Source organism: Rhodococcus olei, from assembly GCF_039540555.1.
Taxonomy (GTDB): Bacteria; Actinomycetota; Actinomycetes; order Mycobacteriales; family Mycobacteriaceae; genus Rhodococcus_G; species Rhodococcus_G olei.
On sequence record NZ_BAABFB010000050.1, the window covers coordinates 114,754 to 227,247 of the forward strand.

The window sequence follows — 112,494 nt, forward strand, 5'->3', positions numbered from 1 at the left end:
CCACAGTGCCGAACGAGACCGACAGTATCGACGGACGACCGGTCGCTGTACAGCCTCGCCCACGGCCGGCCGGCACGTGTACGTCAATCCACGCGTTCGACTGCGAGGTACTTGCGCGGGCGCGGATACTGAAATACGAGCTCGTCTTCCTACGGACCGGGTGTCACACCTGGGCCGGCGAACCTCCGGGAGGGTCGGACGATGGCCAAGAAGTGTGCACTCGTGGTCGCGATGGTGGCAGCGATGTTCGGATATCTGGGTGTGGGAGCGTCGGCGGCCTCCTCACCTGCAATTCTCGGGGGCGGATCGGGGATCGTGGTCGGCGACGAGGCGCTGTGCACGTTGACGGCGATCGGGCACGACAATGGCGGCCGGCTCGTCGGGATCACCGCCGGGCACTGTGGCGAGCCCGGCTATTCGATCGTGTCCGAGCATCGACAGGACGCGGGTGTCGTCGGCCAGATCGTCGGGAAGAGCAGAGACCTCGACTACGCCGTGATCCAGTTCGATCCCGCGAAGGTGACCCCCGTCAACCAGATCGGTCGCGTGACCATCACCCAGGTGGGAGCGCCCGCCGCGTTCCCGGACGTGGTGTGCAAGCAGGGTCTGCGGACCGGCAACACGTGCGGTGTCGTGTGGGGCGATCTCCTGCAGTCCAACGAAACCTGGACCCAGATGTGCGTGATCGAGGGTGACTCGGGAAGCCCGGTCGTGCGCGGTACTACATTGGTCGGCATGGTGAACGCCTACGTGGGGGTCGCATGCATCGGCCCCGAACTCGGAACCAACATCGACATCATCATGGCGGATCTCAACGCGCACGGTGGGGTCGGCGCCGGATTCCGGCCGATCTGATCGCGGATGCCACCTCGCAAGCGAACCGGTGACCATCTCACCGAGCAGGACCTGATCGACCTGACCGACACGCTGTCCGCGGGCAAACGAGCCACCGTGTACCTCATCGAGGCGACCCCGAGTCTGGGGCTGCCCGCCGGCTGCTCGGCGCGGGTGGTGTCGGTGGACGGCAGCACGGTGCTGATCCGTCCGAAGGGAGTGAACGACGAACTGCCTTTCGAGGCCGACGAATTGCGGTTGACCCGCACGCCGGCGCAGCCGGCGGTGAGGTCACCGAAACAGGCAGCCAAGCCGAGCCCCGCCGCGCCGCGAGCCCGGTCCGCATCCGCGCGAGCAGCGCTGGAGCGTTCCGCTGCCGCCGCGAAACCCGCTGCCGCCGCGAAACCCGCTGCCGCCACGAAACCCGCTGCCGCCACGAAACCCGCTGCCGCCGCGAAACCCGCTGCTGCGCAGCGCACGCCATCCGCCGATGCCCCGCCGACCACCCCGAAGGATCCCGTGACCACACCGAAGCCCGACGCTCCCGCCGACACCGCCGCCGAGACCCCGGCGCCGCGCCGCCCCCGCCGCACCAAGGAACCGGCAGGCATCAGTGTCACCCTGCACGCCGAAGCGGGCGGGGAGTGGACCGTCACGGTGACGCACGGCGCGAAGCGTCCCGGCAAGGCCGCACCTGTCTCGGCGGATGCCGTCGAGCGCGCGGTCCAGGAGCTCGGGGATCCCGCCGCGCAGGAGGCGGTCGCGTCGGTGCTCAGCGCGGCCCGTGATGCGGCCGCCAAGCGGGTCGAGGAGCTCAGCCGGCAGCTCGAGGAGGCCCGTACGGCGCTGGAGTCGTTGGGCGCGTAGCCCGTCGACGCCTTGTGTCGGCGCCGCCGACGGTGCACTCTGGTCGTCGAGGTGGGCAAGCGTTTCGGACTCGAATGGAGCCGACTGTGGAGACCACGACGACCGAGGTGGCGCCGGACATCTACCGATTCTCGACCTACGTCGAGGACGCCAACCTCGTCATGAACCAGTACCTCGTCACCGGCGAGGAGCCGCTGCTGTTCCACATGGGGCAGCGCGCGCTGTTTCCTCTGACGTCCCAGGCGGTGGCACGGGTGATTCCGCTGGATCGGTTGCGGTGGATCACCTTCGGTCATGTCGAGGCCGACGAGTGCGGGTCGATGAACTCGTGGCTGGCGGCCGCACCCAACGCGGAGGTCGCGCACGGCGCCATGAGTTGCTTCGTGCAGGTGAACGACCTGGCGGACCGGCCGCCGCGGGCCCTGCAGGACGGCGAGCTGATCGAGGTGGGGGACAGACGTGTCCGGCACCTCGACACCCCGCACGTGCCGCACGGCTGGGACGCCGGCCTGGTCTTCGAGGAAACGACGTCGACGCTGCTCTGCGGCGATCTGTTCACGGCGTTCGGTCACCACCCCGCCAGCACCGACACCGAGATCCTCGGCCCCGCACTGGCGGCCGAGGACCTCGGGCGGGCGACGGCGCTGACGCCCGCTCTCGCGCCGACCATCCGGGCCCTCGCCGACCTCGAACCGCGGACGCTCGGGCTGATGCACGGGCCGGCGTTCACCGGGGACTGCGCGGGTGCGCTGCGCGAGCTGGCGGCGGCCTATCAGGAACGGTTCGAGGCGGAGCTGGCGAAGTAGGCGCGCCTACCCGTTGCGCAGGGCGTACGCCCGGAGCCGGCTGAAGCCGCGCACCCGCAGTGTGCGGAGCGAACGGAGCTGGAGATCGGGGACGGTCTCCAACGCCTCGGCCAGGTTCGTGTCGACGAGCACGGTGCCGGGGCGGGCCGAACTGGTCAGTCGCGCTGCGATGTTCACCACCGATCCGTAGACGTCACCGAACCGGACCAGCACCTCGCCGCGTGCGAGCCCGACCCTCAGGTTCGGCAGTTCCTCGGTGGCCTGCGCAGCATCCTGCAGTGCCAGCGCGATCCGCGCGGCGGCGGCCGGATCCTCGACGGCGAACAGCACCTCGTCTCCGACGTTCTTGATCACCCAGCCGTGGTTCTGGCTGATCACGTTCGTGACGGTCGATTCGAAGAACTCGAGCAGTTCGGTCAGTTCGGTGATGTCGAGGCGCCGGGTCAGACTGGTGTACCCGACCATGTCCGCGAACCCGATCACCAGGTTTCGGTGGTCGACGTCCGCGCCGCGGCTGTCGAAGAACCGGGCCGCGTTCGACGCCAGGTGGCGACGCCACACGTACGACTGGAGTCGTTCGAGCGTCGGCAGCATCTGCTCGGCGACCAGGGTCGCCTCCGCCGCCACCGCGTGCACGTCCACCGGCGTGTCCTGGCCGTGGCTGTGTACCCGGTCGACGATGTGACTGTTGAGCAGTCCCAGTTGCCATTCGGCGAGGCGGGAGAACGACTGTCCCAGTGCGCGGGTCACCGACACCTCGAGGTCGGGGTCGATGATGCCGCGGTCGACCAGCGAGGTGATCGACCGGAGTGCGTCGACGTCGGCGTCGGTGAACATCGGTGCACCGGGATCGGTGTCCACCGCGAAACCCATCGCGACCCACAGCCGTTGCGCACGCTCGAGCGGGATGCCCGAGATCTCCGAGACCTGCTCGCGGGTGTACTTCACCTCGCCGCCGAGCAGGTTCCGCTCGACTTCCGCCTGAATCATCGCGAACTCGCGGGCCTGCCGTCGTTCGCTCTCCCGCTCACCCACACACGGCCCCGTTCGACGCCGACCCGACGAGTTTCGCGTACTTCGCGAGCACTCCACGAGTGTAGCGGGGCGGCAACGGTTCCCAGCCCTCGGCCCGCCGCCTCAACTCGCCCTCGTCGACGAGGACGTCGAGTCGCCCGGACGCGACGTCGAGCCGGATCGGGTCGCCGTCGCGGACGTACGCGATCGGTCCGCCGTCGACGGCCTCCGGTGCCACGTGGCCGACGCACAGTCCGGTGGTGCCGCCGGAGAACCGGCCGTCGGTCAGCAACAGCACCTCCTTGCCGAGCCCGGCACCCTTGATCGCGGCGGTGATCGCGAGCATCTCCCGCATCCCCGGACCGCCCTTGGGGCCCTCGTAGCGGATCACGACCGCGTCACCGCCGGTGATCGTGCCGTCCTCGAGCGCGTCCAACGCGGCGCGTTCACGGTCGAAAACCCGTGCAGTGCCGGTGAACACGTTGGACTCGAACCCGGCGGACTTGACCACGGCACCGCCGGGGGCGAGCGACCCCGACAGGATCGTGATGCCGCCGGTCGGGTGGATCGGGGAGTGCATCGCCCGCAGCACCTTGCCGTCCGGGTCGGGCGGTGCGATCGAGGCGAGGTTCTCGGCGACGGTACGGCCGGTGACGGTCAGGCAGTCGCCGTGCAGCAGGCCGGCGTCCAGCAGCGCCTTCATGATCACCGGCACACCGCCGATGTGGTCGACATCCTTCATCACGTACGCCCCGAACGGTTTCACGTCGGCCAGGTGCGGGACCCGGGCGCCGACCCGGCGGAAGTCGTCGAGGCTCAACGACACTCCGGCCTCGTGCGCGATCGCGAGCAGGTGCAGCACCGCGTTCGTGGAGCCGCCGAACGCCATCACCACCGCGATCGCGTTCTCGAAGGCCTCCTTCGTGAGGATGTCGGACGCGGTGATGCCGCGGCGCAGCAGTTCGACGACGGCCTGCCCGCTGCGTCGCGCGTAGCCGTCGCGGCGGCGGTCGGTGGCCGGCGGCGCCGCGGACCCGGGCAGTGACATGCCGAGGGCCTCGGCGGCGCTGGCCATCGTGTTCGCGGTGTACATGCCCCCGCACGCGCCCTCGCCGGGGCAGATGGCCCGTTCGATCGCGTCGACGTCCTCGCGGCTCATCAGCCCCCGCGCGCACGCCCCGACCGCCTCGAACGCGTCGATGATGGTGACGTCCTTCTCGGTGCCGTCGGAGAGCTTCGCGGTGCCGGGCAGGATCGACCCGGCGTACAGGAAGACGGACGCCAGGTCGAGCCGGGCCGCGGCCATCAGCATTCCGGGCAGCGACTTGTCGCATCCGGCGAGCAGCACCGAGCCGTCCAGGCGTTCGGCCTGCATCACGGTCTCGACGCTGTCGGCGATCACCTCCCGCGACACCAGCGAGAAATGCATGCCTTCGTGGCCCATCGAGATGCCGTCGGAGACCGAGATCGTGCCGAATTCCAGGGGGTAGCCGCCGGCGGCGTGCACCCCGTCCTTGACGGCCTGCGCGAGCCGGTCGAGTGACAGGTTGCACGGGGTGATCTCGTTCCACGACGACGCGACCCCGATCTGGGACTTGCCCCAGTCCTCGTCGCCCATGCCGACCGCACGCAGCATGCCGCGGGCCGCGGTCTTCTCCAACCCGTCGGTGACGTCGCGGCTGCGGGGTTTGATGTCGGGTTCGCTCGTCATCTCGCACCTCCCGGGGCGGTCGGTCTGGGGTCGCGGCCGGTCAGGGCGATCAGCCGGTCCTGCAGCGGGGCACCGTCCGGCACCGCAACGGGATTCGCGAACAGGCCGCTGGCGACGAGCATGTCGCGCTGCTGGTCGAGCACCTCCCAGACGCCGGCGACGAGTGCGGGGTCGAGGTTCTCGTCCACGCCGACCGCGCGCGAAAGATCCCACGCGTGGATCGTCACGTCGGAAACCTGCTCGCGCAGATAGTGCTCCACCGTGACGGTCGCGTACGACAGGTGCACCGGCGCCGCGGGCGGGGCGACGTCCCACGCCGCGATCGCCAACCCGGAGAAGAGGTTCCACTCCGCGACGAGATCGTCGCCGAGCGGACGGATCCGGCTTTCGGCGTCGGCGACCGTCAGGCCGCCCAGCAGCGGCGGCACCCACTGCTGTTCGGCGACGACGTGCCGCACCAGTGCCGCGACGTCCCACTCGGAATCGGGGGTGGGGGCGGACCAGTCGGTGACGGCCTCGATGCGGGTGGAGAATTCGTGGTGGGCTCGGCGCAGCAACGCGAGCCACTCCAGCGCCACGGCCGCCGCCCTACTGCTGCGCCGGATCGGGACGGATCACGCTGAACACTCCGCCGGTCGGGTCGGCGATCACCGCGATCCGTCCGGCGCCGGGAACGTCGAACGGTTCGGCCATCACCGATCCGCCTGCGGTGGTGGCGATTTCCGCGGACGCATCCGCATCGTCGGTGGCGAAGTAGACGTGCCAGTGGGTTGGGACCTGCGGCATCCGAGGCGTCGTGCACCCGCCGATGTCCTCGCCACCGGCGTGGAGCAGCGTGTAGGTCCCGTCCGGCATCGGCGCCTCCGTGTGCGTCATGCCGATCACGTCGCGATAGAACGCGAGGGCCGCCGCCGGGTCCGGTGTGATCAGCTCCGACCAGACGAGAGTGCCGGTCTCCTTCTCCAGCGTTGCACCGATGTGCTGTCCGGCCTCCCACAATCCGACCACGGCACCGGTCGGATCCGCCACGAACGCCATCCGTCCGGATTCCCCGACGTCGTCGGGACCCATCAGCACCTGACCACCCGCGCCGGCGACCCTCGCCGTCACCGCGGTGACGTCGTCGGCGGCGAGGTAGGTGTTCCAGTGCGACGGTGTGTCCTCCGGGGTGCCGGGAGGCTGCCCGCCGACCGCGCCGACGTAGTGCCCGTGCAGCCGTGCCATCGAGTAGATCCCGCCGCCGGGGTTGGGCATGTCCTCGAACTCCCAGCCCAACAGCCGTGTGTAGAAGGTCTTCGCGGCGGAGGGGTCGGCGGCCGACAGGTCGACCCAGCAGGGGACGCCTTCCGGATAGCTCGAACGGGTGGGCATGGTGACGTCCTTTCGCTCGGGAAATTCGGTCCTGCTGGGTGTCGCCCGCGCCGGGGTGACGCCCACCGTTCACGTTTCCAGCCCGTCGCCGGTTTGGAAAGAGGTTGCCGGGAAGTGGTCGCTCGAGCCCAGCTCACCGGGAGCGTTCGCGGTTCGGGTCGATCGAGGGAGCGGCGATGTCGCAGTGCGGCCGGCATTCGATCGAGTCGTCGTGCGGTACGGCGGGTTTCGACGCCGGAACCATCACGAAGGCCAGCGCGGCGCCGGCGAGCATCAGTCCGGTGCAGATCAGCATCGCGGTGCGGAATCCGGCGGAGAACGCCGACGCGTCACCGTAGTCGGTGATCCCGGCCAGGCCGGGCAACGCCGCGACGGCGAGCAGCTGGGCGCTGCGGGCGACGGCATTGTTGACTCCCGACGCGATCCCGGCCCGGTCGGTGGAGACCGAGTTCAGCACCGCCCCGGTCAGCGGCGCGACGAGGGTGGACAGGCCGAGGCCGAACACCAGCACCGCAGGCAGCACGTCGGTGAGATACGAGGCCCCCGGACCGATCCGGAGCATCAGCAGCAGGCCGGCCGCACCGACGACGGGCCCGGCCGTCATCGGCAGCCGCGGCCCGTGATGCTGCGCCCAGCGACCCGCCCGGGCCGAGAGCGCGAGCATCAGCACCGTGATCGGCAGCGTCGCGAGGCCGGACGCCATCGGCGAATAGCCGGCGACGATCTGCAGCTGCAGGACCAGCAGGAAGAACACCCCGCCGAGCGCCGCGTACACGGTCAGCGTCACCAGGTTCGCGGCGGTGAACACCCGGGACCGGAACAGCGACGGTGGTACCAGCGGGTCGGTGGAACGCCGCTCGACGACCACGAACACCCCGAACAGCGCGATCCCGGCCACGACCGGCGCCGGGTGCCCGCCGATCAGGCCGTACGTGAGTGCCGCGAGCGCGACGATGCCGAGGACGGTGCCGGGCACGTCGAGCCGCCCGTGCGCGTTCGGGTCACGGCTGTCGGGGACGTGTCGGACCGCCACCCACACCACGGCCACCGCGAGCGGTAGGTTCAGCCAGAACACCGCCCGCCAGCTCGCCACCTCGACCAGCCAGCCGCCGACCAGCGGGCCGGCCGCCGACGCGACCCCGCCGAGCCCGGACCACAGTCCGATCGCGGTGCCGTGGTCGTCGGGGTCGATCGTCGCGGACAGCAACGCCAGACTGCCGGGGGTGAGCAGCGCGGCGCCGACCCCCTGCAGGACCCGGGCCGCGACGAGGACGCCGATGGTCGGCGCGAGCGCGCACCCGATCGATGCGACGGTGAACCACACCGTGCCCCACACGAAGACGCGGCGCCGGCCGAGCCGGTCGCCGAGGGCCCCGGCGAGCAGGATCAGTGACGCCAGCGTGAGCGTGTAGCCGCTGAGCACCCACTGCAGGCCGGCGACCGTCGCGCCGAGGTCCTCGCCGATCCGCGGCAGCGCGATGTTCACCACCGTCGCGTCCAGCATCGCCAGCGACGAACCCAGGACCGTCGCGAGCACCACCGCGCGGCCGGTCGGGGACCGGAGCGGGACCGTCATGGCGTCGAGGCTACGCCGCGGACATTAGCGCCAGCGGGATTCAAACTCGTCACCAGCGCTTTCGCCGGCGAATCCGGTTCGGGGAGGCTGTTCGGGCGGCGGCGTGCGGTTTAGTGACTCCCGATTGCACACCACCACATCTCGAGGAGTCATCCATGGGTTCGTCCGACGACGACATCAAGCTCATCAAGCAGGTTCAGCCGATCGTGACGGGCCTGGGCACGATCATCGGCGGTGTCGGCGCCGTACTCACCGTCGGCGCTGCGCTCGCGTCCTTCAGCTGACCTGCCGTCCCGGCCACGACGCCGGAACGCACGACGGTGCCCCACCTCCGGGAGGTGGGGCACCGGCGTGTCTGTGCAGAGTCAGAGCGCGATCCAGGTGGCGTGCGCCCGACCGAGTTCCCGGCCGTCGGCGCCGTACGCGGTGGTCGCGGTCCACACCTTGCGTCGCTCGGATCCGAGGAAGCGGGCCGTCACCACGCAGTCCTCGCCGGGCTCCGGGGTCGCGGTGACCCGGCCGGTGATCGAGCCCAGGACCATCGGCATCCGGTCGGCGGCCGTCCAGGCTCCGGGGCAGTCGAGTGCCGCCCACACGATTTCGGCGCGGCCCGCGAGGTCGTCGCCGACGCGCCACGCTCCGGCGACGGTGCCGGAGCCGACCGGACCGGCGAACAGTCGCAGGCCGTCGCCGGGCTCGCGGGCGTTGCCGCAGACGAAGCAGCGGGGGAACGGGCTGTCGTCGACGGCGCCGGAGGCCGCGTCCGACGCCGCGCGGGCGGTCGCGAGATCGACCCGTTCGACCACCGGGATCTCCACATCGGGGGCGGCGGTGGCCTCCACCACCGTCGCGTCCCCGTCGGACACCACGGTCCGGCCGTCGGCGGTGGCCACGCCGAGCGCCGTCTCCAGCGGCGGCGGCAGCCGCAGCGACACGGTCGCCGGACCCTCCCCGAGGGTCGCCGCGGTCACGCCGGCGACATAGCCGCCGTTGCCGGAGCCGTCGGGGCCGTTGAAGCGGGCGGGAATCACGAGCGTCATGGAACTCCGTCCCAGGCGACCGCGCCGCCTGTGAGTGGTTTGCACACCCCGATGAAACCACTCACAGGCAGCGGAGCTGCCTAGCTGTAGTCGTAGAAGCCGCGGCCGGACTTACGACCGAGGCGACCCGCGTCGACCATCCGGCGCAGCAACGCCGGCGGCGCGTAGTGCGGCTCGGCGAACTCGGCGTACAACGACTCCGACGCCGCGAGCGCGACGTCCAGACCGACCGTGTCGAGCAGCGTCAGCGGGCCCATCGGGTAGCCACAGCCACCCTTCATCGCCGCGTCGATGTCCTCGGCGGTCGCGTAACCCGACTCGAGCATCCGCACCGCCTGGCACAGGTACGGGATCAGCAGCGCGTTGACGATGAACCCGGACCGGTCCCCGGCCTGCACGGTGGTCTTGCGCAGCGTGTTCTTGGCGTAGTCGGTGACCGCCGCGGCGGTCTCCGGGGACGTGACGAGGGTGGAGATGATCTCCACCAGCGGCATCACGGGCACCGGGTTGAAGAAGTGCACGCCGACGACCTGCTCGGGGCGGGAGGTGGCGCCGGCGACCTTGATCACCGGGATGGAGGAGGTGTTCGTCGCGAGGATGCCGGACGGCTTGACGATCTTGTCGAGCTTGCCGAAGATCTCGTACTTCAGCGCCTCGATCTCCGGGGCGGCCTCGATGACGAGGTCCCGGTCGGCGAACTCCTCGATGTCGAGGGTCACGCGGACCCGCGCGATGGCGGCGTCGGCCTCCTCCTGGGAGATCTTGCCCCTCGCGACGCCGCGGGAGATCGACGACGCGATCCGCTCGGTCGCGGCGTCGGCGAACTCCTGCTTCGTCTCGAGCACCAGGACGTCGCTCCCGGCCTTCGCGCACACCTCGGCGATGCCGGCACCCATGGTGCCGCCACCGATCACTCCGATCAGCTCCACTGTCATCTCTCCAAACCTGAATGATCTTTCACATTGGTCGTGGGACATTCTGCTACGGGCCGGTAACAACGCCGTCGGCCGCCCGCAGCTCGTTCTTCCGGATCTTCCCGGTCGGGGTGCGCGGCAGGTCCGATGCGAACGCGATGTCGCGCGGCACCTTGTACCCGGCGAGCAGGCCCCGGGTGTGGGCGATCAGCTCATCGGCGGTCATCTCGGCACCGGCCCTGAGCAGCACGAACGCCTTCGGCCGCTCGCCCCACCTGTCGTCCGGGACGCCGATCACCGCGACGTCCGCGACGGCCGGATGGGAGACGATCGCCTGCTCCACCTCGACGGTGGAGATGTTCTCGCCGCCGGAGATGATGATGTCCTTGGCTCGGTCCTTGAGCTGGATGTACCCGTCGGGGTGCATGACGCCCAGGTCGCCGGTGTGGAACCAGCCGCCCGCGAACGCCTCGGCGGTGGCCTTCTCGTCCTTGTAGTAGCCGAGCATCACGTTGTTGCCCCGCAGCACGATCTCGCCGAGGCTGACCCCGTCCGCGGGGACGTCGTTCATCTGCGGGTCGACGACGCGTGCGGTCTCGGCCTGCACCATCCCGACGCCCTGCCGGGAGATCAGCACCGCCCGCTCGGCCGGGTCGAGCTGCGCCCACGACTCCTGCGGCTCGCAGATCGTGTACGGGCCGTACACCTCGGTCAGGCCGTACACGTGCACGACGGTGATGCCGAGGGCCTCGAGCTTGCCGATGATCGTCGGCGAGGGCGGGGCGCCTGCGGTGGTGATGCGCAGCGGCGTGCTCAGCGGGTGTGCCTGCGCGGCGTCGGCGATCGTGGAGCACACGGTCGGGGCTCCGCACAGGTGGGTGATGCCGAGGGTGTCGATCGCGTCCCAGATCGGTTCGGCGCGCACGGCCCGCAGGCACACGTGGGTGCCGCCGGCGGCGGTGACGGCCCACGGGGTGCACCAGCCGTTGCAGTGGAACATCGGCAGCGTCCACAGGTACTTGGTCGCACCGGTGAACCCGTTGTGGAAGGTCTCGCCGAGCGAGTTCAGGTACGCGCCACGGTGGGAGTACATGACGCCCTTGGGTTTTCCGGTGGTTCCGGAGGTGTAGTTGATCGCGATCGGGGTCAGCTCGTCGGCGACCGTCCACGGCAGCGGCGCGTCGTCGACCGGGGTCGCGAGCAGGTCCGCGTACGTGCTCGTCGCGACGCCGGTGACCGGGCTGTCGATCGTGATCGTGGAGTCGGGGATCTCGACGACCTCGCGCACCGACGGCACGGTGTCGCGAACGGTGGTGACCGAGCCCAGGAACTCGGAGTCCACGAACAGGATCGACGTCCCGGAGTGGTCGAGGATGTACTCGAGCTCGGGACCCGCGAGGCGCGAGTTCAGCGCGATCAGCACCCCTCCGGCGAGCGGGACCGCGAAGTGCGCCATCAGCAGCTCGGGGGTGTTGGGGGACAGGTAGGCGACCCGGTCGCCGGGTGCGATGCGGGCCGCGAGCACCTTCGCCAGGCGCTGCACCGCGTCGCCGAACTCGCGATAGCTGTACCGGCGGTCACCGTGGACGATCGCGGTGCGGTCGGGGAAGACCGACGCAGAGCGCTCCAGGAAACGCAGGGGGCTGAGCTCGGAGTGGTTCGCGGCCAGGGCGGTCATGGGTGATTTCTCCAGGTGGGGCGGGCCCCGTCGGGTTGTGACTGGGCTTACAGGCGTCACGCTCGACGGTAGGAGCCACTCCGCGGCGGCCGCTACCCTACGAAGTGGGTATATCCGTGACGACGAGATCGCGATGAACGAGACACCGAGATCGAACGACCTGCTGCGGCCGAGCGACGAGGACGCGCTGCGCGCCGAACTGCGGGCGCTGAGCACGTCGACCGCATTCCCCGTCCTGTTCGGCGGGGCGGTCGCCGGCGGCGTGATGCTGCTGTCCGGCTTCGCAGGCACCCGCAGCCGAATCCTGCGCGGACTGACGATCGACTTCCGCTGCGGACTCGGCGGCCGGGCGGTCGCCGAGCAGCGACCCGAGGCCGCCCCCGACTACTTCGCCTCCGACCACATCACCCACGAGTACGACGTCCACGTCGCCGGGGAGGGCATCGAGTCGCTGTTGGCCGTCCCGGTCGTCGTGCGCGGTGTGACGCGCGGCGCCCTGTACGGCGGGCTGCGGGCGCGTCGCCCGATCGGCGAGGTGATGACCGATCCGGTGCTGCGGGCGGCGGACCGGCTGGCCCGGGAGATCGAGATCCGCGACGAGGTGGACCGGCGTGTCGCGCTGCTGTCCAACACCGAGCCGCGGGCGCAGCGCTCGGTGTCCGAGTCGGAGCGGATCACCGAGAGCTACCTGGCCCTGCACGAGCTCGCCGGGCGTATCTCCGACGAGTCGGTGGCCGCCCAGCTGCGCCACGTGGAGGCGACGCTGCGCTCACTGGCCGGCGGTGACGACGCGGCGGACACGTCGATCACGTTGTCGCCCAGGGAGTTCGATGTTCTCTCCCACGTCGCCCTCGGGTGCCGCAACGCGGAGATCGCCGAAAGGCTTGCCCTCAGTGTGGAAACCGTCAAGACCTACATGCGCAATCTGATGGCCAAACTCGAGGTCGGCAGTCGGCAGGAGGCGGTGTTCGCGGCGCGGCGGCGGGGGTTGCTGCCGTAGGACCGCCGGCGGGGAGGCGCCGGACGTCAGAGCTCGTCGAGTGAGATGAGTCCGTCCTGGATCGCACGGGCGACGAGCGCGGCCTTGGTCGGCGCGGGCCGGCCGACAGAGGTGTACTTCGCGCGCACCCGGGCCAGGTGGGTGTTGACGGTGCCCAGCGAGACGAACAGCTCGGCCGCGACGGCGTTCTTGGAGTCGCAGCGCAGCCACGCCAGCAGGACCTCGACCTCCCTGGGGGACAGGACGGGTTTGCGCAGCTGCCGCGGTGCGGCCGGTCGGGTGTCGAGGTGCGTTCGGTGTTTGCGCTGGTCGAGCAGTGTGTTCACCCAAGTCCCCCCGGACTGTCCAGGCAGCCTCGCCACCGCGGCGGGCGCGTTCCTGTGAAAATCCTAAGTGTTCGGTGTCCGGGTGCCGAGACGCGAGTTCGATGCCCACAACAATAGGGGCACGCGGTTCCGTCAGGCCCCGGTGATCGAGCGAACCGCCTGGTAGTCGCGATCGGGTTCGTCGCCGTTGCGGACCTCGACCCGGACCCCGCCGACGCGGTCGAACTCGACTCGCCGCACCCGCGTGCCCTCCTCGATCACGATCGTCGCCGCGACCGCACGCCCGGCGGGTAGTGCCCGCGCGGTGAGGGTACCGCCCGCGGTGGCGTCGAGTTCGTCCACCAGCGCAACCCTGACGCGGACGACGAGAGCCGTGTCGGTGAGCCCGCCGTCGTCGAGCAGGATCACCCGGGTGCCGCGCCGGCGCGCGGCCGCGGTCGCCCGGGCGAGGTCTTCGTCGTCGGCGAACACCGGTGCGCGCAGTGTGTCCCGCAGCCGTTCCTCGAGCACCGCGCAGTGCTCGCGGTCGTCGGCGGTGAACACGCGGCCGCCCGCGGCCGCCTCGAGGAGGGGGCGCGCCGACGCATCGAGGGCGGCGAGGTGCCGTTCCCGTTCGGCGGTGACGGCCAATGTCATCGCCTCGTCCGCGGCCCGTTCGCTCTCCCGGTCCTGCAGCGTGAACACCACGAACGCCATCGGGCGGACGGTGACGGCGACGAGTACCGAAATCAGCACCGGGGCAAAGATGATCGTGGACAGGCGCAGGCCGCTGTTCCACCCCTGGTCTGTGACCGTGGTCCATGCAGTGAACGCCGCCATCGACAGCGCCGCGCCGACACAGGCGTGAACCATCCTGCCGCGCAACGACAGGAAACACAGGATCACCGCCACCGCACGCAGATGCCAGATGTCGCTCATGATCCAATCCCGCGTCGGAATCTGGGGGAGCACCAACAGGCAGGTGACCGGCCCGAGCAGGGTCAGCGCGGTCGCGGTCGGAGCCGGCATCGGGTCTCCGGGCACCGCGACGATCGCGAATGCGCCCGCCGTGCAGAGGGCGAGTGCGGCCAGGATCGGCCACACATGCTGTGCATCACCGAGATACGTGACGGCACGTAACGCGGAGGTGACGCAGAACGCCAGGACGACGACCTTCGCGATGGGGCGGTCCATCCACAGGAGGGTGCGGATATCCCGTGGGCCCGTGCCCTTCCCGGTTGTGCGCTTCGTGCGCGGAGCCGGGCGTCGTGTGCGGCTCACGGCTGTACCGACCACAGCAGCGTGACCTGGGTGCCCCGACCGGGCGCCGAGCGGATCACCGCCGTGCATCCGGCCGCGGTGTCCATCCGCGCCCGGATGCTCGTCCGAATCCCCAGCCGTAGTCCGGGCACCCGGTCCGGGTCGAAGCCGCGGCCGTTGTCGGCGACCACCACACGCAGTTCGCCTGGGTCGGCGTCGATCGCGATCAGGCGGTCCGCGTACCGGTCGTGGGTGTCCGCGTGCTGCATGCTGTTGCGCAGTGCCTCGGCGGCGGCGGACGCGATCGCACGGGCGGCGGCCCGTGGGACGAGAAGCGAGTCGGTCCGGATGTCGAAGTCGACGGGGATGTCGCCGTCGACTTCGACGAGGGCGGCGCGGATCAGCCCGACGGCAGTGGTCACGTCGAGGCCCTCGTCGGCGACGTTGCTCGTCCGGAGGCAGTCGAGTTCGGCGAGCGCGATTGCGGCCTGTCCGCTCAGTTCCGGGGTGTTGCCGCGCTGTGCGAGGCCGAGCAGTGTCGAGGTGACGCGGTCGTGGATCAGCGCGTGGAAGCGGCCGCGTTCGACGTCGCGCGCGGCGAGCGCCGCGGCGGTGGCCGAATGGTGGACGGAGGATGCGATGGTCCGGTCGAGGGTGCGACCGGTCTGCACTGCGGCGATCGTCGCGACGGTGAACAAACTGCAGAACACGATCACCGCCAGGATTTCCACCGGCAGCACGACGTGCTCCTGGCCGTCGCGGGTGACGTACCGGACCACCTCGGCGGTGCCCGCGCTGACCGCCAGGTAGGCCAGGCTCGTTGCGGGCCGCCAGGTCAGTGCGGCAGCCATCGTGACGAGGCCCGGGAAGGTGGCCAGCCACACGTCGAGGTTGGACGGGATGTGCCCGTCCACGACGGCGAGCCAGGACACCAGTGTGATCAGGTATCCGGCCGCCGCTGCGGTGCCGCATCGCCGGATCCAGCGTGGATCGGTCGCCTTGGCGGCCGGCCAGAGTGCCAGGAGCGGGAGCAACACGAGGGCGGCGGCGATCGGTGTCCACCACCGAGGAACGATCGCGGACAGGGCGATCGCGTTCCGGGTGAGGAGCACTCCGAACACCAGCGCGGCCGCACCGAGGAACCGGGCGAACGTGCGAATGATCTGTTCCTCGGCGGCGCCGACGCCCGTGGGCCGCGACATCGAGGCACCGTGCTCGACCGGGGGAGCGGGACCGATCATCGCTCTCGGCCGAACAGTGGAGGTGTCACAGCTCGTCGAGCGAGATCAGGCCGTCCTGCACGGCTCGCGCCACCAGCGCAGCCTTGGTCGGTGCGGGGCGTCCGACCTCGCTGTACTTGGTGCGGATGCGTGCCAGATGGGTGTTCACGGTCCCGATGGACAGGAAGAGGTGGGTGGCCACCGAGTTCTTGGAGTCGCAGCGCAGCCAGCTCAGCAGCACCTCGATCTCGCGGGGGGACAACTGCGGGCGGCGCAGCTGCTGCCGCGGCGTGCACCGGACTGCCATGTGTGTCCGATGGTGCTGGTCGAGCGCAGCGGTCATGTCGGCCCCCTCGTTGGTGCGTGCGGACGCAGAGGACTCGGCTCCCGTCCGGAGGCCTCTGCGTCGACGACGGTATGCGCCGCGGTCGGTGCGCCGACAGACAGAACTTTCCTGCCCGTAGAACTCGGGGCACGGTTAGATGCACGAAGGGCCGACCGGGCGTCCGTCCGAGCCGAACTCGACCCGGCGCACACTGTCGGCGGTGCTGCACAGGATCGTCGCCGTCGCGTCCCGCCCTGGCGGCAGGATGCGGACGGTGACCGCGCCTGCCTCGGCCGCGAACAACTCCTCGGCGACGCTGTCGAGGAAGCGGCGCCGGGCCTCCGCGGTCGCGTGGTCCATCGCGTGGTCGTCGAGCAGGATCACCTCGACGCCGCGGCCGCGGGCACTGCGGGCGGCCGCGACGACGGCCGGATCGGTCAGCGCGGGCGCCCGGACACTGTCCCGGAGATGCGCTTCGAGCAGACGGCAGGCGAGCCGCTCGTCGGCGGACAGGGCATCTCCCGCCGCGATGCGCGCGAGCAGCGGCCGCGCCTGTTCGTCGAGCCGACGCAGTTGGCGGTCGCGTTCCTCCAGAATGGCGGAGTCGGCGGCCTCGGCCGCGGCCCGCCGGGTGGTCTGCTCCCGCAGCGTGAAGATCGCCCGCGCGGACGGGCGGATCGTGTAGGCGAAGAACGTGGCCATCAGCAGGGGCGCCAGGTTGATCACCGACATCACGAGTCCGTGTGCCGGGCCCTGGCCGGTCAAGGTCGCCCACACGACGCACGTGGTGATCGTCGAGAGCATTCCCAGCCACGCGAACCCCGGCCGTCCGCGGACACACAGGAACGCGTAGATCGCGGTGACCGCACCCAGCGGCCACGTCTGCAACGGGCTGGAGACCGGTATCGGCAGCACCCCGAGGACGAGGGCGACGGCCACCGGACCGAGCGCGGTCAGCGCCCATGTCGGCCTCATCGGCAGCGGGTCGCCGGGCGCGCGGACGATCGCGACCGCGCCGACGCTGACGGCCGCGACGGCGACCGCGATCGGCCAGAACGAGCTCACTCCGTCGCGGGAGACGACGGCGAGCAGCAGAAACGTCGCCGAGTAGAACACCACGATCGCGTTGGCCGCAGGGCTCCGCATGCCGATCAGGGTGCGGGCGTCGTAGTCGTCGCCGATCGTGCGGACCGCCTGCGTCATGACGCGTCCCACGTGAGGTGGACCCGGGTGCCGGCACCGGGCCGTGAGTCGATTCGGGCCGCACACCCGGGGTGCTGCCGCATCCGGCCCTTGATGCTGACGGCGAGGCCGAGGCGGTGTGCCGGCACCGTCCGTGGGTCGAACCCGCGTCCGGTGTCCGCGACCTCGACGGTCAGGCGCGACGCCCCGACGCTCGTGGTCACCGACCGCCGCGCGCCGGGGCCGGCGTGCCGGACACTGTTCCGCAGGGCCTCGGCGAGCGCGGCCCCGATCGCCCGCGCCGCATCCGCGGGCATCGTGAACGCCTCCGCTCCGGGCGCCCGCCGCACCTGGACCTCGACGCCGTCGTCCACCGACCCCGCCGCCGTGCGCAGGTGCGTGAGCACGTCGGCGGCACCGAACCGGTCGTCCGGTCCCGGACCCGCGCGCAGCGCGTCGAGTTGCTGCAGCGTCTGCGCGGCCTGACCGCTCAGGCTCGGCGTGGTTCCCTGCCGCGACGCGACCAGCAGCGTCGACATCACCCCGTCGTGGATCAGCGCGTCGAACCGGGCGCGTTCGACGGTGCGGGCACGACTGGCCGCCGCCGCGGCCGCGGCCGCGTGCGTGGCGTCGAGGGTCGAGTCGAGCACCCTGCCGGTGCGCAACGCCATCACCGCCGCACCGACGAACAGGGTGCAGAACATGATCGCGAACGCGATGTCGGGGACCAGCGGGCTGGTCGTGGCGGGGTCGCGGGCGAGGAAGTTGAACACCTGCACCCCGACACACGCGACAATCATGTGCGCGAACGCGAAGACGGGCCGCCACGCCGCGACCGCGGCGAGACTGGCGACCCCGGGGAACGTGGACAGCCACACCCCCTGCGGGTCGGTCAGGTCTGGTCCGGTCCACGCCCACATGCCGGTCCCCACGGCGATCAGGAACACGATCGCCGCCACACCGCCGCCGATCCGTAGACACCGGGTGTCGGGGAGCAGCGACGACAACCCGAACGCGAACCCAGACCCGAACACCGCGACCGCGGCCGCCGGCGTCCACCACACGTCGAACCGGCCGGCCTGCGAGATGATCGACGGGAGCAGGAGCAGCAGGTAGAAGAGATATCCGGCGCTGGTGAACACCCCGAACGTGCGCAGGATCCGGTCGGTGGCGCCCCGGCGTTCGGCGCCCGGCGCGGTCATCCGTGGTTGTCGCGTTTGGGGACCGGCAGCCAGCCGTCCTCGACGGCGCGCTTGTACAGGTCGGTCTTGGTGCGCGCGGGCCGGCCCGCCTCGGCGTACTTGGCGCGGATGCGGGCGAGGTAGTCGTTGACGGTGTGCGGGGCGAGACCGGTGAGGCTGGCGACCCGGGCGGCCTTCTCCCCGGACGCGTACAGGGCGAGCACGTCGCGCTGGCGCGGGCTCAGCCCAACGTCGTGCAGGCCGGGATCGCCGTCGATCGCGGCAGCCCACTCCGTGGTCACGACCTGTTCCCCGTTCGCCGCGGCGTCGATGGCGGCGATGACCGTCGCGGTCGGTTCGGACTTGCGCAGGACTCCGAGCACGCCGGCCTTGGCGGCCAACCGCACCAGGTACGGATCCTCCGCGCTGGTGAAGACGAGGGCCTCGAGGCCGGCGTCGCGCAGTTGTTCGACGTTCGATTTCGGGGAGGAGCCGTCGGCCAGGCGCAGGTCGAGGATCACCAGATCGAGCTGCTGCCCGGAGCCGAGCAGGTCGGGGACCGTCGGTGCCGACGCGGCGATCGTGAGGTTCGGGTGCCCGGACAGCATCGCCTCGAGTCCGATCACGACGGACTCGTGGTCCTCCACCACGCCGATTCGGCGAGGCCTGCTCTCGGAGTCGGCGAGTTCACCTCTGTCCGAATGGGTCTCAGTCACATTGCTCCTCACCGAGTGTCGGCCGTGCACTCGTGCGGTTGCGGTACGTGCCGGGAAATCGCTGTTGACGGTAGCAGTCGGCCTCGACATCGCCGCGAGGTCATCGCCCGGATTGCGGCAAATTAGCTCAGCTGTTCGATGAATGAGCAGGAATTGCCGTCCGGCGGCTCGGTCCGCGGGACGATACGCGCTCACTCTCGTGTCGGGCATCCGTCGATCAACCGACGGGTGAGGGTCGTCCGGTAACAGATACCGGCAGGTAGAGGTACCTGTCGCGGTTCGTTCGTCTAACGGATGAAGCAACAACTGGACATTCGACCAGAATCATCTGGACGGATGACCTGAAATCGCTCCGGGGCAGTTCGCTGCTGTGGTAAACACTTCGTCATCGCGAACCCGCTCCGGCCACATGGGACCCGTTGCCCGGAGCCGAATCTCGACTGTCGCGACCCGAACGCGCGTGCCGGACATACGAAACCGAGCCCATCCCAATTGGGCGCCGACAACCAGATCGAAGACTGAACCGCAGACCCCCGACGGGGGTCCGACGAAAGCTGAGCTCATATGAACAAGCAGACCAAGGGTGCCATCGCTGCCGGTGCTGCCGCGCTCCTCCTCGCCGGCGGCGCCGGGACCATGGCCGCGTGGAACTCCTCGCAGACCGTCGGCGGCGGCACCGTCCAGTCCGGTAACTTGAGCCTGACCACGGTTTCGGGGAGCACCGGATGGAAGTGGGTGAACGGTCCGCTGGCGGGCCAGGCCTTCAACCCGGCCGCCGACAAACTGGTTCCCGGTGACCAGGTCGCCTACGACGCGGTCGTGAAGATCGGCGCACAGGGCAAGAACCTGACTGCAAAGCTCGTCGCCGACGCCGCGAGCATCACCGGCACCAACGGTCTCGACACCGCCCTCACCAACAATGTCACCGCGGATGTCGACGGCACCACCCTGCCCACCGGCCCGGGCGGCGCGACGGTGACCAGCGCGCAGGACGGCAAGAACGTCAACGTCCATGTCAACTTCACCCTCCCGTCCTCCGTGTCGGGCACCACGGCGCAGGACGGCACCGTCAACCTGTCGAACTTCGCCGTCACGCTGACGCAGACGTCGTAGGCCTCTGATGCCCGCTCGCTGCCCTCGCAGCGAGCCCATGGACGCGCCGGTCGTCCGGTCCGAGCCCCCGATCCGGATCGTACGGCCGGCGTTCCCGCGAACATCGTTCGAGCACAACAACTTTTGCTCTGGCGCTCGGCGCCCACCGCTCGACCCACGCACGAAAGGCCCACCGAATGTCGCGTCATGAGGTTCCCAGTTCCACGTCAGGGTTCGGTGCCCGGGCACGTTCGTTCCTGTCGGGTGGCAAGCCGCGTGCCGTCGCGTCGTTGGGCATCGTGCTCGGCCTCGGCGCGATCGGAACCCTCGCTGCGTGGAGCGACTCGGCCACCGCGACCTCCGGCGTGTTCAGCACCGGATCGATCGACCTGCAGCTCAACGGAAACCAGGGCAACCCCGCGGCGTACGCGTTCGCGTCGTTGACGAAGACCGGGATGCTGCCGGGCAGCAGCGTCGCGGCAACACTGCCCGTGCAGAACACCGGCTCGACTCCGTTCAACTACACGATGGCGGCGGCCGCGACCTCGTCCACGTTGGCGCCCTACCTGAAGGTGATCGTCTCGACGGGCACGTCCAACGGAACGACCTGCAGTGGCGGAACCGTGATCGCCAACGGCGTTGCGTTGGTGTCCGGCGGCTCGGCCAGCCTCATCCCCACCGCACGGCCGCTGGCCAACGGTGGCAGCGAAACCCTGTGCTTCCAGGTGACTCTCGATTCGGCCGCACCGACGACGGTGCAGAACCAGACGGTGAACACCTCCTTCAACTTCAACGCGACGACGGCCTGAGTGCGCCATGGCAATTCACGAGAACTCTTCCGCCTCCGGCCGCTCGCGCGGCCGTGAGATCGCGCTCAACGTCGGCGCCATCGCCGGACTGATCTGTGTCCTGGCCGCCGCCGCATCCTTCCTGTTCGGCATCAAGCCGCTGATCTTCCGCTCCGGCTCCATGTCCCCGGACATCCCGACCGGTGCCCTGGCGCTGTCGAAGACGACGCCCGCTGCCGATCTCGAGGTCGGTGACGTGGTCAGCGTCCAGAACGAGCAGGGCACCCGGATCACGCACCGCATCAAGGACATCGTGTCCAGCGACGGTGTCAGCTCGGTGCTGGTCCTCAAGGGTGACGCGAACAAGGATGCCGACATCTCCCCGTACACGGTCACCGAGGTCGACCGGGTGTTCTTCAGCGTGCCCGGGCTCGGCTACGCGGTGTCCTGGCTGTCGTCGCCGGCCGCGATCTTCCTCGGCGGCGCGTTCGTCGGCGGGTTGATGGTGCTCGCGTTCGGCCCCGCGGCCACGCGCAAGGATGACGACTCGGACTCCGATGCCGGCACCGGCGGAACTCCCGCTTCTCACGAGGCGGTCGAGTCGCCGGTTGCGCACGCGCACGCCGGAGTCGAGGCGCCGACCGAGCAGTTCCGGGCGCCGCACTTTTCGCTTCGCCGCGGCGTGCCCGCACGCACGGCGATCGCGATCGGAGCGGTCGGCCTGACCGCGCTCAGCGCGACGGCCGTGGGTACCAGCGCGGCGTTCACCGACACCGCGGTTGCCGCAAGCTCGTTCACCGCGGCGGCGAACTTCTACCCCACCCCTCTGGTCTCCTCTGTTTCGTGCAACAACACCGGTACTGCGGGCTTCCGCAGTGTGAACATTTCGTGGCCGAGCCTCGGCAATACGCCGTTGGGCGTGCCCTACAAGTACAAGGTCATCGTTCGTCGGGACAACAACCCGTCCGAGGTCGTTCAAACGAACGACAACCTGACTGGGACTTCGATCAGTTTCAACGGGGACTATTACGGTCGGGGCTACATCGCCGAAGTTCACACGAAGAATGTCAATGCTGTCTCGACCGGCTGGATGGGGCAGGGCATCTGGACTGCCACTCCTCAAGACACGTACTGCTCAGGCGGGCCTCAGAATCAATCGAACCCGCCCGGTGAGAACTCGGTGACCGGACAGAGTGTCGAGACGCAGTCGCTGCGTATGGCGATGGGTGCAAGTCCGTCGCCCGAGGCGGCCACGCTGAGCGGCACGACGACTGCCACTCCGGCTTCGGACTCGGCAACGCCGTCGGCCACGACCACCACGGCCGCGTCGACGACGACCACGGCGACCGTGCCGCCCACGACGACCGTGCCGCCCACGACGACGTCGACCGTGCCGTCCACCACCACGACGGCCGAGCCGTCCACCACCACGGCCTTGCCGACGGCCACCGAGAAGTCCACGGCCACAGCCGAATCCACCACCACGGCGCCGGCCACGACGACCGAGGAGAAGGCTGCCGCCGCGGCGGCACCGCCGGCCGGCGACCTGGCGATGTCGAACCTGTCGACGTCGGGCAAGTACAACGCGGTGGTGAACGGCACGGCGCTGACGGTCGCGGACAAGTCGGGTACACAGGTGTTCGGCACCACGGTCGGCAAGAACGCGACAGTGCAGTGGGCGTCCGACGCTGACCGGCTGTGGATCGTCGACGGCGGCAAGCTGTCCGTCGTGGACGCGGCCACGGGTTCGGAGAAGAACGTCGACCCGACGTCCGGTGAGGTCCCCGCGGACATCGCGGCACTCGTCAAGTAGCGGTTCCCGATCCTGAATCCACTTGTCCCGGATGAGGACTGACGAAAGCTGAGCACGAGATGCACATGAGGACGAAAGGGGCGATCGCGGCGGGTGCCGCGACCGTCCTGCTCGCCGGGGGCGCGGGCACCATGGCCGCGTTCACCGGCGGTGGTGGGGTCGGCGGTGGCGGGGTCGGTGCCGGCAGCCTCGCGCTTGCGCAGAGCGGCACCCCGACCTGGACGGACCAGAACGGCGCCGTCGCGATCACGAACTTCCGGGCCGTCCCGGGCGACACCGTCACCTACGCCGCCAGCTTCACGATCACCGCGACGGGCACCAACCTGAAGGCGAACCTGGCCGTCGACAGTGCCACGATCACCGGCGACCCGGCACTCAAGGCGGCGATGGGGACCTCGGTCACCGCCACCTCCGGCGGTGCCACGTTGCCGTCCAATGCCGGCGGTGTGCTGATCACGCCGGCCCAGAACGGCAAGATCGTCGACGTGAAGGTGATCTTCAGTTTTGCGCCGGGCACCGCCGGTAACGTCGCGCAGTCCGCCCAGATCAATCTGTCCAACTTCAACGTCACACTGAAGCAGGTGTAGTCGCCATGTCGAACAAGACTCGTTGGTTGGCCATCGGTGGCGCGGCCGTCGTCGGTGTGGCGTTGCTGTCGGCACAGCAGACCGGTGCCTTGTGGACGCAGAGCCAGACCCTCGACGCCGGCACCATCCACTCCGGCATCCTCGACCTGTCCGTCGGCGGCAGCGGAATCAGCTCGTACCCCTTCACCGCGCTCGCCGGCGCGAACCTGATGCCCGGCGGCTACGCGCAGGCGCCGGTGAAGGTCTACAACTCCGGCAACGTGCTGATGAAGTACAAGCTCCTCAATGGTGTCCAGTCGAATTCTGCTGTGCCACTGGACCTCACGGCGTCCATCGTCGCGAACGAGGCGGCCTGCCCGGCCGCCGGCAATCCGACCGGAGCGACGCAGGTCTACAGCGGCCCGCTGATCGGTGCGTCGTTCGCCGAACGCACCGTGCAGCCCGGCATCACCGAGGTGCTGTGCCTGCGCGGAACGGTCGGGGCGTCCGCGGCGCCCAGCCAGAGCACCACCGCCACGTTCACGTTCTCGGCCCAGTCCCGATGAGCGAGTGGGTGCGGTCTCGATGAGCGACACGGTGCAGGGCGAGGGCGAAGCGCAGGATCTCGGCGTCTGGGGATGGATCAAGAGCATCGTCTCCTGGTTCGTGCTCCTGCTTCTGCTGGCGATCCTGGCCCTGACCATCGTCGTCCCGAGGCTGACCGGGTCGACGCCCTACACCGTGCTCACCGGCTCGATGCGTCCCACCTACCCGCCCGGCACCCTGATCGTCGTGAAGCCGCAGGACCCCACCACGCTCGGGGTGGGGGACGCGATCACCTTCCAGAAGGAGTCCGGCAACCCCGAGGTGGTCACGCACCGGATCATCGAGTCGCGGCAGAACTCGAAGGGCGAGCGCACCTTCGTCACCCAGGGTGATGCGAATCCGTCACGTGACCAGAACCCCGTGGTGATGGAGCAGGTTCGGGGCAAGGTCTGGTACAGCGTCCCGTACCTCGGGTACGTCAACAACGTCATCACCGGCAAGCAGCGGGCGACGATGATCACCGTTGTCGTCGGCGGCCTGTTCCTCTACGCGGGGTGGATGTTCGTCGGCGCGTTCCGGGACCGCTCCCGCGGGGGTGACGGCGAACCCGGCTCCGACCGGACCGAGAACGCCGACACCGCAGGGGGTCCCGTGAGCCCCGGTGGCTCCACGAATCTCGCGACCGCCGACACCGTGCAGTTCGCGGCACCACGGGTCGCGCCGTCCCCGCAGCAGCGGTTCCTCGATGCGGACACCGTCGTCATTCCTCGGATCGACGCGCACCACCGAGCCCCCTGATTCCGCACGAACCTGCGGCGCCGAATGCCGCAGGATCACCGAGACGCCGCGACGGCCATCGAACCGTCCGGGTACTGGTCGTCTCCTCGTCCCAGTTCCTGCCCGAGCGGGTGGTGTCGATCTCGAATTCGAACCGCGTGACCATGTCCTCGGTGACGTCCTCGACGTCGACGTAGAACTGCTCGTACCGGCGGCGCAGCTGGTGGACCGGGCCGTCCTCCTCGCATAGCAGCGGGTTGTCGATCTTGTTCATCCAGATCTCGATGTGCTGCTCGAACGTGGCCATCGTGCCCGACCCGAACTGCTGCGCCACGGTGTCGGCCTGCTCGTCGGACATGCCCGGCAGCTTCCTGACCATCACGCCGTACTGCACCACGAACGAGGTCGAGCTGACCGGGTAGTGGCAGTTGATCAGGTCGTCTCGACCGGCTACCCATCTGTGGTGCCGGTCACTTCTGTGCGCACAATGTACGCACGAATGCCCGTGGCGTCACCGTCACGAAGGTGAGGAGGCTAGCGAATGGGTGAAGGCCGTGACGTGCCCGAGGTCCCGCGGTCGCGGGCCGCTGCTCCTGCTGCCGATGCGCTCGGCTCGGGGGATGTGGGCTACGTGGACACAGCGAAGGCCCGGACCGCGTACGTCGAGGCCCGCGCAGCGCTGCTGCTCGCCGGCGTGCGCCTCGACGACCTCGACGACCTCGCCACCAGCAAGGTCGCCGCGTGGAAGGACCTGCGGCCCAGCAGCGACGAGGGGCCTGCGTCGGGCGCACGGATCGACCAGGCAATCGTCGGAGTCCTGCGATCGGCGAGGATCGAACTGGGTCTGACCGTCGACGACATCGTCGGGCGCTCGGGCGTCTCCCGTGAGGTGTATACCGCGATCGAGGACATGACCCACTCGATCACGGTGCCCGAGCTGCGGGCCCTGGCTCGCGCCGTCGGACTTTCTCCCGATGATGTGTACGCCGCCGCGGAGGAGGCGACGGAAGGGTTGTCCGAGTAGCGGCCGCGCCGGTGGCCCGGAGGTGGAGGAGGCCCCCGCTGCAGCTCGGGGAGTAGAAAGGGAGCATGGGAAGGCGGTCGGTCGTCGTGCTCTACGTGCTCGCGCTGGCAGCCGTCGTGGTTGCGGTGGACATCCTGTTCTTCAGGCACCATTTCTGGGCGCGACTGATGGTGAACGTCGGCATCGTCCTGGTGTTCTGGGTGTTCTATCTGAGGTTCCTGCAGGCTCGGTGAAGGGCAGCACGTGCCGGCAGGAAACTCCCAGGATCCACCTCGGGTTCCCCCAGCCAATGCCCAGGATGCACATCTACCGTGGCGCTCGATCGCACGCATCCGGATGAAATGAGTTGCCATGGGTCCCACCACGTTCAACGCCATGCCGATCCACCCGCTGCTGGTGCACTTCGTGGTCGTGCTGGTTCCGTTGTCGGCTCTGCTGCTGGTGTTGTCGGTGTGCTGGCCGGCGGCCCGACATCGACTCGGGGTGGTCACACCGGTCGTGGCCTTGATGTCCCTCGTGCTGGTTCCGCTGACCACCCATGCCGGCGAATGGCTCGAGCACCAGACGCCTCGCAGCCCGCTGGTGCGGATCCACGCCGAGCTGGGCGACCAGCTCGTCTACTGGTCGATCGGAGTGTTCCTCGCGTCGCTGGCATGGTGGGCACTCCATCAGCACAAGGTTCACGAGTGGTGGATCGCCCGGACGGGAACAGGACCCGCACGGGCGCCGGTGTCCCGCGTCCTGGCGATCGGACTCGCCCTGGTCGGCGTTGCCCTCGCCGTCGGATCGGTCGTCCAGGTCTATCGCATCGGCGACAGCGGCGCCGCGGCGGTCTGGGCCGACACGACCGTCACCCCGGCGGCGCAGTCGCGGTGAGTGCGCCCGTGGTACCCGATGAGGGCACCCGATCCGCATGGCTCCGCCGCGACCGTGAGCGTCGCAAACAGTCCGACACGAATCCCACGCTCTGACTACGTTGTAATCATGTAATCGGGTGATCAACATCGGGAGGAGTGACATGACAACGGGCGGCAACACCACCGAATCGCTGTTCGATCACGTCGGCGGCCGGGCCGGACTGCACCGACTGGTCGCGACCTGGTACCCGCGGGTCCTCGCCGATCCGCTCCTGCACCCGCTGTTCGGGGCCGGTAGTCCGAGCCACGTCGAGCACCTGACGGACTTCCTCGCCGAGGTGTTCGGGGGCCCGACCGTCTACACCGACGAGTTGGGCGGATTTCCCGCCCTGCTCGAAGCGCACCGCGGCAAGCGGATCACCGAGGAGCAGCGGCAGCGCTTCGTCGACCTCTTCCTCGCCGCCGCCGACGACGCCGGGCTGCCCTCCGACACGCGATTTCGCACGGCGTTGCTCGACTACCTGCGCTTCGGCACCGAGGTGGCGGTGCAGAACTCGCACGCCACCGGCGACGCCGACCTGCATCCCTGCCAGGAGGTGCCCCGCTGGAACTGGTGAGGACGCGGCATTCGATCCCGCACGACGACGGCCCCCAGCCCGCATGGGCTGGGGGCCGTCGCGTCAGCGGTGGAACCCGGTGATCAGGAACCGAAGATGCTGGTCAGCGAACCGGCGTCCAGCGATCCGGCCGAGCCGCTGCCGCCGGGCTCCGGCGTCACGCTGGACACCGTCACGGTGTGCGGGGCCGAGATGGACGTCGCGTACGTGGAGTCGCCCTGGTACTCGGCGGTGATGGCATGGTCACCGTCGACGTTGAACGACCGGTTGATCTTCGCGACACCGTTGACGAGGGTGACCGGGGTGCCGAGCGCGACACCGTTGTCCCGGAACTGGACCTTTCCGGTGGCGGCGTTCGGGGCGACCGTCGCTGTCAGTTCGATGTTGGTGCCGTTGTTGACGGCGGTGCCGCCGGAGATCGCGATGCTGGTCGGCGTCTTCTGCGCCTCGGTGACCGTCACGGTGTGTGCGGCGGAGGTGGAGGTGGCGAAGCCGACGCCGCCCGAGTAGACGGCGGTGATCTCGTGCGTGCCGGCCGTGGTGAACGCGTGGTTGTACCTGGCCACCCCGTCGGTCACGGTGACCGGGCCGCCGATGTTGGTGGCGCCGTCCTTGAACTGCACGGTGCCGGTGGCGGTCGACGGATCGACCGTGGCGGTCAGCTCGACCGAGGTGCCGACGATGCTGGTGGCCACACCCGTGAGGGTCGTGGTGGTCGCCACGGGCGCGGGATCGAGTTCGAAGTCGAGCGCGAAGTTCGGGTCGACGGTGCCGTTCTGTGTCCCGTTGCCCGCGCCGGCGGGCATGCCGACCACGAGCAGGACCTTCGCGGTGTCACCCGGGGCGAGGTGGATCGACTGCAGTTCGGTGCCGGGCAGGGACACCCCGTTGACGAGGTCGACCAGCTGGCCCGTCGCGTCGTTGATCTCGGCGCGCACATACGCCTGCATGTTCTCGGACATCGACCAGTTGCCGAGGTAGATCTGCAGGGTTCCGCCCTGATCGGTGGTGTTCTTCGCCCAGAACGCGCTGGTGGCTTCGCCGCCCGGGATCAGGTCGCCCGAGAGTGCGGGGATCTGATCCATGCCACCCCAGGTGGCGTTGTCGGCGGAGTACTGGATCACGCTCGGGTCCGCGTGCGCGGACGCCGGCATCATCACCGCGGTGTAGACCGCCACGAACAGTGCCGCGACCGCGCCGCCAATGACAGTGACGAGCCGCGTGAAGCCGCCCTGCGTGTTGATGGTGGAAGTCATTGCGGCAGCGTAGTGGGAAACAGTGGATCAAGCGTCCAGTTTCGTCGGATTTCTCCGCCGTCGCCTCGGGTAGCCGAGAGTTCGCTGACGACGGGCGTACGTTGTTCGGCGGGTGACGCGGCGAGTCGGCTCAGACGCGCCGTGACATGGTGTGCGGTGGTCCGGGCGTCGCGTCCCCGGCCGGGTCCCAGACTCTGGGACGCCCGCCGGGTGGCCGTAGCGTCCGATTTGCGGCGTCTGCTCGATTGGTGGCTGCTGAGGTCCGGGAGTAGGGTGGCCGAGGATCGACACGTGCCACCCGAACGCACATTCGGCACGCGACAGAGGAGGAGGTGAGGCTTGCAGTGATGAGCCAACCTCCGAGTACCTGCCGAAGTCGTCGCTGAACCGTAGCGGTTCATCCCTTCGCGCAGCGGCGATTTCGCGCTCACCGTCACAGCCCGCCCGTGGGCAGTCCGTGCATCCTCACTTACGCGAAAGCCGTGTCCCATGCGTGACAAGCGACCCTTCCGCCCGCTGCTGCCCAGCCGGGCCGCCGACCCGATTCGTGACGCGATCGCGCCCGAACACTCGATGGCCCCGCACCCGACCCCGCCGGTGCGCCGGCTCGCCCCGGCGCCCGTCGAGGCCAGCGTCGTCAACAGTGCCGTCTATCGCGGTGGCTGTCGGATCGAGACGCCGTCGAACCTGTCCGAGGCGCTGCGCAGCCTGCCCGACGAGTCGTCGATGGCGTGGATCGGGATGTACCGGCCGTCCGAGGAGCAACTGCTCGCCGCTGCCGCGCAGTTCGGGTTGCACGAACTCGCGGTCGAGGACGCGATCGTCGCGCACCAGCGTCCCAAGCTCGAACGCTACGGCGACACCCTGTTCGTGGTGCTGCGCGCCGCGCGGTACGTCGACGAGACCGAGCGCGTGGACTTCGGCGAACTGCACGTGTTCTGCGGTCCGACGTTCGTGCTCACCGTCCGGCACAGCGAGTCGCCCGACCTGTCCGCGGTGCGCACCCGCATGGAGAACGACCCCGACCTGCTGCGGCTGGGCCCGGAGGCGGTGTTGTACGCGATCCTCGACGCCGTCGTCGACGGGTACGCCCCGGTCGTCGCGGGACTGCAGAACGACATCGACGAGATCGAGACCGAGGTGTTCAGCGGTGATCCCAAGGTGTCGCGGCGCATCTACGAACTGACCCGCGAGGTGATCGAGTTCCAGCGCGCCACCCGTCCGCTGCTCGACATGCTCTCCGGGCTGTCCGCCGGGTTCGAGAAGTACAAGACCGACGAGGAACTGCAGCGGTACCTGCGGGACGTCACCGACCACGCGACGACCGTGGTCGAGCGCGCCGACGGTTTCCGGCAGCTGCTCGGCAACATCCTCACCGTGAACGCGACGCTGGTGTCGCAGACGCAGAACGAGGAGATGTCGGCGCTGACGCAGGCCAGCTACGCGCAGAACGAGGAGATCAAGAAGGTCTCGGCGTGGGCGGCAATCCTGTTCGCGCCCACCCTGATCGGCACCGTCTACGGCATGAACTTCGACAACATGCCGGAACTGCACTGGGGTGGCGGCTACCCGTTCGCGCTCGGCCTGATGGTGCTGATCTGTGCCGGGCTCTACACGATCTTCAAGCGGCGCGGCTGGTTGTGACGCGGCGCTGCCGCCTGTGAGTGGTTCTCGCCCCGGGCCGGGGCGACAACCACTCACAGGCACCGCAGGTGCGTCACCCCTGCGGCTGGTTCTTGCCGGTGATCTTCTTCCACTGCGTGACGGCCAGGTACTTGACCAGCAGTCCGTAGTTCTTGAGCTTCTCCATGGGGTCCCCCTCATGTCCGTGTACGGCGAATTGTCGCCGGGAACTTGATCACAGATCCCCGCCGATCGGCAAGCGGCGGGGCCTACGCTGGACTCGTCCGGATCACCGAAGAGTGAGGTAGACCGATGAGCGATCACGTGTACTCCGTCACCGAGGTCGTGGGATCGTCGTCGAAGGGAATCGACGACGCGATCGCACAGGCGGTTACCCGGGCGAACGAGACGGTCCGGAACCTGGAGTGGTTCGAAGTCGTCGGCACCCGCGGACACATCGTCGACGGCAAGGTGGCCCATGTGCAGGTGACGATGAAGGTCGGCTTCCGGCTCGACCCGGCCTGACCGCGCGTCACCTCGCGAATCGGCGCGGGGTCGGTCAGGATGGGGAACGTGGACCTGCCCCTGAGCCCGCCGCTGCAGCCGATGCTCGCCAAGTCCGCCGACACGGTGCCCCCGCAGCCCGTCGGCGACGGCCCCGTCTGGTCCTACGAGCCCAAGTGGGACGGATTCCGCGCCATCGTGTTTCGCGACGGCGACGAGGTGGTGCTCGGCTCCCGCAGCGGCAAGGACCTCGGCCGGTACTTCCCCGAGATGCTCGACGCGATCCGCGCGGAACTGCCCGACCGCTGCGTCCTCGACGGCGAACTCGTTGTTCCACGGGAAACCGGGGGTCGCACCCGGCTGGACTGGGAGGCGTTGTCCGAGCGGATCCATCCCGCCGCGAGCCGGGTCGCGCTGCTCGCCGAGCAGACGCCCGCGCAGCTGATCGGGTTCGACCTGCTCGCCCTCGGCGTCGACGACCTGACGTCGCGGCCCTTCGTCGAGCGCCGCGCGGCGCTGCTCGACGCCCTCGGCGGCCCCGCAGGCGGGCGGTCCTGTCACGTGACCACCGCGACCACCGACCCGGCCGTCGCCACCGAGTGGTTCCACACCTTCGAGGGCGCGGGGCTGGACGGGGTGATCGCGAAAAAGCTTGCCGGACACTACGCCCCGAACAAGCGGGAGATGGTCAAGGTCAAGCACTCCAGGACCGCGGACTGTGTGGTGATCGGCTACCGACCGCACAAGAGTCAGCCGGGTATCGGGTCGATGCTGCTCGGCCTCTACGACGGCGACAACCTGCGGATGATCGGCGGCGCGTCCGCCTTCACCGCGAAGCGGCGGGTCGAGCTGCAGGAGATCCTCGACCCGCTGCGCGTCGGCGACGACGTCGTGTACGACGGCGAGGCCAGCCGGTGGGCCGCCGGCCGGGATCGGCAGTGGGTGCCGCTGAACCCCGAACTGGTGGTCGAGGTGGCCTACGACCAGATGGAGGGCGACCGGCTGCGGCACGCCGCCCGGTTCCTGCGCTGGCGCCCGGACCGCGAGGCGCGCAGCTGCACCTACGAGCAGTTGGAGGTTCCGGTGCGCTACGACCTCGCCGACGTCCTGGCCGGAGGCGAGTGATGGCGAACAGGAGTCCCGCGCTCGAACTCGACGTCGACGGCGTCGCGGTGCGGCTGTCGAGCCCCGACAAGGTGATGTTCCCGCAGCTCGGTGCCGACGGCGGCACCAAACGCCACCTCGCCGAGTACTACCGGACCGTCGCGATGTTCGACGCCGGCGGCATCATGACCGCGCTGAGCCAGCGGCCGACGCATCTGCAGCGGTTCCCGGACGGCATCGAGGGGGAGGAGGTGTACCAGAAGCGGATCCCGGCGAAACGTCCCGACCACATCGGCACCTGCACCGTCACGAACCCGAACGGCCGCACCGCCGATGCCCTGCTGGTACGGCATCCCGCCGACGTCGTGTGGGCCGCGCAGATGGGCAACGTGACGTTCCATCCGTGGCCGGTGCGGTGCGCCGACACCGACCGCCCGGACGAGCTGCGGATCGATCTCGACCCGCAGCCCGGCACCGGGTTCGCGGAGGCGCGGGCCGTCGCGCTGGACCTGCTCGCCCCGCTGCTCGACGAACTCGGCCTCGTCGGCTACCCGAAGACGTCCGGCGGCCGCGGCGTACACGTGTACGTGCGGATCGAACCGCGCTGGGACTTCATCGACGTCCGGCACGCGGCGATCGCCCTGGCCCGCGAGATCGAACGCCGCGACCCGAGTCGGGTCACCACCGCGTGGTGGAAGGAGGAGCGCGGCGCGCGAATCTTCGTCGACTTCAACCAGACCGCGCGCGACAAGACGGTCGCGTCGGCGTACTCGGTGCGCAAGACCCCGCGGGCGACGGTGTCCACACCCGTCACCTGGGCCGAACTGGCCGAGGTCGAACCGGACGACTTCACCATCGCCACCGTGCCCGACCTGCTGGCCCGTCGCGGCGACCCGTCGGCGGGCATCGACGCGGTCGCGCACTCGCTCGACGGACTCCTCGAGATGTCGGCCCGCGACACCGCGAACGGCCTCGGCGACCTGCCCTACCCGCCGCAGTACCCGAAGATGCCCGGCGAGCCGAAGCGGGTGCAGCCCAGCCGGGATAGGGACCGTACCAGGGGAAACCAGTCGGACTGACGTTGCGTCGCTTGAGCATAGCGCAAGCTCTCGCGATAATCTTCGACATGCCCGACCTGCTCACCGACCTGTCCGCGTCGTTCTGTCGGCACCTGCGTGCCGAGGGGCGCTCGCCGCGCACCGGAACCCTCTACGACCAGTCCATTCGGTTCTTCGGCGATTGGCTCGTGGCGCACGGGAAGACGCCGACTCTCGACAACCTCACCCGTGAGAACGTCCGCGAGTGGTTGGCGGACCTGGCCGACACGAAGGCTCCCGGCACCGTCCTCACCCGCTGGCGCGGGCTGCGCCGGTTCTGCGGCTGGCTAGTCGACGAGGAGCTGCTCGACGTCCATCCGATGAAGGGGATGCAGCCACCGGCCGTCGCGGCGCCCCCGGTACCGGTGCTGACCGATGACGACCTCAAGGCGCTCGTGAAGGCGTGCCGTGGGAAGACGTTTCGGGATCGGCGCGACGAGGCGATCATCCGCATGCTGCTCGACTGCGGAATTCGTGTCTCCGAGCTGACCGGGCTGTGCCTGCGGGACGTAGACCTCGACGCCGAGACCGCGATGGTCACCGGCAAGGGCAACAAGGTTCGGGCCGTGTACTTCGGGGCCCGCACCGCACAGGCGCTCGACCGTTACCTCCGTGAGCGGCGCAAGCAGCGGCACGCGCACCTCGAGGCGCTGTTCCTCGGTGAGCGCGGCGCCTACACCCCTGACGGGGTACGCGAGGTGCTGCGCGTGCGTGGCGCGCTGGCCGGGATCGCCGACCGGCTCAACCCGCACCGGTTTCGGCACACCTTCGCTCACGACTTCCTCCTGGCCGGCGGGCAGGAGCGCGACCTCAAGCGCCTGGCCGGCTGGACTTCGGACGCCATGCTCGAACGCTATGGCGCGAGCGCCGCGGACGCACGGGCCCGTGAGGCCGCTACCCGTTTGAGGCGGGGCGACCGGGTCTGATGCGAGGTGATTGTCGTCACACTTAAGGGTGGACGGTATTCGATGCTCGTGGGTGGCCGTGCGGGCGTTGCGGCTTCTCCGGCGGCAGTTGTCATGGCCTCTGGCCTGGGGTTTTGGTGAATCGGAAACGGGGCCGGACTCTAGCTATGGAGTGAAAACTATTGTACTGCAGTGCAATTGGTGAGATTCGGGTTGGGATTGACGACTTCACCCCTGCGTCTCTTCACTTGGTGACGTGCCCTCAGAAGCCATCTCGAAAGCCAGCGGAATGCCACCAGCCCCCACCGCTCCCCAGGTCAAATTAGCGCGACCCCCGCGCCGACTCGCCTCCTTGAAAGATGCTGCCGCGTACCAGAGTTGCTCGGTCAACACTGTGGAACGGCAGGTTGATAACGGGGACCTGCCCGCGTACCGCCTGCCCGGTTCGCGTCTTGTCCGGGTGGATCTCAACGAGCTCGACGCGCTGCTCGACGCCGCCGTCATCGCGCCGACCGCGGCCGACCGATGACCCCCGCCGACCGCCGACTCCGCGCCCAGCTCGCCGCACACGAATCGTGGTCCCGGACACCTGACCGCGCCGCCCGCACCGCGAAAGCCAGAAGGGCGGCAGAGGCCAGGTTCGAGAGGCAGGTCGACCCCGACGGCCGCCTCTCACCGCAGGAGCGTGCCATCCGCGCCCAACACGCACGGAAGGCCCACTTCGCACGGCTCGCACTGAAATCGGCGCAGGCGCGCCGGAGGGCTGCCGGGTCCGCACCCTCCGGGCCGAAGCCCGACGCCACCGCATGACACGCTCAGATCATCCGTCTGAACACCTCCGCGGAGTCGGTCACTGTCCGTGACCACCGAGGGTGCCGGTCGGCGGCGCCGGTCGACGTCGAGACGCTGTGTCGGCACGAGCGCGGGTGACTAGGACGCACGCTGGTTCCGGCTCGAAGCGGCCCCTGCTCGGCGTGGCCGCGCCCGCGGTGTCGTGTGTCCACTCAGACACACGAGAGAGTCCTCGCCCGATGTCGTAGCCGGGCGATCACCGGCGACCCGCTGGCCCAGGCCCCGGTGCTCGACCGGCCGCCGCCCCAAACCCCCACCTAGAGACCGGACACCTTGACCGACAACACCGCCCACGCACCCACCACCGGCGACGCGGACACGATCGCCGACGCGTTCGGGCCGTCGCACAACGCGTTCAGCAGCGGCCGCCGTTTCAGCAGCGGCCGCCGTTTCATCCTCGAGCGGCCTCCGGGCATCCCGGCAGTGTGGGGGAGCGGTGACCGCGTCGCGTGGGCCGAAGGGGAGGCGCTCATGATCGCCGGTCCGCAGGGCGTCGGGAAGACGACCCTCGCGGGGCAGCTCGTCCGGGGCCTCCTCGGTGTACAGGACCACGTTCTCGGGCTGCCGGTGCGGCCGTGCGAGCGCGTCTTGTACTTGGCGATGGACCGGCCCCGGCAGATATCGCGCGCGCTGGGCCGCCAATTCACCGACGACGACGGGGACGCGCTCGAACGGCTCACCGTCTGGGAGGGACCGCCGCCCCACGACCTCGCCCGGTACACCCACACCCTGACCGAGATGGCGGAGTGGGCCGGTGCCGACGCCGTCATCGTCGACAGCCTCAAGGACGCGGCGCTGGGTCTGTCCGAAGACGAGGTCGGAGCGGGATGGAACCGTGCGGTGCAGACGCTTCTGGGGACCGGCCGGAACATTGCTGTCCTGCACCACAACAAGAAGACCGGCGGCACCGGCACGGCCCCGACCATCGACACCGTCTTCGGCAGCACGTGGCTGACCTCCGGCACCGGGTCGGTGTTCATGCTCACCGGTTCGCCCGGCGACGCCGTGGTCGAACTCCGGCACGTCAAGCAACCCGCCGCCGAGATCGGGCCGCACAAGCTGTTCCACGACCAGGTCGCGGGGACGATCACGGTCCGAGATGCCGTCGACTTGGTCGCCGCGGCCGCGAGCTCGGGCGGGCTCACAGTCAGGGCCGCCGCCGCCCTCATCCACGGCACCGACAACCCCGACAGAGCGGCCGTCGAGAAGACCCGGCGTCGGCTCACCCAGCTGGTTAAGGACGGCGCACTCGTGGGCCCGGGAGGCGCCGCAGGGGTCACCGCGCTGTACTGCGCCGTGGGTGCCTCGTGAGGGATCGCCGGCGTCACGCACACCTCACGCGGACCCTCACGTGCACAACCATTTCCGCAGGTCGCAGGGTCGCGGGCAACCTCACGGCACCCAAACCTCGGAACCTCACAAACAGCCTCACGGGGGTCACGCACACAGTGGTCTCCCTAGGGCGAAGGGGTCACGAATGATCTCACGGGGGTCACGCGCCAGGGAGTCACGGTTTCCCCCCTCTCTGAAAGGGGGGAACCGGTCCCCGCCCACCCGCACGCCCACACACCCGACACGAAAGAGCCGAACGGCGACATGCACGCGCCCCTGAAACTCCCCCCACGACAGAAACAGGAGCCCAGGCTCCCCACCGCCACCCCAACGCAACGGAGGTCGCGACACGACCGCGCAGCCGTCAGCGGCACGGGAGAGCACAGGACTGCAGGTGTCGCCGGCCTCGACCGGTCGCGGTTCCTCCCGTGCGCGCGGGAGGGCCGGGTCGTGTGCCGAGCCTGCCTCCATCTCAACACCTTGCGGAGACCCTTTTGACCACTCAGATCAACACCTGCAACGGCTGCCCGGCACGCTGGTCCGGCCTCAACACCGCGCACTGCGCCGGCTGCCACGTGACCTTCACGGGACCCTCGGCCTTCGACCGTCACCGCGTGAAATCAACCTGCGCCACACCCGCCGAAATCGGGCTCAAATCCGCCGACCGCGCGTACCCCTGCTTCGGGTACCCCATGCGGGACGATGCGCTCTCATTCTTCGACGGCCTCGGCATTGCGGGCTAGCGAGGCGTAGCGCGGTGCACCCGAATGCGTCGCGAGCCCCACCGGCCGGGCCGTAGACCGCCGATGTGCCCGCCCGACCAGCCGAAACGCCGAAAGGACCCACCCTTGAACGACCACATCGACCACCAGGCCCAACGTGCCGCGCTCGCCGCCCGGCGCGCCGAATCGCAGGCCATCATCGACGCCGCCCGTGGAGCGAGGAAGTCCCGCACCCCGTCCGCGATCGACGCCGCCCGCGAGGTACATCTCACGGGCCAGACCGAACGCCGCGCCGCCCGCGCCGAGGCCCAGGACGCGGCGACGGCCGAAAGGAACGCGGAGGGGCGCGCCATGTACGAGCAGATGCAGCGGCTGAACCCGGCGTGGGCGGCCGGCATCGAGGCCGCGCAGGCCACCGCCCAGGCCGAACGGGACCGCCTCCGCCGGCACCACCGCGCCATGCTGGGGTGGAGCGACGACCACGAGTAGCGATCCGCCGGTGCCGGGTGAGTGAGGGCAAGGATGACTGAAGACGAGGCGATGACCCCACGCGATGACCGCATGGCCGACGTCTTTCGCCGCGCCGCCGAAGCGATGCCCACCGACCCCGTCGCGCAGTTGCAGGCCGCCTGGGAGATCGCCGACCAGCTCGACCATCAGCTTGAAGCGATCGACTCGGGCGAGCTGGACGCCACCGCACGCGAGATCGCCTACCGAGTGGGCGCGGTCTTCGCGTTACGCATGATCGCAGGACCGAAGGCGTAGCTCGAACAGGAAGGCCCCCGCCGCCACCACGACGGCGGGGCCGCTCCAGTTTCACGGGCTTCTATCCCGCAAGCTTGGTTCCTAGTCCGACCTGGTGGCCGGAGCACCCGGCACCCACGACGGTAGCGTCGGCGGGTCGAACCGGCGGCCGCCGTTGTACTCCCGTTCGAGCCGCTCACACAGCTCCTCCGCCGCCACCGCGATGAACCGGGTCATCGAGTTCAGCCCCTCGTGCGGCAGGGTATGCACCGCCGCAGCCTCCATCCGCGCGCGTAGATCCACCGGCAGCGGCACGTTCGTCTGCTTGGTGCGCGTCCTGCCGCGGCCGAAATCCGACCCCGCCGGCACGGGATGTTCGGGGCGGGTCACCTCGGCCATCATTCCCGGCCGCCGGCGGCCCAAGTTCGGCATCTTGTCGGTGTTTACCGTGGCGCCGACCTCCTCGACGATCCACGCCATCAGGTGCGCCATGTGGCGCGCCGACGCAGTTGGGTGCTCGTCAGATGCGGAGACACCCGGTGTGTTGGTGGCGTTCATGTCGACCAGGCTCGCATATCGGGTGTCTAGCTAGATGTCTAGTCGTGACTTCACGCTGGGCCGCATGTTGACTGAGGGGTCGAACACGCTACTCGGGGTTACGATTTCGTCCATACCCTTCGGATTGGGGCGCGACATGGACGGTCGCCAACTTGCCCTCTGCCTCGGCCTGATCGGGCTCGCCTTGCCTCTGATCGCCTACGTGCTGTCCGCCGGCCAGGTGTCGGGGTCGGTGGTGTCGCTTGCGCTGGCGGCGATGTCACTCAACCTGCTCGCGATCGGAGTTACCCGCCGGGTGGCCTGACCACACCGGACCGCGCCGCGCGGACAGAGGAGCGCGACCGCGTGTTCGCGTTCTCGGAGATCGTGCGGACCTTGGCCTCATCGTCGCCGTCGAGTGGCAACAAGCCAGCGCTGGCGACTTGACCGGATACTCAGCCGACGTCGGTAGACAACCATCCCGGAACCCGTAACCTCGTCGGATTCAACGGATCACCGCTGACGCTGTCATCGGTACGTCTGGCCTGCAGCCTTTACCGCTTCCCATGAGGTCGCGGCTGCGCACACCGACTCCGATGCCAGAACATATGCCCAGGCCTCCGGTACTTCGTGACTCGCGTTCACAGTGGCGACCCAAGCCGCGGCAGCGTCCCTCTTCGCGATCACCGTAGGGCTGGTCATCTCGCTATCACGTTTGCCTTCGACGATCCAGTGCACGTCTTCGTCGTCGATGACGATGAAATCCGGTTCGTACTGGCGCTGAACTGCGCCAGCAAGGTAGGTGATCCGGAGCGGGACCGTCTCGTCGATTCGGACCCAGGCACGCACGCCGCCAGGCTTCTCGAACAGGGACGCCAGCGTGAACTCGGTGGAGAAGGCGTCGAAGCTGTTGATTTCGTATACCGACTTCACCCAGCCCGAGTATGGGTAGCCCTTCTCGAAGTCCTTGGACCCGGTGACCACCTGCCGGTCCGCCGGCGGTCGTGTCTCATACCGGCCGGACGGCTCGGGCCACTTGACCGGCTTCACCTCTCGCACCTCACGGGCCGGGGATGAAGTCTGCTTCGCGGCGATCCACTCGGTCAGGCGGGCCGTGGCCAGCCGGCCATGCTCGGGCCGCCACGGGGTATCTTCGTCGACCTCCGCGCCCTTGAGGAAGACCTGCGCGATCTTCACCGCAGCGTTGATCTCGGTGGTGGTGGCCTCCACGGCGTTGGTGCGAATCAACCGCGCGACCAGATCACTCTCGATCGTGTCGAACGGCAGAGCTGTCTGTGTCGCGACGATCTGCTCGACCTCGTCACGGATCACCACGTGCGCCGTGCCGTCGGCGCCACGTTCGGCGTCGATGGCCTTGCGTGTCAACGTGGGGGCGTTGTCCTCGGCGAACGTCCGCCCCAGCGCCTCGACACTCGCCAGATTGATCTGGCTCAGCGAGAACGGGTCACGCTCCCACCGGGTCACCACCGACGGCAGGAACAGCGGGATCCTTACCCCTCCCGGCGACCGCGGCTCGAGCTTCCGGGTCAGCACCGAACTTGACGCTTGGCCGGCCGCGACCCGTGCGTCGATCGTCGACACCGACAACCCGAGATGGCTCCGCTCGGCCGTGTCGACCTCGAGGTCGTCCTCGTCGAACAGCCCGAACTGCTCCGGGTCGGATGCCGCCGCACCAGGCAGCAGAATCTCGACGGCCCCGGATTCCGGCGGGGTGAAGTCCCACGGCAGCGAGTCCTGCTCACCGAGCGGAACACCCGGATCGTGCCGGCCCGGTGACGGATTCGCCACGACGGTGGCGTCGCCGGTCCGATCACCCAGGGTCTCCTCGATGAGCGCCTTCGCCTGCTTGAGCAGGGTGGCAAAGGACCTGTGGGAGAGCACTTCCACCGTGTCGAGCATCGGGTTGCCGGTGCGCTGCCCGAAGGGCAGTCGGAGGCCGCGTCCGAGGATCTGCTCGGTGAGCAGGTTCGATTCCATCGACCGAACGGAGGCGATGACGTAGATGTTCTTCACATCCCATCCCTCCTTGAGCATCGACACCGACACCACCGCCCGGATCTTCGACTCCGGGTCCTCCAGACGGTCGAGCTGAGCGAGGGTCGCGTCGGGCTGGTCCGAGGTGACCAGCAGCACCTGGTCCGGGTCGCCGAGCATGTCGGATCCGACCAGCAGATCCCGGTACTCGGTGGCTTCCTGGATTGTGGTTGCGATGAGGAACATCACCGGTTCGACGTACTTGCGGCCACGGGCCTGTCGGCAGTACGCGCGCATCGCATCGCGCTTCGCGTCGAGCAGGGTTAGTCCGTCCGCAAGCTGGGTGCGGATGTCGTGGATTCCGTCCTGGCGGGACACCAGCACGGGGACTTTCAGGTATCCGTCCGCGATCGCCTCCGACAGCGGGTACCGGTAGACCCGCAGGGGAAGGGACTTCTCATGTGGAGTGGCGGTCAGGCCGACGGTGGCCAGTGGCCGCAGGCCGGTGATCGCGGCCTCGAACTTCTTCGCTGAGCCGGAGTAGTACACGTGGTGTTCATCGGCGATAACGATCAGATCGTCGGCAGCCTCGAGATACGAACGGACAGCGGTACCGAGCGTTTCGTGTGGCTTGTCCGCACGGCGGCGGTCGTCCTTGGTCGGGCGCAGCAGCGACTGCACGGTGAACACGAACACCTTGAAGGCGTCAGGGTCCTCGAGCGCCGCGCCGACCTCTCCACGCTCGACCGTGTCGAGGGTGACGATCATCGGCCGGCATTGCAGGCCCCGCAGGTACTTCGGATGTCCCGGAGTGAGGTTGTCGATCGTCTTGCGCTGGATCGTCGATCCCGGAGTCACGATCACGACGTTCCGGACGCCCGACTCGTAGAGGTAGTCGAGCAGGCCGCCCGCGATGTACGTCTTGCCGACGCCGGTGGCCAGGTCCGCGATCATTTCCGTGCCCGGCTCTGCGGTGTCCAGCGCGCGCGCCAGGGCGTCGAGGGCGGCCTGGTTCGGCTCGCGGAGGTCGAGGTTGTAGGAGACCTGTTCGACGAGGCCGGGATCGTAGGCGATGCTCACGACACCGATCCTTCCGTGCCGGTGCGGCGACGCATCCGCCGGGCACCAGCCGTCAACAGGTCACGCGGGGCCTTCCGTATCCGGGAGCCTTTCGAGACCTCGGCCAGCACGGCCTCAGCACCGGGAAGGATCGACTTCGCGACGATCGTTACCCGCTGCTTCTCGTCGAGGGCGCCGACGATCTGCCGGACCTCCTCCACGCCGACCAAGCCGTCGAGAACCGCGAGTCGCATCCGACCGCGTGCCCCGCAGAACGGCGCTGTATCCGGCTGCCACTCGAACCCCAACTGGCCGGCCACCGCGCGCGCGAACCGACCGTTGGTGGCCCACTCCGCGAGCACCACGCCATAGGGGGTGTCTTCGTACATCGAGGCGCCGACGGCGACAGTGCGGAAGCCTCCACCGCCGGACCAGCCCGTGGACTTGGAGATCCCACCGACGTCCTCACCGGAGACGACCTTCTCCAGGCGGGGCCGAGTGAAGGAGCCGACCGTCGTTTCGAGAACCTCGACTGTGATCCAGCGCCGTTGCATCTTGTGGGCAACGGCTGCTGTGGAGCCGGAGCCTGCGAAGCAGTCGAGGACGATGTCGCCTGGTTCCGTGGCCACATGGACAACCCGCTCGAGGAGGCGTTCCGGCTTCGGCGTGGCAAATGCGTCCTTGCCGAAGAGCTTTGCCAGTTCCAGCTTTGCTTCGCGATTGTTCCCGACGTCTTCGTGAAGCCAGACTGTATTGGGCACCAGCCCACCGAGTTCGGACTGGAATCGCTTCCGGAACGGAAAGGTCCGTCCGGTCTTGCCCCACCACAGTCGGTCATCGTCGCGGAGCTGCTCGAACATCTCCTGTTTCACAGCCCACGGACGTCCTGGGCGAGGCGTGAAGACGTCGCCGTGTGGGCCGATCACCTCGTAGTGCCCATCGGAGTACGGCTTCGACGCCGTCAGATCGCTGCGGCGCCAGGGACCGCGGTGGTCGTTGTCGGGGTTCCAGAAATCCGCATCGCTCTTTGCGGTTCGGTCAACCCTGTTGGGTCGCCACTGCTTGGCGTCGCGGCCGTATATGAGCATGAAATCGTGGTCAGCCGAGAAGTGCATCGCCGAGTTGTTGCGGGCGTGGATCTTCTGCCAGATGACGGTGGTGATGAAGTTGCCGGCACCGAATATCTCGTCCAGCAGGACGCGCATTCGGTGCTGTTCGACGTCGTCGAGATGAACCCAGACCGACCCGTCTGGTGCGAGGAGATCGCGAATGAGCAGAAGCCGTTCGCGCATGAAGGAAAGCCAGGTCGAATGCTCCATCCAGTCGTCGTAGTGGGTAAACGCCTGGCCCGTGTTGAACGGCGGGTCGATGTAGATCAGCTTGATCTTGCCGCGGTACTGCTGGCGGAATTCGGGGACCTCGCAGAGGATGCGGAGCACGTCGAGGCTGTCGCCCGTGAACAGCAGGTTGTCGGCCTGCGGATGATCGTCTGCGACTTCGCCCACGGTGTCGACGAAATCGGCCAGCCGAACTTCCGATGCGGCCGGATGGTTCCGGTCCACCCAGACGGGCTTGCCGTCGTCGTCCTTGGGGATGAGCAGAAACTGATCCTTCCCAGGCCAGACGAGTTCGAGGCGTGCGCTGGACACGGGCAGACCTATCTCTTTCGTTCGTGGGTGAAGTCGCAAGTCTCGCGGTGAGCGAGTGAGGCGACCGGGATCAGCTACCGGTTTCCGGCAGATTCAGTCGGCCTATGTAGGGGAGTTGAAGTCGTTCTTCGGTAGGTCGTAGGTCTGCTGCCCGTAGTCCGAGTCCGACCACCACGCGTAGTTCCACTCGCGGGTGACCTCAAGACGGTCCGCCCAGGGGAATGCCTCTGCGGCCATCGTCCGGACGGATGTCTCGATCTTGTCGACGGCCCGCTCCAGGTGTCGATCCTGGATGTTCTTGCTGATTCCGTTGGCTACACAGAACTCGAAGGTCAGCTTCAGGCGACGAGGCGCTGTTCTCACCACAACCACCACTCTCGATCAGACTAGAAAATTTCTAGAACGGTAGCAGTCTCACTGAGAGTTGCATTTCCCTTGGAAAAGTCTCGTCCGGGAGAATGTCGGAAAACCTGGCGGGGGTGGTGCCCGAGTACCTGGGGCTGGTGGAGAGGTCGCTGTCGTAGTCGACGGATGTGGGAACACCGGCGGGGCCGTAGGTTATGCCCGGCGAGAACAGGTCGTAGCCGTGCAGGGCCGGTTTGCAGGACGAAAGGTGATCCGGAGCTGCGTTTCGGTGGTGGCCCGGTGCCGGTGCCGGTGAGGTCGATCGTGGCGCCATTAGCGCCGCGGAGGTGGTGCCCCAGTCCTGAATGCTGGCGGCCGGGCTCGTGGTGTCGGCGGCCGCGGTGGTCGCGGCGCCGGCGGTGAGGGCGAGAGCCGCTCTCCGCCATGTCGAGCGAACGGCGAGTTCTGCCCCGTGGCCACATTTTGGCCACAGGGCAGGGTGGGGCAGGTTGATCTCCGTTGATCGTGAGTGACCGATTTTGGGAGGTCAGGTGACATGTGATCCGGTGGCCAGACCACTGTGCACAGTTCGGACGGTCACGGGCAGGGCCTACGAGGTCGCCCGTGACAGCGGCCGAACGATCCCGGAAGCTGCGTGTGAGGCCCTCGCGGTTCTGCGGAAGCTGCCGTGTGCCGGCACGGTGCTGCCGTCGCGTCCACGGTCCTGACCGCCCGAGCCCCCGACAGGATTGCCGTGTACGACCGCCGGGCGGCGACGGCCCTGAAGGCGCTGGGCTATCGCCCATCCGAACGGCGACTACGGCTGGTTCATGGCGACGGTCTGCGAGCTGACCGCGCTGGTGAACGGTGCAAGTGGCTGGCGCTAGTGCCCCCGCGACGTCGACAAGGCGCTGTTCATCCTCGGCGGCGACCCGGGAGCCGGCTACGCGGAGCTCGGAGCCGCCGCTGACAGGTAGCGATACGCGGTCGCACGGGAGACCCCAAGGACTCGGGCGATGTCCGGAACGGCGAGGCCCTGATCCCGCAGCCGGACAGCCTTGGCGGCGTCGGCGTCGTTGACCTTGCGGGGACGCCCACCCCGACGGCCGTTCGCTGCCGCGGCATCCAGGCCGGCCCGGGTGCGTTCGATCATCGTGTCGCGCTCCAGCTGGGCGAAGGCCGCCATGATCGTCAGCATCGCCCGACCCATCGCACCCTCGGTCGTCAGCCCCTCGGTGAGGCTGCGGAACCCGATGCCGTGGTCGTGGAGCTGCTCTACAACCTCCAGGACGTGTCGAGTGTTGCGGCCGAGGCGATCCAGCTTCCACACGGCCAGGACGTCACCCTTGCGGAGATGGTCGAGGCACTCGTCAAGTTCGGGCCGCGAGGAGGTAGATCCGCTGACGCCCTGGTCGGTGAAGATGCGCTCCGCGCCGGCCTCCCGCAGCGCCGCCTCCTGGAGTTCGGGGTTCTGGTCCGTCGTGCTCACTCGCGCGTATCCGATCAGTGCCATGTCCGTCTCCGTCGCATAATCCCGTCAAGCTCAGAGTTATGAGAATACTAGTTTTGAGACAGGTTTTCAAGACTGTTGTCGAGGTGGTCAACCAGCCGGCGGCGGGAGGCCCGAATCCGGGTTGACGTGTCTCAGCAACCCACCGTTTCTGAGGCTGGGGCTCCGACGGTGTGCAGGCTGCTCTGGTCGGGAGGCGAGGTTGGCGATAGGATGGGAACACATGTTCGAAGTGCTGGGTGGGTGCAGTAGTCCACAGTCCAGGCGTGGGGATAGTGCGAAATCGAGGGGTAAGGATGGCGCGATCGCGAGGCGGGCAACCTACACTTCGACCTATGGAGTGCGTGAACGAGGCGGAGGCGGCAGTGCTCATTGCCCTGCTGCATGCGCGGCCACGCAAGATGAGCTGGTCGGCAATCGCATCCGAAGTTGCACTGAGAGGCTCGGCCACTGCGCTCTGGGACGAGTGCTTTCCTCCGACGCTCGAAGGAGTAAATGACCTCGATGGACACCTCGCCCGCGCATGGGAGAGCCTGGAGGCCTGGCGGAGTGAGGACTTCAGGCTACTGACGGTGCTCGACCGGAAGTACCCCTCTCGTCTGCGTGAGATACACCAGGTGCCGCCGATCCTGTTTGTCCGTGGTCAGCTGCGCGACGATGAGGTTGCGGTGTCTGTGGTTGGCTCTAGGCGCGCTAGTGACCGGGGTCGTGCTGTGGCTGCGCGAATCGCCGAGGGGCTCGTCGATCGAGGGATCGCTGTCCTGTCGGGCCTCGCTGAAGGGATTGATGCAGCCGCGCACACTGCGACATTGAAGGCGGGTGGGCGGCCGATCGGTGTAATTGGGACGGGGATCAACCGCTCGTATCCGGCCTCAAACCGGGCCCTTCAGGCGGAGGTAGCGAAGTGCGGAGCGGTCGTATCGCAGTTTTGGCCAGGCGCGCCGCCCCAGAAGCACAGCTTTCCAATGCGCAACGCAACGATGTCTGGTCTCGGCCGAGCTTCGGTCGTCGTAGAGGCCGGTGAACACAGCGGGGCGCGTATCCAGGCTCGTCTGGCGGTTGAACACGGGCGGCCCGTGATTCTTACGGACATGGTTGTTGGTGCAACGACATGGGCACGTGACCTTCTCGCGCGTCCGGGTGTATACCTCGCGAACTCGACGGCAGAGTTGATGGATCTGGTCGATCAGCTGACTCGGACTGCCGCTGGTATAGACGACTGGTCGAATGTCCTTCCCGACCTTGTGGACCATTGAGTTTGGTAGACGAGGTACGTCGTGAGCTCGTTGCCAGCGCGGGCGGCTATCTACGAAACGTGGTGCGCGTCTCTGGTGTGACTTGTGAGGTCTGTGGGACGCCGGTTGAGCAGCCGTACGTGCGGTGCTATCGGTGTAATTCCGCGGCGGGCAGTCTCTCCGGGGGGCGTCTAGCAGATGTTGTCGTCCCGTTGACGTACGCGGTTGGCGGGCAGCAATCGGGCTACCTTCTGCGGCACTATAAGGACGACGTTTCACCGGCTACACGGTTGCGTCTGCAGCAGACCATTAGCAGGATCATCGTCCTTGGGATCGTCTGTCACGAGCGATGTATTGCCGAGTCAGTTGGCCGGCCGGTCAACGTGCGGATGACGATCCCGTCGCTGAGTGGGCGGGCAGGAGTGCATCCACTTGAGCAGCTCGCGCGCACGATGCAGGCGGTAGGCGAGCTTCCTGCGTTGGTGAAGTCCGACGAGGCGACCCCGCAACGAGTCGTAAGCGCGTCACAGTTCGCTCTTGCCCCAGGCAGTGACGTCGCAGGCAAGCATGTCTTGCTGATCGACGACGTATGGACGACGGGGTCGCGCGCGCAGTCCGCCGCGCTCTGCGTTAAGGCGGCTGGCGCTTCCGCGGTGTCGGTCCTTGTGGTTGCGCGGTGGCTGGACCCGAACTTTGGGCCGACTGGCCCATTCATCAGGAGCAGACTGACGTCGGACTACGACCCGGCCACATGTCCAGTCACTGGTGGGGCGTGCCCATAACCGCTGGGTGGATTACCGAGGCGTGCCCACATTTTGCCCACACTTGCCCGCAAAGTGCGGTGATCTCGCGCTATCCCGAGTGAACTGTCTCCGCAGGTAACGGCCGGTTTCCGGCTCTGACCAGCAGGGCTCGGCAGAGTTCAAATCCCTCCGCCTCAGCCGCAAGCCCCTCACCTGTTTGCGCCAGGTGAGGGGCTTTCTTGTTGCCCGTGCTCGAGCTGTCGGCCGTCGTGGCTGACGCCGCACACCAGATTTGGGCGGGCGGCCTCCGGTGATCGCCGAAAGTGTGCTGGGGCGGGTGACTGCTCCTCATGTCGGTGTCCGGGCGCACGATGGTCCGTATGAAGGTCACGGCGAGGGTCGTGCGCGACGACGAGTGCTGGCTGACCTACGTGCCGGAGGTCGACCGGTACACGCATGCCCACCACACCGGAGTGGTCCAGACGATGGCGCAGGATCTGGTGCAGGTCATGCTCGGGGAGCGGCTTGAGCGTATCGAGGTCGCGATCGAATGGCCGGAGGAGCTGGCCGCGCCGGTGCGCGAGTTCGAGCGCCTGCAGGTCGAGGCTGAACGCGCGCGCAACCGGGCCGCGCAGGCGCAGCGCGACCAGGCGCCGTCGCTGCAGGAACAGGGCGTGCCGCTGCGGGACAGCGGGGCCCTACTTCATGTGTCGCTCCAGCGCGTGCACCAGCTGCTGCAGCCGTCGCTGAGATCGGAGGACACGAGATGGTGGTCAGGATCGAAGATGTGCAGTTCGGCGAGATCAGGATCCGGGACGAGCCGTGGCCGTACCGAGGGCCCGAGGGTCGCCTGTACGTCCTCGAGTTCAGTTCCGGGTGGGTGAAAGTCGGCCAGTCCACCTCGCTCAGCGACCGGATCGACACGCTGCGCGGCGCCTTCCGGAGGGCGCACGGATGGGAGATCACGCGCCAGTGGTCCTCCGGCCCTCTCTCGACCGAGAAGCGCCACCCGAACACTCGGCACGCCGAGCTGGACGATGCCGAGCGACGAGTGCTCAGGCATGCGAGGAGTCAGTACTTCCAGCTCTCCGACTGGATGCCCACGGGCGTCAACGGTGAGACGGAAACGTTCCTGGGGGTCAGCTTCGGCAACCTCGTCGCCTACACAGATGTCGTCGTGCGCTGCACGGGAACCGGGTGATCGTCACCGCTGCAAGGCGTCCCAGTCGCCGTCGGCGTGCTTGGAATGGCGGGGAGCGGGCGGAGCTTCGCCCTGTGTCTGATCCCCTCCCCAAGCAACCCACGATCCATGCCCCGATATCGCGTCTCGGTCCAGCACCAATAGCCCGCTGCCGCAAGGCGAGCGAGCTTGACCGGAACCCTCGGACCGTCTGCGCAGAACCGTTCGGAGGGTGCCCCGCTCCGAGCTGCGGGGACTGGGTACTCGGGGCCTGCTGGTTAGCGTCGGGCGCGGCCGGATAACGACGTGTGCGTGAATCAGGGCACGGCGAATTCGGCCGCACGAAGGCCGAGGTGACCGGCTATCAACACCAGCTCGGTCACCGGGTGGTGGCCGCTGAGGAGGTACCGTCCGAAGGTTCTACCGGGGGACCTTGGCAGGTGACGGTGTGGGTGCTCATGCGACGTACCGCCCGAGGGTGCTGGCGGGCCGCAGGAAGCCGACCGTGCAGTAGCAGGCGAACAGCGCGAGCACCGCGGCAATGGGCGCGCGGCGGGCGCATCGGTCGGTGGGTGCAGTTATGCTGCTGGGACGGTTCATAACGGCCTCGTCGTTGTGGTCCTAGGCCCTGGAAGGTGTTGTGAGCACCGACCGGGGCCGACTTCTATCGGGAGAGGATTCGCCCGATAACTAGCGCCACAGCGTTCAGCGCCGACCTCGAAACACCCTGGTATGGACAGCGCTCACCAGATCGGCACCCCGAAGATGCCCGGCGAGCCGAAGCGGGTGCAGCCCAGTCGGGATCGTGACCGCAAGTAGGCGGTTTCGCCACACTTTCCGAGCCGCGCGACAGTAGGCTCGCGAACGAGTGGGGCGCACTGCGGTCCACCCCGAGTCCTGGGAGGTTGCGATGACCGAATATCCGACCGTCGGCACCAACGAGGCGATCCTGCGCATCGCGAAGGACGTGTGGTGGGTGCTTCTCCTCCGTGGTGTCGTCGCGATCGCGTTCGGCATCGTCGCCCTCGCCTGGCCGCACGCGACCGTCCAGGTGCTGATCGTCGTCGTGGGCATCTTCTGGATGGTCGACGGCATCGTGTCCGCGGTCCGTGCGATCCAGGCCCGCAAGGTGGTCCTGAGCTGGGTGTGGTGGCTCGCGGGTGCGCTGGTCTCGGTCGCTGCCGGTGTCGTGCTCTTCGTCTGGCCGGACCTGACCGCGCTGGCGTTCGCCTACCTGATGGGCTTCTGGGCGATCCTCGTCGGCATCCTCGAGATCATCGGTGCGTTCCAGGTGATGGCCAACGGCGGACAGTGGATCGGATCCATGGTCGCCGGCGTGCTCGCGCTGCTGTTCGGCCTGTTCCTGGTGATCTGGCCGGGCTCCGGGATCACCGGTCTGATGTGGCTGGTCGGCATCTTCGCGATCCTCTTCGGTGTGCTGTTCATCGTCGGTGCGTTCCAGGTGCGCTCCGCGGCCAAACGCGCCGGTATCGCCTGATGAGCGAACGGGTGGCCCGGGTCCATTCGCTCGAGGAGGCGGGTCGGGCCCCCACCCAGATGTACGTCGACCCGCGGTTCCTGCCGCTCGCGGACGCGTTCTTCGCGTTGTACCGGAGCCCGCAGCACGGCGGCGGGGCCCTGTCCGCCTACCTGGACGGGGAACTGGTCCTGGACATCTGGGCCGGCTGGGCCGATCGCGACCGGCGCTGGAACCGGGACACGGTGGCGCTGTCGTTCTCCACCGGCAAGGGCGTCGCCAGCACGGTGCTGCACCGCCTCGCCGAACGCGGAGTGCTCGACTACGACGAGCCGGTCGCCACGTACTGGCCCGAGTTCGGCGCCGCGGGCAAGGGCCGGATCACGGTGCGGGACATGCTCACTCACCGGTCCGGTCTGCACCGGGTGCGGGGACTGGTGTCCGGACGTCGTGCGCTGCTCGACTACGACACCGTCGTCGCCGCGCTCGCCGCCGGCACCCCCGACCCGCGCCGCCTCGACGGGCCCGGCTACCACGCCGTCACGTTCGGCTGGCTGGTCGCCGAGACGGTCACCCGGGTCACCGGCCGCGACTTCGTCGACGTGGTGCGCGACGAGATCGCGAGACCGCTCGGGGTCGAGGAGTTCTGGTACCGGGTCCCGCGGGACCAGCGGTACCGGATCGCGAAGCTCTTCCCGCACATCAACCCCGGCGGCATGCCGTGGGAGGTCACGTCGTCGGTGCTGTCCCGCGTGGGGCCGCTCAGCGGTCTCGCGGAGGCGGCGATGCCCGACGGGTTCGACGAACTGGTCCGCGACCCGGACGTGCACGACGCGGTGATGCCCGGCTGGAACGGGGTGTTCACGGCGCGGGCGCTGGCCAAGATGTACGGCGCCATCGCCAACGACGGCGTCGTCGACGGACGCCGGTTCCTGCGGTCCGAAACCCTCGCGCAGATGGGCACCACGCAGACGCGGCAGCGAGATTACGTGCTGCGCGCGCCGATCCACTGGCGGCTCGGCTACCACCCGGTGTTCCTGGCGAAGCGGTCCCAGCCGAGGTACGCGTTCGGGCACTACGGAGTCGGCGGCTCGGGCGCGTATGCCGATCCGGAGACCGGGCTGTCGCTCGGCTACGTCACCAACCGGATGGGCAACGCGGTCACCGCGCTCGGCGATCTGCGGTTGGCCCGGCTGGGCGCGGTCGCACAGGAGTTGGTTGCCCGCCCGTAGTGCAGTCGTCGCGGGCACGCCGGGCCTGGCATCGGGTTGGTGGTGCGCGCCGGGTAGGACCGGGTGGCGCCGCGACCACCGCCGTCGTCGGGCGGGCGGGGCACGGTCGGAGGGGCGACCGACCTGCGCGGGGAGCGTGACCGCCACGAACATCGCGATTGGCGCAAACCCGGCGAATTGTGTGTTAATCGGTGTGGCCCGCGGTGGGGGTGGGCCACACCGAGTTGTCGACGCGAGGGGGGAAGATGGGTGGGCGCACGTACGGACAGCGTGTGAGGGGCCGCTGGACACGACGGGTCGCGGGGGCGCTGGCCGGGGCGACGGCGCTCGGCATCGCGCTGGTGACGCCGGTGCAGGCGGTGCCGCTGTTCCCGGGCGGGCCGGAACTGCCGGCCCTCGAACTTCCCCAGTTGCCGGTGCTGCAGCTGCCGCAGATCCCCGGCCTGCCGCCGCTCCCGGTGCCGCAGATCCCGGGCCTGCCGGCCCCCGCACCCGCCGAGCCGGAGGTCGGTCCGGCGAACTTCACCGCGCCGAGCCTGAACCCGTCCGAGGGTGAGGTCGTCGGTGTCGCGCAGCCGATCATCATCGGGTTCACCGAGCCGATCGCGGACCGCGCGGTCGCCGAACGGGCCATCAAGATCACCACGACGCCGAAGGTGGACGGCGGCCACTTCTACTGGATCAGCGACCGTCAGGTGCGCTGGCGGCCGGAGCAGTTCTGGCCCGCGAACACCGACGTGGTCGTCGAGGCCGGTGGGTCGAGGTCGGCGTTCCACGTCGGCGACGCGGTGGTCACGACCGCAGACGACGCGACGAAGCAGATCACGGTGACCCGCAACGGCGAGGTCGTCAAGACGATGCCGACGTCGATGGGCAAGCCCGGTCACGAGACCCCGAACGGCACGTACATCGTCGGCGAGAAGCATCGCGACATGTACATGGACTCCTCGACGTACGGGGTGCCGGTGGACGCGCCGGAGGGCTACCGCACGTATGTCGAGTACGCCACCCGCATCTCCAACAGCGGCATCTTCGTGCACGCCGCACCGTGGTCCGTGTGGGCCCAGGGCAACACCGACACCAGCCACGGCTGCCTGAACGTGAGCACCGAGGACGGCCGGTGGTTCTTCGAGAACGCCCGCAAGGGTGACCCGGTGATCGTCGTCGGCACGGGTGGCGGCACGCTCGACGGCCGCGACGGTCTCGGCGACTGGAACCGCTGAGCGGGCTCGTCAGAGGGTGCCGGTGAGCCGGGCGACGGTCTCGTCGATCGCCTCGATCGCCTCGGTGCGGGAGTACTGCTCGTAGTTGAAGGCCTCCCAGCCGGTGAGCAGGCACCACCAGAGCATGCGGCGCAACCAGCGCACCTTGAGGGTGGAGGCGAACGTGCCTTCCGCCATGCCGCGCTCGAGCAGGTCGACCAGCGGCTTGTCGGTCTTGTCCAGGCGCACCCAGAACGCCTCTTTCGACAGGACCTGTGGGTCGCCGTAGACCAGTGCCAGGGTGGGGCCGATCTCGAAGCACTCGTGGCTCATCCGGCGCAGCGCCAGGTCGGCCGGTCCCTCCGACGGCCGGGCCCGCACGAGTGCCGCGTCGAGTTTGTCGAGGGCGTGCTCGCCGAGTGCGGTGACCAGGTCTCCGCGCTCGGGGTAGTAGCGGTGGAGGGTGCTGCGTCCGACCTCGGCCGCGGCGGCGATCTCGCTCAGTGGCGCGCTCGGGTTCTTGCTCAGTACGTCGACCGCCGCGTCGAGAATCGCCCGTCGGGTGCGGGCCTTGGTGCCCGATTCGGCGGTTCCCTCGGTCGTCATGGGTTCACGTTAGCAGCGTGAACATCCTAAAGAGAACTTCCTTTGACAAAAATGGGACACACATGTACCAATGTGGACATGACTGACTCGCGGGGGAAGATGTCCTGGCCGAACGTCCGGCTGCTGTGGTCGTTCATCCGGCCGCATCGGCGGATGCTGTTCCTCGGCATCGTGCTCGGTCTGACCTTCACCGCGGCCAGCCTGGCCATCCCGATGGTGATCAAGGTGATCCTCGACGCGCTCGGGTCGGGGACGAGCATGACCGCACCGATCGTCATCCTGGCCGGGATCCTCGTGGTCGCGGGCGTCATCGGGTTCGTGCAGCACAACCTGATGGGCGCGCTCGCCGCCCAGGTGGTGTTCGACGCGCGTGAGTCCATGGTGCGCAAGTACTTCCGCGCCACCGTCGCGAGCGTGACGAAGCGACCCTCCGGTGAACTGGTCACCCGCGTCACCTCCGACACCGTGCTGCTGCGGGAGGCGGCGTCCTCGTCGCTGGTCGAACTCGTCAACGGGACGGTCGCCATCGTCGGCACCCTGGTGTTGATGGCCGTGCTCGACCCGGTGCTCCTCGGCACGATGGTGGCCGCGCTCGTCGTCGTCGGCGTCGCCGCGTCGGGACTGATGCCGTTGATCGGCAAGTCGCAGCGCCTGGCTCAGGAATCGGTCGGCCGGATGGGTGGCGGCCTCGAGGGCGCCCTGCGGGCGATCCGCACGGTCAAGGCCTCGCGCGCGGAGGCCCGCGAGGCCGAGCGGATCATCGTCGACGCGCGCGACTCCCAGCAACACAGCCTGCGCGCGGTGCGTGCGACCGCCGTGGTCTGGACCGTCGTCAGCGGCGGAATGCAGCTCGCCGTCGCCGGCATCCTCGCGTTCGGGGCGTGGCGCGTGAGCACCGGGGTGCTGGCGGTGTCGAGCCTGATCGCGTTCCTGCTGTATGCCTTCCAGCTCCTCCCTCCGGTCTCGCAGCTCGCCACCAACGTCGCGATGATCCAGTCCGGCATCGCCGCGGCGGCCCGGATCCGGGAGGTGCAGGACATGGAGGTCGAGGAGGCCGTCGACGCGCAGGTCGTCGATCTGCGCCCCCGCGCCGCCGCCGGTGTCCCGGTGCTCGAGCTGGTCGACGTCACGGCCCGCTACGCTCCGGGCGCCGACCCGTCACTCCGTTCGGTCAGCGCGGTCATCCCGTCGCGCGGGCACACCGCGATCGTCGGACCGTCGGGGGCGGGGAAGACGACGCTGTTCTCGCTGCTGCTGCGCTTCCTCCACCCCGAGCAGGGCGAGATCCTGCTGGACGGCGTCCCGTACAGCACGCTCCCGTTCGACCAGGTCCGGTCCCGCCTCGCGTACGTCGAACAGGAGACGCCGATCGTCCCCGGCACGGTGCGATCCAACGTCCAGTTCACCTATCCGGAGGCGACCGAGGACGAGATCTGGGCGGCGTTGCGGGCGGTTCACCTCGACGACGCGGTGCGCGCAATGCCGAACGGGCTCGACACCGACCTCACCGCATCCAGTGTCTCGGGCGGGCAGCGCCAGCGAATCGCCCTGGCGCGTGCCATCGTCCGCCGCCCGGAGGTGCTGCTGCTCGACGAGGCCACCGCACAGATCGACGGGCGCACCGAGGCCGCGATCCAGGACGTGATCACGGAGCTCGCGCAGACCGGGGCGGTGGTGACGATCGCGCACCGGCTGTCGACCGTGATCGACGCCGACACGATCCTCGTGATGGAGCAGGGTTGCATCCGGGCCCGCGGCACCCATGCCGAGCTGATGGCGTCCGACGAGCTCTACCGGGACCTGGTCACGGCCCTGCGGATCGCGCCCGAGGCGGCACTCGCCGGCTGACCCGCGCGTGCTCCCTGCGGCCGGTCCACGGTGGCGGTACTCTCGCACGATGGGCACCGCTTTCAAGCAGCCGATATCTGCGGACGACCGTCGCAAGGCAGGTAAGCGCCTGCGGACGAGTGTGCCTCGCAGTGCACATGCGCAGTGGGAACCTGCGGCGGGGCGACCCGACCCCACGGACGTTCTCGCCAAGCAGAACGAACACCGGGTGCCCGAACTGGTCCCCCTGCGGTACGAGCGGATGCTGGTGTCCCCGTTCACGTTCCTCCGCGGCTCGGCCGGGATCATGGCGTGGGACCTCGCGAACGGTCCGCGGACCGACCTGATGGTCGTCGCCAGCGGGGATGCGCACCTGGCCAACTTCGGGCTGTTCGCCGGCCCCGACCGTCGACTCGTGTTCGACCTCAACGACTTCGACGAGGTGCACCTCGGGCCGTTCGAGTGGGACGTCAAACGCCTGGCGGTGTCGGTCGCGGTCGCGTCGGAGGACAACGGGCACAGCGCGGCCGACGCGCGGGCCGCGGCCCGGCTCGTCGCCCAGACCTACCGGGAGACGATGCGGCGAGCGGCGGGAATGACGGCCCTCGACATCTGGTACGCCCGTATCGAAGCCGACACCATCGTCGACCAACTGCGTGACGAGCTCAACAAGCGGCAGCTCGAATACGCCGAGGCGTCGTTCGCGAAGGCGGAGCAGCGCACGCAGCTCGGAGCCCTCGCCCGGTTCGCGCGCCCGACCGACGCCGGGTTCCGGATCAAGGAGGATCCGCCGCTGATCGTCCGCCTCCCCTACGAGCGGCAGGTCGAGGTGGTCGACCTGCTGCGTGCCGCGATGGGGGGCTACCTCGACTCGCTGGCCAGTGACCGCCGACAGTTGGTGCGGCGCTACCACTTCCAGGACATCGCCCGCAAGGTCGTCGGTGTCGGGTCGGTCGGGACGATGTCCTTCATGGCGCTGTTCGTCGGCGACGTCGCGAACGACCCGCTGTTCCTGCAGATCAAGGAGGCGCAGGCGTCGGTGCTGGCACCGTACGTCACCGGCCTGCCGTACTCCGATCAGGGCCAGCGGGTGGTGGAGGGGCAGCGGCTCATCCAGAGCGCCAGCGATCCGTTCCTCGGCTGGTTCACCGGCGCCGGTGCCCTCGGCCGCGACTTCTACGTCCGCCAATTGCGGGACAAGAAGGGCGGTTTCGACATCGCCCGGATGAGGCCGGCGGGCCTGCGGATCTACGCCCGGCTGTGTGCCACCGCGCTGGCACGCGCGCACGCCCGCACCGGCGATCCCGCCGCGATCGCGGCCTACCTCGGTTCGGGGACCGTGTTCGACGACGCGATCGAGCGGTGGGCGGCCGGTTACGCGACCCAGAACCGCGCCGACTTCGAACGGGTGAAGGCGTCCCGCGGATAGTCGGCGCCGTCGGTCCCGCGCGAGCGGCTCCGGTCTCCCGATTCGGTGTTCGGTGCCCACCCGAACCGAAGTCGTCGGTGGGGGAGTGCCCGGGTGCGCCGGGGATAACCGGCCGGACGTGGGCAGGGACGGTGGGGATCCCGGCTCGATGCGGGACCCCGACCGGTCCGCTGTCACGGTGACGGAATCACCAGATCTTCACGCGCCGTTCCGGTTCCAGGTAGAGAGCGTCGCCCGGCTCGACAGCGAAGGCCTCGTGGAACACGTCGAGGTTGCGGACCACCCCGTTGCAGCGGAACTCCGGCGGCGAGTGCGGGTCGACGGCGAGGCGCCGGATCGCCTCCTCGTTGCGCGCCTTGGTGCGCCACACCTGCGCCCAGCCGAAGAACACCCGCTGCAGGCCGCTCAGGCCGTCCAGGTCCGGGGCGTCCTCGCCGTCGAGCGCGATCTTGTACGCCTCCAACGCGATCGACAGTCCGCCGAGGTCGCCGATGTTCTCGCCGATCGTGAACTCGCCGTTGACCTTGTGGCCGGGGAGGGCCTTCGGCTCGAACTCGTTGTACTGCTCGATCAGCGCCGTGGTGCGCTTGCCGAACTCGGTGCGGTCGTCGTCGGTCCACCAGTCGATCATGTTGCCGTCGCCGTCGTACTTGGCGCCCTGATCGTCGAACCCGTGTCCGATCTCGTGGCCGATGACCGCGCCGATACCGCCGTAGTTGGCGGCGTCGTCCGCCTCCGCGTCGAAGAACGGCGGCTGGAGAATCGCTGCGGGGAAGACGATCTCGTTCATGCCCGGGTTGTAGTAGGCGTTGACGGTCTGCGGCGTCATGAACCACTCGTCGCGGTCCACCGGGCCACCGAGCTTGGCGAGGTCACGGTCGTGCTCGTGCGCGTACCCGCGCCGGTAGTTCCCGACCAGGTCGCCGGCGTCGATGGACAGGGTGCTGTAGTCCCGCCACTTGTCCGGGTAGCCGATCTTCGGGGTGAACTTCTCGAGCTTCGCCAGGGCGGCCTGCCGGGTGTCCGGTCCCATCCACTCGAGGTCGGAGATGTTGCGGCGGTACGCCTCCTGCAGGTTCGCGACCAGCTCCTGCATCCGGGCCTTCGCGGCCGGCGGGAAGTGGCGCTCCACGTACAGTTTGCCGACGGATTCGCCGACCAGATCCTGCACCAGGGAGACGCCGCGCTTCCACCGCTCCCGGTTCTCCTCGGTGCCGGAGAGGGTCTTGCCGTAGAACGCGAAGTCCTCGGCGACCAGGGCCTCGGTCAGATACGGTGCACGGGAGTGGATCACCTTCCACGCCGCCCAGGTCTTCCAGTCGTCGAGGGGGCGTGCGGTCCACAGCTCGGTCAGCGACGTGAGGAAGCTGGGCTGGCGGACCACCATTTCGGCGAACGTCTCCGACGTGCCACCGAGAGCGGAAATCCACGTGGTCCAGTCGAACCCGGGATTCTCGGCGGCGAGGGCGTCGAGTGTGACGAGGTTGTAGCTCAGCTCGGCGTCACGTCGCTTGACCACGTCCCAGTGCCCGGCGGCGATCGCCGTCTCGAGTTCGAGGATGCGGCGGGCGGCCCCGGCCGGGTCGGGGCGACCGGCGAGGGTGAGCATCGCCTCGATGTGCGCGAGGTAGGCGTCGCGGATCTCGGCGTACGAGTCCTCGCGGTAGTACGACTCGTCGGGCAGGCCGATGCCGGACTGCGTCAGGTGCACCAGGTAGCGCGCGGAGTTCTTCGCGTCGGTGTCGACGTAGTTGCCGATCGCGCCGCCGACCCCGGTGCGCTGCAACCGGCCGAGCAGTCCCGCGAGCTCCGACCGGTCCGCGACGGCGTCGACCTCGGCCAGCTCGTCGGCGATCGGGTCCAGCCCGGCCCGCTCGGCCGCGTCGGCGTCCATGAACGACCGGTACAGGTCGCCGATGCGCTGGGGATCGGTGCCCGGGGCGCCGTTCGCGTCGGCGGCCTCGGTGATGATCGCCCGCACGTCGATCTCGGCCTGGTCGTAGAGGGTGCGGAAGGCGCCGTCGACAGCCCGGTCGGCGGGGATCTCGTAGGTGTCCAGCCACTTGCCGTTGACGTGGACGAACAGGTCGTCCTGGGCGCGGGTGCCCGTGTCGAGGTGGGTGAGGTCGATTCCGGAGCGCGTCATGCCCTCCATCATGGCCGTTCCGCGGCCCGGGCGTGGTGTGCGGGGCGCCACGCCCGGGCACGCGGTCGCTACACGCCGATGTTGATGGCGCCGCGGTAGCCGTCGGCCGTCCTGACCACGGTGACCATGCCCGACGCGTCGAAGATGGTGTCGGTGGCGTTGGTGACGTTCTTCGCGCGGCCGGTGTGCTCGTCGTACGGGCCGGTCGCGTAGATCTCGTCGAGCAGGGCCTCCTCGAAGAACAGCTGCGTGGTCAGCACCGTCTTCTTGTCGACGTGCACGTTCAGGTGGATGTGCGTGGTCCGGCCCATGTACCAGCCGGGGAAGATCGTCGTGAACGTCGCGACACCGTTGCCGTCGGTGGTCTGCGCCCCGCGCAGGTAGGTGCCGTCGTCGGTGGTGGTCGCCTCGGTGTCTCCGACGCTGTACGAGCCGTTCGACGTCTCCCCGGACCCCTCCGCGCCGGGTGCGCCGGGGCCGCCCTGAGCGCCGGGCCCGCCGGGGCCGCCCTGCGGGGGTTGGCCACCGGCCGGCGGCGCCCCTGCCGGCGGCCGGCCGGCGGCGCCGCCCGCAACGCCCGGCCCGCCGAAGCCCTCGCCGGCGGGCGGGGTGCCGTTCGCTCCGAGTGAGCCGGACTCGAAGCCGGAGTACACCCCGCCCGCGTCGCAGTGCCAGATCTCGACGACGGCGTTCCCGATCCCGCCGCGACCCTCCGGGGTACAGGTCGCCGAATCCTGCACGCGCAGAGCGAGTTCGAACGTGGTGCCGGGACGGTCCTCCCGGATGTCGTTGCGGATCGAGTCGACGTCGAACCAGTACGGTCCCTGCGTCTCCTCCTTGCTGGTGACGCACTGCGGAGCCTGTGCGAGCAGGGCCGTCACGTCGTCGGTCGCCGCGGCGGTACCGGCGCCCGTCGCCGCGGCCGCCGAGGTCGTCGAGGTGCTGGACGAACCGTTGCCCGCGCAGGCCGCGATCAGGCCGCTGAGGCCGACGGTGCCGCCGAGGGCGAGGGCCCGCCGCCGGCTGACGCGCGCCCGACTGCTCTCGATGTCCTTGTTCACTGCTTCACTCCGATCGATGTCGTTGTCGACTCGATCGTGACCCGCGGCGCTGGGACCTCGCTGGGTCCGAACCGCCAGGTCGCTGTGAACGGTGTCAGCGCGGCGCGGGTTCCAGCGTGATCGAGAACTGATTCTCGAGGTTCTCGCGGAATTCGTTCTCGCAGCGTTGGATCGCGGCGCGGTCGTTGCCCGCGTCACGGAGGCAGTCCGCGAAGTCCCGGCCGCCGACCTTGTTGAAGATTCCGATGCCGACGACGACCAGCACGATCGACACGACGATCGCGAGGACGCCGAGGATGATGCCCGCCAACGACATTCCGCCGTTGGTGGCGCGCTGCTTCGAGAACTGGGAGCGGCCGACGATGCCGAGGATGACCGCGAGGGCACCGAGAACGATGCCGCCGATGATGGTCCAGACGGCGAGGACACCGAGGACGCCGAGGACCAGGGCCGCGATGCCGGCGCCGTTGCTCGGTTGCGGGGGCGGCGCCGGGTAGCCACCGGGATACTGCTGGCCCGGGTACGGCTGACCACCGGGGTAGGGCTGCCCCGGGTACGGGGGCTGACCACCACCCGGATAGGGCTGACCCCCGGGGTACGGCTGCGCGCCCGGATACGGCGGCTGGGCTCCCGGGTACGGGGGTTGCCCGCCGGGGTACTGGGGCCCGGAACCGGGAGGACCGTACGGCGGCTGCTGTCCCTCCGGCGGGGGTGTGCCCTCGGGATGCGGCGGCGGATTCGTCATCGGCCCTCCTCGGTTCGCGCGCGGTCGCCGGACGGCGTCCGTCGTCGCAGACTAACCCGCGGTCGGCCGGTTTGCCGGGATCGTCGCAGTCCCCGTCAGAGCAGCTGAACGCTCGCGTGGGCGCGGGACAGGATCACACCCGACGTGTCGACCAGTTCGGTGTCGATGACGGCGAGCCGGCGTCCGGCCCGCACGACCTCCGAGCGGACCCGTACCGGACCGCCGTCGAGGGCGGGGGAGCGGACGAAGTCGATGCACAGGTCGAGGGCGCGGTAGTCCTGCGCGGCGGCGGTCAGGGTCTGTGCGGCGAGCCCGGTCAACAGATCGGACACCGCGATGAGATTGCCGCCCTGGACGGTGCCGAAGTAGTTCGCCATCCAGGCCTGCGGTGCGAACTCGCCGACGACGAGGCCCCGGTCGACCGACACCATGTCGACCCCGAACAGTCCGGCCAACGGTCCCCGCGCCACCGCACCCGACGCGATCGAGGTCACCACCTGCAGGCCCGGCAGGTCGGCGAACTCCGCGCGATCGGTGACCGGTTCGGGGACCGGGACGGGCAGCGGGTCGCCGTCGAACACCTCGTCGGCGTGGGTGGCGCCGCGGGTGACGACGATGGAGCGGGAGGTGAGCACCCCGCAGACCTGCCCGTCGGGGCCGGTCAGGTCACCGGCGGACAGGCCGATCCCCGCCTCGAGGTCGAGGTGGACGGCGTGCCCACGGGCGACGACGTCGCCTCGGTCCGGCAGCGGCGCGGCCAGGGTGGCGGTGACCTGCGAGAGCACCGTCTGCGTGCCCGCCGGCACCGAACGCCCGACGGCCCCGCCCGGCACCGCGTCGACCAGGACGCCCACCGACCCGAGGATGGTGCGCCCGCGGTGGTCGTGGAACCGGGCGCCGACCTCCTGCGCGTACTCGGTGCGACCGGGTTCGATCGGGGCCGGGCGCGCGCCCATCAACGCCAGAAGACGGTCGATGCGCGGTGCGTTCGTGGAGGTCATGCCCATTTTCTTATCATCCGGCCCGGCCGCCGCCGTCAGTGGGCGACCATACCGCCGTCGGCCAGCAGCACCTGCCCGGTGATGAAGCTGCCCGCATCGGAGGTCAGCAGCAGCGCCGGTCCCACCATCTCGTCGGGATCGGCGACCCGGCGTTGCAGCGACGCGGCCGCCATCGCGTCGACGAACTCCGGGGGGTTGTTCCGGACCATGTCGGTGTTCACCGACCCCGGTGCGAGGGCGTTCACGCGGATGCCGCGCGGAGCGAACTCGGCGGCCATCGACCGCGTGTACGACAGCAGCGCCGCCTTGCCCGCGGAGTACATCGCCGTCGTCGGGGAGAACATGAACGCGCCCGCGGAGATCACGTTGAGGACGGCCGCGTGCTCGCTCTTCTCCAGATACGGCAGCGCGGCCTGCACGAGGAACACCGGTCCGCGCAGGTTCACCTCGTACGACTTCGCCCACGCCTCGGGGGTGAACTCGCCGAGACGCTGGGTCAGGGGATTGGCGGCGTTGTTGACGACGATGTCGACGCCGCCGAACTCGGCGACGGCGGCGTCGACGAGCGCGGTGAGCGAGTCCAGGTCCCCGGTGTGGGTGGGTACCCCGATCGCCCGACCACCGAGTGTGTTCAGGTGGCGGGCCGCGGCCGCGCAGGCGTCGGGTTTACGGCTGGCGACAACGACATTCGCGCCGGAGCACGAGTACGCCTCGGCGAGGGCCAAGCCGATGCCGCGGGTGCCGCCGGTGACGATCGCGGTGCGGCCGCTCAGGTCGAAGAGCGAATCGAGGGTGGTGCGGTCCACTTACCGTGCTCCTTCGGTACGTCGGGGCGCCGACCATCGGGGCCGGCGCTTCTCCCGAAACGCGGCGACGGCCTCGGCGAAGTCGTCGCCACCCGTCCCCGCGAGGATCTGTGTGCGGTTCTCCAGCGCGATCGCGGCGTCGACATTGGGCGCGTCACGGTTCGCGGTCAGGACCTGCTTGGTCATCTCCAGCCCGAACGGGCTGTGCTCGCACAGAGTTTCGGCGAGGTCGAGTGCCGTGTCGAGGAGATCGTCGTCGGGCACGACGCGGGAGACCAGGCCGATGCGCTCGGCCTCCGCGGCGTCGACCCGGCGGGCCGTCATGATCAGTTCGGCCGCGCGGGCGGACCCGACGATCCGGGGCAGGGTGTAGCTGATGCCGATGTCGCAGCCGGACAGGCCCAACTTGACGAACTGGACGCCGAAGTGCGCGGATTCGGACGCGATCCGGAGGTCGCACGCCGCGGCCAGGGCCATCCCGCCGCCGTAGGCGGCCCCACCGACGGCGGCGATCACGGGTTGCGGCAGCCGCTGGATCCGAGGCACCAGTGACGCGATGAACTCCTGGGTTCGCATGCCGGCCGCCGGGCCGCTCAGGCTCGCCGCCACCGGAGCGGCGGCGGGCTCGGAAAGGTCCAGACCGGAACAGAACCCGCGGCCCGCGCCGGTCAGCACCACCACCCGGCAGGAGGTGTCGCGTTCGAGGTCGTCGAGCAGCGCGTGCAGGTCGCCGACGAGTTCCGGGTTGAGCGCGTTCAGGCGGTCGGGACGGTTCAGCGTCGCGACGAGGACGTCCGGGCTGGGCCGGTGCCGGATGACGGTGGACATGTCCCTCCCGGGCTGGTGGGGCCACGCTCCCCGGCGGGATCTCGGCGGGTCCGGGATCTCTACCGGAAGCTCTGTGGCGCAATCGGAATAGATTTAACGTACAGCATGTAAGGTAAATGTGTGGCGGAGAACACCGAATCGGTCCGGGGACGGCCGCGAGACAGGGCACGTCAGCGTGCCGTTCTCGACGCGACCCGCGAGCTGCTCGCCGAGGGCGGCTACGAGGCGTTGACGCTGGCCGCGGTCTCGCGCCGTGCCGGGGTCGGCCGCCCGCTGCTCTACCAGTGGTGGGGGTCGAAGGCCGCGCTCGTGCAGGAAACGCTGTTCACCCGCCCGCCCGGCATCCGCGGACCCGACGAGGCGATGCCCTTCGCGGACACCGTCACCGCGATGGTCCGGGAAATGGTCCAGCACCAGTCCCGACCGGAGTACCGACGCGGACTGCCGGGCCTGATCGCGGACATGGTTGCCGACCCCGACCTGCAGCGGCGGGCGGACGACGACTACATCGCACCGATCCGCGCGCACTACCGGGCGGTGTTCGCCCGCGGCATCGCCGCCGGCGAGGTCCGGCCCGACACCGACGGAGCCGCGGTGCTCGACACCCTGCGGGGCGCGGTCATGCTGCACACACTGGTGGGGCCCGCGTTGGACACCGAGGCGCTGGTCCGTCACCTCGCCGGGATCGTTCTGCACGGAGTCCTGTTGCACCCGAGCCGATAACACACCTGGAGGTCCACCCATGACCGTCACGCTGGATTTCGCAGGCAAGGTCGCCATCGTCACCGGGGCGGGTCGCGGCCTCGGCCGCGAGTACGCACTCGCGCTCGCCGCGCGGGGGGTGCGCGTTCTGGTCAACGACCGCGGCGGCAGCGCGAGTGGGGACGGGTCGTCGACGACGCCGGCCGACTCGGTCGTCGACCGGATCCGCGCCGCCGGCGGAGAGGCCGCCGCCGACAGCGGCGACGTGGTCAGCGAGCACGCGGACATCGTCGCGGCGGCGCACGAGCGCTGGGGCCGGCTCGACATCCTGGTCAACAACGCCGGCATCAGCGGCGGAGGCCTGCTGCACGAGATCGACCAGGCCGACTTCGACCGGGTCTTCGACACCCACTTCCGCGGCACGCTCGGCATGTTGCGGTCCGCGTGGCCCCTGCTCGCCGACGGCGGAGGTCGCGTCGTCAACACCTCGTCGTCCTCGGTGTTCGGGATGGGCGGCACCAGCCAGTACATCTCGGCGAAGGCCGCGATCATCGGGCTGACGCGCGCGGCGGCGCAGGAGGGCGAGGCCGTCGGTGTCGCCGTCAACGCGATCATGCCGACCGCGTACACCCGGCTCACGGACCAGATCCCGGACGAGGCGTTCCGCGACGTGCTGCGGTCGACCTTCCGGCCCGAACTGGTCGCCCCGTTCGTCACCTGGTTGTGCCACGACAGTGCCACCGTCACCGGCGAGCTGTTCGCCGTCGCAGGCGGGCGGGTGGCCCGGGTGTTTCTCGGCGAGGCGCCGGGCGTGGTGCTCGAGGAACCGACGCCCGAGGACTACGCCGGCCGACTCGGCCGGCTGATGTCCGTGGACGGGTTCACGATTCCCGAGAACGCGATGGCGGAGGCCGTCGCGACCTTCGCCGCGTTGGCGGCACCGACCGACGGGGTGCAGGGCGTCGACGGCTCGGGATGGGCACCCCGGACCGACGCCTGACCACGGCTCGCGGGTCGGCGTCAGACCGGCGGGTCGCGGTGGTCGTGGTCACCCCAGGCGGCCCGGCCGCCGTCGCTCCGGGCGGCTCAGGCACCGTCACCCCGGGCGGCTCGGCCGCCGTCATTCCGGGCGGCTCAGCCGCCGAGACGGGTGTGCATCTCCCAGACGAGCACCTCGGCGGCCTCGTCGTCGGCGGCGGTCAGGCGCTGCCCGCCCGTCGCGGTGAACCGGACCGCGTCGCCCTCGGTCAGCCGCCCCGCGCCCTCGAGGTCCACCGCGCCCTCGGCGACGAACAGGTGCAGGTACGGCGACTCCGGCAGCGTCACCGTGTCGCCGGGACGCATCCGCGCGACGGACAGGGCGGCACCCGAGTTGTTGATGCCGATCGCGGACTGACCGCGGTGCTTGCGCATTCCCGACGCCACCGTCACCAGGCCGCCGCGCAACAGCTCGTCCTCGATCTCGAGCTGTTCGTAGCCGGGCGCGACACCGGACTCGTCGGGCAACACCCACATCTGGATGAAGCGGACCGGATCCGAATGCTCGGGGCTGTCGGCCCCCGACAGCCGCCACGCGTCGTTCTTCTCCGAGTGCAGGATCCCGGTGCCCGCACTCATCCGTTGCGCCAGACCGGGGTAGATGACGCCGGCGTGACCCATCGAGTCCTGGTGGACCAGCGACCCGCGCAGCACCCAGGTCACGATCTCCATGTCCCGGTGCGGGTGCGTGTCGAAACCCTGACCCGGCGACACCGTGTCGTCGTTGTTGACCAGGAGCACGCCGTGATGGGTGTTGTCGGGGTCGTAGTGCTGACCGAACGAGAAGGAGTGCTTGGAGTCGAGCCAGGCGATCCTGGTGGTGAGCCGGTCGTCGGCGCGGCGAACGTCGACACGCGGGGTGGTCGCAGCCGTCATGGGGCCTCCTTCGTGAACTTCGTCCTTCAACATAGCGAGGCGCGGAGGTGTTCCCCTCAGCCGTGACCGCTCCGATGCCACAACGTTGCCGGACGCCTCACGTTCACCTCGCTGTGCTACCCACGGCACGTGCCTCCCTCCCCGAGCGACCCTCCTGTCGGATCCACTCTCGCGGCCGTCCGGTCCCGCGCATCGGCGCTCGCGCCCAGTGAACGCCGGGTGGCGGACGTGTGTCTGGAGCGGCCGCGCGAGGTCGCGTGGTGGTCGGCCGCCGACCTCGCGGAGCAGGCGTCCACATCGACGGCGACCGTGGTGCGGGCCTGCCAGAACCTCGGCTTCACGGGATTCCAGCACCTGCGGATGCTGCTGCTGCGCGATCTCGGCGCGACGTCCGGCGACGACCGCGAACGGCAGGAGGCACCGCGGACCCGCATGGGGTTGATGCGGACGGTGTTCGACGAGGTCGCTCGTGACCTCACCGCGGCACTCGCTCCGCTCGACGAGGACGCGCTCGACGCCGCGGTGGCGGCGCTGGCGCGGGCCCGCAGAGTGGTCGTCATCGGCAACGGCGCATCGGCCCACTGGGCGGCGGCCGTGGCGTTCCGGTTCGTCCTCAACGGCCGGCCCGCCGAGGCGCCGGCCGATGCGGTGCTCCAGCAGGTCACCGCCCGGCATCTGACCCCCGACGACGTGTGCATGGCGATCAGCGACAGCGGCGTGAACCCGTACACGCTCGATCCGGTCGAGGCCGCGCGGGATGCCGGCGCCACGATCGTCGGCGTCACCGGGCACGCGCGCTCGACGCTGGTCGAGCGGTCCGACATCGCCCTGGTCGTGGGTGGTTCCGGGCCGTGGAGCGCGCATGGAGCATCCTCGACGGTGGTGATGCTGTCGTTCCTGATCGGCCTGCAGGTCGCGGTCTGCGAGGCGCGGGACGGCTCGGCGGAGGCCGCCGCACGGAGCTTGAATCAGGTTGTCTCACTGCTCAAACCGACGAACTGACCTGTCGGTAGGGGCGTAAGCGTTGCGGCAACCATCACGGACGGTTGTCACGTCATTCCACGGAAGTTCACCTTCGGCTGGCTAACTACCGATGTAACGAGAATCCCAACCGGACCGGGTTTGGGTAACGCCATTTCATCGGGAGATCAGCATGGGCAGCATTCGGATCGAGGGCATCAGCCGGAAGTTCAAGAACGTCACCGCCGTCGACGACGTCTCGATGGACATCCGCGACGGGGACTTCCTCGTGCTCCTCGGCCCGAGTGGCTGCGGAAAGACCACGCTGCTGCGGATGATCGCCGGCCTCCTCGAACCCACCGCAGGACAAATTCTGCTCGACGACAACGACATCACCACCGCACCGGCCAAGCGGCGCGACGTGGCGATGGTGTTCCAGAACTACGCGCTCTACCCCCACCTGTCGGTCGCGAAGAACCTCGGCTTCCCGCTGCGGGTCCGCCGGGTGCCCAAGGCCGAGGTGGCCGCCCGGGTCGACGAGGTGGCGGCGCAGCTCGACATCGCGCACCTGGTGGACCGCAAGCCGAAAGAGCTCTCCGGTGGGCAGCGTCAACGGGTCGCGGTCGGGCGCGCCATCGTCCGCAGCCCCAAGGCCTTCCTGATGGACGAGCCGTTGAGCAACCTCGATGCCAAGCTGCGGACGGCCACCCGACGCGAACTCACCGACCTGCATCGCAGGCTCGGCGCCACGTTCGTGTACGTCACGCACGACCAGGTGGAGGCGATGACGATGGCGACCCGGATCGCGTTGCTGAACAACGGCCGGGTCGAGCAGGTCGGCACCCCCGAACAGGTCTACGACACCCCGGCCTCGGTCTTCGTCGCCGGATTCCTCGGCAGCCCGCCGATGAACCTGCTGCCGGCCTCCGTCGCGGCGGCGGACACCGGCGTCGTCGTCTCCGGCGACGGGTTCGAGGCGCGGCTGTGGCCCGGCGACTGCCCGACCCGCCCGATCACCCTGGGCGTCCGCCCGGAACATCTTTCTCCGACGGCCGAATTCAGCGGTCCGGGCCTGCGGATGCCGGCCCGCGTCGACTCGATCGAGAATCTCGGCAGTGAGCAGATCGCCTACTGCCGGGTCGGCGACGAGACCGTGTGCGTCCGTGCCCCCCGCCCGATCTCGTTGCTCGCCGGCCAGAACGTCATCCTGACCGCCCCCGTCGACCGTCTGCACCTGTTCGACGCGGACTCGGGGCGGCGTCTCGAGTGGCTCGACGTGCCGGACCTCGCCGATTTCGACACCCAGCTGCTCAGCGGCTCGCACTGAGCCGCAGGCAGATCTCCTCCCCATCGCAGTCAAGGAGCTGTACGCCATGCGTAGAACGAAAGGGCTGGCCGTCCTCGCGCTGTCGGCCGCCGCACTCACCGTCGCCGGCTGCGCCACCGGATCGGTCGGCACCGCGTCCGGGGGTGCCGGTGCCACGGTCCCCGAACTCGCGCCGGACCAGAAGGTGGACATCGTGTTCGAGTCCTACAACCTGCAGCAGGCCGGACCGTGGACCGACACGATCACCGGCCTCCTGCGGGACTTCGAGGCCGCGCACCCGAACATCACCGTGACCGCGCAGCCGCCGCAGGGCGCAGCCGGGGCCTCCGGTGTCGCCACCGCCAGCAGCGTCCAGACCCAGCTCCTCGCCGGCAACCCGCCGGACGTCGCCCAGTTGACGTTCGACACCGTGGACTTCGCGGTGAACCAGTTGGGCGCCAAGAACATCGAGAGCCTGGTCGGCAAGGAGGCCGTCGAGGAGAACTTCGCCGGACCGCACCCGTATCACCCGCGCGCGAAGGTGCTCGGCGACTGGAACGGCGTCACCTACGGTGTGCCGTACGTGTTCTCGACCCCCGTCCTGTTCTTCAACGCCTCGACCCTGGCGAAGGCCGGCGTGCCCGCCGATGTCGACCTGTCCACGTGGCCGAAGGTGACCGAGGTCGCCAAGAAGGTCACCGCGGCGACCGGCAAGCCGGCGCTGTCGATCTCGTGCGCGGTCAAGGGCGGAAACTGGTGCATGCAGGCGCTGTTCAAGTCCGCCGGCGGAGCGGTTCTCTCGGACGACCGCTCGACGATCGAGTTCGGTGACCCGGCCTCCGTCGAGGCGGTCACCGCGTTGCGGGCGATGTTCGACGCCGGCGTGCTGGCGAATCAGTCGGCGACCGCCCAGACCGAAGCATTCGCCAAGGGCGACACCGCGATGACGATGACCTCGTCCGCGATCCAGGGTTCGTTCATCAAGGCGGCACAGGCGGGCGGATGGGACCTGAAGGCCGCGGCGATGCCCGCGTTCCCCGGCCACGAGGCGGTGCCGACCAACTCCGGTTCGGGGCTGTTCATCTTCTCCCAGGATCCGGCCAAGCAGCGTGCGGCGTGGGAGCTGATCACGTTCATGACGTCCGACCACGCCTACACCGAGATCTCCAGCAAGATCGGTTATCTGCCGCTGCGCACGTCGCTGACCACCGACCCGGCCGCGCTGAAGCCGTGGGCGGACAAGAACCCACTGGTCGCTCCGAACCTCGCGCAACTCGACCGGCTGCAGCCCTGGATGTCCTACCCCGGCAACAGCTACGTCCAGGTCGACGACATCCTCGCCACCGCGATCGAGGACTCCGTCTTCTACGGCAAGGACCCAGCCACGACCATGTCCGCCGCCCAGCAACGCGCCCAGACCCTGCTCCCCTGACCTACCTGAAAGCGACCTCACAATGACCACCACACTGTCGCCGCGTGCGAGCACCCGCCGGCTCGCTCTGACCGGGACCCACAACCTGCGGGACGTGGGCGGATACACCGCCGGTGCCCGATCGACACGCTGGGGCAAGCTCTTCCGCTCCGACGCCCTCCATGCGCTCGACCAGAACGGCCGCGACGTCCTCGCCGGCCTGGGGCTGGGTCTGGTCATCGACCTGCGGGAGCACGACGAGGCCTCGGCCGCACCGAACGCGCTCGCGGGCGTCGGGCACCGCGAGGTGCACCTGCCCGTGTACAACGGGCCGGTGCGGTACACCGCACCCGGACAGCCGGGGGCCGCCTTCGACCTCGCGGCGCTGTACCGGCAGATGCTGGCCGATCACGGCGCCGCCCTCACCGAGGCGGTCCGGACCATCGCCGCGTCCGGCGACGAACCGGTGCTCGTGCACTGCACCGCGGGCAAGGACCGCACCGGCCTGGTGATCGCCCTGACCCTGTCCGCGGTCGGCGTCGAGGCCCGCGACGTGGTCGCCGACTACGCGCTGTCCGAGACGATGCTGCACGGCGAGTGGGCCGAGGCGATGGTCGCGTCGTTCCGGGACCGCGAGCTGCCCGCTGGGTTCGACATCGAGGGCATCGTGGCGGCGAGCCCCGCATCCCTGATGCGCGAGATGCTGGCGCTGATCGCCGCCGAGCACGGGGACACCCGCCGCTACCTGCACTCGCACGGGATGTCCGAGGGCGAGCTCACCGACCTTCACAGCGCCCTTCTCGACTGACACGTTCGTCCGAAGACCCTGTTCGCCAAACAGACCCAGGAGAAAGCCATGTCCCAGTACGGACAGCCCGACCACTACATCCTGCACGTGAGCGACACCCACTTCGTCGGTGACGGTGAACTGCTGCACGGCAAGGTGGACAGCGACACCAAGCTGGCCCGCCTGTTCGACCGCCTCGCCCGCACGGGCCAGCGTCCCGAGGCGATCGTGTTCACCGGCGACCTCGCCGACGCCGGCAACCCGCAGGCCTACGCCCGGCTCCGCGCCATGGTCGAGCCGGCCGCGGAACGGTTGGGCGCCAAGGTGATCTGGGTAATGGGCAACCACGACAGCCGGCCCGCCTTCCGTGCCGGACTGCTCGACACCGAGGCCACCCAGGAGTCCGTGGACATCGTCCACGACATCGACGGTCTGCGGATCATCGCCCTCGACAGCACCGTTCCGGGCCACCACCATGGTGAGATCACCGACGAGCAGCTGGCCTGGCTGACCGACGTGCTCGCCACCCCGGCACCGCACGGCACCCTGCTCGCACTGCACCACCCGCCGGTGCCGAGCCCTCTCGCCCTGCTCGACCTGGTCGACCTCCACGATCAGCACCGGCTCGAGGATGTCCTGCGCGGCACCGACGTTCGCGGCATCCTCGGCGGGCACCTGCACTACTCCACCACCTGCACCTTCGCCGGCATCCCGGTCTCGGTCGCGTCGGCAACCTGCTACACCCAGGACCTGTTCGTGCAGGGTGGGGGCATGCGCGGCCAGGACAGCGGCCAGTCGTTCAACCTGGTGCACGTGTACTCCGACCGGGTCCTGCACACGGTGGTCCCCGTCGAGGAGGGCGAAACGCTGTACGAGATGTCGGCCGAACTGATGGCCGCCCTGCAGAACATGACGACAGAGGAGGCCGTGCGCTTCCTGTCCCAGCCCGTCGCGCGCTAGCGAACGCAGGCACCGAGGAGAACACCATGTTTGTCGAAGTTCCCACCGCCGCCTCGGCGCGCGGCGCGAGCGAACCACGTCCGCCGCGGCGAGGGCCGTCGATGCGGCGCCACCTGGTCCCGCTGGCCTACCTGGCGCCGGCGGCGGTCCTGCTGGTGTTGTGGATCTACAAGCCGCTCGCGGAGACGGTCGGACTGTCCTTCTACCGGTGGAACATGATCCCGACGACGCCGAAGGTGCCCGCGGGACTGGACAACTACGCCACCGTGCTGGCGCTGCCCGAGCTGCACCGGGCGTTGTGGAACACCGTCGTCTACATCGCGGCGTTCATGGTGTTCTCCCTCGTCCTGCCCGTCGTCATCGCTCTGCTGAGCAACCAGGTGACGGGGCGGGCGAAGACGTTCTACCAGGCCCTGATCTTCGTGCCGTTCCTCGTCACGCCGGTCGCAAGCAGTGCGATCTGGCGTTGGCTGTTCGCGCCGGAGAGCGGCACCGTGCCCCGGGTCGCGGCGACGCTGGGGTTCCAGATGGGAGACGTGTTCCGCGACCCGAACACCGCGTTGATCGGCGTCGTCGTGGTCGTCGGATGGCAGATGCTCGGCTTCGGTGTGCTCGTGGTCTCCGCCGGGATGGCCGGCATCAACCCCGACTATGCCGCAGCCGCGTCACTCGACGGCGCGTCCCGTGCCACGATCACCCGCCGCATCGTCCTGCCGCTGTTGTCGCCGACACTGGTCTTCCTCGCGTTGATGACGATCCTGCTCGGCGCGCAGTGGGCGTACCCCGTGGTCGACATCCTGACGCAGGGCGGTCCGAGCGGGTCGACCACCAACATCTACTACCTGCTCTACGAATTCGGATTCCGGAACTTCGACGCCGGACTCTCCGCGGCGGCGGGCACGCTGTTCTTCCTCGGCTTCGGTCTGGTCGCGCTCGTGTTCGTCCGGGTCTCGGACCGGCTGAGCTTCTACGACAACTAGGACGACCCATGGCCTTCGTAACCGTTGACGCCCCACCGCGGACCACACCCGCCGACGCCGTGCCCGAGAACACGGTCGGCGACGGTCCCGTCGCCTCCCGCACTCGCGGTCGGATCGCGACCGGACACGCACTGCTCGCGATCCTGGCGCTGCTGAGCATCTTTCCCGTCTACTGGATGTTCGCGACCGCGTTCCGCCGACCGGACGACACCCTCTCGTCGAGCCCGATCCCGTGGCCGCCGAGCGTGGAGAACTTCCGGTACGTGTGGGACACGATCCCGATGGCGTCGATGCTCACCAACACATTCGCGATGGCCGCCGTGATGGCGGCCAGCCAGCTCGTCGTCGCGATCCTCGCCGCGTATGCGTTCGCCCGCTGGAACTTCTTCGGCAAGCAGGTGCTTTTCCTGCTGTTCGTCGGTTCGTGGCTGGTCCCGTTCCAGGTCACGATGATCCCGAACTACCTGCTCATCTCCCAGATGGGGTTGCTCGACACCGTCGCCGGCGTCGTGATCCCCAACCTGTGCTCCGCGTTCGGAGTGCTGTTGCTGCGCCAGCACATGGAGGCGTTCCCCACCGAGTTGCTGGACGCCTCCGTGATGGACGGCCAGAGCTCCTGGGCGACGCTGTGGAAGGTGGTGATTCCCAACATGAAACCCGCCCTCGCGGCACTCGGGATCATGCTCTTCATCTCCGCGTGGAACGAATATCTCTGGCCCACACTGATTCTGCGGAAATCCGACGCGCTGGTGCAGGTCGGGATCCGCAGCTTCCTCGGCGCCGAGGGGGACAACTGGGGCGCGGTGATGGCGGCGTCCGGGCTGGCGTGCCTGCCGATCTTCCTGATCTATCTGTTCCTGCAACGTTACGTCGTCGACGCCTTCGTGCGATCCGGCCTGAAGTAGAGCGGATTTCACGTCGAACCCGGGTGTTGACAACCGTCCTCGCCGGGGCCGGGCTCGAATGGGGCCGACCCGGCGAGGAGGCTTCCATGCCCGCGACCGGGTGCAGCGAGTCGTCGGTCCGGAGGTGCAGGACACCCGCCGACTACACCCGGGAGGGGTGCACCGCGGCGTGCATCTCCCAGATCAGCACTTCGGCCGCCTCGGCGGCGGTGACCCGCTGCCCGCCGGAGCCGGTGAGTCGCAACGAGTCCCCGTGCGCGAGCGGACCGACGCCCTCGACGTCGACCGCGCCGCGGGCGACGAAGAGGTGTCCGTACGGCGCGTCCGGGATCGTCACCGACCGGCCTGGCCGCAGCCGTGCGGCATGCAGCCCGGCGTACCGGTTGCGCAGGCCGATCGCGGCGTCACCGCGGTGGCGTGGCAGGCCCGACGCGACGACCACCAGGGCGCCGTCGTCGAGTTCGTCGTCGATCGGCAGCTCCTGGTAGCTCGGCTCGATGCCGAGCTCGTCCGGTGGAATCCACATCTGGACCACGTGCACCGGTTCGGTGACTCGCGATCCGTCCGCCGCCCGCCGGTGGTCGTTGCGTTCGGAGTGCAGGATCCCGCGGCCGGCGCTCATCCGCTGCGCCAGACCGGGATACACGACGCCGGAGTTGCCCTGCGAGTCCTGGTGCACCAGCGATCCGCTCAACACCCACGTGACGATCTCGGCGTCACGGTGCTGATGGCTGTCGAACCCGCTGCCGACGTCGACGATGTCCTCGTTGTTCACCACGAGCAGACCGTGCGCGTTGGCGGCGAGGTCGAAGTTGCCTGCGAACGGAAAGCTCTGGCTCGAGTCCAGCCAACCGTAGTTCTGGTGCGCGCGTTCGCCCGCACGCTGGACCACGACCCCGGTCATGATCACTCCAGCGTCTCGTGCGCGGCGGGGATCGACCCGAGCCGTCCGGCCTGGAAGTCCTCGAAGGCCTGGATCACCTCGGCCTTGGTGTTCATCACGAACGGTCCGGCCATGGCGATGGGTTCGCGAATCGGCTTGCCGCCCAGAACGAAGACCTCGAGCGACTCGGTCCGAGAGTCCTGGGTGTCCGCCGCCGCGAGGGTCAGGGTGTCGCCGCGGCCGAACACCGTCAGCTGCCCCGTGTGCACGGGCCGCCGCTCGCTGCCGACCGTTCCGTCGCCGGCGAGGACGTAGGCGAGCGCATTGAACTCCGGGTTCCAGGGCAGCGTCACACCGGCCCCGGGTGCGAGGGTCGCGTGCAGCAGGGTGATCGGCGTGTACGTCGAGCCCGGGCCCTGGTGACCGTCGAGTTCGCCGGCGATGACACGGATCAGCGCACCGCCGTCGGCCGACGAGAGGAGCGCGACCTTGCTGCTGGTGATGTCCTGGTAGCGGGGCGCCGCCATCTTGTTGTCGCGGGGCAGGTTCACCCACAACTGCACGCCGTGGAACAGGCCCCCGGACACAACGAGGTGTTCCGGCGGAGTCTCGATGTGCAGGATGCCGCCACCGGCGGTCATCCACTGGGTGTCGCCGCCGCCGATGGTGCCGCCGCCGCCGTTGGAGTCCTGGTGCTCCATGATCCCGTCGAGCATGTACGTGACGGTCTCGAAGCCGCGGTGGGGGTGCCACGGGGTGCCCTTCGGCTCGCCGGGTGCGTACTGCACCTCGCCCATCTGGTCCATGTGGATGAACGGGTCGAGGTGGCGCAGTTCGACGCCGGCGAAGGCGCGCCGGACCGGGAAACCCTCGCCCTCGAATCCGCGGGGCGCGGTGGTGACCGACAGCACGGGGCGTGCGGTCGCGTCGGGTGCGGTCTCGGCGATGCGGGGCAGCGCGAGGATGTTGTCGACGGTCACGGCAGGCATGCGGTCCTCCTCGGATCCAGTAGTTGATTGTTCAACTACTTCAGCGTACCTCAACGCCGGCGGGTTCCGGATATTCCCGGCGCGCGGCACCGGAGGTGTCGACCGGGCGAGCCGTTCGCCGTCGGGCCGTCACCGCGGTGCGGTTATCCGATTTCGCCGCATCCGGCTGGGATACTCGACGGACTCCACTGGCGAACAACTGCTGGCGCCGGCTCGCCGATGGCGGGTGGGCGTCGGATGGGAGCGGTGATGACGGACTCCACGCCGATCGACCCGAGCGTGCCACCGAGCGGGACGGGGTGCGCCGACTGTGAGGCGGCCGGCGGGTGGTGGTTCCATCTGCGTCGCTGCGCGCAGTGCGGACACGTCGGGTGCTGCGATTCCTCGCCGTCGCAGCACGCGAGCGCCCACGCGGCGGCCAGCGGCCATCCGATCATTCGGAGCTTCGAGCCCGGCGAGGACTGGTTCTGGGACTACCGGACCGAGGAGTTCGCCGAGGGCCCGGAACTCGCGGGGCCGCAGCATCATCCGCTCGACCAGACGGTGCCCGGGCCCGCCGACCGGGTGCCGGACGACTGGCCGGACCGGCTGCACTGACGGTCACCCCCCTGCATCCCGTGCGCGGGAGGGGGGCGCCGTCCCGGGCGCTCAGGGCAGGAGGACGAACTTCCCACGCGGGTGCTGTTCCTGCAGTTCGGCGTGGGCGCGGGCGGCGTCGGCGAGCGGGAACGTCTTCGCGACGGTGATCTCGAAGCCGCCGCGGCCGGCGAGCTCGACCAGTTCGAGCCGGGCCTCGCGGCGGATCCGCACACTGTCGGGGTCGCCGCCGCCGATCGCGCGGAAACCGTCCTGCTCGGCGCGCCCGAACGCGACGATCGTGACGATGCGACCGCGGTCGGCGACCAGGGCCAGGGACGCGTCGACCGCCTCGTCGGTGCCTGCGGTGTCGATCGCGGCGTCGACACCGTTCGGCGCCAGTTCGCGAAGGCGGTCGAGGAGTCCGTCGCCGTACTCGACCGGGGTGGCGCCCAACGCGCGCAGGGCGTCGTGGTTCGCGGCGCGGGCGGTGCCGATGACGGTCGCGCCGCGCGCGATCGCCAGCTGCACGGTCGCCGTGCCGACCGCGCCTGCCGCGCCGTGGATCAGGACGGTGTCGCCGCTCGACACGCGGGTCGTGGTGAGCGCGTCGACGGCGGTGGTGCCCGAGGAGAGCAGCGACGCCGCCTGCTCCCAGGGCAGGCCGGCCGGCTTGGTGAACGTGACGTCGGCGGGCACGGTGATCAGTTCGGTGTAGGCCCGGCCGCCGGGGTTGACGATCACCTCGTCGCCGACCGCGATCGGCCCGGTCGGGCCGGTGGCGTCGTCGCCGACGGCCACCACGACGCCGGCGCCCTCGATACCCGGCCGAACCGGGAGCTGGGCGGGGTCCACGCCGAATGCGCCGCTGTAGGACTTGTAGTCGTACGGGTTGACCCCGATCGCCCGTAGGCGGACCTGCACCTGCCCCGGCCCGGGGGCGGGAACCGGCTCGTCGAGCACCGTGAGGACCTCGGGTCCTCCGAACGCGGTCGCTACCACTGTCTTGGCCATGCCTGGCCAACCTCGCCGACGTGGTCGAGTATTCCCCGGTACTCGGAGTTTGTACCTGGCACAAACTTGTACCGAGTTCAATTTTGATCGTAGAATCGAAGGGTGACCCAGGCATCCGGGCTGCGTGCGGCCAAGAAACTCGAGACCTGGCGGGCCCTGCGAGCCGCCGCGATCGAGCTGGTGAACGCCCGCGGGTTCGCCGCCGTCAGCGTCGAGGAGATCGCGGCGGCCGCCCGGGTCTCCAAGAGCACGCTGTTCAACTACTTCGACTCCAAGGAGTCGCTGCTGCTCGACCCCGACCCGGAGGATCCCGCCCGCTGGCGTGCGCTCGCCGCGGCCCGCCCGGCCGACGAGCCGACGTGGGACGGGCTTCGGGAGATCGTGACCGCCGCGATCTGCCACGACGAGTCGAAACTGCTGATGCGCAAGTCCCTGATCGACCAGTGCCAGGTCATGCTCGAACCGGCGATGGCCGCCAGCGAACCGTTCCGCGGGTTCATCCGCGAGTGGGTCGGCGGCCGCATCCCGGCCGATCCGCTGCTCGTCGCCCTGGTCGTCAACGCCGCGCTCGCGGTCGTCCACACGGCATACCGCGGCTGGCACCCCGAGGACGGTGTGCCGCACTTCCGGACGCTGCTCCGCCGCGGCTTCGACACCGTCGGGCAGGGCCTGCTGAACCTTCCCGCCGGCAGCCCGGACCCCGCGGCCGCCGCGCTGAACCGAGCGGGGCCGGTGGCGAACCTGGCGGGGCCGGTGTCGAGCCTGGCGGGGCCGGTGTCGAGCCTGGCGGGGCCGTCGTGACCACGCTCCTGGAGCGGCTGCAGGGACTGGAACCGCTCGTCGTCTACCTCGTGGTCAGCGGGTTCGTGTTCCTCGAGGACGCCCTGTTCGTCGGATTCGTCGTTCCCGGCGAGACCGCCGCCATCGTCGGCGGGGTGATCGCCAGCCAGACGCACGCCAGCCTGGCGGTGATGATCGCGGTGGTCGTGGTCGCCGCCCTGCTCGGCGACACCGTCGGCTACGGGATCGGGCGTCGCGTCGGCCCGCGGATCCTGCGGCTGCCGCTGTTGTCCGGCGGCCGGCTCGACGGCGCGCAGGAGCTGCTGCGCCGCCGCGGCGGGCCGGCGGTGTTCCTCGGTCGTTTCGTCGCGTTCATCCGCACCGTGATGCCCGCGCTCGCCGGGATCAGCGGCATGCCGTACAAGCGCTTTCTGGCCTTCAACGCCGTCGCCGTCCTGCTCTTCGGTGCCGGCAACGTGCTGATCGGGTTCTTCGCAGGCAGCTCGTACGAGCGGGTGGCATCCGCGCTGGGCAGCGGTGCCTGGCTGCTCGTCGGTGTGGTTGCGCTGGTGGCCGCCGGGTGGTGGTTGCGGCGCCGTTTCAGACCCGAATCCTCCGCGCCTACGCCGATTCCCGATCCTGAGGACGCGGCCGCCGTCGTCCCGGTTCCGGTCCCCGGGCACTGACCGATTCACCCGTGTGCCCTCCGGTTCCGGGTGCACACTGGAACCCGGCCCGACCGACGGACCTGATCTCTCGCAGGCGAGTGTGTCATGAACGCAGACGACGAAGCGGCCACGACCGCGGCAACCGCGCGATCGAGCGGGACGCCGGATCCCGCCGCGTCCCGGAACGCGTGGCGCCGCTTCTACTCCGGCCTGCCCCCGTCGCTGCAGCTGATCGGACTGCAGCTGTGGCTGCCGGTGATCTTCATCGTGCTGTTCTGCCTCTGCTACATCGCGGCGTTCCACGCCCCGCAGGTCCACGACATGCCGGTCGGCGTGGTCGGCTCCGCGACGAATCCGACCCTGGGTGACGAGGTCGGGACCGCGGCGCGGGGCGCGATCGAGGTGCACCGCTACGACACCGCCGACCAGGCGCGTGCGGCTGTGCTGGCCGGCGACGTCGTCGGCGCCCTCGTCGCCGCCGACGGTCCGGGCGCACCCCCGACGCTCTACACCGCGAGCGCCCACCAGTTCCAGGCCAGGAGCGTCGTCGCCGCGACCGTCACTCCGATCATGGCGGCGGCGAACCAGCGTCTCGAGGTCGTCGACCTCGCACCACTGCCGGCCCACGACGCGTTCGGGATGACCCCGATGTACCTGATGCTCGCCTGGTGCATCGGTGGATACATGGTCGCGATGTTCATCGGCATGATGGGTGCGCCACTCGCACACCGGACCCGGGTGGCGATCGTTCTCGGCGGCGCCGTTGTCCTCGCGCTGGTCGCGAACGTCCTCGCCGGACCGGTGATCGGCGCGGTACAGGGGCACTTCTGGGAATTGGCCGGGATCGCGTTCGGCTGGATCGTCGCGATCGGCCTGACCGTCAACGGGCTCAGCTACTTCTTCGGCCGGTTCGTCACCCTGCCCGCGATCCTGCTGTTCGTCTTCCTGTCGATGCCCTCGTCGGGCGCCGCCTACCCGACCTGGATGCTGCCGCCGATCTTCGGAGCGCTCCAGCCGTTCGTCGTCGGGTTCGGGATGACCGAGATGATCAAACGCACCCTCTACGGGGTCGGGGAGCCGTACACGACGGCACTGCTGCAGATGCTCGCCTACGCCGTCGTGGGGATCGTGTTGATGGCGGTCGGCAAGCCCTGGCGCGAACGGCGCGAGGTGCGGCGCATTCTCGCGCACCGCACCACGATGATGGCCGACGCGCAGGGTGCGGCCCGGGAACACGGCATCGCGACGCGCACCGCGGTGCTGGCCAGGTACGGCGCCGACGAGTCGACGGTGTCGGCGGCGGCGATGGAGGACGAGGACGAACAGGCCGGGGACGTGTTCACCAACTACGGCCGGTCCCTGACCGGGCTCGACGACGGTGACCCGTACCCCAACACCGGCGGGCGGCATCGCCTGCCGGACCAGGGCGGGCGCTTGTGCTCCCGCCGCGACTGCTCACCGCCACCGGCCTCCCGGCGGCACGCCCGAGCTGCCCGAGGTGGAGGTGCGTGAACCACGAACTGGTCAGTTCGTTCGGCTCACACACCGGCGCGGCCTGTCCTAGGTTGGGCTGACCTCCTCGGTATCGCGTCACACCATGAAAGGAATCCGATGCAGTTCAACCTGGCGGACGTCTTCGAAGCGGTTGCTTCCGCAGTGCCTGACCGTGTCGCGCTGAGCTACGAGGGCGAGAACCTCTCGTACGCCGCGTTGGATTCCGAGGCGAACAAGACCGCGACACTGCTCGCGGACGCCGGTGTTTCGGCGGGTGACCACGTTGCCCTGTTCCTGAAGAACAGCGTCGAGCACGTCACGAGCATCCTGGGCCTGGTCAAGATCCGCGCCGTGCCGATCAACGTCAACTACCGGTACACGCCGGACGAACTGGAGTACATCTTCACCAACTCCGACTCCGTCGCCGTCGTCGTCGAGCTGCCCGAGCATCAGGTCGCCCTCGCCGGCCTGCTCGGGTCCTGCCCGCTGATCCGGACGGTGTTCGTGGTCGGCGACATCACCGACGAACTCCGCACCGCCGCCGCGGCCCGCGACGTCGCCCTCGTGGACTTCGCCGAGACCCGCAACCAGCCGGCGACCGGAGAGTTCGAGGCCCGCTCCGGTGACGACCTGTATCTGCTGTACACCGGCGGTACCACCGGCTACCCGAAGGGCGTCATGTGGCGCCAGGACGACTTCTTCCGCAAGCCGCTGTCCGGCGGCAACCCGTACGGCGACCAGCCGCGCCAGGACCTCGCCGAGGTCGCGGCCGCCGCGAAGGAGTTCCCCGATCTCGCGTTCCTGATCGCGGCACCGCTGATGCACGGCGCCGCGCTCTACTCGCTGTTCACCTTCTTCACGCTCGGCGCGCGGGTCGTGCTGCGACGGGACTTCAACCCCGCGAAGGTCGTCGAGTCGATCGAGCGGGACCGGGTGCAGGTCATCCTCATCGTCGGCGACGGCATGGGCCTGCCGCTCGTCGACGAGATGGAACGCCGCAAGGGCGAGGTCGACATGAGCTCGCTGTTCTCGATCACCTCCGGCGGTGCGATCTGGTCGACCAGCGTCCGGGACCGGATGCTCGCGGTGAAGCCGGACCTGCTGCTGCGCGACAACTTCGGTGCGTCCGAGTCGGGCAACGACGGCGCGTTCACGATCGACGAGGCCGGCAACCTGCGGATGCCGCCATCGCCGAACATGATCGTCGTCGACGAGCGCTTCGAGCAGATCCCCGCCGGCTCCGACGACGTCGGCTACATCGCGCGGATCGGCAACATCCCGCTCGGCTACTACAAGGACGAGGACAAGACCGCTCGAACGTTCCCGACCCGCCCGGACGGTACCCGGATCTCGGTGCTCGGCGACATGGGCAGGATCGAAGCCGACGGCACCATCGTCTTCCTCGGACGCGGCTCGCAATGCATCAACACCGGCGGCGAGAAGGTCTTCGCCGAAGAGGTCGAGGCCGCGCTCCACGCACATCCGTCGATCTCCGATGCGCTCGTTGTCCCGATCCCCGACGAGCGCATGGGCCAGCAGGTGGCGGCGGTCATCGCAACCTATCCCGACGCCCCCGAACTCACGCTCGACGATGTCCAGGAACATTGCCGGAAGTCTCTCGCCGGCTACAAGATCCCGCGTTCGGTCGCGTTCGTGGACGAAGTCAAGCGGACACCCGCGGGCAAGGCCGACTACCGATGGGCGACTTCCGCGGTGTCGCTCTAGCCGGCGCGCTGCGCCGCGTCAGAGAATTCTCATGCGCGTGCCAGCACCGTCCCAAGAAGCGTCCGTACGGTCGGGCGGGTGCCTGATCTCCTCGTGCCCGCTGCCCGTCGCCGGGCGTGGTGGCCCGCTCTCGCCCTGGTCGCGCTGTCGCTCCTCACCGTCGGCGGCGTTGTCCTCGGGCTCCGGTCACCGGCGGTGCCGGCGCGCGCGGTCGCCGTCGTGAACGCCGACACCGGTCCGGCCCGGATGGGGGAGCGGGTGATCGCCGCGCTGGAGCGGTCGGGGGACTTCGAGTGGGAGGTGGTCGACGACGCCACCGCCCGCGACTCGAACCACCTCGCGGTCGTGACCATTCCGGAGGACTTCTCCGACGCCGTCGCCTCGCTCGGCACCGCCACCCCGCGACAGGCCGAGCTGTCGGTCCGGCGCGGCGACACGGCGGACGACGACACGATGTCGCGGCTGACGGCCACCGTCTCCGAGGTCACCTCGGCCACCGGCATCAAGAACCTGCTGTCCGGGATGGCGTCGGCGCGGACGCAACTCCAGCAGGCGATGCTGCCGGCCCAGCTGCTGTCGGCCGCGACCGCGGCCGCGGACACGCAGGCTCGGGAGATGCTCGGTGGGGTCGAGAAGATGCTGCCGTACCTGGAGACCGCGAACGACGGGGCGAACCAGCTCGTCGACGTCGCCGGGCAGGTGGCCGGGATGGTGGGGCAGGCGCGGGGGCCGGCGACCGAGCTCTCCGCACGGCTGACCGACCTCGGCGTCACGATCGGCCAGGTCACGACCGGAGCCGACCGACTGCAGCACGGCCTCGACGAGATGGCGGCCAGGGTCGGTGCGATCGATGCGGGCGCGGCGGCATCGCTGCAGCGCACCGCCGCCGACCTCGCCGAGCTGTCCGGGCAGCTGACCGCGGTCACCGGACTGCTCGGCACCGGCGTCGGTCCGGACACGGACCTCGGCAGCGCCCTGGGTAGCGGGTTCGGGCAGCTCGAGTCGGTGTCGGCGCAATTGTCCAGCGCCGGAAGTCAATTGCAGCAGGGTATCGGTCCGATCGCGGCGCAGGCCCCGGACCTGTTGGGCGGCACGACCGATCAGATCCTCGCGGGGGTGGCGCAACTGAAGTCGGTGTCCGCGCAGGTGAGCGAGCAGGTGGGGAAGGGCGTCGACGCGATCCCGGCCCGTGGCGGAGTCCAGCAGGACGCGATGTCCGCCACGATGGCCGCACCGGTTTCCGTGGACCTGACCGGCGACGGGACGCGACCGGGGCCGTTCGCCGCCCGCAACCTGATGGTGGTGTTCGCCGGAACGACGGTGATCCTCGCGGCGGCGCTGGCGTGGCTGCTGTTCCGGAACACGCCGAGAACGAAGCGCTCCACCGCCTCACCGGCTGGGTCATAGTGGGGTATGGCGACCTTGCGGGGACTCGGTGTGGCAGCCGCGGCGGCGGGTGTGGTCCTGGCGGCGGGCTGCGCCGCGAACCCGGTGTCGGGCACCTCGGACACCGTTCCGCCGGGGATCAGCACCCAGGCGGTCGGGAAGGTCAGCGCCGCACCCGACACCGCGACGGTGGTACTCGCCGTGCAGACCCAGGGCGCCACGGCCGAGGCGGCCCTTGCCGACAACGCGCAGAAGGCGACCGCGTTGATCGACTCGTTGAAGGCCAAGGGTGTGGCGTCGAAGGACATTGCCACCAGTGGTCTTTCGGTGCAGCCGACCTACGCGCCGGCGTCGCAGACCGTCACCGGATACCAGGTGACCAATCAGGTGACCGCCACCGTGCACGACATCGCAGGGGCCGGTGCACTGATCGACGCGGCTGCTGCCGCGGCCGGAGACGCGGTGCGGGTACAGCAGATGAGCTTCTCGATCGGCGACGACGGCGCACTGCGGGGCCAGGCCCGCGCGAAGGCGGTGGAGCAGGCCCGGACGCAGGCCGGGCAGATCGCCCACGCCGCGGGCGTCGAGCTCGGTGACGTGCGGTCGATCAGCGAGGTCGCCGCTTCCCCGCCGAGCCCGATCCCCGGCAGGACGATGTCCGACCAGGCCGCCTCGACCCCGGTCGAACCGGGGACGCAGGAGCTGACCGTCACGGTCGCGGTCGTCTACGACATCGACTGACCGGCCGCCGTGCGCAGTGCCGAGACACCGGCCCGCGCGAACGCGACGTCCTCGTCGGGGTCGGCTCCGCTGACCCCGATCGCGCCGACCACGCTGCCGGAGAGTCGCACCGGTACCCCACCCGCCAGCGTCGTCATCGGCTGGGTGGTCTGGGTGCCGATCAGGTCGAGCAGTTCCGGATGCGCCGCGCGCAGCCCGGCGAGGTCGCCGGAGGCCGCACCCATCAGCGCGGCGGTCGCGGCCTTGGCTCGGGCCACCCCGGCGGTGAACCACGGCGCACCGTCGTCGCGGACCACGAGCAGGTCGTGGCCGCGGTGATCCACCACCGCGACGCTGATCCGCTTGTGGTCCTGTCGGGCGGCGGCGAGGGCCGCCTCCGCGGCGGCGCGGGCCGCTGCCGAGTCGAGTTCTGTTGGCGTGCCGGAGTCCATCGGACGACCGTACCCGGCGGCTTCACCCGCTAGCGGGGGTTCCACCGCTCCGGGTTGCACTCGAGCGCCGCCCGGTCCCAGTGGCCCAGCTCGGCCGCCGCCCGGTAGGTGTCGTGCAGGAACTCGAGCGCGGCGGCGTCGGGATCGGCGGCGGTGCGGACTCGTTCGTAGGGCAGCACGAACTCCCCGAGTTGCTCGCTGTAGTACGCGCCGTCCGGGCCCACCGGGTAGCCGGCGAAACCCTCGGGCACCGGGTAGGCGTAGGCGTAGAACGCGCCCTCCTCCCCGCCGCCGGGCCAGAACCCGCAGCTGCTCAGTTCGTGCGAGTAGCCCTCCACCATCACCCAGTCGCCGCAGTTCGGCGCTCCGCCCGGGTGTGGCGGCGCGGCTCGCCCGGAGAATCGGGTGCATGCCAGATCCATTGCACCCCAGAAGAAGTGAACCGGGCTGACCTTGCCGGTGTAGTGGGAGCGGAACTCGCGCAGGATCCGATCGGCCTGCACGAGCTGGCGCCAGAACAGTGTCGCGGCGTGCGGGTCGTAGGACCTGTGGGTGGTGTCCTCGGCGAAGGGGATGGCCTCGACGACCTCGTTGGGGGTGGCGGTGATGCGCACGTCGACACCCAGATCACGCAGCGCGCGCATGACCTGCGCGTAGAACTCCGCAACCGGTTTCGGCTCGAGCGCGATCGGGCTCCCGGATCCGTCGCTGCTCCGGATGCGCAGGGTGTGGTCGCAGAAGTCGAACTCGAAATCCAGGATCGCGGTGCCGTACGGGATCGCTCCGGTGGTGAGCCCGCGAGCGGAGACGTAGAACGTCACCTGCCACCAGTGGTTGACCATCGGGGACAGGGCCAGACGGACCTTGCCGACGATCTGCGTCCACATGTGGAGTGTGTCCCGCGTGGGGGTCCAGTCGTCCACCCGCAGCGACGGCCATGCGGTGTCGAGTGAAGTGTGGTCGGTCATCGTGCCTCCTTCGGAAGCGGTCGAGCACCGGACCCCTCGAAGCCTAGTGCGGCGGCGACCGGAGAGTCGCCGGTCGCACCGGATCCGTGGGAGGAACGGGGCGGCCGGAGTCGTCCGAACCGTGCAGGATCGGCGAAGGCGCCTATCGTGATGACGTGGCGCACACACAGGGATCGTTCACCGGCAATCACGGCACCCGGATCGACTACGACATCTGGACCCCGGACGGGGACCCGGTCGCGATCCTGGTGCTCGCACATGGCTTCGGCGAGCACGCGCGGCGTTACGACCACGTCGTCGAGCGGCTGCTCCAGGTCGGGCTGGTGGTCTACGCGCCCGACCACCGCGGGCACGGACGGTCCGGCGGAAAGCGCGTCGAGCTGAAGGAGTGGAGTGACTTCACCGACGATCTGCACCGGGTGTTCGACATCGCCCGCGCGGCGCATCCCGGACTGCCGGTGTACCTGCTCGGGCACAGCATGGGCGGGGCGATCGCCCTGGACTACGCGCTCGACCACCAGTCGGACCTCGCGGGGCTGATCCTGTCGGGGCCGGCCGTCGACGTCACCACCGGCGTGCCGGGCGTCGTCGTCGCGCTCGGCAAGATCATCGGCAAGTACGTGCCCGGGTTGCCGGTGCAGGCGCTCGACGCCAACCTCGTCTCCCGCGACCCGAAGGTGGTCGCGGCCTACAACGCCGATCCGCTGGTCCACCACGGCAAGGTCCCGGCCGGCATCGCGCGCGGAATGATCGTCAACGCCGAGACGCTGCCGGCGCGGCTGCCGTCACTGCGGCTGCCGCTGCTGCTGCTGCACGGGGAGCAGGACGGGCTCGCGAACGTGAACGGCAGCCGGATGATCGCGTCCACCGCCGGCACGAAGGACCTCACCTACAAGGAGTACCCGGGCCTGTACCACGAGGTGTTCAACGAGCCGGAGCAGGATCAGGTACTCGGCGACGTTGTCGAGTGGTTGCGCGCCCACCTGAACTGAACCCTCGGTTCACGCCCCGAATCCGGGGGTATTGGGTAGCGTGCGGACATTTGGTGTCCGCACGTCGATTGGTTTGCGCTTGAACCCCACCATGTCCCGGCGACGCTTCATGGCTCTGGGTGCGGGGGCGTTCGGCGCCGCCACGGCCGGGTCGCTGCTGCCGCCGTCCCTGCAGGCGGCGCTCGCCGCTCCGGTGCCGCCGGGCGGACTCGACTCGGTCGAACACGTGGTCCTGCTGATGCAGGAGAACCGGGCGTTCGACCACTACTTCGGTGCCCTGCGTGGGGTACGCGGGTTCGGTGACCCGAACGCGTTGACACTGCGCACCGGTCGCACCGTCTACGAGCAACCCGACCGCGAGCACGTGGTCCTGCCGTACCCGATCCGCGAGTCCGCGGCGGCGCAGCGGATGGACGTCCAGAACGTCACCGCGCTCGACCACGAGTGGGCGGGCGGGCACCAGGCGCTCGCCGACGGCTGGCACGACGGCTGGATCCCGGCGAAGACCGCCGCGACGATGGCGTACTACGACCGCCAGGACATCCCGTTCCACTACGAACTCGCGGACGCCTTCACGATCTGCGACGCCTACCACTGCTCGGTACCGACGTCGACGAGCCCGAACCGCAACTACTGGGTGTCCGGCTACACGGGCTTCGAGCCGGACGGCAGCCGCGCGGTCACCAACGCCGCGTACGCGCCTGTCCACGCCGGCTACACCTGGCCGACGGTGCCGGAGCGGCTGCAGGCGGCGGGCGTCTCGTGGAAGACCTACCAGGAGTGGGACAACTTCACCGACAACAACCTCGAGTACTTCGTCACGTTCAAGCAGCTCGTCACCCGGATGTTCTGCCACCCGGCGCTGGTGCCCTACCAGTTCTCGACGCTGGCCGCCTTCTATCTCGCGGTCGGGGCGCTGCCCGCGCCTGCGCAGGACGTGGCGGTGGGCGCCCTTGCCGCAGCGGCGGATTCACTCTCGCCGGCCGACCGGCAGCTCTACGACCGCGCGCTGTACCGGTCGCGGCCCGGCACCCTGGCCGCCGAATTCCGCAGGGACGTAGACGGTGGCACGCTGCCGCAGGTGTCGTACCTGGTGCCGTCGACCGTGGACTCCGAGCATCCGTCGGGATCGTCGCCGGCGGCGAGCGCGACCCTGCTGTACCAGGTGCTCGACGCGCTCGCGTCGAAACCCGAGATCTGGTCGAAGACCGTCGTTCTCGTCAACTACGACGAGAACGACGGCTACTACGACCACGTGCCGCCGCCGCAGCCACCGCGGGTCGCGGGCGACGAGTGGGTCGGCGACCAGGCGCTCGGGCTCGGTCCGCGGGTGCCGATGCTCGTGATCTCGCCGTGGACGGTCGGCGGCTACGTGTGTTCGGAGGTGTTCGACCACACCTCGGTCACCCAGTTCCTGGAGAGGCGTTTCGGGTTCGCTCAGCCGGAGATCAGTGGGTGGCGGCGCACCGTGGCGGGAGACCTCACCGGGGCGTTCGACTTCGCGAACCCCCGCGCGCGTCCTGGTCTCACCCCGCCGCCGGCCGCGCCACCGCTGCAGCCGCGATGGACCCCGGCGCCGCCGACCGCAGGACGGATGCCGTTGCAGGAGAGCGGAACCCGGCCCGCGCGGGCGTTGCCGTACCAGCCGGACGCGGACGCGCACCTCGACGGCGGAACGCTGCTCGTCGAGATGCGCAACGCCGGCACCCGCAGCGCGCACCTCGCGCTCTACCCGTATGCGGGCGAGTTCGACACGCCCCGGCACTTCGACGTGCAGGCGCCGGTGACCTCGTCGGTGCCGCTGCCGCAGGACCGGTACTCCCTGACGTTGATCGGCCCCAACGGTTTCCGTCGCGAGTTCGCCGGGTCCGTGAGCGGTGCGGCAGCCCCTCTCGCGGTACGCACTCACGTCGATCGCGACGGCCGCACGCTCGCGGTGACCGTCCGCAACGGCGGCAGCGAGCCGGTTACCGTACGGGTGGCCGGCGCCGACCGGGCCGTCGCCGCCGGCTCCGAGACGACGTACACGCTGCCGTCGGGGCAGGGCTGGTACGACGCGGACCTCACCGTCGCCGAGGACCAGACCTTCCGCCGCCGGTGGGTGGGGCACATCGAGAACGGCGTCGAGTCGGTCAGTGCGAGCGCCGTCGCGATCGCGCCGACCGGTGACGTGTCCTGGACGCCGCCGCCGGCCGTCCCGGGCGGCGGGTCGCTCGACTCCGGGTCCGCGGCCGGGACGTCGTCGCTGCTCGGTGCCGGAGCCGGATCGTAAGGGGGAACAATGCCATCGCAACCGACACATCGCACGCTCGCCGTGAACGGGATCGATCTGCACGTCGTCGAGCAGGGGGAGGGGCAGCCGGTGGTGATGTGCCACGGCTTCCCCGGCCTGTGGTTCACCTGGCGGCACCAGCTCGACGCACTGTCCCGGGCCGGCTACCGGGTGATCGCCCCCGACATGCGCGGGTACGGCCGCAGCAGCGCCCCCGCCGGTGCCGACTCCTACGACCGCCCGCACACGGTCGGCGACATCGTCGGCCTGCTCGACGCGCTCGACATCGAGCAGGCGGTGTTCGCCGGTCACGACTTCGGCGCGCACCTGGTGTGGGACCTGCCGGCCTGGGCGCCGGGCCGGGTGCGGGCGTTGATGCAGCTGAGCGTCCCGCGGACGCCCCGACTTCCGGTGCAGCCGACCGTCGGGTTCCGCTACCTCGCGTCCCAGCACTTCGCCCACGTGCACTACTTCCAGGAGGTCGGGGTCGCCGACGCCGAACTGAACGGCCGCCCGCGCGAGTTCCTCGCGAAGATCTTCCACGCCCTGTCCGGGGCCAACCGGTACCTCGACTGCTGGGAGTTCTCGTCCGAGGGAAACGGCTACCTCGACGTGCTTCCCGATCCGCCGGCGTTGCCGTGGCCCTGGCTCGATGAGGCCGAATTCGACTACTACGTCACCGAATTCACCCGGACCGGCTTCACCGGCGGACTGAACTGGTACCGCGCCGAGGACGCAGTGTGGGCGCAGAACGAGACCCTGCACGACGTCCCGATCGAGGTGCCGACGGTGTTCGTCGCCGGCGCCGCGGACCCGGTGCTCGAGATGATGGGCCGCGATCCCTTCGGCGCGATGCGCGACCTCGTCCCCGGATTGGTCGGCGCCCACGTGATCGACGGGGCCGGCCACTTCGTGCAGATGGAGAAGCCCGGCGAGGTCAACGGGATCCTCGTGGACTTCCTGCGAGGTCTGCCGGGCTGAGCGTCCGGGTCACCGGTCCGGCGCACGAGCGGCCCCGCGGCGATGGCACGGCGGTGGGGTCGAGGGCCCCCACCGCCGTGCCGGACTCAGGCGTGCGCGACCGCTTTCCCGGTGCCCGCGACGCCCGCGTCCGACCGGGGGGTCGGCAGCTGCGTGATCCTGCTCGGCAACCCACACGCGAGCAGCGCGCCGACGAGGAGGACGCCGGCCCCGATGAACAGGGCGATCGACATGCCGGTCTCGGTGTAGAACGACCGGCCCTTCGCGACCATCGCGACGTGCGAATTCAGCACTGCGAACACGATGACCGGGAGGATCGCGGCGAATCCGGACTGCATCACCGACACCAGGCTCGAGGTGGTGGCCTGCAACTGCGGCGGCACCGCGGCGATGATCAGGTTCGGCACGCACGCGTACACCATGCCGCTGCCGAAGCCGGTGACGGTCGAGACGACGACGATCGCGAGCTTCGTGTCGTGGGCGAACGCGGTGGCGGCCACGCCGGAGCTCATCACGAGCAGTCCGACGATCATCAGGATCCGCGGTCGGAGCTTCTTGATCGCGGTGCCGACCAGCAGGCCACCGATCAGTCCGGCGGCGGCGGAGGGCGCGTGCACGATCGCGTACTGTTTCGCGGTCATGCCGAGTCCGTAGCCGAGTCCCATCTCGGCGGGCACCATGACCATCATCGGCACCACCGCCGCGTACGCGGCCGTCGTCGCGTACGCGCAGCCGGCGGCGAGGCCGGTCAGCAGCACCGACCGGCGACGGAAGAACCGGAGGTCGATCAGTGGGTCGCTGACGGTGCGCGAGTGCACCACCCAGCCGATCAGGAGCGCGACGCCGCCGAGGAGGTAGGCGAGCGTCGAGATGTCCGTCCAGCCCCAGCGGGGTCCGAAGCTCACCGCGGCCAGCACGCCCGCGATACCGAGGCCGAGGAGTACGCCGCCGACGATGTCGACCCGTGCCTGCAGCCGGACCGGGGTCTCAGGCGTGGTCACGACGATCGCGAGCCACCCGAAGACGAGGCAGATGACGAAGAACCAGAAGATGCTGCGGAATCCCCAGGTCTCGATCAGCCAGCCGGTCAGCCAGGGCGCCGGAATGGCGACCAGGCCGAGGCCGCTGGTCGCGATGCTGACGGCGAGCGCGACCTTGTTCCGGGGAAAGACGTCGCGCACCAGCGAGTACACCAGGAACATGCAGGGGATCAGGAAGCCCTGGAGCGCACGACCGGCGACCAGCACCCCGTAGCTCGGCGCCAGCGCGGAGATCAGCGACCCGGCCGTGGCGACGGCGATCGAGATCAACAGCAGACGGCGCTTGCCGTACAGGTCGGCCAGCTTGCCGATCATCGGCGAGATGACGGCGCCGACGAGCAGGAACGCGGTCAGCAGCCACGCACCCTGGTCGGTCGCGAAGTGGGTGGTGATCGCGGGCAGGTCGACGCTGACCATCCCGTAGCTCACGGACAGCAGCTCGATGACCACCAGCATCGAGGCGAGGGACAGGACGAGCCGGGGTGTCCACCCGTCGTCGGGGTCGGAACTCGGCGCGGGCGGGCCGGAGGCCTCGGTCGGCACGGTCATGTGGCGTGTCCTTTCGCGGTGAACGACGATCCGTCGCGGCGGAATTCGGGCGAGCGCGGGAGTCCTCACGGGCCGTGCATCGGCTCTGCGGACGGCGACCGGACGGCGGTCCAGAATGAATCAGTCGTTCCAATCATGTGATCCTCATCATGAAATTGTCAATCCCTGGCGGTCAACGCTTTTCGTGTCAGCGTCCGGGACGCCTCCCGGCGGCGAGTGGATCAGGCGGAGAGCGCGGGTGAGCGCCGGTGGGGCGGGCTGTCCCACGAAAGCCCCGTGACCATCGGTTCCGCGCTGAGCCGGTTGATCGCCTTCGTCAGTGCCTTGTCGTTCGGCTCGTCCGCGGACAGTTCGGCCACGATGGTGACCTCCCCGGGGGTCAGGGCCTGCCGGGAACGGAGCGATTTGAGCCGAAGGTCATGTCGCTGAACAGATTTCGACAGAACCTCGCGCACATGGGATTCCACGTCACGGCGGCAGGACACCTCGAACACGTACTCGGCGGAGTCGTCCGCGGCGTCCTGGCTCGGGATGTGGTCCAGCAGGCGGCTCACCGGTCGCAGGGCGGTGTTGACCAGCATGATCCCCGCGGCGCCGATCACGGCCACCCAGTACATCCCGGTCCCGGCCAGCGCACCCACGGCGGCGGCCGCCCACAGCGTCGCGGCGGTGTTCAGGCCGGTGACGCTCGAGCCCTGTTTCATGATGACGCCGGCACCGAGGAAGCCGATGCCGGAGACGATCTGCGCGGCCACCCGGGTGGGATCCGCGCCGGGGCCGTCGAAGCTGTAGGCGCCGAGCAGCACGAACAGCGTCGCACCGAGGCTGACCAGTGCGTTCGTCCGAACTCCCGCCATCCGCGAGCGCCACTGCCGCTCCAGTCCGACCGCGGCGCCGAGCGCGAGACCGAGTCCGATGCGCGCGGCCATCTCGACGGTGCTCACGTGTTCCTCCCTCCTGGCCGCTCCCGGAACCGCGGATCGGCCGACCCCGTTGACGCGCGCCGCTGGGCGCCTTAGCGTTGCCCCTGATGTAACACAAATCCGCCACCCGAGGGCAAGAGGTAATCTCATTACGTCCACGCCCCAGGGTGGGTTGTCCGACGGCGCACGCCAGACCAGCAAGGGATTCGCGCATGACCACGAGCGCTCCGGCCTCCACTTTCAGCAAACGCCTGCCGCTGGGCGGTACCTACAACTTCCGCGACCTCGGTGGCATCCCGATCGGATCGCGAACCACCAAGTGGAACAAGCTGTTCCGGTCGGACGCGCTGCACGGCCTCGACGCCACCGGGCGCCGGAGCCTGCGTGAGCGTGGGCTCGGCGTCGTCGTCGATCTGCGGGAGACGAACGAGCGCGCGGACCGCCCGAACGCACTCGACGGTGTCGGCCACCGCGATGTCCACGCCCCGATCTACGACGGCGAGATCGAGGCGAACCTGTCGGCCTTCGACCTCGAGGCCGTGTACGGGCAGATGATCGCCGAGCGCGGCGTCAACCTCACCCGCGCGGTGCGGCACATCGCCGTGTCCGGCGCGGATCCGGTGCTCGTGCACTGCACCGCGGGCAAGGACCGGACCGGCCTGGTGATCGGGCTGACGCTGGCGGCGATCGGTGCCGATCACCGGGACATCGTCGCCGACTACATGGTGTCGGAGGTGATGCTCAGTGGTGAGTGGGCCGATGCGATGGAGGAGATCCTGCGCGGGTACACGGTGCCCGAGGGGGTCGACCTCGCCCGGCTCGCGGTCGCGAGTCCCGCGGCGCTCATGCGGGCCTCGCTCGACGCGGTCGTCGCGGAGCACGGCGACGCTCGTCGGTACCTGCTCGCGCACGGCATGACCACGAGCGAACTCGACGATCTGTCGGCCGCCCTGATCGCTTGACACCACCCGCACCCAGCCCAGGAGATCACGCATGAGCCAGTACGGTGAACCCGACCACTACATCCTGCACGTCAGCGACACGCACCTGGTGTCCGGCGGAGACCTGTTGCACGGCAAGGTCGACAGCGCCCGGAATCTGAACGAGCTGTTCGCCCGGCTGGAGAGCAGCGGGCAGCGCCCCGAGGCGATCGTCTTCACCGGCGACCTCGCCGACGCCGGCAGCGCGGACGCGTACGCGCGCCTCCGGGAGATCGTCGAGCCGGTGGCCGACCGTATCGGTGCCCAGGTGATCTGGGTGATGGGTAACCACGACGAACGCGGCGCGTTCCGGGCCGGGCTGCTCGACTCCACGCCGACCGACGAGCCGGTCGACGCCGTGCACGACGTCGGGGGCCTGCGAATCGTCGTGCTCGACACCACGGTTCCGGGGCACCACCACGGCGAGGTCACCGCGGACCAGCTCGAGTGGCTGCGGGGTGTGCTCGCCACCCCGGCGTCGCACGGGACGCTGCTCGCGCTGCATCACCCGCCGGTGCCGAGTCCGGACGAGATGATCGAGATGATGGAACTCCGGGGGCAGGCGCCCCTCGAGGAGGTGCTCTCCGGTACCGACGTTCGCGGGATCCTCGCCGGCCACCTGCACTACTCGCAGTTCTGTACCTTCGCCGGAATCCCGGTGTCGGTCGCCTCGGCGACCTGCTACACCGCTGACGTGCTGCTTCCGGCCGGAGAGGTCCGCGGGCAGGACGGCGCGCAGGCGGTGAATCTCGTGCACGTGTACCGGGATCGCGTGCTGCACAGTGTCGTTCCGATCGAGCGGTCGCCGACGGTGTACGAGATGAATCTGGCGACGCTGCGCCGGTTCCAGGCCATGTCGCCGGAGGAGCAGGCCGCGGCGGCCGCCGCGCACTCCCGGGGTGAGCCCGCGAACGTGTGACCCGCTCGGCGGGCGTCAGGAGTGTCGCGACCGAACGGCCACGGCACCCCTGACGCCCGCGTGCGTCTCAGGTGAGGATGACCCCGCCGTCGACGGCGATCGTCTGACCGGTGATGTTCCGGGCGGCCGGACTCAGCAGGAAGGCCACCGTCTCGGCGATGTCCTGCGGGGTCTGCGCCCGGCGCATCGGGACCGCCCGTTCGACGTAGTTGTCGAAGAACTCCTGGTCGCTCACCCCGGCGAGGGACGGGTCGCGATCCCGGGCCCACGCGACCGTGTCGGTCCAGATGTCGGTGTGGATGAACCCGGGCAGCACGGTGTTGGATCGAATGTGCTGCTGTGCACCGACTCTCGCCACACTGTGACTGAGCTCGATCACCGCGGCCTTGGAGGCGCCGTAGTGCGCGAGCAACTCGGCCCCCATCCGCGCGCCGATCGACGCGAGATTGACGATCGCGCTCTCGGGCTCGGCCCGGCGAAGCATCTGCTGACAGGTCAGGAAGGTGCCCTTGGTGTTGACCGCGAAGGTGTTGTCCCACTCCTCCTCGGTCAGGTCCACGAACTTCGAGTACCGGCCGATGCCTGCGGAGTTCACCAGTGCGGTCGGTGATCCGATCTCCTCCGCCGCGTCGAACGCGGCGGTCACCTGGGCGGCGCTGCGCACGTCGCAGATCCGCGTCAGCACCGGGACGTCGTGTCGCCGGCGCAGCTCGGTGCCCGTGCGCCCGAGCGCCTCCTCGTTCACGTCGAGCAGGGCGAGTCCGTATCCGCTGGCGGCCAATCGATCTGCGATGGCGGCACCCAGCCCCCGCGCGCCGCCGGTGATCAGTGCGAGCATGTCGTCTCCTTGGAATCGGTCGGGTGGCCGGGCGCGCCGCGCCGTGCGTCCTGCCCGAGATCGATCGAATGGTTCCATCGACTGATCCAACTCCATCGTGATGTAATCCGCAATGTGGCAACAGGTCTCGGAGACGATGTCGTGCGATTGTCTGCGACCTCGTCGCCGGGGCGTGCCACCCGTGTCGCCGAGCCCGTCGACTGGTGGCCGCCCGGCGTGGTACAGAGAACTCATGCAGTCGAAACCGGCGGACCCACCGCCCGGAACCACGCTGGCGACGATCCGTTCGCTCGCACCGACCCTGCCTCCGGGCGAACGTCGTGTCGCCCAGGTGTGTCTGGACCGCCCGGCCGACGTGGCGTGGTGGTCGGCCGCTGATCTCGCCGAGCAGGCGGCCACGTCCACCGCGACGGTCGTGCGGGCGTGCCAGAAACTGGGATTCTCCGGGTTCCAGCACCTGCGCATGCTGTTGCTCCGTGACGTCGGCGCCGAACGCGCGGTCACACCCGGGGAGGGCGCGGTGCCGGGGGAGTCCGGTCCGGGCCTGCTTCCGACGATCTTCGCCGAGGTGGCGCACGACCTGTCGGCCGCGCTGGCCCCCCTCGACGTGGACGCCATGCGGGCCGCGGTCCGCGCCCTCGCCGACGCGCGGCGGGTGCTCGTCGTCGGCAACGGCGGGTCCGCGCCGGCCGCGGCGGCCGCGGCGTTCCGGTTCACGAGCAAGGGACGTCCGGTCGAGGCGCCGGCGGACGCGATCATCCAGCAGCTCACGGCCCGCCAACTGGGGCCGGGCGACGTCTGCCTCGTGATCAGTGACACCGGCCTGAACTCGTTGAGCCTGGACAGCGCCGCGGCGGCGCGGGCGGGGGGCGCGACGGTGGTCGGGGTGACCGGGCATCCGCGATCCCCGCTGGTGGACGGGTCGGACATCGCCCTCGTCGTCGGTGCCGGTGCCGGTCCGTGGAGTGCTCACGGCGCCGGGTCCTCGGTGATCCAGCTGACCTTCCTGATCGCACTGCAGATCGAGGTGTCGGCGGCCCGGGGCGACCTCGAGGCCGTGACCGAGGCGGGTCTCCAGCAGGTCATCGCGCTGATGGAACCCCCGGGGCCCGAGCGGGGTGCCGGGGGCCCACGTCGGCGCAGGAACCGACCGGCGACGAGCGGCTGACCGATTCGGTCCTGATGCCGCCCGCGCAGTGACCCGAGAGACACGGGCCCCGGTGGCACACCCGTCGGGACGCTGGCCCGGGCCTCCTGTACCCGGCCGGCGCGCACACTGAAGCAGTGAGCTCCCTCGATCTCGTCTGGTTCCGGCGCGACCTGCGGTTGCACGACCTGCCGACGCTGCTGGCCGCCGCCGACTCGGCGGCGACCACGGCGGCGGTGTTCGTGCTCGACGACGTGTTGCTGCGCCCCGGGCCGCGCCGAACCTTCCTGTTCGCGTGTCTGCGCAGCCTCGACGAGAGCCTCGACGGCCGGCTGCTCGTGACCCACGGCGATCCGATCGCGGTGATCCCGTCCCTGGTCCGGGAACTCGGCGCGGGCGCGGTGCACGTCACCGCCGATCACGCCCCGTACGGGGCGCGCCGCGACGCCGCCGTCGAGGAGGCCCTGGGCGACGTGCCGCTGGTGCGGACCGGGTCGCCGTACGCGGTCGCACCCGGACGCGTCCGCAAATCCGACGGGACCGCCTACCGGGTGTTCACCCCGTTCCGGCGGGCGTGGCTCGAGCACGGGTGGCGGGCGCCGGCCCGCACCGGACCGGACACGGTGACCTGGATCGACCCGGCCGGACTGGACCTGCGCGTACCCATCCCCGCTGGCGACGACGGAACCGTCGCGCTGCCACCCGCGGGGGAGGCCGCCGCCCTCGCCCGGTGGCGTCGCTTCCGCGCCGACGGCCTCGACCGGTACCACCTCGACCGGGACCGGCCCGATCTCGACGGCACCACCCGCCTGTCTCCGTACCTGAAGTTCGGGTGCCTGCACCCGCGCACCCTTCTGCACGCCCTGGCCGGTCGCTCCGACGAGGGGGCCCTGGCGCTGCGCAGCGAACTGTGCTGGCGGGACTTCTACGCCGACGTGCTGCACCACCGACCGGACACCGTGCGGGCCAACTACAACCCCCGCTTCGACGCGATCCGCTACGACACCGGCCCCGACGCGGAACGCGTCTTCGCCGAGTGGACGCAGGGCCGGACCGGGTACCCGATCGTGGACGCCGGGATGCGTCAACTGCTGGCGCAGGGGTGGATGCACAATCGGGTGCGGATGATCGTCGCGTCGTTCCTGACCAAGGATCTGCACCTGCCGTGGTGGTGGGGTGCCCGGTATTTCATGGCGCATCTGGTTGACGGCGACCTCGCCTCCAACCAGCACGGCTGGCAGTGGACCGCCGGGTCAGGCACGGACGCGGCACCGTACTTCCGGGTGTTCAACCCCACGAGCCAGGGGGAGAAGTTCGATCCGGAGGGTGACTACGTGCGCCGCTGGGTACCCGAACTGTGCGCCGTCGCGGGTGGACAGGTGCACCGCCTGCCCGGCGGGCGGCCGCCGGGATACCCGGACCCGATCGTGGACCACGCCCACGAACGGGAGGACGCGCTGGCGCGGTACGCCGAAACATCCGCCCGGACGTGAACCGTCCGCGGGCTCGGGGCAGGGGTGCAGTTCGTGAATCCCTGATGCCGCTGTTCTCCCGCAAAGCAATTCGTGACCACCGAGGGACTCGGCCGGTTCGGCCGTCCAACCCGTTCCCGGGTGCGCACGGGAGTCGGCGCGAGACAAGTATTCAATCAATCGATTGAAGTTTGTGATAGAAACTCTACGTATCGGCGCCGCACGTCCGGCGTCGCAGATCGAGAGGAGACGACACCGTGTGGAACCCCGCGTCGATGAAGTTCGGAGTCTTCCTGGCTCCTTTCCATCCGCTGAACGCCGATCCCGCGCTGCAGCTGCGCCGGGACATCGACCTGATGACCCATCTCGACCACCTCGGTTTCGACGAGGCGTGGATGGGTGAACACCACTCCACCGGCGCCGAGATCGTGCCGGCGCCGGACATGTTCATCGCCGCCGCCGCCGAACGCACGGAACGGATCCGGTTCGGCACCGGCGTGACGTCGCTGCCGTACCACCACCCGCTGATCACCGTCGACCGGATCACCCAGCTGGACCTGCAGACCCGGGGCCGGGTCATCCTCGGCACCGGCCCCGGCAAGATCCCGCTCGACGCACACATGATGGGCATCAACCCGTCCGACCAGCGGCGCCGCCAGGGCGAGGCCCTCGAGGCGATCCTGCCGCTGCTGCGCGGCGAGGTCGTCAACATGGAGACCGACTGGTTCACCCTCCGTGACGCCCGTGCCCAGCTGCCCACCTACGACCCCGCCGGCCTCGAGGTGGTCACCGCGTCCACGATCTCGCCGAACGGGTCGGTGCTCGGCGGCACCCACGGGCTGTCGCTGCTGTCGCTGGCGGCCAGCTCCCCGACCGGGTTCGACGCCCTCGACCGGAACTGGGGCGTCTACGAGACGGTCTGTGCCGAGAACGGCCACGTGGCGGACCGCTCGCGCTGGCGCCTGGTCAACCCGATGTTCCTCGCCGAGACGCAGGCCGAGGCGGAGAAGGCCGTGAGCCGGCGGATCCAGTCCATGTCCTACTACGCCAACCGGCAGAACGGTCGCTACCCGGCCTGGGGCGAGACGCCGCAGGGTGTGATCGATCATTGGCGGGGCGACTCGCTCGGTGAGTTCGGGCAGGCCATCATCGGCACCCCGGACCAGGCGATCGCGCAGATCGAGCGGCTGATCGAGAAGACCGGCGGATTCGGCACCATGCTGATCCTGCACGTCGACATGGCCAACTGGGAGGACACCAAGCGCAGCTACGAGCTGTTCGCCTCCGAGGTCGTCCCCCACTTCAAGAACCGCAACGCCGGCCGCCAGGCCAGCCTCCAGTTCGCCGAGGACAACCGCGAGTACCTGATCGGTGGCCTGGTCGGCGCGATCACCAAGGCCCACACCGACTACTACGGCGAGCCTGCCACGACGGGAGCCTGACCATGCGTGCGGTGCAGTACCACGAAGGCGAGTTCACCCTCACCGACGTACCCGAGCTCCCCGCGTTGGGCGAGGGGCAACTGCGCATCGAGGTCGTCGCCTGCGGCATCTGTGGCAGCGACCTGTCGATGTCCAAGGACCCGTGCCGGTTCGTCGAGGTGATGGACGCCGCCCAATACCCGCTGGCCCAGTTCGACACGGATCGTCCGGTCGTGCTCGGTCACGAGTACGCCGGACTCGTTGCCGAGATCGGGCCCGGTGTCACCGATTTCGCGGTCGGTGACCGGGTGTCGGGACTGGGTATCGTCACCGACACCTCGACCGGCATTCCGAAGATCATCGGGTACTCGAACGAGTACCACGGGGGCTACGGCGAGTTCGTCGTCGTCGACAGCGTCTGGGTCCGCCACGTCCCGGAGGGGCTCTCGCTCGAGCACGCCGCGCTCGCCGAGCCGCTGCACGTGGGTGAGCTGCACATGCAGCGCTCGGGGCTCACCTCCGCCGATTCGGCACTGGTGATCGGTTGCGGCACGATCGGTCTCGGCGCGATCGTGGCGGCGAAGGCGCGGGGCGCACACACGGTCGTGGCGTCCGAGCCGTCGCCGAAGCGGCGCGAACTGGCCAAGCTGATGGGCGCCGACATCGTCGTCGACCCGACCGAGCAGGACCCGATCGAGGTGTGGAACGAGCTCGTCGCGCAGGGGCAGGGCGGCGAGGGCATCCTGATCGCCTACGAGTGCAGCGGACGGGCCGGAACGATCGACATGCTGCTGCGGACGCTGCCGCCCGGTTCGCGGATCCAGGTGCTGGCCGCGCCGTTCGGCGACGAGACCATCATCCCGGTGATCGGTCAGCTCCGGCGGATCGCGATCAACTTCGGCCACGGGCCCACCGAACGGGGCTACGAGATCGTCCTGCAACGTCTCGCGGACGGCGAGATCGACGCCGATGCGATCATCACCGGCCGGGTCGGCCTGGACGGTGTCGGCGAGGCGATCGCCGCGCTGCGCAACCCGGACGAGCACGTGAAGATCATGGTGCTGCCGAAGGGAACCCGGGACGCGTAACGCGCCCCGCCACCTGCGTGTGCCCCGGCAGCGATCCCGCTGCCGGGGCACACGCGTGCGGGTCGGACCTCGTGGACGGGACCCGTAACGTCGGGATGGATGCCGGACGGGACACCCCAGCACGAGGGCCTCCCGCCCTGGTGGGTGGGAGGCCCTCGTCGGCGGCCCCGGTGTGGATCAGAAGTGCCGGGTCAGCCAGTCGACGATGATCTCGGTGGTGCCCTCGGGGTCCTCGAGCTGGGTCCAGTGCCCGGTGTCGATGATCCGCCGTTCGAACTCGTCGAAGTACTGCAGCAGGTTGTCGCTGAGTTGCGGGGCGCAGATCGGGTCCCGGCTCGCGGCGATCATCAGCGCAGGCACGCCGGCCCGCGGAATCACGCCGTCGGGGAACCGCTCGGTGTGCACCGCCCAGTTTCGCAGGATGCTGCGGTACCAGCTCAGCCCGCCGCCGAAGCCCCTGCGCGCGTAGGCATCCGCGTAGAACGCGAGCTCCTCGGCGTCCATCACGACCTCACCGGGCCAGGTCGACTCGTCGTCCTTCAGCCAGTGGATGTAGGCCATCGACTCCGGATCGTGGCGTCCGGTCCGGGACAGGTTCGTGCCGGAGCCGGTGTCGCGGCGCATGAAGAAGCGGAAGGTGCGCGCCGGATCCTTGTCCAGCAGCTGTTCGCATTCCTCGGTCTGGAAGTAGGCGACGTAGTTCTCGGGTCCGTACGCCTGCTCGTACTTTTCGAGCGGGTTGTCCGCGAAGTAGCCGAAGGGGGTGTTGAGCGTGATGACGCCAGCGACCGAATCCGGCTGCAGGTACGGGATGTTCCAGGACACCATGCCGCCGAAGTCGTGGCCCACGACCACGGCCTTCTCGTAGCCGGCGTCGGCGATCAGAGCGGCGACGTCGGCGGTCGTCTCGGCGATGCTGTACCGGGTCGGATCGGCCGGGCCGTCGGACAGGCCGTAGCCGCGCATGTCCGGAGCCATCACGTGGAACCCGGCGTCCGCGATCGGCTGCAACTGATGCCGCCAGGACGCTGCGAGTTCGGGGAAGCCGTGGCAGAGCACGACACAGACGTCGCGCTCACGGCGTGCGGGCTTGGCTTCGTACACCGCGAGGCGGGCTCCGTCGGTCTCGACAAAACGCGGCTCTGGCAACACAGAGATCACCTCCGGGATCGGCATTGGAATCAATCAACCAGTTTGATCAGTTGATTGATAAGTGGTGTGGGTCACCCTACGGGCGGAGGGGGGAGCGGTCAATGACCTCCACCGCTCCGGAGCCGACGAAACGCTCGGTTACGCTTACGCGCATGGCCGGCACCACACAGAACAGGCAGGGCGACGCCACCCGCACCCGCCTGGTCAAGACCGCAGAGCGACTGTTCGCCACCCAGGGGGTGGATGCGGTGTCGGTGCGGGCGGTCAACGCGGCGGCGGGTCAGGGTCCGGCGGCCGTGCACTACCACTTCGGATCCAAGGAAAGCCTGCTGACGGCGGTGCTGCTCGATCTCGGTGCGTCCATACGGGACCAGATCGGCGCGAATGTCGATGCGCTCGCATCGGATCCGCAGGCGCCGACGCTCGACCGGGTGGTGCGCGCGCTCACGGACCCCTACCTCGAGCTGCTGCTCAAGCATCGGGTGCGCGGGATGCGGTGGGTGAAGATCGTCGTCCAGGTGTCGCGTGAGGACCGCCCCGCCGTCACGTCCACGGGCCAGGACGAACTGTCGTTGCGGCTGCGCGAGCAGGTCCGCCGGGCGCTGCCGGACACCGATCCGGTCCGCATCGACCGCCGGTGGCCGATCGCGGTGATGAGCTTCCTGCAGTCGCTCAGCCGTATCGACGACTGGGCCGCGAACGGGGCGAAGGTCACCCAGGAGGACCTGGTCGAGTACTACGAGGACCTCGTCAGCTTCGTCACGGGGGGCGCGGAACGCATGCTCGGCTGAGGTCGAGACCGGACGGCGGCCAATGCACCGACGCGGGGCGGGCGAATCGAATTCGCCCGCCCCGCGTCGTCGGGTCGTCGGACCGGGTCAGCCGGCGACCGCGAGGAGGTGGAAGGTGGTGCGGCCCGCCAGCCCGAAGTTGTTGTCCGCGGCCAGGACCAGCGACCGGGATCCGTCCGGCAGGCGCGGTCCCCAGGTCATTCCCTCGATGCAGTCCGAGTCGGCGCCCAGCGACGCGAAGTCGAACACCAGCTTCTTGGTCATCGGCCTCTCGCTGCCGGTGATCGCCGCCTTGCCCGTGACGCTCTCCGCGCCGGCCGTCGTGGTCCAGTAGATCTTGCCCGAGAAACCCTTGCCGAGCACGAAATTGCGCTCGAGCGTGAGGTACGAGTCCGGGCCCGCCGGGATGATCTCGGCGACGCCGTTGGTGTAGGTGCCGGGCTTGGCGTCCGCCGGCGCGGGCACCTGGTCGACCGGGTAGACGTATTCGCCGAGGTCGCGTCCGCCGGCCCGGTCGATCCGAACCAGCCGGGACGGGCTTCCCGTCGTCGGTGACGCCTCCGGGCCGTCCTGCACGAGTGCGTTCTCGCTGACCGCGGTCACCGTCGCGCCGTCCTTCGAGAGAGCCATCGCCTCGAACCCGAGGTTGTCGCGGATGCCCGAGACGGGGGTGCCTGCGCCGTCGAGCTTCGGCTGGAAGGCGTCCGGCAGCGGCAGGTCGCGGACGACGTGGCCGTCCCGGGTCGCCTCCCGGATGAAGCCGCCCACGCCGCGTTTCGCCTCGCCCTCACTGGTGTAGAGGTAGCCAGTCCGGTCGGGCGTCCACCGCACCGACTCGGTGTCCGCCGCGCGCGGCGCGTACGGCCCGCCGGTGGTGTCGAGGAGCGGGACGAGGGTGTCGAACTGCGGGGCGGTGAGCTTGCCGTCCACGATCGGCAGCCGGTGCGTGTAGAGCCGGACCGGTCCCGACTCGCCGCGGTTGTCGCTGATCGTCACGTACTCGTCGAGGTCGGCGGCGTAGTCGATCCCCGACAGGCCCCCGACCAGCTGGCCGTCGAACGAGAGGTCGTTCGGGACGGTCACCGCGTTGACGTAGCTCGCCCGGGGAGCCGAATCCGGGGCCGCCGATCCGAGATCCGGGGCCCCGTCCCCGGTCGACCCGAGCCCGCCGAGTGCCGTCATCACCGTGGCGGCCACCGCGCCGACGACCTTTCCGGTCAGCATCACAGTCCCATCTCCGATCTCGTCGTCGAGACGCACGGGAAGGCCCCGGCCGCGTCGAGCGCGCGCCGTGCACCGACGCACACCGATCGGAACCTAACGGGCACATCGGATTCCCCGAGCAGCGTCTTCCCGGCGAGCGGGAGACGGAGTGGGCGGACCCGGGCGCCGCCGCCCGAGCCCGCGCCGTGCGGGCTACGCGATCGTGGCGAGCGAGGCGAGTGTGGCCGAGCAGGCGTCCGCGACCTCCGCGCCCTTCTTGTCGAAGTGCGCGGTGAAGAAGGCGTCGTGGTCGGCGTGGTCGTGGAAATGGTGCGGGGTCAGGACCGCGGAGAAGACCGGGACGTCGGTGTCGAGCTGCACCCGCATCAGGCCGTCGATCACCGCCGAGGCGACGAACTCGTGCCGGTAGATGCCGCCGTCGACGACGAGACCGGCCGCGACGACCGCCTCGAACCGTCCGGTGCGGGCCAGGCGCTGTGCGTGCAGCGGGATCTCGAAGGCACCGGGAGTCTCGAAGAACTCGATGTCGGCGGGGTCGTGGCCGAGCTCGCGCCAGCGGGCGACGAAGGCGTCCCGGGCGTGATCGACGATGGACCGGTGCCAGGTGGACTGGACGAAGGCGATGGTCATGGCCAAATGCTAGTTCCGGCACCCCCGATCCGGCGATCCGGATTGCCACTACTGCAACATTCCGTACCGGTCAGTTCGAATCCTGTTGTCGAGTGGGTGATTTCGTTGCCGGGCACTCGACGCGACCGTCCGTACAGTGGGAGCCATGGACAAGCCCGACGTGACGCTCGAAAACTCCGACGCCGTCTACGACTTCTATCTCCGGCACCAGCAGAATCGGCTGCTGGCGAAGGCGGCCTACGCGACCCTGGCGGCGAAGTTCCGGCCGCGGGTTCGGTACGCGGACGGGGCCAGGGAGTCGATCCGGGAGTTGCTGCGGACGAACACCAGCGTCGTGCTGTCGGTGAACCACCTGTCCGAATCGGATCCGTACACGGTCGCGGCGGCGGCGTGGCGCAGTCCCCTGCGGGAGTTGATCGGGAGGACGCGGGTGCTCGCGAAGGACGAACTGTTCTCGGAACGGAAGTTGCGCGACCGCATCGACCTGATGGGGTCCATCCCGGTCTTCCGGGGCAAGAACCACGGCATGCGCGCGGTCAACGCGGCAGGCCAGCGGATGATGGACGTGTGCGCCGAGCGCATGCGCCGCGGCGACAGCCTCGCGATCTTCCCGGAGGGCACCTGCAACGAGGGTGATCCGACGCGGCTGCAGTCCGTCGGCTCCGGCGTCGGCCACATCACGAACCGCGCGGTGGGGCTCGGGGTCGCCCCGGTGCTGCTGCACATGGGCATCAGCTACGGCGACACGCCGTCGGGTCGCGATCGGGACGCGCGAGGTGCCAGCGTGTACTTCGGGGCCCCGGTCACCGAACTGCCGGACAAGCCGGCCGCGATCGCCCGGTTGGTGCACGACCGCCTGCAGGAGGCCGTCGACGGGGCGGTCGCCCGGTACTGATCCGGGTGATCGGGACATCCGCGTCGGTACACTGGCGGCGACCTGTGTCTGGAGGACGAACATGCAGCAAGTGGATGTGACCGGATTGGAAGAGGCGCTCGCGGCGGGCGCCCCGCTGATCGACGTGCGCGAGGCCGACGAGTTCGCGCAGGCGCGCGTCCCCGGTGCGGTGCTCGTCCCGCTCAGCGAGTTCACCGCGCGGTTGGACGACATCCCCTCCGCGGACACGGTGTACGTGATCTGCGCGATGGGCGGCCGCAGCGCACAGGCGGCGAACTACCTCAACGCGACCGGTGTCAACGCCGTCAACGTCGCCGGCGGCACCGATGCGTGGATCGCGTCGGGACGCCCCGTCGACTCCGGGGTCTGACCCGAATCCACGTGCGCAGACCGGCGACGGTCAGAAGTTCAGCGTGAGGTTGTGCCGGCCCGGTTTCATCCAGGCGGTGGCGACGGCGTTGCTCGGCTGCTGCGCGGTGCCGCCGCACGCGACGACCATCCGGAACCGCCCTGCGTCGTAGGTCGTGTACGTGTAGCTCTTCACCCAGCCGTGCTCTCCGGGGACGTCGTCGATCTTCGCCTGCCCGGATTCGCCCTTCTCGGCGACCGCCCACGCCGCGACCGGGGGCGAACTGCGCTGCCCCTGCTTGCACGTCACGGTCCCGAACACGGTTTGTGGCGTCAGGGCCTGCGCGGTGGGCGCGAGAACGGCGGGCACGGCGAGTGCGGCGAGAACGGTGGCAGCCCCGAGGAAGCGCATCTGGATCCTTTCGGTCACGCGGACGTCGAACATCACCACCGCCGATTCTAGGAACACTTCGGCGTCGGCGCCGACGTTTCGCCCCGGCCGGCCCGTCAGGCGTGGCGCCAGGCGCGGCCGTACGCGTCCTCCTCGGCCTCGCGTGCGGCCCGGCGCTTGTCGTTGTCGAGGTCCATCGGCAGCCCGTTCTTCTGCAGCCGGCGCGCCCGGTTCTGATGGATGTAGACCACCGAGTAGAAGACCGCGAGACTCACACCGAGCAGCACCATCGAACCCCGCAGCCACAGCGGGCCCGGGAACAGCAGGAACAGTGCGTACAGCGGGAGGAACGGCACCTGCGCCCGCAGCAGGTGGCGGATCACGTAGTGGTCGCCGGTGATGTCGTTGCGGACCCAGTCGTTCATCGACGCGGGCAGCTTGGCGCCGAAGGCGTACGCGATCCACTGCAGCGGATTCGGGCGGGTGGTGCCCATCTTGCCGGTGCTCATTTCTGGGGTGCTCCCTTGTCGAGGGCTCCGGCCGCGAGCGCGGCCCTGTTGATGTCGGTGAGGACGCGGTGCAGCTCCTCGAGCTGCGGCAGTCCGACGCCGAGCGCCTCGACGACGGCCGGCGGGATCCTCTCGGCGTCGGTCCGCAGCGCGCGCCCGGCGTCGGTCAGGTCGACGACCAGGGCGCGCTCGTCCTCCGCGCTGCGGGTCCGGGTGATCAGGCCCGACGCCTCCAACCGCTTGAGCAGCGGCGACAGGGTCGGGGAATCGAGTTGCAGTGCAGCGCCGATCGCCTTGACGGACATCGGGGCCTCGCCCCAGAGCGCGAGCATCACCAGATACTGCGGATGCGTCAGGCCCATCGGCTCGAGCAGTGGCCGGTACACCGAGAGCACCGCCCGGTTCGCGACGGCCAGGGCGAAACAGACCTGGCGATCGAGAGCGAGGGGGTCGTGGGTCGTCGTCACGATTCGAAGCGTACACGAATAGATAGCGCGTTAACTAAATTGTCTCGGGTGTCACGCGGGCGGGTCCGGCGGCCGGGACGCCCGGCTCGGAGCGGCGGCGCGACAAGGGTGGCGGCGTCGATCGCCGCGCCGGGACGGGCGCATGTTGTCGTCGAGCGCCGGCCGGATCACCCGGACCGGACGGGCCGACGACCCCTCACGGGGTGCGGCCGAGCAGGGCGACGAGCCGGTCGATCGGCGGGGCGTCCTCGGCCACCGATTGCGGCGGGGCGAACGGGGTGCGGCCCTCCGGGATGTGCGGCAGCAGGGCCCGGCTGAACGCGATCTGCTCCTCCACGACCGCGTCGTCGTACCGGGTCTGCTGACCGGTCGCGTGCGCGAGATCCCAGCCGTGCGTGACGATTTCGACTGTGCGCAGGTTCAGCGCCTCGGCGGCGGGCATCCGTCCGACCGGAAGGTCGACCTCGGTGTCGAGGGCGCCCGGCGCCGCGAACGCCTGCACGAGCGCGTCGGCGGCGGCGTGGAACGACCCGGCGGGATCGGGCCCCAGCAGGTCGGGCGGTGCCGCGACCGCGGCGACCGGCAGCGGGTGACCGTGCACGGCGGACGCGAACAGGTGGTTGCCGGCCGTCATGTGGTTGACGAGCTCGCGGACGGACCATTCGGTGCAGGGTGTCGGTGCGGACCACTGGTCGTCGGCGACTGCGGCCACCAGGGCCTCCGTCGCGTCGAGTACTCGGCCGAGGTCCTCGATTGTCGAGGTCATGCTTCCGGCGTACCACCGTGGTCGCCGATGCGGAACCCCTGTTCATGCCCGGGACAAGTGAGTGATACTGGAAGTGACATACATCAGGGAAGGGCGGGGACGTGGACCAGAACACGCGGTTCGACGCGGTGATCGTCGGTGCGGGCTTCGGGGGGATGGGTGCGGCGATCGCGCTGAACCGGCTCGGCATGACGAACCTCGCGATCCTCGAACGCGAGGACGACCTGGGCGGCACCTGGCACGTCAACCGATACCCGGGTCTGGCCGTCGACATCGCGTCGGTCACCTATTCGTACTCGTTCGAACCGAACCCGTACTGGTCACGACTGTTCGCGCCGGGCGCGGAGCTCAAACGCTATGCCGACCACGTCGCCGACAAGTACGACCTGCGTCGTTACATGCGGTTCGGTCAGGTGGTCACCGGCGCCCGATGGGACGGGGAGGCGCGGCACTGGGTGGTCGCGGTCGACGGCCAGGAGCCGGTGACCGGTCGCTACCTGCTCACCGCGACGGGATTCCTGTCGCAGCCGCACACCCCCGACATCGACGGCATCGACACGTTCGCCGGACGTGTCCTGCACACCACCGCGTGGGACGAGGGCATCGACCTGGCCGGTGCGCGGGCCGCGATCGTCGGCACCGGCGCGACCGCGGTGCAGCTGATTCCCGAGGTCGCGCGCGCGGCCGCCGAACTGACCGTCTACCAGCGCACCCCGATCTGGGTGGTGCCGAAGGTGGACATGCGGATTCCGGCTGTCGTGCAACGCCTGTTCGCGCGTGTGCCGGTCACCCAGCGGGCCGCCCGCGCCGTCAGCGACGGCATCCTCGAGGGACTGATGATCAGCGCGGTGCTGCACTACCGGCAGGCGAAGCTGCTGAACAAGTCCGCCGCGGCGGCGTCGCGCCTGTTCCTGCGCACCCAGGTCGCCGACCCGGACCTGCGCCGCCGGTTGACCCCCGACTACGACTTCGGCTGCAAGCGACCGACGTTCTCCAACCGCTACTTCCGCACCTTCACCCAGCGGAACGTGAACCTCGAGACCGCCGGGATCGAGCGGATCGAACCGGACGGAATCGTCACCGCGGACGGGCGCCGGACCGAGATCGACACCCTGATCCTCGCGACCGGCTTCAACCTCTGGGACGTGAACTTCCCGGCCATCGAGGTGATCGGTCGCGAGGGTCTGAACCTAGGAAAGTGGTGGCGGGACAATCGATTCCAGGCATACGAGGGGGTCGCGGTGCCGAAGTTCCCGAACTTCCTGACGCTCGCCAGCCCCTACTCGTACAGCGGGCTGTCGTACTTCACCACGATCGAATCCCAGATGGCCCACATGACGCGGCTCTTCGGGGAGATGCGGCGCCGCGGCGCCGACGTGTTCGAGGTGACCGAGGACGCCAACACCCGCTTCCTGGACCGGATGACCGCGAACCTCGACGACTCCGTCTTCTACGGCGGTAGCTGCAGTACCTCACGCAGCTACTACTTCAACCAGCACGGCGAGGCCGCGCTGCTGCGGCCGACCTCGACCGCCAACGCGTTCCGGGAGGCGCGCTCGTTCCCGCTCGACGACTACGAGCTGAGCGCACCGGCAGTGGTGGGCTGACGGGGTTGATGACTGCGAGCGCGTATAGGGCGGTACTCCCAGCCGTCCGGACTTCGAGGGTTGGCTGGACGTGGTGACGGTGCCGTCGGTCTCGTTCGAATGGATAGCTGCTGCCTGAACCGGAGAATCTCACTGCCTGAAATCCGTCAGGCACCTCACAAGACGACGCAGCCCCGGGCCGCGGCCCCTGTGTGGGGTCGTGGTCCGGGGCGACGTGTTCGGTTGTCAGCTGGTGAAGGCGAGGTGTCTTCGGTTGTGGGCGGGGACGGGTCTTCGCTGCGGGTCGATCCAGCGTGGGGGTGTGAACCACGGATGGCCGTCGTCACTGATGAAGACCTGCCAGTCGCCCTTGTGGATGACGCGGTGGTGGAATCGGCAGAGCAGGACCAGATTTGAGAGTTTCGTCGGGCCGCCGTGGGACCAGTGGTGGATGTGGTGGCCGTCGGTCCAGGCGGCGGGTCGTCCGCAGCCGAGGAAGGCGCAGCCGCAGTCGCGGGCGTGGAGGGCGCGGCGGAGGCGTCGGGGGATCAGTCGGGTGGTGCGTCCGACGTCGAGTGGGGTGCCGTCAGCGTCCATGGTGATGGCGGTGACGGTGGCGTCGCAGGAGAGGGTGGCGGCGAGGCTGTCGGTGATCGGGCCGAGCCACGGCATCCAGGCCGGTCCGCGGCGGATGAACGACGGTCTGCGCGTGGTGTGGGGTGCGGTGGTCCGGGTGTGGGGGCAGGGGCTGGTTTCGCAGGTTCCGTCGCAGGTTCCGGAGCGGTCTCCTGCGCGGCCCCCGTCGCCTCCGGCGCCATGACAGTTTTCACCGAGTGTGTTTCGTCTGGATTCGCCGGCGCTGCGGTGATCGCCGGTCGCGTCGTCGGTGCCGCTGCCGCTGCCGGTGCTGTCGGCGGTGCGTCGGGTGGCGTGAGCGAGGTTGTCGAGTCCGACGAAGACGGTCATGTGGGGTGTTTCGCCGCCTTCGCCGGGGGCGGTGCCGGCGTCGAGGTAGTGGCGGACGATGTCGGTGAGGGCGTCGGCGCGGCGCTGGGCGGGGGTGCGGGTGTCGCTGTCGGGTTCGCCGTGTGTGTTGTTCCGGCCGGGGTCGGGCTTGGAGAGGGCGGACAGTGCGGTGAGCAGTTGTTCTCCGGTGGCCTTGTCGAAGTGGCCCTTGACGCGGACGCGGCCACCGGTGGTCGGGGAGGCGAAGAACTCGTTGATCTGGTCGTTTTCGTCGTCGGGTGGGGTGTCGGAGTCGGGGGTGATGGCGCGTTCGAGTGCGGCGGTGCGGGTTGCGGTGTCGGTGGCGTTGTCGTGGTGTGCGGCGTCGAGGAGGTAGTCGGTGCACTGTCGGGTGCATTCGGCGGCGGGGTCGTCGAACACGCCACCGTCGGCAGTGGTGGGGATGTCGGCGACGATGTCGGGGATCTTGTCGAGCAGCCCGGTGATGGTGGCGACCTGAGTGAGGTCGAGGAGCCCCGAGGTGAATGCGGATGTGACGTCGGGGCGATTCTCGAGCGCTCGGGCGGTGGCGAGGATCTTCGTGGCCTGCCCGTGGGTGAGTTTGCCGGCGCCGGCGAGCCACGCGGTGGTGGTGGCGCCGAGTTTCTGGGTGAGTGCGCGTTCGTCGATCTGGTCGACGAGGTGGACGCGGAGGGCGTCGAGTTGCCGGATGCGGGTGGAGAGTTCCGGAACGAGAGCCAGGAGGATGTGGTCGTCGATACGCCAGGGCTCCACCCGGTGGGGTGAGGTGACGATCTCGTCGATCTCCATGTTCCCACGATACTCGAACACCAGTTCGAAGACAAGTGGGTTCTATTGCTGCACAACAATGTTGGTTGTTCGTGCCCGATGTGTCCACCGCCGCGGGATTGGTGGTGACGAGAGTGTCGAGGGGTGGGCCAATCGGACTCCGTCGTCCGTCCCCGTGGGAGCAGGCAGGCAGCAGTCCTCGTGATCGGTGGCATCACGTGCAACGTCGACGTCATCCGTAGTGTCCCGTCTGGGCTGGAAATGGCTATGATGCAGCGCGTTCGCCTCGGTGCCCGCGGGTGTGTGAGCATCCTCGGCACCCGCATCCCGATCGACATGAAGCCGGTGCACCGCATGACACCCACCATCCACCCATCCGCCAGCGACGAGAGCTTCGAGGAGCTGCAGCGGGACCCGTTTTTCGAGGTGGTCACCGACCTGATCGCCGACTACCTCGCCGACGCGTTCGACGATCCCGCGGGTGCCGAGGTCGACGGATGGACACTGAGCGCGCTGCCGTCGACGGACTGGACCGCCGACCGGCACCGGCTGTTCACGCTCGGGGTCGGGCCGACGGAGGTGCTGTTCGTGGAGCGCTTCCTGGAGGGTGGGGACATCGTCGACTATCGCGTCGCCCTGTGCGTGTCGTTGTCGGCGTTGCTCGAGGCGACCTCCGCGACGCTGGACGAACTCGCGCTCCGGTACCCGTTGCTGCGGATGGAGCGGGGCGATGCCTCCGCCGACTGCGTCCTGATCGACTGGTTCGTCTCCGACGGTGGCGCAGACGACCAGTTCTTCGACCTTCCGCTGGCCACGTCGATCCGCCCGCTCGCCGAGCGCCTCGCGGCGCAGGGGCGCGGCCCCTACGCGCAATTCCACAATCGGATGTTTGCCGCGCATGCGCTGCGGGCCGCGCACTGATCGACCGCCACTTCCGGGACGGTCGCGTCGCGCCCGGAGTTTGCTGTGACGGCCCGTCCGGCTGACACGCCGGGTGCCGGCGCGCGGAGGTGATCGGGGGCCCCGGCGGGGACAATACGTCCGGACCGGGAGGAGATCACTGTGTTCGGGAGAGGACGCCGCACCGAGGTGCCGGCATTGCGGGCTGCCGCGCAGCCGACCGGGGAGCCGGGCCAGGTGGCCGAACGACACGGCCCGGCGTCGGATCGGACGAGGTCGTGGCGATGACCGGTGGCTCCGGCGGCGTCGTGCCCGAAACCGTCCACGACGCACTCGACGCGCACGGGTGGCGGGTGTTGGCGGCCTCGACGCAGGGAGTCACGAACCGCGACAGCGGGACCCCTCGGCAGGACGCATACGCGGTGCGGCGCGGCCGGGACCGGATCGCCGTCGTGGTCTGCGACGGTCTCGGTGCGATGGAGTACTCGCACCTGGCCGCCGCGGCGGCGGGTACCGCGCTCGCCGACCACCTGCTCACCGCGGACCTCGAGGTCTCCGGCGACTGGACGCCGCACCTGCGGGTCGCGTCGCTCGCCGTGACCCGGACCGCCGGCGACATCCTCGGGGATCGCGCACCCAGCCTCGACGCCGTCGCCGACCTGATGGCCACGACCGTCACCGCGGTCGTCGTCGAGGGCGTCGACAGTCCGGGACCGTGGCTGGCGCACACTGCGACCGTCGGCGACAGCAGCGCGTGGTGGCGCCGAACCCGCGTCGGCGGACTGGACTTCGAGCCGTGGCTGCTGATGTCCGGTGGGAGGCTCACTCGCCGGGAGATCGAGACGTCGCGCGCACTGGCGCTACCCCTGCCCGACGACGCCGTTGTCACCGGCGCCAGCTACGAGCTCGGTCCCGAGCAGATGCTGCTGGTGTGCACCGACGGCGTCGCCGACGCGTTCGAGGACGGCGGCAGCGCATTCGCCGCGGCGTTCGCGACCGGCTGGAGCAACCCGCCCCGGCTCACCGACCTCGCCGACCGCATCGCGTTCGGCCGGGACGGACACACCGCCGACCGCACCGCGGTCGCGATGTGGACGCCGCGCTGACACTGCCGGAACCCTCGTCGCCTCTTCGGACAGGTCGAGGTGGGGTGAGCGTCGGTGTGGTCTTTCGGGTCGGATCCGTCCGTCGCTGACATGCCGGTCGCTTCGTCCGCCCAGTCGTGAATTCGTTTCAGCCTCGTCGTAACCGAGCCGTGTTCGGAGTGCTGGTCCGCGGTCTCGTCGAGTGCATTCATCTGTCCGTTCGATGCTGCGGTGGACTTGTACCTCGCTGTGTGGCCGGGGCGCGAATCGGGCGTTTCGCCTAGTCGAACCGCGATGAGTACCGCGGGAATCACAAGGGCTGCAGTGACGATTGCCATGAGGGACCCCGCTTCTCGGGGTGGTGCTGCCACGAATCGCGAGTACGAGGACGAGCGCATGCATCACACAGCTGAGGGCGCCGGGGACGGCACACCTGCCTGGAATCGAACGGGCTTGATGGTGGTGGGTTCGGAGCAATCGCCACTTCCTGTCGGTGACCGGGACTACAGTTCGAACATGTTTTCGATTCGTGGTGCGGGAGGGTGCGGCGAGGTGGAACGCCACCTCGCTGCCCTCGATGCCGCCGTCGAGGGCCTGCTGACGGAGTCGCTGGCGGGGCTGTCCGAGACCGACGTGGTCGAGACCCTGCAGCGGATGGAGGCGTCGCTGCGGAAGGCGTCGGCGGTGGGGCACCGCCTGATCGTCGAGGCCGTTGAACGGTCCATTCCGGGGAACCTGGCGTGCCGGTCGATCAACGACTTCCTCACTTCCACGCTGCGTGTGTCTGCCGCCGATGCCGCGAAGCGGGTCAAGGGCGCCACCAAGGTCGGCACCTGGCACACCGTCGGCGGCGAGGAGATGGATCCGGTGTTGTCGGCGACCGCGGCCGCGGTGCGGGAGGGTGCGGTCGCGCCGGACCACGTCGCCGCCATCGCGAAGACCATGCGCAGGATCCCTCACGGCACCGGGGCCGACGAGCTTGCCGTTGCCGAACACATCCTCGCCGACGCCGCCCGCTCAACGACGCCGGAGGACGTCACCAGGATCGGTGTGCACCTGCTCGCTCACCTGAATCCCGACGGGGACGCGCCGGACGAGAAGGAACGTAAGCGCCGTCGCGGCATCCGGATCGGTCAGCAGGGCGCGGACCTCCTCACCCCGATCTCGGGGATGCTCGACCCGGAGCTGCGGGCCCTCCTCGACCCGGTGCTGGCGAAGCTCGCCCGGCCCGGCATGAACAACCCCGACGACCCCGACTCCCCGTCCGGCGACGTCGACTCCCCGACCCTCGATCGCGCGGCACTCGCTATGGCCGCCGCCCGCGACACCCGCACCCCCGCCCAGCGCAACCATGACGCCGTGAAAGTAGCCCTGCGGCAGCTGCTCTCGTCCGGTGTGCTGGGCAGTCACCGGGGGCTGCCGGTCACAGTGATCATCACGATGACCCTGAAGCAGCTCGAGGATGCCGCCGGTGTCGTGACCACTGCGTCCGGTGGCATCGTCCCGATCAAGGACGCTCTCCGGATGGCCGAGCGCGCCCACCCCGCCCTCGTGGTGTTCGACCACAACGGCCGGCCCCTGCACCTCGGCCGCAACAGACGCCTCGCGTCCGCCGATCAGCGGCTCGCGCTGATCGCCTCGTCGCGAGGGTGTACCCGCCCGGGTTGTGACGCGCCCGGGACGCTGACCGCCGTGCATCACCTCAGGGAATGGAAGGACGGCGGTCGCACCGACATCACCAACGAGGACCTCGTCTGCGACTGTTGCCACGCGCTCGTCCACGACGGACCCGGTGGCTGGAAGACCGAGGTGGCACCGCACGATTCGGAGCATCCGGGCCGCACCGAGTGGACTGCGCCGCCGCACATCGATCCGGAGCGGAAGCCACGCGTGAACCACCGTCATCATCTTGGCGATCTCGTTGCGGGGGCGCTTGCCCGTTACCGGGCCCGTCAGGACGC

110 protein-coding genes and 3 pseudogenes (1 of these 113 only partly in view) are annotated in these 112,494 nt (G+C 69.5%); 66 read left to right on the forward strand and 47 right to left on the reverse strand.

Annotated features, from left to right (window positions below):
• Positions 1-201: 201 nt before the first annotated feature.
• From ABD951_RS16075 to ABD951_RS16085, 3 genes are all read left to right on the forward strand, one after another.
• Entirely contained in the window at positions 202-855 is a 654-nt protein-coding gene (locus tag ABD951_RS16075) for a S1 family peptidase (RefSeq protein ID WP_345346796.1), read from the forward strand.
• Between the two features lie 6 nt (positions 856-861).
• Positions 862-1,701 carry a DUF6319 family protein gene (locus ABD951_RS16080; protein ID WP_345346799.1) on the forward strand — a complete coding sequence of 280 codons (840 nt, stop codon included), beginning with the start codon at positions 862-864 and terminating at the stop codon, positions 1,699-1,701.
• Between the two features lie 86 nt (positions 1,702-1,787).
• Entirely contained in the window at positions 1,788-2,507 is a 720-nt protein-coding gene (locus ABD951_RS16085; protein WP_345346802.1) for an oxygen-binding di-iron domain-containing protein, read from the forward strand.
• A 6-nt stretch (positions 2,508-2,513) separates the two neighbouring features.
• Here the strand turns inward: ABD951_RS16085 and ABD951_RS16090 are convergent, their stop codons facing one another.
• The 5 genes from ABD951_RS16090 to ABD951_RS16110 form a co-directional block, all read right to left on the reverse strand.
• Positions 2,514-3,497, reverse strand: a complete 984-nt coding sequence (locus ABD951_RS16090; protein WP_425569868.1) for an adenylate/guanylate cyclase domain-containing protein — start codon at positions 3,495-3,497, stop codon at positions 2,514-2,516.
• Positions 3,498-3,534: 37 nt separating this feature from the next.
• Positions 3,535-5,232: a dihydroxy-acid dehydratase gene (gene ilvD / locus ABD951_RS16095; RefSeq protein WP_345346808.1), complete on the reverse strand. Its 1,698-nt coding sequence runs from the start codon at positions 5,230-5,232 to the stop codon at positions 3,535-3,537.
• Complete coding sequence (locus tag ABD951_RS16100; RefSeq protein WP_345346811.1) at positions 5,229-5,810, reverse strand: TIGR03086 family metal-binding protein; 582 nt, start codon at positions 5,808-5,810, stop codon at positions 5,229-5,231. Before ABD951_RS16100 ends, ilvD begins: the two co-directional genes overlap by 4 nt.
• 10 nt (positions 5,811-5,820) lie before the next feature.
• Positions 5,821-6,603, reverse strand: coding sequence for a VOC family protein (locus tag ABD951_RS16105; RefSeq protein ID WP_345346814.1), 783 nt, complete (start codon positions 6,601-6,603; stop codon positions 5,821-5,823).
• 133 nt (positions 6,604-6,736) lie between these two features.
• Entirely contained in the window at positions 6,737-8,179 is a 1,443-nt protein-coding gene (locus ABD951_RS16110) for an MFS transporter (RefSeq protein ID WP_345346817.1), read from the reverse strand.
• 155 nt (positions 8,180-8,334) lie between these two features.
• On the opposite strand from ABD951_RS16110, the gene ABD951_RS16115 reads away from it, so the two are divergent.
• The gene (locus ABD951_RS16115) at positions 8,335-8,463 is read left to right on the forward strand and encodes a hypothetical protein (RefSeq protein WP_345346820.1); all 129 of its coding nucleotides are present in this window, start codon (positions 8,335-8,337) and stop codon (positions 8,461-8,463) included.
• Positions 8,464-8,544: 81 nt separating this feature from the next.
• Here ABD951_RS16115 and ABD951_RS16120 read toward each other — a convergent pair whose 3' ends face one another.
• From ABD951_RS16120 to ABD951_RS16130, 3 genes are all read right to left on the reverse strand, one after another.
• Complete coding sequence (locus ABD951_RS16120) at positions 8,545-9,219, reverse strand: hypothetical protein (RefSeq protein WP_345346823.1); 675 nt, start codon at positions 9,217-9,219, stop codon at positions 8,545-8,547.
• Between the two features lie 80 nt (positions 9,220-9,299).
• Complete coding sequence (locus ABD951_RS16125) at positions 9,300-10,148, reverse strand: 3-hydroxybutyryl-CoA dehydrogenase (protein WP_345347379.1); 849 nt, start codon at positions 10,146-10,148, stop codon at positions 9,300-9,302.
• Positions 10,149-10,200: 52 nt separating this feature from the next.
• Complete coding sequence (locus ABD951_RS16130; protein WP_345346826.1) at positions 10,201-11,811, reverse strand: acyl--CoA ligase family protein; 1,611 nt, start codon at positions 11,809-11,811, stop codon at positions 10,201-10,203.
• Positions 11,812-11,944: 133 nt separating this feature from the next.
• Here ABD951_RS16130 and ABD951_RS16135 point away from each other — a divergent pair, with 133 nt between their 5' ends.
• Positions 11,945-12,811, forward strand: a complete 867-nt coding sequence (locus tag ABD951_RS16135) for a LuxR C-terminal-related transcriptional regulator (RefSeq protein WP_345346829.1) — start codon at positions 11,945-11,947, stop codon at positions 12,809-12,811.
• A gap of 26 nt (positions 12,812-12,837) precedes the next feature.
• On the opposite strand, the pseudogene ABD951_RS16140 reads toward ABD951_RS16135, so the two are convergent.
• From ABD951_RS16140 to ABD951_RS16170, 7 genes and pseudogenes are all read right to left on the reverse strand, one after another.
• A pseudogene (locus tag ABD951_RS16140) lies at positions 12,838-13,062 on the reverse strand (response regulator transcription factor); the annotation flags it as partial.
• 207 nt (positions 13,063-13,269) lie between these two features.
• Positions 13,270-14,310, reverse strand: a complete 1,041-nt coding sequence (locus ABD951_RS16145) for a hypothetical protein (protein ID WP_345346832.1) — start codon at positions 14,308-14,310, stop codon at positions 13,270-13,272.
• A gap of 83 nt (positions 14,311-14,393) precedes the next feature.
• On the reverse strand, positions 14,394-15,578 hold the full coding sequence (locus tag ABD951_RS16150; RefSeq protein WP_345346835.1) for an ATP-binding protein: 1,185 nt from the start codon (positions 15,576-15,578) through the stop codon (positions 14,394-14,396).
• Positions 15,579-15,642: 64 nt separating this feature from the next.
• A pseudogene (locus tag ABD951_RS16155) lies at positions 15,643-15,876 on the reverse strand (LuxR C-terminal-related transcriptional regulator); the annotation flags it as partial.
• 198 nt (positions 15,877-16,074) lie between these two features.
• A complete protein-coding gene (locus ABD951_RS16160) occupies positions 16,075-17,124 on the reverse strand; it encodes a hypothetical protein (protein WP_345346838.1) in 1,050 nt (349 codons plus the stop codon).
• The gene (locus ABD951_RS16165) at positions 17,121-18,305 is read right to left on the reverse strand and encodes a sensor histidine kinase (protein ID WP_345346841.1); all 1,185 of its coding nucleotides are present in this window, start codon (positions 18,303-18,305) and stop codon (positions 17,121-17,123) included. The genes ABD951_RS16160 and ABD951_RS16165 overlap by 4 nt, the downstream gene beginning before the upstream one ends.
• On the reverse strand, positions 18,302-18,892 hold the full coding sequence (locus ABD951_RS16170) for a response regulator transcription factor (protein ID WP_345347382.1): 591 nt from the start codon (positions 18,890-18,892) through the stop codon (positions 18,302-18,304). The genes ABD951_RS16165 and ABD951_RS16170 overlap by 4 nt, the downstream gene beginning before the upstream one ends.
• Positions 18,893-19,564: 672 nt before the next feature.
• Here ABD951_RS16170 and ABD951_RS16175 point away from each other — a divergent pair.
• From ABD951_RS16175 to ABD951_RS16200, 6 genes are all read left to right on the forward strand, one after another.
• Positions 19,565-20,113 (forward strand): alternate-type signal peptide domain-containing protein, encoded by a 549-nt coding sequence (locus ABD951_RS16175; protein ID WP_345346844.1) that lies wholly within the window; start codon positions 19,565-19,567, stop codon positions 20,111-20,113.
• A 176-nt stretch (positions 20,114-20,289) separates the two neighbouring features.
• Positions 20,290-20,901: a SipW-dependent-type signal peptide-containing protein gene (locus ABD951_RS16180; protein WP_345346847.1), complete on the forward strand. Its 612-nt coding sequence runs from the start codon at positions 20,290-20,292 to the stop codon at positions 20,899-20,901.
• A gap of 7 nt (positions 20,902-20,908) precedes the next feature.
• Positions 20,909-22,693: a S24/S26 family peptidase gene (locus ABD951_RS16185; RefSeq protein WP_345346850.1), complete on the forward strand. Its 1,785-nt coding sequence runs from the start codon at positions 20,909-20,911 to the stop codon at positions 22,691-22,693.
• A 65-nt stretch (positions 22,694-22,758) separates the two neighbouring features.
• A complete protein-coding gene (locus ABD951_RS16190; RefSeq protein WP_345346853.1) occupies positions 22,759-23,280 on the forward strand; it encodes an alternate-type signal peptide domain-containing protein in 522 nt (173 codons plus the stop codon).
• Positions 23,281-23,285: 5 nt separating this feature from the next.
• Positions 23,286-23,825: a hypothetical protein gene (locus tag ABD951_RS16195; RefSeq protein ID WP_345346856.1), complete on the forward strand. Its 540-nt coding sequence runs from the start codon at positions 23,286-23,288 to the stop codon at positions 23,823-23,825.
• Between the two features lie 19 nt (positions 23,826-23,844).
• A complete protein-coding gene (locus ABD951_RS16200; RefSeq protein ID WP_345346859.1) occupies positions 23,845-24,603 on the forward strand; it encodes a signal peptidase I in 759 nt (252 codons plus the stop codon).
• Positions 24,604-24,685: 82 nt separating this feature from the next.
• Here ABD951_RS16200 and ABD951_RS16205 read toward each other — a convergent pair.
• Positions 24,686-25,033, reverse strand: a pseudogene (locus tag ABD951_RS16205) (3-ketosteroid-9-alpha-hydroxylase); the annotation flags it as partial.
• A gap of 90 nt (positions 25,034-25,123) precedes the next feature.
• On the opposite strand from ABD951_RS16205, the gene ABD951_RS16210 reads away from it, so the two are divergent.
• The 4 genes from ABD951_RS16210 to ABD951_RS16225 all read left to right on the forward strand — a co-directional run bounded on the left by ABD951_RS16210 (position 25,124) and on the right by ABD951_RS16225 (position 27,080).
• Positions 25,124-25,606 (forward strand): helix-turn-helix domain-containing protein, encoded by a 483-nt coding sequence (locus ABD951_RS16210; RefSeq protein WP_345346862.1) that lies wholly within the window; start codon positions 25,124-25,126, stop codon positions 25,604-25,606.
• Positions 25,607-25,671: 65 nt separating this feature from the next.
• The gene (locus ABD951_RS16215) at positions 25,672-25,839 is read left to right on the forward strand and encodes a hypothetical protein (protein WP_345346865.1); all 168 of its coding nucleotides are present in this window, start codon (positions 25,672-25,674) and stop codon (positions 25,837-25,839) included.
• Positions 25,840-25,957: 118 nt separating this feature from the next.
• The gene (locus ABD951_RS16220) at positions 25,958-26,482 is read left to right on the forward strand and encodes a DUF2231 domain-containing protein (protein ID WP_345346868.1); all 525 of its coding nucleotides are present in this window, start codon (positions 25,958-25,960) and stop codon (positions 26,480-26,482) included.
• Between the two features lie 142 nt (positions 26,483-26,624).
• Positions 26,625-27,080, forward strand: a complete 456-nt coding sequence (locus tag ABD951_RS16225) for a group II truncated hemoglobin (protein WP_345346871.1) — start codon at positions 26,625-26,627, stop codon at positions 27,078-27,080.
• An 83-nt stretch (positions 27,081-27,163) separates the two neighbouring features.
• Here the strand turns inward: ABD951_RS16225 and ABD951_RS16230 are convergent, their stop codons facing one another.
• Positions 27,164-28,336: an Ig-like domain-containing protein gene (locus ABD951_RS16230; protein ID WP_345346874.1), complete on the reverse strand. Its 1,173-nt coding sequence runs from the start codon at positions 28,334-28,336 to the stop codon at positions 27,164-27,166.
• 489 nt (positions 28,337-28,825) lie between these two features.
• Between ABD951_RS16230 and ABD951_RS16235 the strand changes: the two genes are divergently transcribed.
• The 10 genes from ABD951_RS16235 (at position 28,826) to ABD951_RS16280 (ending at position 37,240) form a co-directional block, all read left to right on the forward strand.
• Positions 28,826-29,980 (forward strand): magnesium and cobalt transport protein CorA, encoded by a 1,155-nt coding sequence (locus ABD951_RS16235; RefSeq protein WP_345346877.1) that lies wholly within the window; start codon positions 28,826-28,828, stop codon positions 29,978-29,980.
• A gap of 291 nt (positions 29,981-30,271) precedes the next feature.
• Positions 30,272-30,484 carry a dodecin gene (locus ABD951_RS16240; protein WP_345346880.1) on the forward strand — a complete coding sequence of 71 codons (213 nt, stop codon included), beginning with the start codon at positions 30,272-30,274 and terminating at the stop codon, positions 30,482-30,484.
• Positions 30,485-30,532: 48 nt separating this feature from the next.
• The gene (locus ABD951_RS16245; RefSeq protein ID WP_345346883.1) at positions 30,533-31,588 is read left to right on the forward strand and encodes an ATP-dependent DNA ligase; all 1,056 of its coding nucleotides are present in this window, start codon (positions 30,533-30,535) and stop codon (positions 31,586-31,588) included.
• Positions 31,588-32,646: a non-homologous end-joining DNA ligase gene (ligD, locus tag ABD951_RS16250; protein WP_345346886.1), complete on the forward strand. Its 1,059-nt coding sequence runs from the start codon at positions 31,588-31,590 to the stop codon at positions 32,644-32,646. The genes ABD951_RS16245 and ligD overlap by 1 nt, the downstream gene beginning before the upstream one ends.
• 47 nt (positions 32,647-32,693) lie before the next feature.
• On the forward strand, positions 32,694-33,590 hold the full coding sequence (locus ABD951_RS16255; protein WP_345346889.1) for a tyrosine-type recombinase/integrase: 897 nt from the start codon (positions 32,694-32,696) through the stop codon (positions 33,588-33,590).
• 235 nt (positions 33,591-33,825) lie between these two features.
• Entirely contained in the window at positions 33,826-34,098 is a 273-nt protein-coding gene (locus tag ABD951_RS16260; protein ID WP_345346892.1) for a helix-turn-helix domain-containing protein, read from the forward strand.
• Positions 34,099-34,694: 596 nt separating this feature from the next.
• Positions 34,695-35,732, forward strand: a complete 1,038-nt coding sequence (locus ABD951_RS16265) for an AAA family ATPase (RefSeq protein ID WP_345346895.1) — start codon at positions 34,695-34,697, stop codon at positions 35,730-35,732.
• Between the two features lie 515 nt (positions 35,733-36,247).
• Complete coding sequence (locus tag ABD951_RS16270) at positions 36,248-36,496, forward strand: FDXHR family putative zinc-binding protein (protein ID WP_345346898.1); 249 nt, start codon at positions 36,248-36,250, stop codon at positions 36,494-36,496.
• A 105-nt stretch (positions 36,497-36,601) separates the two neighbouring features.
• Positions 36,602-36,964 (forward strand): hypothetical protein, encoded by a 363-nt coding sequence (locus tag ABD951_RS16275; protein ID WP_345346901.1) that lies wholly within the window; start codon positions 36,602-36,604, stop codon positions 36,962-36,964.
• Between the two features lie 33 nt (positions 36,965-36,997).
• Positions 36,998-37,240 carry a hypothetical protein gene (locus ABD951_RS16280; protein ID WP_345346904.1) on the forward strand — a complete coding sequence of 81 codons (243 nt, stop codon included), beginning with the start codon at positions 36,998-37,000 and terminating at the stop codon, positions 37,238-37,240.
• A gap of 81 nt (positions 37,241-37,321) precedes the next feature.
• On the opposite strand, the gene ABD951_RS16285 is transcribed toward ABD951_RS16280, so the two are convergent.
• Positions 37,322-37,711 carry a ParB family protein gene (locus ABD951_RS16285; protein WP_345346907.1) on the reverse strand — a complete coding sequence of 130 codons (390 nt, stop codon included), beginning with the start codon at positions 37,709-37,711 and terminating at the stop codon, positions 37,322-37,324.
• 100 nt (positions 37,712-37,811) lie between these two features.
• Between ABD951_RS16285 and ABD951_RS16290 the strand changes: the two genes are divergently transcribed.
• The gene (locus tag ABD951_RS16290) at positions 37,812-38,081 is read left to right on the forward strand and encodes a hypothetical protein (protein WP_345346910.1); all 270 of its coding nucleotides are present in this window, start codon (positions 37,812-37,814) and stop codon (positions 38,079-38,081) included.
• 203 nt (positions 38,082-38,284) lie between these two features.
• On the opposite strand, the gene ABD951_RS16295 is transcribed toward ABD951_RS16290, so the two are convergent.
• From ABD951_RS16295 to ABD951_RS16310, 4 genes are all read right to left on the reverse strand, one after another.
• Positions 38,285-40,831 (reverse strand): DEAD/DEAH box helicase, encoded by a 2,547-nt coding sequence (locus ABD951_RS16295; RefSeq protein ID WP_345346913.1) that lies wholly within the window; start codon positions 40,829-40,831, stop codon positions 38,285-38,287.
• Entirely contained in the window at positions 40,828-42,459 is a 1,632-nt protein-coding gene (locus ABD951_RS16300) for a site-specific DNA-methyltransferase (protein WP_345346916.1), read from the reverse strand. The genes ABD951_RS16295 and ABD951_RS16300 overlap by 4 nt, the downstream gene beginning before the upstream one ends.
• Positions 42,460-42,561: 102 nt before the next feature.
• Complete coding sequence (locus ABD951_RS16305; RefSeq protein ID WP_345346919.1) at positions 42,562-42,822, reverse strand: hypothetical protein; 261 nt, start codon at positions 42,820-42,822, stop codon at positions 42,562-42,564.
• 925 nt (positions 42,823-43,747) lie between these two features.
• Positions 43,748-44,317, reverse strand: coding sequence for a recombinase family protein (locus tag ABD951_RS16310; protein ID WP_345346922.1), 570 nt, complete (start codon positions 44,315-44,317; stop codon positions 43,748-43,750).
• Positions 44,318-44,658: 341 nt separating this feature from the next.
• Between ABD951_RS16310 and ABD951_RS16315 the strand changes: the two genes are divergently transcribed.
• The 3 genes from ABD951_RS16315 (at position 44,659) to ABD951_RS16325 (ending at position 47,493) form a co-directional block, all read left to right on the forward strand.
• The gene (locus tag ABD951_RS16315; RefSeq protein WP_345346925.1) at positions 44,659-45,570 is read left to right on the forward strand and encodes a DNA-processing protein DprA; all 912 of its coding nucleotides are present in this window, start codon (positions 44,659-44,661) and stop codon (positions 45,568-45,570) included.
• A gap of 1,102 nt (positions 45,571-46,672) precedes the next feature.
• On the forward strand, positions 46,673-47,176 hold the full coding sequence (locus tag ABD951_RS16320) for a hypothetical protein (protein ID WP_345346928.1): 504 nt from the start codon (positions 46,673-46,675) through the stop codon (positions 47,174-47,176).
• Complete coding sequence (locus ABD951_RS16325; RefSeq protein ID WP_345346931.1) at positions 47,173-47,493, forward strand: hypothetical protein; 321 nt, start codon at positions 47,173-47,175, stop codon at positions 47,491-47,493. The genes ABD951_RS16320 and ABD951_RS16325 overlap by 4 nt, the downstream gene beginning before the upstream one ends.
• Positions 47,494-47,928: 435 nt before the next feature.
• Here ABD951_RS16325 and ABD951_RS16330 read toward each other — a convergent pair whose 3' ends face one another.
• Positions 47,929-48,072 (reverse strand): hypothetical protein, encoded by a 144-nt coding sequence (locus ABD951_RS16330; protein ID WP_345346934.1) that lies wholly within the window; start codon positions 48,070-48,072, stop codon positions 47,929-47,931.
• Positions 48,073-48,382: 310 nt separating this feature from the next.
• Between ABD951_RS16330 and ABD951_RS16335 the strand changes: the two genes are divergently transcribed.
• The 3 genes from ABD951_RS16335 to ABD951_RS16345 all read left to right on the forward strand — a co-directional run bounded on the left by ABD951_RS16335 (position 48,383) and on the right by ABD951_RS16345 (position 51,404).
• A complete protein-coding gene (locus tag ABD951_RS16335; RefSeq protein ID WP_345346937.1) occupies positions 48,383-48,970 on the forward strand; it encodes an HdeD family acid-resistance protein in 588 nt (195 codons plus the stop codon).
• A complete protein-coding gene (locus ABD951_RS16340; protein ID WP_345346940.1) occupies positions 48,970-50,181 on the forward strand; it encodes a serine hydrolase domain-containing protein in 1,212 nt (403 codons plus the stop codon). Before ABD951_RS16335 ends, ABD951_RS16340 begins: the two co-directional genes overlap by 1 nt.
• A 245-nt stretch (positions 50,182-50,426) precedes the next feature.
• The gene (locus ABD951_RS16345; RefSeq protein WP_345346943.1) at positions 50,427-51,404 is read left to right on the forward strand and encodes a L,D-transpeptidase; all 978 of its coding nucleotides are present in this window, start codon (positions 50,427-50,429) and stop codon (positions 51,402-51,404) included.
• Between the two features lie 9 nt (positions 51,405-51,413).
• Here the strand turns inward: ABD951_RS16345 and ABD951_RS16350 are convergent, their stop codons facing one another.
• Positions 51,414-51,989 carry a TetR/AcrR family transcriptional regulator gene (locus ABD951_RS16350; RefSeq protein ID WP_345346946.1) on the reverse strand — a complete coding sequence of 192 codons (576 nt, stop codon included), beginning with the start codon at positions 51,987-51,989 and terminating at the stop codon, positions 51,414-51,416.
• Between the two features lie 78 nt (positions 51,990-52,067).
• On the opposite strand from ABD951_RS16350, the gene ABD951_RS16355 reads away from it, so the two are divergent.
• Both ABD951_RS16355 and ABD951_RS16360 read left to right on the forward strand, forming a co-directional pair.
• Positions 52,068-53,837, forward strand: a complete 1,770-nt coding sequence (locus ABD951_RS16355; protein ID WP_345346949.1) for an ABC transporter ATP-binding protein — start codon at positions 52,068-52,070, stop codon at positions 53,835-53,837.
• 49 nt (positions 53,838-53,886) lie between these two features.
• Positions 53,887-55,245: a DUF2252 domain-containing protein gene (locus ABD951_RS16360; RefSeq protein WP_345346952.1), complete on the forward strand. Its 1,359-nt coding sequence runs from the start codon at positions 53,887-53,889 to the stop codon at positions 55,243-55,245.
• Between the two features lie 187 nt (positions 55,246-55,432).
• On the opposite strand, the gene ABD951_RS16365 is transcribed toward ABD951_RS16360, so the two are convergent.
• The 6 genes from ABD951_RS16365 to ABD951_RS16390 all read right to left on the reverse strand — a co-directional run bounded on the left by ABD951_RS16365 (position 55,433) and on the right by ABD951_RS16390 (position 61,832).
• The gene (locus ABD951_RS16365; RefSeq protein WP_345347385.1) at positions 55,433-57,400 is read right to left on the reverse strand and encodes a M13 family metallopeptidase; all 1,968 of its coding nucleotides are present in this window, start codon (positions 57,398-57,400) and stop codon (positions 55,433-55,435) included.
• Between the two features lie 59 nt (positions 57,401-57,459).
• Positions 57,460-58,452 (reverse strand): peptidase associated/transthyretin-like domain-containing protein, encoded by a 993-nt coding sequence (locus tag ABD951_RS16370; protein WP_345346955.1) that lies wholly within the window; start codon positions 58,450-58,452, stop codon positions 57,460-57,462.
• A 94-nt stretch (positions 58,453-58,546) separates the two neighbouring features.
• A complete protein-coding gene (locus tag ABD951_RS16375) occupies positions 58,547-59,197 on the reverse strand; it encodes a DUF4190 domain-containing protein (protein ID WP_345346958.1) in 651 nt (216 codons plus the stop codon).
• Between the two features lie 95 nt (positions 59,198-59,292).
• The gene (locus tag ABD951_RS16380) at positions 59,293-60,198 is read right to left on the reverse strand and encodes a PaaI family thioesterase (protein ID WP_345346961.1); all 906 of its coding nucleotides are present in this window, start codon (positions 60,196-60,198) and stop codon (positions 59,293-59,295) included.
• Between the two features lie 35 nt (positions 60,199-60,233).
• On the reverse strand, positions 60,234-61,004 hold the full coding sequence (locus ABD951_RS16385) for an SDR family NAD(P)-dependent oxidoreductase (protein ID WP_345346964.1): 771 nt from the start codon (positions 61,002-61,004) through the stop codon (positions 60,234-60,236).
• Positions 61,005-61,832, reverse strand: coding sequence for an enoyl-CoA hydratase/isomerase family protein (locus tag ABD951_RS16390; protein ID WP_345346967.1), 828 nt, complete (start codon positions 61,830-61,832; stop codon positions 61,005-61,007). It lies immediately after the preceding gene.
• 120 nt (positions 61,833-61,952) lie between these two features.
• On the opposite strand from ABD951_RS16390, the gene ABD951_RS16395 reads away from it, so the two are divergent.
• The gene (locus ABD951_RS16395; RefSeq protein WP_345346970.1) at positions 61,953-62,555 is read left to right on the forward strand and encodes a TetR/AcrR family transcriptional regulator; all 603 of its coding nucleotides are present in this window, start codon (positions 61,953-61,955) and stop codon (positions 62,553-62,555) included.
• Positions 62,556-62,574: 19 nt separating this feature from the next.
• Positions 62,575-63,534 (forward strand): SDR family NAD(P)-dependent oxidoreductase, encoded by a 960-nt coding sequence (locus ABD951_RS16400; RefSeq protein WP_345346973.1) that lies wholly within the window; start codon positions 62,575-62,577, stop codon positions 63,532-63,534.
• 134 nt (positions 63,535-63,668) lie between these two features.
• Here ABD951_RS16400 and ABD951_RS16405 read toward each other — a convergent pair whose 3' ends face one another.
• A complete protein-coding gene (locus tag ABD951_RS16405) occupies positions 63,669-64,448 on the reverse strand; it encodes a pirin family protein (protein ID WP_345346976.1) in 780 nt (259 codons plus the stop codon).
• Positions 64,449-64,577: 129 nt separating this feature from the next.
• On the opposite strand from ABD951_RS16405, the gene ABD951_RS16410 reads away from it, so the two are divergent.
• From ABD951_RS16410 to ABD951_RS16440, 7 genes are all read left to right on the forward strand, one after another.
• The gene (locus ABD951_RS16410) at positions 64,578-65,450 is read left to right on the forward strand and encodes a MurR/RpiR family transcriptional regulator (protein ID WP_345346979.1); all 873 of its coding nucleotides are present in this window, start codon (positions 64,578-64,580) and stop codon (positions 65,448-65,450) included.
• A gap of 151 nt (positions 65,451-65,601) precedes the next feature.
• Positions 65,602-66,735, forward strand: a complete 1,134-nt coding sequence (locus ABD951_RS16415) for an ABC transporter ATP-binding protein (protein WP_345346982.1) — start codon at positions 65,602-65,604, stop codon at positions 66,733-66,735.
• Positions 66,736-66,781: 46 nt separating this feature from the next.
• Positions 66,782-68,146 carry an ABC transporter substrate-binding protein gene (locus tag ABD951_RS16420; RefSeq protein WP_345346985.1) on the forward strand — a complete coding sequence of 455 codons (1,365 nt, stop codon included), beginning with the start codon at positions 66,782-66,784 and terminating at the stop codon, positions 68,144-68,146.
• 22 nt (positions 68,147-68,168) lie between these two features.
• A complete protein-coding gene (locus ABD951_RS16425; RefSeq protein WP_345346988.1) occupies positions 68,169-68,933 on the forward strand; it encodes a tyrosine-protein phosphatase in 765 nt (254 codons plus the stop codon).
• Between the two features lie 48 nt (positions 68,934-68,981).
• On the forward strand, positions 68,982-69,872 hold the full coding sequence (locus tag ABD951_RS16430) for a phosphodiesterase (protein WP_345346991.1): 891 nt from the start codon (positions 68,982-68,984) through the stop codon (positions 69,870-69,872).
• Positions 69,873-69,898: 26 nt separating this feature from the next.
• A complete protein-coding gene (locus tag ABD951_RS16435) occupies positions 69,899-70,852 on the forward strand; it encodes a carbohydrate ABC transporter permease (RefSeq protein WP_345346994.1) in 954 nt (317 codons plus the stop codon).
• Positions 70,853-70,860: 8 nt separating this feature from the next.
• A complete protein-coding gene (locus ABD951_RS16440) occupies positions 70,861-71,757 on the forward strand; it encodes a carbohydrate ABC transporter permease (protein WP_345346997.1) in 897 nt (298 codons plus the stop codon).
• Positions 71,758-71,899: 142 nt separating this feature from the next.
• Here the strand turns inward: ABD951_RS16440 and ABD951_RS16445 are convergent, their stop codons facing one another.
• Both ABD951_RS16445 and ABD951_RS16450 read right to left on the reverse strand, forming a co-directional pair.
• On the reverse strand, positions 71,900-72,661 hold the full coding sequence (locus ABD951_RS16445; RefSeq protein ID WP_345347000.1) for a pirin family protein: 762 nt from the start codon (positions 72,659-72,661) through the stop codon (positions 71,900-71,902).
• Between the two features lie 2 nt (positions 72,662-72,663).
• On the reverse strand, positions 72,664-73,629 hold the full coding sequence (locus tag ABD951_RS16450; protein WP_345347003.1) for a pirin family protein: 966 nt from the start codon (positions 73,627-73,629) through the stop codon (positions 72,664-72,666).
• Between the two features lie 249 nt (positions 73,630-73,878).
• Between ABD951_RS16450 and ABD951_RS16455 the strand changes: the two genes are divergently transcribed.
• On the forward strand, positions 73,879-74,226 hold the full coding sequence (locus tag ABD951_RS16455) for a UBP-type zinc finger domain-containing protein (RefSeq protein ID WP_345347006.1): 348 nt from the start codon (positions 73,879-73,881) through the stop codon (positions 74,224-74,226).
• A gap of 51 nt (positions 74,227-74,277) precedes the next feature.
• Here ABD951_RS16455 and ABD951_RS16460 read toward each other — a convergent pair whose 3' ends face one another.
• Positions 74,278-75,219 (reverse strand): NADP-dependent oxidoreductase, encoded by a 942-nt coding sequence (locus tag ABD951_RS16460; protein ID WP_345347009.1) that lies wholly within the window; start codon positions 75,217-75,219, stop codon positions 74,278-74,280.
• Between the two features lie 102 nt (positions 75,220-75,321).
• Between ABD951_RS16460 and ABD951_RS16465 the strand changes: the two genes are divergently transcribed.
• From ABD951_RS16465 to ABD951_RS16490, 6 genes are all read left to right on the forward strand, one after another.
• The gene (locus ABD951_RS16465; RefSeq protein ID WP_345347012.1) at positions 75,322-76,020 is read left to right on the forward strand and encodes a TetR/AcrR family transcriptional regulator; all 699 of its coding nucleotides are present in this window, start codon (positions 75,322-75,324) and stop codon (positions 76,018-76,020) included.
• Complete coding sequence (locus tag ABD951_RS16470; RefSeq protein WP_345347015.1) at positions 76,017-76,685, forward strand: DedA family protein; 669 nt, start codon at positions 76,017-76,019, stop codon at positions 76,683-76,685. Before ABD951_RS16465 ends, ABD951_RS16470 begins: the two co-directional genes overlap by 4 nt.
• A gap of 87 nt (positions 76,686-76,772) precedes the next feature.
• A complete protein-coding gene (locus ABD951_RS16475; protein ID WP_345347018.1) occupies positions 76,773-78,179 on the forward strand; it encodes an ABC transporter permease in 1,407 nt (468 codons plus the stop codon).
• Between the two features lie 99 nt (positions 78,180-78,278).
• Positions 78,279-79,886 carry an AMP-binding protein gene (locus ABD951_RS16480; protein ID WP_345347021.1) on the forward strand — a complete coding sequence of 536 codons (1,608 nt, stop codon included), beginning with the start codon at positions 78,279-78,281 and terminating at the stop codon, positions 79,884-79,886.
• Between the two features lie 78 nt (positions 79,887-79,964).
• Positions 79,965-81,293 carry a YhgE/Pip domain-containing protein gene (locus tag ABD951_RS16485; protein ID WP_345347023.1) on the forward strand — a complete coding sequence of 443 codons (1,329 nt, stop codon included), beginning with the start codon at positions 79,965-79,967 and terminating at the stop codon, positions 81,291-81,293.
• 30 nt (positions 81,294-81,323) lie between these two features.
• Positions 81,324-82,013, forward strand: a complete 690-nt coding sequence (locus ABD951_RS16490) for an SIMPL domain-containing protein (RefSeq protein WP_345347026.1) — start codon at positions 81,324-81,326, stop codon at positions 82,011-82,013.
• Here the strand turns inward: ABD951_RS16490 and ABD951_RS16495 are convergent.
• Complete coding sequence (locus ABD951_RS16495; RefSeq protein ID WP_345347029.1) at positions 81,998-82,444, reverse strand: GlcG/HbpS family heme-binding protein; 447 nt, start codon at positions 82,442-82,444, stop codon at positions 81,998-82,000. The two genes, ABD951_RS16490 and ABD951_RS16495, sit on opposite strands and share 16 nt — an antisense overlap.
• 29 nt (positions 82,445-82,473) lie before the next feature.
• Complete coding sequence (locus tag ABD951_RS16500; RefSeq protein ID WP_345347032.1) at positions 82,474-83,412, reverse strand: DUF5996 family protein; 939 nt, start codon at positions 83,410-83,412, stop codon at positions 82,474-82,476.
• Positions 83,413-83,567: 155 nt separating this feature from the next.
• On the opposite strand from ABD951_RS16500, the gene ABD951_RS16505 reads away from it, so the two are divergent.
• The 3 genes from ABD951_RS16505 to ABD951_RS16515 all read left to right on the forward strand — a co-directional run bounded on the left by ABD951_RS16505 (position 83,568) and on the right by ABD951_RS16515 (position 87,657).
• Positions 83,568-84,404, forward strand: coding sequence for an alpha/beta hydrolase (locus ABD951_RS16505; RefSeq protein WP_345347035.1), 837 nt, complete (start codon positions 83,568-83,570; stop codon positions 84,402-84,404).
• 91 nt (positions 84,405-84,495) lie between these two features.
• On the forward strand, positions 84,496-86,676 hold the full coding sequence (locus ABD951_RS16510) for a phosphocholine-specific phospholipase C (RefSeq protein ID WP_345347388.1): 2,181 nt from the start codon (positions 84,496-84,498) through the stop codon (positions 86,674-86,676).
• A 9-nt stretch (positions 86,677-86,685) separates the two neighbouring features.
• Positions 86,686-87,657: an alpha/beta fold hydrolase gene (locus ABD951_RS16515; protein WP_345347038.1), complete on the forward strand. Its 972-nt coding sequence runs from the start codon at positions 86,686-86,688 to the stop codon at positions 87,655-87,657.
• A gap of 86 nt (positions 87,658-87,743) precedes the next feature.
• Here ABD951_RS16515 and ABD951_RS16520 read toward each other — a convergent pair whose 3' ends face one another.
• Positions 87,744-89,246, reverse strand: coding sequence for an MFS transporter (locus tag ABD951_RS16520; protein WP_345347041.1), 1,503 nt, complete (start codon positions 89,244-89,246; stop codon positions 87,744-87,746).
• A gap of 221 nt (positions 89,247-89,467) precedes the next feature.
• Positions 89,468-90,190, reverse strand: a complete 723-nt coding sequence (locus ABD951_RS16525; protein ID WP_345347044.1) for an MgtC/SapB family protein — start codon at positions 90,188-90,190, stop codon at positions 89,468-89,470.
• Between the two features lie 191 nt (positions 90,191-90,381).
• Between ABD951_RS16525 and ABD951_RS16530 the strand changes: the two genes are divergently transcribed.
• Together ABD951_RS16530 and ABD951_RS16535 are read left to right on the forward strand one after the other, a co-directional pair.
• Positions 90,382-91,131, forward strand: a complete 750-nt coding sequence (locus ABD951_RS16530; protein WP_345347047.1) for a tyrosine-protein phosphatase — start codon at positions 90,382-90,384, stop codon at positions 91,129-91,131.
• Positions 91,132-91,162: 31 nt separating this feature from the next.
• Positions 91,163-92,068, forward strand: coding sequence for a phosphodiesterase (locus tag ABD951_RS16535; RefSeq protein WP_345347050.1), 906 nt, complete (start codon positions 91,163-91,165; stop codon positions 92,066-92,068).
• A 67-nt stretch (positions 92,069-92,135) separates the two neighbouring features.
• Here ABD951_RS16535 and ABD951_RS16540 read toward each other — a convergent pair whose 3' ends face one another.
• Positions 92,136-92,906 (reverse strand): SDR family NAD(P)-dependent oxidoreductase, encoded by a 771-nt coding sequence (locus ABD951_RS16540; protein WP_345347053.1) that lies wholly within the window; start codon positions 92,904-92,906, stop codon positions 92,136-92,138.
• Between the two features lie 232 nt (positions 92,907-93,138).
• On the opposite strand from ABD951_RS16540, the gene ABD951_RS16545 reads away from it, so the two are divergent.
• The 4 genes from ABD951_RS16545 to ABD951_RS16560 all read left to right on the forward strand — a co-directional run bounded on the left by ABD951_RS16545 (position 93,139) and on the right by ABD951_RS16560 (position 98,034).
• Positions 93,139-94,074, forward strand: a complete 936-nt coding sequence (locus ABD951_RS16545) for a MurR/RpiR family transcriptional regulator (protein WP_345347056.1) — start codon at positions 93,139-93,141, stop codon at positions 94,072-94,074.
• A 116-nt stretch (positions 94,075-94,190) separates the two neighbouring features.
• The gene (locus ABD951_RS16550; protein ID WP_345347059.1) at positions 94,191-95,546 is read left to right on the forward strand and encodes a cryptochrome/photolyase family protein; all 1,356 of its coding nucleotides are present in this window, start codon (positions 94,191-94,193) and stop codon (positions 95,544-95,546) included.
• A gap of 236 nt (positions 95,547-95,782) precedes the next feature.
• A complete protein-coding gene (locus ABD951_RS16555; RefSeq protein WP_345347061.1) occupies positions 95,783-96,967 on the forward strand; it encodes an LLM class flavin-dependent oxidoreductase in 1,185 nt (394 codons plus the stop codon).
• Positions 96,968-96,969: 2 nt separating this feature from the next.
• Complete coding sequence (locus ABD951_RS16560; protein ID WP_345347063.1) at positions 96,970-98,034, forward strand: zinc-binding dehydrogenase; 1,065 nt, start codon at positions 96,970-96,972, stop codon at positions 98,032-98,034.
• 177 nt (positions 98,035-98,211) lie between these two features.
• Here ABD951_RS16560 and ABD951_RS16565 read toward each other — a convergent pair whose 3' ends face one another.
• Positions 98,212-99,138 carry an alpha/beta fold hydrolase gene (locus ABD951_RS16565; protein ID WP_345347065.1) on the reverse strand — a complete coding sequence of 309 codons (927 nt, stop codon included), beginning with the start codon at positions 99,136-99,138 and terminating at the stop codon, positions 98,212-98,214.
• A gap of 200 nt (positions 99,139-99,338) precedes the next feature.
• On the opposite strand from ABD951_RS16565, the gene ABD951_RS16570 reads away from it, so the two are divergent.
• Entirely contained in the window at positions 99,339-99,977 is a 639-nt protein-coding gene (locus ABD951_RS16570; RefSeq protein ID WP_345347067.1) for a TetR/AcrR family transcriptional regulator, read from the forward strand.
• An 87-nt stretch (positions 99,978-100,064) separates the two neighbouring features.
• Here the strand turns inward: ABD951_RS16570 and ABD951_RS16575 are convergent, their stop codons facing one another.
• Both ABD951_RS16575 and ABD951_RS16580 read right to left on the reverse strand, forming a co-directional pair.
• Positions 100,065-101,201 (reverse strand): esterase-like activity of phytase family protein, encoded by a 1,137-nt coding sequence (locus tag ABD951_RS16575; RefSeq protein WP_345347070.1) that lies wholly within the window; start codon positions 101,199-101,201, stop codon positions 100,065-100,067.
• Positions 101,202-101,393: 192 nt separating this feature from the next.
• Positions 101,394-101,831: a 6,7-dimethyl-8-ribityllumazine synthase gene (locus tag ABD951_RS16580; protein WP_345347073.1), complete on the reverse strand. Its 438-nt coding sequence runs from the start codon at positions 101,829-101,831 to the stop codon at positions 101,394-101,396.
• A 145-nt stretch (positions 101,832-101,976) separates the two neighbouring features.
• Here ABD951_RS16580 and ABD951_RS16585 point away from each other — a divergent pair, with 145 nt between their 5' ends.
• The gene (locus ABD951_RS16585) at positions 101,977-102,726 is read left to right on the forward strand and encodes a lysophospholipid acyltransferase family protein (protein ID WP_345347076.1); all 750 of its coding nucleotides are present in this window, start codon (positions 101,977-101,979) and stop codon (positions 102,724-102,726) included.
• A 61-nt stretch (positions 102,727-102,787) separates the two neighbouring features.
• The gene (locus ABD951_RS16590; RefSeq protein ID WP_345347079.1) at positions 102,788-103,096 is read left to right on the forward strand and encodes a rhodanese-like domain-containing protein; all 309 of its coding nucleotides are present in this window, start codon (positions 102,788-102,790) and stop codon (positions 103,094-103,096) included.
• A gap of 30 nt (positions 103,097-103,126) precedes the next feature.
• Here the strand turns inward: ABD951_RS16590 and ABD951_RS16595 are convergent, their stop codons facing one another.
• From ABD951_RS16595 to ABD951_RS16610, 4 genes are all read right to left on the reverse strand, one after another.
• On the reverse strand, positions 103,127-103,522 hold the full coding sequence (locus ABD951_RS16595; RefSeq protein WP_345347082.1) for a hypothetical protein: 396 nt from the start codon (positions 103,520-103,522) through the stop codon (positions 103,127-103,129).
• A 59-nt stretch (positions 103,523-103,581) separates the two neighbouring features.
• Complete coding sequence (locus tag ABD951_RS16600) at positions 103,582-103,974, reverse strand: DUF5313 family protein (protein WP_345347085.1); 393 nt, start codon at positions 103,972-103,974, stop codon at positions 103,582-103,584.
• Positions 103,971-104,441, reverse strand: a complete 471-nt coding sequence (locus ABD951_RS16605) for a MarR family winged helix-turn-helix transcriptional regulator (protein WP_345347088.1) — start codon at positions 104,439-104,441, stop codon at positions 103,971-103,973. The genes ABD951_RS16600 and ABD951_RS16605 overlap by 4 nt, the downstream gene beginning before the upstream one ends.
• Before the next feature lie 196 nt (positions 104,442-104,637).
• A complete protein-coding gene (locus ABD951_RS16610) occupies positions 104,638-105,207 on the reverse strand; it encodes a TIGR03086 family metal-binding protein (RefSeq protein WP_345347091.1) in 570 nt (189 codons plus the stop codon).
• A gap of 155 nt (positions 105,208-105,362) precedes the next feature.
• Here ABD951_RS16610 and ABD951_RS16615 point away from each other — a divergent pair, with 155 nt between their 5' ends.
• Positions 105,363-106,814 carry a flavin-containing monooxygenase gene (locus ABD951_RS16615; RefSeq protein WP_345347391.1) on the forward strand — a complete coding sequence of 484 codons (1,452 nt, stop codon included), beginning with the start codon at positions 105,363-105,365 and terminating at the stop codon, positions 106,812-106,814.
• A gap of 225 nt (positions 106,815-107,039) precedes the next feature.
• On the opposite strand, the gene ABD951_RS16620 is transcribed toward ABD951_RS16615, so the two are convergent.
• Complete coding sequence (locus ABD951_RS16620) at positions 107,040-108,569, reverse strand: HNH endonuclease signature motif containing protein (protein ID WP_345347093.1); 1,530 nt, start codon at positions 108,567-108,569, stop codon at positions 107,040-107,042.
• Positions 108,570-108,815: 246 nt separating this feature from the next.
• Between ABD951_RS16620 and ABD951_RS16625 the strand changes: the two genes are divergently transcribed.
• The 3 genes from ABD951_RS16625 to ABD951_RS16635 form a co-directional block, all read left to right on the forward strand.
• Positions 108,816-109,469, forward strand: coding sequence for a hypothetical protein (locus ABD951_RS16625; RefSeq protein ID WP_345347096.1), 654 nt, complete (start codon positions 108,816-108,818; stop codon positions 109,467-109,469).
• Between the two features lie 263 nt (positions 109,470-109,732).
• Positions 109,733-110,554: a protein phosphatase 2C domain-containing protein gene (locus ABD951_RS16630; RefSeq protein ID WP_345347099.1), complete on the forward strand. Its 822-nt coding sequence runs from the start codon at positions 109,733-109,735 to the stop codon at positions 110,552-110,554.
• A gap of 495 nt (positions 110,555-111,049) precedes the next feature.
• Positions 111,050-112,494, forward strand: partial view of an HNH endonuclease signature motif containing protein gene (locus tag ABD951_RS16635; protein WP_345347103.1) — the 5' portion only. 88 nt of this gene lie beyond the right edge of the window; the window shows 1,445 of its 1,533 coding nt (coding positions 1-1,445); it begins with the start codon at positions 111,050-111,052; its stop codon lies off the right edge, out of view.

What these genes read in the sequence shown, in the direction of transcription:
- ABD951_RS16075 (WP_345346796.1), top strand. Translation starts at nt 202, where the DNA reads ATGGCCAAGAAGTGTGCACTCGTGGTCGCGATGGTGGCAGCGATGTTC.
- ABD951_RS16080 (WP_345346799.1), top strand. Translation starts at nt 862, where the DNA reads ATGCCACCTCGCAAGCGAACCGGTGACCATCTCACCGAGCAGGACCTG.
- ABD951_RS16090 (WP_425569868.1), bottom strand. Translation starts at nt 3,497, where the DNA reads ATGATTCAGGCGGAAGTCGAGCGGAACCTGCTCGGCGGCGAGGTGAAG.
- ilvD (WP_345346808.1), bottom strand. Translation starts at nt 5,232, where the DNA reads ATGACGAGCGAACCCGACATCAAACCCCGCAGCCGCGACGTCACCGAC.
- ABD951_RS16105 (WP_345346814.1), bottom strand. Translation starts at nt 6,603, where the DNA reads ATGCCCACCCGTTCGAGCTATCCGGAAGGCGTCCCCTGCTGGGTCGAC.
- ABD951_RS16110 (WP_345346817.1), bottom strand. Translation starts at nt 8,179, where the DNA reads ATGACGGTCCCGCTCCGGTCCCCGACCGGCCGCGCGGTGGTGCTCGCG.
- ABD951_RS16115 (WP_345346820.1), top strand. Translation starts at nt 8,335, where the DNA reads ATGGGTTCGTCCGACGACGACATCAAGCTCATCAAGCAGGTTCAGCCG.
- ABD951_RS16120 (WP_345346823.1), bottom strand. Translation starts at nt 9,219, where the DNA reads ATGACGCTCGTGATTCCCGCCCGCTTCAACGGCCCCGACGGCTCCGGC.
- ABD951_RS16130 (WP_345346826.1), bottom strand. Translation starts at nt 11,811, where the DNA reads ATGACCGCCCTGGCCGCGAACCACTCCGAGCTCAGCCCCCTGCGTTTC.
- ABD951_RS16135 (WP_345346829.1), top strand. Translation starts at nt 11,945, where the DNA reads ATGAACGAGACACCGAGATCGAACGACCTGCTGCGGCCGAGCGACGAG.
- ABD951_RS16145 (WP_345346832.1), bottom strand. Translation starts at nt 14,310, where the DNA reads ATGGACCGCCCCATCGCGAAGGTCGTCGTCCTGGCGTTCTGCGTCACC.
- ABD951_RS16150 (WP_345346835.1), bottom strand. Translation starts at nt 15,578, where the DNA reads ATGTCGCGGCCCACGGGCGTCGGCGCCGCCGAGGAACAGATCATTCGC.
- ABD951_RS16160 (WP_345346838.1), bottom strand. Translation starts at nt 17,124, where the DNA reads ATGACGCAGGCGGTCCGCACGATCGGCGACGACTACGACGCCCGCACC.
- ABD951_RS16165 (WP_345346841.1), bottom strand. Translation starts at nt 18,305, where the DNA reads ATGACCGCGCCGGGCGCCGAACGCCGGGGCGCCACCGACCGGATCCTG.
- ABD951_RS16170 (WP_345347382.1), bottom strand. Translation starts at nt 18,892, where the DNA reads ATGCTGTCCGGGCACCCGAACCTCACGATCGCCGCGTCGGCACCGACG.
- ABD951_RS16175 (WP_345346844.1), top strand. Translation starts at nt 19,565, where the DNA reads ATGAACAAGCAGACCAAGGGTGCCATCGCTGCCGGTGCTGCCGCGCTC.
- ABD951_RS16180 (WP_345346847.1), top strand. Translation starts at nt 20,290, where the DNA reads ATGTCGCGTCATGAGGTTCCCAGTTCCACGTCAGGGTTCGGTGCCCGG.
- ABD951_RS16185 (WP_345346850.1), top strand. Translation starts at nt 20,909, where the DNA reads ATGGCAATTCACGAGAACTCTTCCGCCTCCGGCCGCTCGCGCGGCCGT.
- ABD951_RS16190 (WP_345346853.1), top strand. Translation starts at nt 22,759, where the DNA reads ATGAGGACGAAAGGGGCGATCGCGGCGGGTGCCGCGACCGTCCTGCTC.
- ABD951_RS16195 (WP_345346856.1), top strand. Translation starts at nt 23,286, where the DNA reads ATGTCGAACAAGACTCGTTGGTTGGCCATCGGTGGCGCGGCCGTCGTC.
- ABD951_RS16200 (WP_345346859.1), top strand. Translation starts at nt 23,845, where the DNA reads ATGAGCGACACGGTGCAGGGCGAGGGCGAAGCGCAGGATCTCGGCGTC.
- ABD951_RS16210 (WP_345346862.1), top strand. Translation starts at nt 25,124, where the DNA reads ATGGGTGAAGGCCGTGACGTGCCCGAGGTCCCGCGGTCGCGGGCCGCT.
- ABD951_RS16215 (WP_345346865.1), top strand. Translation starts at nt 25,672, where the DNA reads ATGGGAAGGCGGTCGGTCGTCGTGCTCTACGTGCTCGCGCTGGCAGCC.
- ABD951_RS16220 (WP_345346868.1), top strand. Translation starts at nt 25,958, where the DNA reads ATGGGTCCCACCACGTTCAACGCCATGCCGATCCACCCGCTGCTGGTG.
- ABD951_RS16225 (WP_345346871.1), top strand. Translation starts at nt 26,625, where the DNA reads ATGACAACGGGCGGCAACACCACCGAATCGCTGTTCGATCACGTCGGC.
- ABD951_RS16230 (WP_345346874.1), bottom strand. Translation starts at nt 28,336, where the DNA reads ATGACTTCCACCATCAACACGCAGGGCGGCTTCACGCGGCTCGTCACT.
- ABD951_RS16235 (WP_345346877.1), top strand. Translation starts at nt 28,826, where the DNA reads ATGCGTGACAAGCGACCCTTCCGCCCGCTGCTGCCCAGCCGGGCCGCC.
- ABD951_RS16240 (WP_345346880.1), top strand. Translation starts at nt 30,272, where the DNA reads ATGAGCGATCACGTGTACTCCGTCACCGAGGTCGTGGGATCGTCGTCG.
- ligD (WP_345346886.1), top strand. Translation starts at nt 31,588, where the DNA reads ATGGCGAACAGGAGTCCCGCGCTCGAACTCGACGTCGACGGCGTCGCG.
- ABD951_RS16255 (WP_345346889.1), top strand. Translation starts at nt 32,694, where the DNA reads ATGCCCGACCTGCTCACCGACCTGTCCGCGTCGTTCTGTCGGCACCTG.
- ABD951_RS16280 (WP_345346904.1), top strand. Translation starts at nt 36,998, where the DNA reads ATGACTGAAGACGAGGCGATGACCCCACGCGATGACCGCATGGCCGAC.
- ABD951_RS16285 (WP_345346907.1), bottom strand. Translation starts at nt 37,711, where the DNA reads ATGGCGCACCTGATGGCGTGGATCGTCGAGGAGGTCGGCGCCACGGTA.
- ABD951_RS16290 (WP_345346910.1), top strand. Translation starts at nt 37,812, where the DNA reads ATGTCTAGTCGTGACTTCACGCTGGGCCGCATGTTGACTGAGGGGTCG.
- ABD951_RS16310 (WP_345346922.1), bottom strand. Translation starts at nt 44,317, where the DNA reads ATGGCACTGATCGGATACGCGCGAGTGAGCACGACGGACCAGAACCCC.
- ABD951_RS16320 (WP_345346928.1), top strand. Translation starts at nt 46,673, where the DNA reads ATGAAGGTCACGGCGAGGGTCGTGCGCGACGACGAGTGCTGGCTGACC.
- ABD951_RS16330 (WP_345346934.1), bottom strand. Translation starts at nt 48,072, where the DNA reads ATGAACCGTCCCAGCAGCATAACTGCACCCACCGACCGATGCGCCCGC.
- ABD951_RS16335 (WP_345346937.1), top strand. Translation starts at nt 48,383, where the DNA reads ATGACCGAATATCCGACCGTCGGCACCAACGAGGCGATCCTGCGCATC.
- ABD951_RS16340 (WP_345346940.1), top strand. Translation starts at nt 48,970, where the DNA reads ATGAGCGAACGGGTGGCCCGGGTCCATTCGCTCGAGGAGGCGGGTCGG.
- ABD951_RS16345 (WP_345346943.1), top strand. Translation starts at nt 50,427, where the DNA reads ATGGGTGGGCGCACGTACGGACAGCGTGTGAGGGGCCGCTGGACACGA.
- ABD951_RS16350 (WP_345346946.1), bottom strand. Translation starts at nt 51,989, where the DNA reads ATGACGACCGAGGGAACCGCCGAATCGGGCACCAAGGCCCGCACCCGA.
- ABD951_RS16355 (WP_345346949.1), top strand. Translation starts at nt 52,068, where the DNA reads ATGACTGACTCGCGGGGGAAGATGTCCTGGCCGAACGTCCGGCTGCTG.
- ABD951_RS16360 (WP_345346952.1), top strand. Translation starts at nt 53,887, where the DNA reads ATGGGCACCGCTTTCAAGCAGCCGATATCTGCGGACGACCGTCGCAAG.
- ABD951_RS16365 (WP_345347385.1), bottom strand. Translation starts at nt 57,400, where the DNA reads ATGGAGGGCATGACGCGCTCCGGAATCGACCTCACCCACCTCGACACG.
- ABD951_RS16375 (WP_345346958.1), bottom strand. Translation starts at nt 59,197, where the DNA reads ATGACGAATCCGCCGCCGCATCCCGAGGGCACACCCCCGCCGGAGGGA.
- ABD951_RS16380 (WP_345346961.1), bottom strand. Translation starts at nt 60,198, where the DNA reads ATGACCTCCACGAACGCACCGCGCATCGACCGTCTTCTGGCGTTGATG.
- ABD951_RS16390 (WP_345346967.1), bottom strand. Translation starts at nt 61,832, where the DNA reads ATGTCCACCGTCATCCGGCACCGGCCCAGCCCGGACGTCCTCGTCGCG.
- ABD951_RS16400 (WP_345346973.1), top strand. Translation starts at nt 62,575, where the DNA reads ATGACCGTCACGCTGGATTTCGCAGGCAAGGTCGCCATCGTCACCGGG.
- ABD951_RS16405 (WP_345346976.1), bottom strand. Translation starts at nt 64,448, where the DNA reads ATGACGGCTGCGACCACCCCGCGTGTCGACGTTCGCCGCGCCGACGAC.
- ABD951_RS16415 (WP_345346982.1), top strand. Translation starts at nt 65,602, where the DNA reads ATGGGCAGCATTCGGATCGAGGGCATCAGCCGGAAGTTCAAGAACGTC.
- ABD951_RS16420 (WP_345346985.1), top strand. Translation starts at nt 66,782, where the DNA reads ATGCGTAGAACGAAAGGGCTGGCCGTCCTCGCGCTGTCGGCCGCCGCA.
- ABD951_RS16425 (WP_345346988.1), top strand. Translation starts at nt 68,169, where the DNA reads ATGACCACCACACTGTCGCCGCGTGCGAGCACCCGCCGGCTCGCTCTG.
- ABD951_RS16430 (WP_345346991.1), top strand. Translation starts at nt 68,982, where the DNA reads ATGTCCCAGTACGGACAGCCCGACCACTACATCCTGCACGTGAGCGAC.
- ABD951_RS16435 (WP_345346994.1), top strand. Translation starts at nt 69,899, where the DNA reads ATGTTTGTCGAAGTTCCCACCGCCGCCTCGGCGCGCGGCGCGAGCGAA.
- ABD951_RS16440 (WP_345346997.1), top strand. Translation starts at nt 70,861, where the DNA reads ATGGCCTTCGTAACCGTTGACGCCCCACCGCGGACCACACCCGCCGAC.
- ABD951_RS16445 (WP_345347000.1), bottom strand. Translation starts at nt 72,661, where the DNA reads ATGACCGGGGTCGTGGTCCAGCGTGCGGGCGAACGCGCGCACCAGAAC.
- ABD951_RS16450 (WP_345347003.1), bottom strand. Translation starts at nt 73,629, where the DNA reads ATGCCTGCCGTGACCGTCGACAACATCCTCGCGCTGCCCCGCATCGCC.
- ABD951_RS16455 (WP_345347006.1), top strand. Translation starts at nt 73,879, where the DNA reads ATGACGGACTCCACGCCGATCGACCCGAGCGTGCCACCGAGCGGGACG.
- ABD951_RS16460 (WP_345347009.1), bottom strand. Translation starts at nt 75,219, where the DNA reads ATGGCCAAGACAGTGGTAGCGACCGCGTTCGGAGGACCCGAGGTCCTC.
- ABD951_RS16475 (WP_345347018.1), top strand. Translation starts at nt 76,773, where the DNA reads ATGAACGCAGACGACGAAGCGGCCACGACCGCGGCAACCGCGCGATCG.
- ABD951_RS16480 (WP_345347021.1), top strand. Translation starts at nt 78,279, where the DNA reads ATGCAGTTCAACCTGGCGGACGTCTTCGAAGCGGTTGCTTCCGCAGTG.
- ABD951_RS16495 (WP_345347029.1), bottom strand. Translation starts at nt 82,444, where the DNA reads ATGGACTCCGGCACGCCAACAGAACTCGACTCGGCAGCGGCCCGCGCC.
- ABD951_RS16500 (WP_345347032.1), bottom strand. Translation starts at nt 83,412, where the DNA reads ATGACCGACCACACTTCACTCGACACCGCATGGCCGTCGCTGCGGGTG.
- ABD951_RS16510 (WP_345347388.1), top strand. Translation starts at nt 84,496, where the DNA reads ATGTCCCGGCGACGCTTCATGGCTCTGGGTGCGGGGGCGTTCGGCGCC.
- ABD951_RS16515 (WP_345347038.1), top strand. Translation starts at nt 86,686, where the DNA reads ATGCCATCGCAACCGACACATCGCACGCTCGCCGTGAACGGGATCGAT.
- ABD951_RS16520 (WP_345347041.1), bottom strand. Translation starts at nt 89,246, where the DNA reads ATGACCGTGCCGACCGAGGCCTCCGGCCCGCCCGCGCCGAGTTCCGAC.
- ABD951_RS16530 (WP_345347047.1), top strand. Translation starts at nt 90,382, where the DNA reads ATGACCACGAGCGCTCCGGCCTCCACTTTCAGCAAACGCCTGCCGCTG.
- ABD951_RS16535 (WP_345347050.1), top strand. Translation starts at nt 91,163, where the DNA reads ATGAGCCAGTACGGTGAACCCGACCACTACATCCTGCACGTCAGCGAC.
- ABD951_RS16540 (WP_345347053.1), bottom strand. Translation starts at nt 92,906, where the DNA reads ATGCTCGCACTGATCACCGGCGGCGCGCGGGGGCTGGGTGCCGCCATC.
- ABD951_RS16545 (WP_345347056.1), top strand. Translation starts at nt 93,139, where the DNA reads ATGCAGTCGAAACCGGCGGACCCACCGCCCGGAACCACGCTGGCGACG.
- ABD951_RS16560 (WP_345347063.1), top strand. Translation starts at nt 96,970, where the DNA reads ATGCGTGCGGTGCAGTACCACGAAGGCGAGTTCACCCTCACCGACGTA.
- ABD951_RS16570 (WP_345347067.1), top strand. Translation starts at nt 99,339, where the DNA reads ATGGCCGGCACCACACAGAACAGGCAGGGCGACGCCACCCGCACCCGC.
- ABD951_RS16575 (WP_345347070.1), bottom strand. Translation starts at nt 101,201, where the DNA reads ATGCTGACCGGAAAGGTCGTCGGCGCGGTGGCCGCCACGGTGATGACG.
- ABD951_RS16580 (WP_345347073.1), bottom strand. Translation starts at nt 101,831, where the DNA reads ATGACCATCGCCTTCGTCCAGTCCACCTGGCACCGGTCCATCGTCGAT.
- ABD951_RS16585 (WP_345347076.1), top strand. Translation starts at nt 101,977, where the DNA reads ATGGACAAGCCCGACGTGACGCTCGAAAACTCCGACGCCGTCTACGAC.
- ABD951_RS16590 (WP_345347079.1), top strand. Translation starts at nt 102,788, where the DNA reads ATGCAGCAAGTGGATGTGACCGGATTGGAAGAGGCGCTCGCGGCGGGC.
- ABD951_RS16600 (WP_345347085.1), bottom strand. Translation starts at nt 103,974, where the DNA reads ATGAGCACCGGCAAGATGGGCACCACCCGCCCGAATCCGCTGCAGTGG.
- ABD951_RS16610 (WP_345347091.1), bottom strand. Translation starts at nt 105,207, where the DNA reads ATGACCTCGACAATCGAGGACCTCGGCCGAGTACTCGACGCGACGGAG.
- ABD951_RS16615 (WP_345347391.1), top strand. Translation starts at nt 105,363, where the DNA reads ATGGGTGCGGCGATCGCGCTGAACCGGCTCGGCATGACGAACCTCGCG.
- ABD951_RS16620 (WP_345347093.1), bottom strand. Translation starts at nt 108,569, where the DNA reads ATGGAGATCGACGAGATCGTCACCTCACCCCACCGGGTGGAGCCCTGG.
- ABD951_RS16625 (WP_345347096.1), top strand. Translation starts at nt 108,816, where the DNA reads ATGATGCAGCGCGTTCGCCTCGGTGCCCGCGGGTGTGTGAGCATCCTC.
- ABD951_RS16630 (WP_345347099.1), top strand. Translation starts at nt 109,733, where the DNA reads ATGACCGGTGGCTCCGGCGGCGTCGTGCCCGAAACCGTCCACGACGCA.